Annotated in this window: 111 protein-coding genes (2 of these 111 only partly in view); 44 read left to right on the plus strand and 67 right to left on the minus strand. The window is 70.0% G+C overall.

The genetic code is table 11. The features are described 5' to 3' along the window. Positions 1-628: the start of a glycogen debranching protein GlgX gene (gene glgX, locus AC07PU_RS05935; protein ID WP_495316057.1), read on the minus strand. The gene continues 1,502 nt to the left of window position 1, outside the view; 628 of the gene's 2,130 nt are visible here — the first part of the coding sequence; the start codon lies at positions 626-628; its stop codon lies off the left edge, out of view. Positions 629-851: 223 nt separating this feature from the next. On the opposite strand from glgX, the gene AC07PU_RS05940 reads away from it, so the two are divergent. Beyond that, positions 852-1,121 (plus strand): hypothetical protein, encoded by a 270-nt coding sequence (locus AC07PU_RS05940; protein ID WP_057594242.1) that lies wholly within the window; start codon positions 852-854, stop codon positions 1,119-1,121. A gap of 40 nt (positions 1,122-1,161) precedes the next feature. Here the strand turns inward: AC07PU_RS05940 and AC07PU_RS05945 are convergent, their stop codons facing one another. Beyond that, a complete protein-coding gene (locus AC07PU_RS05945) occupies positions 1,162-1,449 on the minus strand; it encodes a hypothetical protein (protein ID WP_093342516.1) in 288 nt (95 codons plus the stop codon). Positions 1,450-1,653: 204 nt separating this feature from the next. Between AC07PU_RS05945 and AC07PU_RS05950 the strand changes: the two genes are divergently transcribed. The 3 genes from AC07PU_RS05950 to AC07PU_RS05960 are packed head-to-tail and all read left to right on the plus strand — an operon-like array spanning position 1,654 to position 4,798. Next, the gene (locus AC07PU_RS05950; protein ID WP_495316060.1) at positions 1,654-2,232 is read left to right on the plus strand and encodes a biotin transporter BioY; all 579 of its coding nucleotides are present in this window, start codon (positions 1,654-1,656) and stop codon (positions 2,230-2,232) included. After that, the gene (locus AC07PU_RS05955) at positions 2,232-3,638 is read left to right on the plus strand and encodes an AMP-binding protein (protein ID WP_495316062.1); all 1,407 of its coding nucleotides are present in this window, start codon (positions 2,232-2,234) and stop codon (positions 3,636-3,638) included. Before AC07PU_RS05950 ends, AC07PU_RS05955 begins: the two co-directional genes overlap by 1 nt. After that, positions 3,623-4,798, plus strand: coding sequence for a thiolase family protein (locus AC07PU_RS05960; RefSeq protein ID WP_495316064.1), 1,176 nt, complete (start codon positions 3,623-3,625; stop codon positions 4,796-4,798). Before AC07PU_RS05955 ends, AC07PU_RS05960 begins: the two co-directional genes overlap by 16 nt. Here AC07PU_RS05960 and AC07PU_RS05965 read toward each other — a convergent pair. Together AC07PU_RS05965 and AC07PU_RS05970 are read right to left on the minus strand one after the other, a co-directional pair. Next, complete coding sequence (locus AC07PU_RS05965) at positions 4,795-5,514, minus strand: nitroreductase (RefSeq protein ID WP_495316066.1); 720 nt, start codon at positions 5,512-5,514, stop codon at positions 4,795-4,797. The genes AC07PU_RS05960 and AC07PU_RS05965 overlap by 4 nt on opposite strands. Before the next feature lie 79 nt (positions 5,515-5,593). Further along, entirely contained in the window at positions 5,594-6,268 is a 675-nt protein-coding gene (locus tag AC07PU_RS05970) for a DUF4844 domain-containing protein (protein ID WP_495316068.1), read from the minus strand. A gap of 151 nt (positions 6,269-6,419) precedes the next feature. Here AC07PU_RS05970 and AC07PU_RS05975 point away from each other — a divergent pair, with 151 nt between their 5' ends. From AC07PU_RS05975 to AC07PU_RS05990, 4 genes are read left to right on the plus strand one after another with little or no spacing between them, the layout of a single operon-like run. After that, complete coding sequence (locus tag AC07PU_RS05975; protein WP_495316070.1) at positions 6,420-7,535, plus strand: ABC transporter substrate-binding protein; 1,116 nt, start codon at positions 6,420-6,422, stop codon at positions 7,533-7,535. 11 nt (positions 7,536-7,546) lie between these two features. Continuing rightward, a complete protein-coding gene (locus AC07PU_RS05980) occupies positions 7,547-8,371 on the plus strand; it encodes an ABC transporter ATP-binding protein (protein ID WP_495316072.1) in 825 nt (274 codons plus the stop codon). Beyond that, complete coding sequence (locus AC07PU_RS05985) at positions 8,368-9,201, plus strand: ABC transporter permease (protein ID WP_093342527.1); 834 nt, start codon at positions 8,368-8,370, stop codon at positions 9,199-9,201. The genes AC07PU_RS05980 and AC07PU_RS05985 overlap by 4 nt, the downstream gene beginning before the upstream one ends. Beyond that, on the plus strand, positions 9,194-10,216 hold the full coding sequence (locus tag AC07PU_RS05990) for a transporter substrate-binding domain-containing protein (protein WP_495316074.1): 1,023 nt from the start codon (positions 9,194-9,196) through the stop codon (positions 10,214-10,216). Before AC07PU_RS05985 ends, AC07PU_RS05990 begins: the two co-directional genes overlap by 8 nt. Positions 10,217-10,353: 137 nt before the next feature. Here the strand turns inward: AC07PU_RS05990 and AC07PU_RS05995 are convergent, their stop codons facing one another. The 6 genes from AC07PU_RS05995 to AC07PU_RS06020 form a co-directional block, all read right to left on the minus strand. Beyond that, entirely contained in the window at positions 10,354-11,337 is a 984-nt protein-coding gene (locus AC07PU_RS05995; protein WP_495316076.1) for an ABC transporter substrate-binding protein, read from the minus strand. Continuing rightward, complete coding sequence (locus AC07PU_RS06000; RefSeq protein WP_057594253.1) at positions 11,337-11,666, minus strand: 4Fe-4S binding protein; 330 nt, start codon at positions 11,664-11,666, stop codon at positions 11,337-11,339. The genes AC07PU_RS05995 and AC07PU_RS06000 overlap by 1 nt, the downstream gene beginning before the upstream one ends. Then, entirely contained in the window at positions 11,663-13,294 is a 1,632-nt protein-coding gene (locus tag AC07PU_RS06005; protein ID WP_495316078.1) for an FAD-dependent oxidoreductase, read from the minus strand. The genes AC07PU_RS06000 and AC07PU_RS06005 overlap by 4 nt, the downstream gene beginning before the upstream one ends. Before the next feature lie 111 nt (positions 13,295-13,405). Beyond that, complete coding sequence (locus tag AC07PU_RS06010; protein WP_495316080.1) at positions 13,406-14,587, minus strand: YeeE/YedE family protein; 1,182 nt, start codon at positions 14,585-14,587, stop codon at positions 13,406-13,408. A 106-nt stretch (positions 14,588-14,693) separates the two neighbouring features. Then, on the minus strand, positions 14,694-15,644 hold the full coding sequence (locus tag AC07PU_RS06015) for a sulfurtransferase (protein WP_093342532.1): 951 nt from the start codon (positions 15,642-15,644) through the stop codon (positions 14,694-14,696). 120 nt (positions 15,645-15,764) lie between these two features. Next, positions 15,765-16,442, minus strand: coding sequence for a TetR/AcrR family transcriptional regulator (locus AC07PU_RS06020; RefSeq protein WP_064262322.1), 678 nt, complete (start codon positions 16,440-16,442; stop codon positions 15,765-15,767). A 148-nt stretch (positions 16,443-16,590) separates the two neighbouring features. Here AC07PU_RS06020 and AC07PU_RS06025 point away from each other — a divergent pair, with 148 nt between their 5' ends. From AC07PU_RS06025 to AC07PU_RS06065, 9 genes are all read left to right on the plus strand, one after another. Next, positions 16,591-17,232 carry an SRPBCC family protein gene (locus AC07PU_RS06025; RefSeq protein WP_495316082.1) on the plus strand — a complete coding sequence of 214 codons (642 nt, stop codon included), beginning with the start codon at positions 16,591-16,593 and terminating at the stop codon, positions 17,230-17,232. Positions 17,233-17,248: 16 nt separating this feature from the next. Next, positions 17,249-18,118, plus strand: coding sequence for an FAD binding domain-containing protein (locus AC07PU_RS06030; RefSeq protein WP_208509302.1), 870 nt, complete (start codon positions 17,249-17,251; stop codon positions 18,116-18,118). Beyond that, positions 18,118-18,651: a (2Fe-2S)-binding protein gene (locus AC07PU_RS06035; protein WP_495317240.1), complete on the plus strand. Its 534-nt coding sequence runs from the start codon at positions 18,118-18,120 to the stop codon at positions 18,649-18,651. The genes AC07PU_RS06030 and AC07PU_RS06035 overlap by 1 nt, the downstream gene beginning before the upstream one ends. Next, positions 18,648-21,035 carry a xanthine dehydrogenase family protein molybdopterin-binding subunit gene (locus AC07PU_RS06040; RefSeq protein WP_495316084.1) on the plus strand — a complete coding sequence of 796 codons (2,388 nt, stop codon included), beginning with the start codon at positions 18,648-18,650 and terminating at the stop codon, positions 21,033-21,035. Before AC07PU_RS06035 ends, AC07PU_RS06040 begins: the two co-directional genes overlap by 4 nt. Before the next feature lie 75 nt (positions 21,036-21,110). Then, positions 21,111-22,355, plus strand: a complete 1,245-nt coding sequence (locus AC07PU_RS06045; RefSeq protein WP_208509667.1) for an ABC transporter substrate-binding protein — start codon at positions 21,111-21,113, stop codon at positions 22,353-22,355. 10 nt (positions 22,356-22,365) lie between these two features. Continuing rightward, entirely contained in the window at positions 22,366-23,238 is an 873-nt protein-coding gene (locus tag AC07PU_RS06050) for a branched-chain amino acid ABC transporter permease (protein ID WP_057594262.1), read from the plus strand. Positions 23,239-23,272: 34 nt separating this feature from the next. Continuing rightward, entirely contained in the window at positions 23,273-24,289 is a 1,017-nt protein-coding gene (locus AC07PU_RS06055) for a branched-chain amino acid ABC transporter permease (RefSeq protein ID WP_296789115.1), read from the plus strand. Between the two features lie 5 nt (positions 24,290-24,294). Beyond that, positions 24,295-25,053: an ABC transporter ATP-binding protein gene (locus AC07PU_RS06060; RefSeq protein ID WP_208509303.1), complete on the plus strand. Its 759-nt coding sequence runs from the start codon at positions 24,295-24,297 to the stop codon at positions 25,051-25,053. Continuing rightward, complete coding sequence (locus AC07PU_RS06065; protein ID WP_296789113.1) at positions 25,050-25,775, plus strand: ABC transporter ATP-binding protein; 726 nt, start codon at positions 25,050-25,052, stop codon at positions 25,773-25,775. Before AC07PU_RS06060 ends, AC07PU_RS06065 begins: the two co-directional genes overlap by 4 nt. Positions 25,776-25,791: 16 nt before the next feature. Here AC07PU_RS06065 and AC07PU_RS06070 read toward each other — a convergent pair whose 3' ends face one another. Next, positions 25,792-26,646, minus strand: a complete 855-nt coding sequence (locus AC07PU_RS06070) for a fumarylacetoacetate hydrolase family protein (RefSeq protein WP_296794321.1) — start codon at positions 26,644-26,646, stop codon at positions 25,792-25,794. 46 nt (positions 26,647-26,692) lie between these two features. Further along, positions 26,693-27,703 (minus strand): VOC family protein, encoded by a 1,011-nt coding sequence (locus AC07PU_RS06075; protein WP_495316089.1) that lies wholly within the window; start codon positions 27,701-27,703, stop codon positions 26,693-26,695. Between the two features lie 133 nt (positions 27,704-27,836). On the opposite strand from AC07PU_RS06075, the gene AC07PU_RS06080 reads away from it, so the two are divergent. Together AC07PU_RS06080 and AC07PU_RS06085 are read left to right on the plus strand one after the other, a co-directional pair. Next, positions 27,837-28,541 (plus strand): GntR family transcriptional regulator, encoded by a 705-nt coding sequence (locus AC07PU_RS06080; RefSeq protein ID WP_093342544.1) that lies wholly within the window; start codon positions 27,837-27,839, stop codon positions 28,539-28,541. Positions 28,542-28,654: 113 nt separating this feature from the next. Then, the gene (locus AC07PU_RS06085) at positions 28,655-29,221 is read left to right on the plus strand and encodes a DUF4865 family protein (protein WP_495316091.1); all 567 of its coding nucleotides are present in this window, start codon (positions 28,655-28,657) and stop codon (positions 29,219-29,221) included. Positions 29,222-29,323: 102 nt separating this feature from the next. Here AC07PU_RS06085 and AC07PU_RS06090 read toward each other — a convergent pair whose 3' ends face one another. Then, a complete protein-coding gene (locus tag AC07PU_RS06090) occupies positions 29,324-30,187 on the minus strand; it encodes a LysR family transcriptional regulator (RefSeq protein WP_398493889.1) in 864 nt (287 codons plus the stop codon). A 135-nt stretch (positions 30,188-30,322) separates the two neighbouring features. On the opposite strand from AC07PU_RS06090, the gene AC07PU_RS06095 reads away from it, so the two are divergent. Then, positions 30,323-31,474 (plus strand): DSD1 family PLP-dependent enzyme, encoded by a 1,152-nt coding sequence (locus AC07PU_RS06095; protein WP_495316094.1) that lies wholly within the window; start codon positions 30,323-30,325, stop codon positions 31,472-31,474. 22 nt (positions 31,475-31,496) lie between these two features. On the opposite strand, the gene AC07PU_RS06100 is transcribed toward AC07PU_RS06095, so the two are convergent. Then, the gene (locus AC07PU_RS06100) at positions 31,497-31,811 is read right to left on the minus strand and encodes a hypothetical protein (protein ID WP_093342549.1); all 315 of its coding nucleotides are present in this window, start codon (positions 31,809-31,811) and stop codon (positions 31,497-31,499) included. A gap of 420 nt (positions 31,812-32,231) precedes the next feature. Beyond that, positions 32,232-33,059: a crotonase/enoyl-CoA hydratase family protein gene (locus AC07PU_RS06105; RefSeq protein ID WP_495316097.1), complete on the minus strand. Its 828-nt coding sequence runs from the start codon at positions 33,057-33,059 to the stop codon at positions 32,232-32,234. Positions 33,060-33,155: 96 nt separating this feature from the next. Here AC07PU_RS06105 and AC07PU_RS06110 point away from each other — a divergent pair, with 96 nt between their 5' ends. Together AC07PU_RS06110 and AC07PU_RS06115 are read left to right on the plus strand one after the other, a co-directional pair. Continuing rightward, positions 33,156-35,027, plus strand: coding sequence for a PhoX family protein (locus AC07PU_RS06110; RefSeq protein WP_495316099.1), 1,872 nt, complete (start codon positions 33,156-33,158; stop codon positions 35,025-35,027). A 12-nt stretch (positions 35,028-35,039) separates the two neighbouring features. Beyond that, positions 35,040-35,429, plus strand: coding sequence for a DUF488 domain-containing protein (locus tag AC07PU_RS06115; protein ID WP_093342554.1), 390 nt, complete (start codon positions 35,040-35,042; stop codon positions 35,427-35,429). On the opposite strand, the gene AC07PU_RS06120 is transcribed toward AC07PU_RS06115, so the two are convergent. Beyond that, positions 35,430-36,038 (minus strand): glutathione S-transferase, encoded by a 609-nt coding sequence (locus tag AC07PU_RS06120; RefSeq protein WP_495316101.1) that lies wholly within the window; start codon positions 36,036-36,038, stop codon positions 35,430-35,432. A gap of 131 nt (positions 36,039-36,169) precedes the next feature. On the opposite strand from AC07PU_RS06120, the gene AC07PU_RS06125 reads away from it, so the two are divergent. After that, positions 36,170-36,628: an Lrp/AsnC family transcriptional regulator gene (locus tag AC07PU_RS06125; RefSeq protein WP_261210888.1), complete on the plus strand. Its 459-nt coding sequence runs from the start codon at positions 36,170-36,172 to the stop codon at positions 36,626-36,628. A 9-nt stretch (positions 36,629-36,637) separates the two neighbouring features. Here AC07PU_RS06125 and AC07PU_RS06130 read toward each other — a convergent pair whose 3' ends face one another. Further along, positions 36,638-37,540 carry an SDR family oxidoreductase gene (locus AC07PU_RS06130; protein WP_057594274.1) on the minus strand — a complete coding sequence of 301 codons (903 nt, stop codon included), beginning with the start codon at positions 37,538-37,540 and terminating at the stop codon, positions 36,638-36,640. A gap of 112 nt (positions 37,541-37,652) precedes the next feature. Here AC07PU_RS06130 and AC07PU_RS06135 point away from each other — a divergent pair, with 112 nt between their 5' ends. After that, positions 37,653-38,531, plus strand: coding sequence for a CoA transferase (locus AC07PU_RS06135; protein WP_495316104.1), 879 nt, complete (start codon positions 37,653-37,655; stop codon positions 38,529-38,531). A gap of 21 nt (positions 38,532-38,552) precedes the next feature. Here the strand turns inward: AC07PU_RS06135 and AC07PU_RS06140 are convergent, their stop codons facing one another. Next, a complete protein-coding gene (locus AC07PU_RS06140; RefSeq protein WP_495316107.1) occupies positions 38,553-39,545 on the minus strand; it encodes a Bug family tripartite tricarboxylate transporter substrate binding protein in 993 nt (330 codons plus the stop codon). Positions 39,546-39,686: 141 nt separating this feature from the next. Here AC07PU_RS06140 and AC07PU_RS06145 point away from each other — a divergent pair, with 141 nt between their 5' ends. Next, positions 39,687-40,670: a LysR family transcriptional regulator gene (locus tag AC07PU_RS06145; RefSeq protein ID WP_495316108.1), complete on the plus strand. Its 984-nt coding sequence runs from the start codon at positions 39,687-39,689 to the stop codon at positions 40,668-40,670. A 10-nt stretch (positions 40,671-40,680) separates the two neighbouring features. On the opposite strand, the gene AC07PU_RS06150 is transcribed toward AC07PU_RS06145, so the two are convergent. Next, positions 40,681-41,631: a hypothetical protein gene (locus tag AC07PU_RS06150; protein WP_495316110.1), complete on the minus strand. Its 951-nt coding sequence runs from the start codon at positions 41,629-41,631 to the stop codon at positions 40,681-40,683. Between the two features lie 127 nt (positions 41,632-41,758). On the opposite strand from AC07PU_RS06150, the gene AC07PU_RS06155 reads away from it, so the two are divergent. Then, on the plus strand, positions 41,759-42,139 hold the full coding sequence (locus AC07PU_RS06155; RefSeq protein WP_495316113.1) for a tautomerase family protein: 381 nt from the start codon (positions 41,759-41,761) through the stop codon (positions 42,137-42,139). Here AC07PU_RS06155 and AC07PU_RS06160 read toward each other — a convergent pair. From AC07PU_RS06160 to AC07PU_RS06170, 3 genes are all read right to left on the minus strand, one after another. Next, positions 42,093-43,010: a DMT family transporter gene (locus AC07PU_RS06160; protein ID WP_495316115.1), complete on the minus strand. Its 918-nt coding sequence runs from the start codon at positions 43,008-43,010 to the stop codon at positions 42,093-42,095. The two genes, AC07PU_RS06155 and AC07PU_RS06160, sit on opposite strands and share 47 nt — an antisense overlap. A 63-nt stretch (positions 43,011-43,073) precedes the next feature. Further along, positions 43,074-43,853, minus strand: a complete 780-nt coding sequence (locus AC07PU_RS06165; RefSeq protein WP_495316117.1) for a helix-turn-helix domain-containing protein — start codon at positions 43,851-43,853, stop codon at positions 43,074-43,076. Between the two features lie 40 nt (positions 43,854-43,893). Continuing rightward, positions 43,894-46,317 carry a YgiQ family radical SAM protein gene (locus tag AC07PU_RS06170; RefSeq protein ID WP_208508107.1) on the minus strand — a complete coding sequence of 808 codons (2,424 nt, stop codon included), beginning with the start codon at positions 46,315-46,317 and terminating at the stop codon, positions 43,894-43,896. Between the two features lie 229 nt (positions 46,318-46,546). On the opposite strand from AC07PU_RS06170, the gene AC07PU_RS06175 reads away from it, so the two are divergent. After that, positions 46,547-47,491: a bifunctional helix-turn-helix transcriptional regulator/GNAT family N-acetyltransferase gene (locus AC07PU_RS06175; protein ID WP_495316122.1), complete on the plus strand. Its 945-nt coding sequence runs from the start codon at positions 46,547-46,549 to the stop codon at positions 47,489-47,491. A 21-nt stretch (positions 47,492-47,512) separates the two neighbouring features. Here the strand turns inward: AC07PU_RS06175 and AC07PU_RS06180 are convergent, their stop codons facing one another. The 4 genes from AC07PU_RS06180 to AC07PU_RS06195 form a co-directional block, all read right to left on the minus strand. After that, on the minus strand, positions 47,513-48,295 hold the full coding sequence (locus tag AC07PU_RS06180) for a 3-hydroxybutyrate dehydrogenase (RefSeq protein WP_209540707.1): 783 nt from the start codon (positions 48,293-48,295) through the stop codon (positions 47,513-47,515). A 14-nt stretch (positions 48,296-48,309) separates the two neighbouring features. Then, positions 48,310-49,089, minus strand: coding sequence for an acetoacetate decarboxylase (locus AC07PU_RS06185; RefSeq protein ID WP_093342574.1), 780 nt, complete (start codon positions 49,087-49,089; stop codon positions 48,310-48,312). 90 nt (positions 49,090-49,179) lie between these two features. Further along, positions 49,180-50,310: a patatin-like phospholipase family protein gene (locus AC07PU_RS06190; protein ID WP_495316125.1), complete on the minus strand. Its 1,131-nt coding sequence runs from the start codon at positions 50,308-50,310 to the stop codon at positions 49,180-49,182. A 212-nt stretch (positions 50,311-50,522) separates the two neighbouring features. Next, positions 50,523-50,972, minus strand: coding sequence for a CHRD domain-containing protein (locus AC07PU_RS06195; protein WP_093342577.1), 450 nt, complete (start codon positions 50,970-50,972; stop codon positions 50,523-50,525). Positions 50,973-51,113: 141 nt separating this feature from the next. Here AC07PU_RS06195 and AC07PU_RS06200 point away from each other — a divergent pair, with 141 nt between their 5' ends. Beyond that, positions 51,114-51,686 (plus strand): DUF924 family protein, encoded by a 573-nt coding sequence (locus AC07PU_RS06200; RefSeq protein WP_495316128.1) that lies wholly within the window; start codon positions 51,114-51,116, stop codon positions 51,684-51,686. 6 nt (positions 51,687-51,692) lie between these two features. Here AC07PU_RS06200 and AC07PU_RS06205 read toward each other — a convergent pair whose 3' ends face one another. Then, a complete protein-coding gene (locus AC07PU_RS06205) occupies positions 51,693-52,613 on the minus strand; it encodes a YihY/virulence factor BrkB family protein (RefSeq protein WP_256222480.1) in 921 nt (306 codons plus the stop codon). A gap of 86 nt (positions 52,614-52,699) precedes the next feature. On the opposite strand from AC07PU_RS06205, the gene AC07PU_RS06210 reads away from it, so the two are divergent. From AC07PU_RS06210 to AC07PU_RS06225, 4 genes are all read left to right on the plus strand, one after another. Next, entirely contained in the window at positions 52,700-53,296 is a 597-nt protein-coding gene (locus AC07PU_RS06210; protein ID WP_431512480.1) for a chromate transporter, read from the plus strand. Positions 53,297-53,357: 61 nt separating this feature from the next. Continuing rightward, on the plus strand, positions 53,358-53,957 hold the full coding sequence (locus tag AC07PU_RS06215; protein ID WP_495316131.1) for a chromate transporter: 600 nt from the start codon (positions 53,358-53,360) through the stop codon (positions 53,955-53,957). A 49-nt stretch (positions 53,958-54,006) separates the two neighbouring features. After that, positions 54,007-54,978, plus strand: coding sequence for an aldo/keto reductase (locus tag AC07PU_RS06220; RefSeq protein WP_296792938.1), 972 nt, complete (start codon positions 54,007-54,009; stop codon positions 54,976-54,978). Positions 54,979-54,988: 10 nt separating this feature from the next. Next, positions 54,989-55,465 (plus strand): DUF3237 domain-containing protein, encoded by a 477-nt coding sequence (locus AC07PU_RS06225; RefSeq protein ID WP_296789071.1) that lies wholly within the window; start codon positions 54,989-54,991, stop codon positions 55,463-55,465. A gap of 3 nt (positions 55,466-55,468) precedes the next feature. Here AC07PU_RS06225 and AC07PU_RS06230 read toward each other — a convergent pair whose 3' ends face one another. After that, entirely contained in the window at positions 55,469-55,990 is a 522-nt protein-coding gene (locus AC07PU_RS06230; protein WP_093342586.1) for a GNAT family N-acetyltransferase, read from the minus strand. 55 nt (positions 55,991-56,045) lie between these two features. On the opposite strand from AC07PU_RS06230, the gene AC07PU_RS06235 reads away from it, so the two are divergent. Both AC07PU_RS06235 and AC07PU_RS06240 read left to right on the plus strand, forming a co-directional pair. Beyond that, positions 56,046-56,657: a helix-turn-helix domain-containing protein gene (locus tag AC07PU_RS06235; RefSeq protein ID WP_495316135.1), complete on the plus strand. Its 612-nt coding sequence runs from the start codon at positions 56,046-56,048 to the stop codon at positions 56,655-56,657. A 92-nt stretch (positions 56,658-56,749) separates the two neighbouring features. Next, on the plus strand, positions 56,750-56,923 hold the full coding sequence (locus tag AC07PU_RS06240; protein WP_057594737.1) for a hypothetical protein: 174 nt from the start codon (positions 56,750-56,752) through the stop codon (positions 56,921-56,923). Between the two features lie 16 nt (positions 56,924-56,939). Here AC07PU_RS06240 and rlmB read toward each other — a convergent pair whose 3' ends face one another. Genes rlmB through AC07PU_RS06260 form a run of 4 tightly spaced genes read right to left on the minus strand, consistent with a single transcriptional unit; the run spans position 56,940 to position 59,946 of the window. Continuing rightward, positions 56,940-57,686 carry a 23S rRNA (guanosine(2251)-2'-O)-methyltransferase RlmB gene (gene rlmB, locus AC07PU_RS06245; protein ID WP_093342589.1) on the minus strand — a complete coding sequence of 249 codons (747 nt, stop codon included), beginning with the start codon at positions 57,684-57,686 and terminating at the stop codon, positions 56,940-56,942. Positions 57,687-57,732: 46 nt separating this feature from the next. Then, positions 57,733-58,716: a hypothetical protein gene (locus AC07PU_RS06250; protein WP_495316138.1), complete on the minus strand. Its 984-nt coding sequence runs from the start codon at positions 58,714-58,716 to the stop codon at positions 57,733-57,735. A 5-nt stretch (positions 58,717-58,721) separates the two neighbouring features. Then, positions 58,722-59,195 (minus strand): ribosomal protein L7/L12, encoded by a 474-nt coding sequence (locus tag AC07PU_RS06255; RefSeq protein ID WP_495316140.1) that lies wholly within the window; start codon positions 59,193-59,195, stop codon positions 58,722-58,724. A gap of 40 nt (positions 59,196-59,235) precedes the next feature. Beyond that, on the minus strand, positions 59,236-59,946 hold the full coding sequence (locus tag AC07PU_RS06260) for an ABC transporter ATP-binding protein (RefSeq protein WP_495316142.1): 711 nt from the start codon (positions 59,944-59,946) through the stop codon (positions 59,236-59,238). An 81-nt stretch (positions 59,947-60,027) separates the two neighbouring features. Here AC07PU_RS06260 and AC07PU_RS06265 point away from each other — a divergent pair, with 81 nt between their 5' ends. Next, on the plus strand, positions 60,028-60,615 hold the full coding sequence (locus AC07PU_RS06265) for an arylesterase (protein WP_495316144.1): 588 nt from the start codon (positions 60,028-60,030) through the stop codon (positions 60,613-60,615). 114 nt (positions 60,616-60,729) lie between these two features. Here AC07PU_RS06265 and AC07PU_RS06270 read toward each other — a convergent pair whose 3' ends face one another. Together AC07PU_RS06270 and AC07PU_RS06275 are read right to left on the minus strand one after the other, a co-directional pair. After that, a complete protein-coding gene (locus tag AC07PU_RS06270; protein ID WP_057594731.1) occupies positions 60,730-60,933 on the minus strand; it encodes a hypothetical protein in 204 nt (67 codons plus the stop codon). Between the two features lie 85 nt (positions 60,934-61,018). Continuing rightward, positions 61,019-62,215 carry a PLP-dependent transferase gene (locus tag AC07PU_RS06275; RefSeq protein ID WP_495316146.1) on the minus strand — a complete coding sequence of 399 codons (1,197 nt, stop codon included), beginning with the start codon at positions 62,213-62,215 and terminating at the stop codon, positions 61,019-61,021. 80 nt (positions 62,216-62,295) lie between these two features. Between AC07PU_RS06275 and AC07PU_RS06280 the strand changes: the two genes are divergently transcribed. From AC07PU_RS06280 to AC07PU_RS06295, 4 genes are all read left to right on the plus strand, one after another. Then, a complete protein-coding gene (locus tag AC07PU_RS06280) occupies positions 62,296-62,757 on the plus strand; it encodes a MerR family transcriptional regulator (RefSeq protein ID WP_296789059.1) in 462 nt (153 codons plus the stop codon). A gap of 22 nt (positions 62,758-62,779) precedes the next feature. After that, entirely contained in the window at positions 62,780-65,101 is a 2,322-nt protein-coding gene (locus AC07PU_RS06285) for a VIT domain-containing protein (RefSeq protein ID WP_495316149.1), read from the plus strand. A 1-nt stretch (position 65,102) separates the two neighbouring features. Further along, entirely contained in the window at positions 65,103-65,990 is an 888-nt protein-coding gene (locus tag AC07PU_RS06290) for a helix-turn-helix domain-containing protein (protein WP_495316152.1), read from the plus strand. 61 nt (positions 65,991-66,051) lie between these two features. Next, positions 66,052-66,510 (plus strand): VOC family protein, encoded by a 459-nt coding sequence (locus AC07PU_RS06295; RefSeq protein WP_093342601.1) that lies wholly within the window; start codon positions 66,052-66,054, stop codon positions 66,508-66,510. A 67-nt stretch (positions 66,511-66,577) separates the two neighbouring features. Here the strand turns inward: AC07PU_RS06295 and AC07PU_RS06300 are convergent, their stop codons facing one another. The 20 genes from AC07PU_RS06300 to AC07PU_RS06395 form a co-directional block, all read right to left on the minus strand. After that, a complete protein-coding gene (locus AC07PU_RS06300) occupies positions 66,578-67,102 on the minus strand; it encodes a phosphoribosyltransferase (protein WP_057594725.1) in 525 nt (174 codons plus the stop codon). Between the two features lie 89 nt (positions 67,103-67,191). Further along, positions 67,192-68,523 carry an adenylosuccinate synthase gene (locus AC07PU_RS06305; protein ID WP_093342602.1) on the minus strand — a complete coding sequence of 444 codons (1,332 nt, stop codon included), beginning with the start codon at positions 68,521-68,523 and terminating at the stop codon, positions 67,192-67,194. A gap of 21 nt (positions 68,524-68,544) precedes the next feature. Further along, on the minus strand, positions 68,545-69,705 hold the full coding sequence (locus tag AC07PU_RS06310; RefSeq protein WP_495316156.1) for an ATP phosphoribosyltransferase regulatory subunit: 1,161 nt from the start codon (positions 69,703-69,705) through the stop codon (positions 68,545-68,547). Positions 69,706-69,814: 109 nt separating this feature from the next. Further along, complete coding sequence (locus AC07PU_RS06315) at positions 69,815-70,003, minus strand: DUF2065 domain-containing protein (protein WP_093342605.1); 189 nt, start codon at positions 70,001-70,003, stop codon at positions 69,815-69,817. 28 nt (positions 70,004-70,031) lie between these two features. Beyond that, the gene (gene hflC, locus AC07PU_RS06320; RefSeq protein ID WP_093343425.1) at positions 70,032-70,931 is read right to left on the minus strand and encodes a protease modulator HflC; all 900 of its coding nucleotides are present in this window, start codon (positions 70,929-70,931) and stop codon (positions 70,032-70,034) included. Positions 70,932-70,951: 20 nt separating this feature from the next. Then, the gene (hflK, locus tag AC07PU_RS06325) at positions 70,952-72,313 is read right to left on the minus strand and encodes an FtsH protease activity modulator HflK (protein WP_093342607.1); all 1,362 of its coding nucleotides are present in this window, start codon (positions 72,311-72,313) and stop codon (positions 70,952-70,954) included. A 74-nt stretch (positions 72,314-72,387) separates the two neighbouring features. Beyond that, entirely contained in the window at positions 72,388-73,557 is a 1,170-nt protein-coding gene (gene hflX / locus AC07PU_RS06330; protein ID WP_093342608.1) for a GTPase HflX, read from the minus strand. Positions 73,558-73,615: 58 nt separating this feature from the next. Further along, a complete protein-coding gene (gene hfq, locus AC07PU_RS06335) occupies positions 73,616-73,861 on the minus strand; it encodes an RNA chaperone Hfq (protein ID WP_056582504.1) in 246 nt (81 codons plus the stop codon). A 161-nt stretch (positions 73,862-74,022) separates the two neighbouring features. After that, positions 74,023-75,369 (minus strand): ribosome biogenesis GTPase Der, encoded by a 1,347-nt coding sequence (der, locus tag AC07PU_RS06340; protein WP_208509375.1) that lies wholly within the window; start codon positions 75,367-75,369, stop codon positions 74,023-74,025. Positions 75,370-75,419: 50 nt separating this feature from the next. Beyond that, entirely contained in the window at positions 75,420-76,562 is a 1,143-nt protein-coding gene (gene bamB, locus AC07PU_RS06345) for an outer membrane protein assembly factor BamB (RefSeq protein ID WP_093342611.1), read from the minus strand. Between the two features lie 12 nt (positions 76,563-76,574). Next, on the minus strand, positions 76,575-77,267 hold the full coding sequence (locus tag AC07PU_RS06350; RefSeq protein ID WP_495316161.1) for a YfgM family protein: 693 nt from the start codon (positions 77,265-77,267) through the stop codon (positions 76,575-76,577). An 89-nt stretch (positions 77,268-77,356) separates the two neighbouring features. Further along, positions 77,357-78,694: a histidine--tRNA ligase gene (gene hisS, locus AC07PU_RS06355; protein ID WP_495316163.1), complete on the minus strand. Its 1,338-nt coding sequence runs from the start codon at positions 78,692-78,694 to the stop codon at positions 77,357-77,359. Positions 78,695-78,707: 13 nt separating this feature from the next. Beyond that, positions 78,708-79,970 carry a flavodoxin-dependent (E)-4-hydroxy-3-methylbut-2-enyl-diphosphate synthase gene (gene ispG / locus AC07PU_RS06360; protein ID WP_281077512.1) on the minus strand — a complete coding sequence of 421 codons (1,263 nt, stop codon included), beginning with the start codon at positions 79,968-79,970 and terminating at the stop codon, positions 78,708-78,710. Positions 79,971-79,978: 8 nt separating this feature from the next. Continuing rightward, positions 79,979-80,935, minus strand: coding sequence for a RodZ domain-containing protein (locus AC07PU_RS06365; RefSeq protein ID WP_495316165.1), 957 nt, complete (start codon positions 80,933-80,935; stop codon positions 79,979-79,981). Further along, positions 80,928-81,779, minus strand: coding sequence for a type IV pilus biogenesis/stability protein PilW (gene pilW / locus AC07PU_RS06370; RefSeq protein ID WP_495316166.1), 852 nt, complete (start codon positions 81,777-81,779; stop codon positions 80,928-80,930). Before pilW ends, AC07PU_RS06365 begins: the two co-directional genes overlap by 8 nt. A 4-nt stretch (positions 81,780-81,783) precedes the next feature. Then, complete coding sequence (gene rlmN, locus AC07PU_RS06375; RefSeq protein ID WP_495316168.1) at positions 81,784-82,959, minus strand: dual-specificity RNA methyltransferase RlmN; 1,176 nt, start codon at positions 82,957-82,959, stop codon at positions 81,784-81,786. A 21-nt stretch (positions 82,960-82,980) separates the two neighbouring features. Then, on the minus strand, positions 82,981-83,406 hold the full coding sequence (gene ndk / locus AC07PU_RS06380) for a nucleoside-diphosphate kinase (protein ID WP_019653122.1): 426 nt from the start codon (positions 83,404-83,406) through the stop codon (positions 82,981-82,983). Positions 83,407-83,564: 158 nt separating this feature from the next. Further along, positions 83,565-85,442: a pseudouridine synthase gene (locus AC07PU_RS06385; RefSeq protein WP_495316171.1), complete on the minus strand. Its 1,878-nt coding sequence runs from the start codon at positions 85,440-85,442 to the stop codon at positions 83,565-83,567. Next, positions 85,439-86,404, minus strand: a complete 966-nt coding sequence (gene scpB, locus AC07PU_RS06390) for an SMC-Scp complex subunit ScpB (protein WP_495316173.1) — start codon at positions 86,402-86,404, stop codon at positions 85,439-85,441. Before scpB ends, AC07PU_RS06385 begins: the two co-directional genes overlap by 4 nt. A gap of 136 nt (positions 86,405-86,540) precedes the next feature. After that, positions 86,541-87,566, minus strand: coding sequence for an RluA family pseudouridine synthase (locus tag AC07PU_RS06395; RefSeq protein WP_398499328.1), 1,026 nt, complete (start codon positions 87,564-87,566; stop codon positions 86,541-86,543). A gap of 14 nt (positions 87,567-87,580) precedes the next feature. Between AC07PU_RS06395 and AC07PU_RS06400 the strand changes: the two genes are divergently transcribed. Continuing rightward, complete coding sequence (locus tag AC07PU_RS06400) at positions 87,581-88,384, plus strand: outer membrane protein assembly factor BamD (protein ID WP_093342623.1); 804 nt, start codon at positions 87,581-87,583, stop codon at positions 88,382-88,384. Between the two features lie 86 nt (positions 88,385-88,470). On the opposite strand, the gene AC07PU_RS06405 is transcribed toward AC07PU_RS06400, so the two are convergent. Together AC07PU_RS06405 and AC07PU_RS06410 are read right to left on the minus strand one after the other, a co-directional pair. Beyond that, positions 88,471-90,651 (minus strand): ATP-dependent DNA helicase, encoded by a 2,181-nt coding sequence (locus tag AC07PU_RS06405; protein ID WP_495316176.1) that lies wholly within the window; start codon positions 90,649-90,651, stop codon positions 88,471-88,473. Next, a complete protein-coding gene (locus AC07PU_RS06410) occupies positions 90,648-90,851 on the minus strand; it encodes a YdcH family protein (protein WP_093342624.1) in 204 nt (67 codons plus the stop codon). The genes AC07PU_RS06405 and AC07PU_RS06410 overlap by 4 nt, the downstream gene beginning before the upstream one ends. A 114-nt stretch (positions 90,852-90,965) precedes the next feature. Between AC07PU_RS06410 and AC07PU_RS06415 the strand changes: the two genes are divergently transcribed. Further along, a complete protein-coding gene (locus AC07PU_RS06415) occupies positions 90,966-91,733 on the plus strand; it encodes a PP2C family protein-serine/threonine phosphatase (protein WP_093342626.1) in 768 nt (255 codons plus the stop codon). A gap of 35 nt (positions 91,734-91,768) precedes the next feature. On the opposite strand, the gene AC07PU_RS06420 is transcribed toward AC07PU_RS06415, so the two are convergent. The 8 genes from AC07PU_RS06420 to AC07PU_RS06455 all read right to left on the minus strand — a co-directional run bounded on the left by AC07PU_RS06420 (position 91,769) and on the right by AC07PU_RS06455 (position 102,930). Next, the gene (locus AC07PU_RS06420) at positions 91,769-92,431 is read right to left on the minus strand and encodes a hypothetical protein (protein WP_093342628.1); all 663 of its coding nucleotides are present in this window, start codon (positions 92,429-92,431) and stop codon (positions 91,769-91,771) included. Then, a complete protein-coding gene (zapE, locus tag AC07PU_RS06425; RefSeq protein WP_093342630.1) occupies positions 92,428-93,525 on the minus strand; it encodes a cell division protein ZapE in 1,098 nt (365 codons plus the stop codon). Before zapE ends, AC07PU_RS06420 begins: the two co-directional genes overlap by 4 nt. Before the next feature lie 73 nt (positions 93,526-93,598). Beyond that, positions 93,599-95,029: a dihydrolipoyl dehydrogenase gene (gene lpdA, locus AC07PU_RS06430; protein WP_431512467.1), complete on the minus strand. Its 1,431-nt coding sequence runs from the start codon at positions 95,027-95,029 to the stop codon at positions 93,599-93,601. A gap of 14 nt (positions 95,030-95,043) precedes the next feature. After that, a complete protein-coding gene (gene odhB, locus AC07PU_RS06435) occupies positions 95,044-96,318 on the minus strand; it encodes a 2-oxoglutarate dehydrogenase complex dihydrolipoyllysine-residue succinyltransferase (RefSeq protein ID WP_093342632.1) in 1,275 nt (424 codons plus the stop codon). Between the two features lie 138 nt (positions 96,319-96,456). Then, complete coding sequence (locus AC07PU_RS06440; protein WP_093342634.1) at positions 96,457-99,333, minus strand: 2-oxoglutarate dehydrogenase E1 component; 2,877 nt, start codon at positions 99,331-99,333, stop codon at positions 96,457-96,459. 180 nt (positions 99,334-99,513) lie between these two features. Beyond that, a complete protein-coding gene (locus AC07PU_RS06445; protein ID WP_495316182.1) occupies positions 99,514-101,502 on the minus strand; it encodes a propionate--CoA ligase in 1,989 nt (662 codons plus the stop codon). 109 nt (positions 101,503-101,611) lie between these two features. Continuing rightward, the gene (locus AC07PU_RS06450) at positions 101,612-102,214 is read right to left on the minus strand and encodes an isochorismatase family protein (protein WP_093342637.1); all 603 of its coding nucleotides are present in this window, start codon (positions 102,212-102,214) and stop codon (positions 101,612-101,614) included. Between the two features lie 92 nt (positions 102,215-102,306). Beyond that, on the minus strand, positions 102,307-102,930 hold the full coding sequence (locus tag AC07PU_RS06455) for a TetR/AcrR family transcriptional regulator (RefSeq protein WP_209540735.1): 624 nt from the start codon (positions 102,928-102,930) through the stop codon (positions 102,307-102,309). A 131-nt stretch (positions 102,931-103,061) separates the two neighbouring features. Between AC07PU_RS06455 and AC07PU_RS06460 the strand changes: the two genes are divergently transcribed. Beyond that, positions 103,062-104,696 carry a 4-hydroxyphenylacetate 3-hydroxylase family protein gene (locus AC07PU_RS06460; RefSeq protein WP_495316185.1) on the plus strand — a complete coding sequence of 545 codons (1,635 nt, stop codon included), beginning with the start codon at positions 103,062-103,064 and terminating at the stop codon, positions 104,694-104,696. A 10-nt stretch (positions 104,697-104,706) separates the two neighbouring features. After that, the gene (locus AC07PU_RS06465) at positions 104,707-105,498 is read left to right on the plus strand and encodes an alpha/beta fold hydrolase (protein WP_495316187.1); all 792 of its coding nucleotides are present in this window, start codon (positions 104,707-104,709) and stop codon (positions 105,496-105,498) included. Between the two features lie 3 nt (positions 105,499-105,501). Here AC07PU_RS06465 and AC07PU_RS06470 read toward each other — a convergent pair whose 3' ends face one another. Further along, entirely contained in the window at positions 105,502-106,581 is a 1,080-nt protein-coding gene (locus AC07PU_RS06470; protein WP_495316189.1) for a PQQ-dependent sugar dehydrogenase, read from the minus strand. A gap of 282 nt (positions 106,582-106,863) precedes the next feature. On the opposite strand from AC07PU_RS06470, the gene AC07PU_RS06475 reads away from it, so the two are divergent. Then, positions 106,864-107,445, plus strand: a complete 582-nt coding sequence (locus AC07PU_RS06475) for a C40 family peptidase (RefSeq protein WP_093342645.1) — start codon at positions 106,864-106,866, stop codon at positions 107,443-107,445. 106 nt (positions 107,446-107,551) lie between these two features. Here the strand turns inward: AC07PU_RS06475 and lpdA (AC07PU_RS06480) are convergent, their stop codons facing one another. Together lpdA (AC07PU_RS06480) and AC07PU_RS06485 are read right to left on the minus strand one after the other, a co-directional pair. Next, complete coding sequence (gene lpdA / locus AC07PU_RS06480) at positions 107,552-109,372, minus strand: dihydrolipoyl dehydrogenase (protein WP_495316191.1); 1,821 nt, start codon at positions 109,370-109,372, stop codon at positions 107,552-107,554. Continuing rightward, on the minus strand, positions 109,369-109,451 hold the final stretch of the coding sequence (locus AC07PU_RS06485; protein ID WP_057593671.1) for an Ntn hydrolase family protein. 511 nt of this gene lie beyond the right edge of the window; 83 of the gene's 594 nt are visible here — the last part of the coding sequence; its start codon lies beyond the right edge, outside the window; it ends in the stop codon at positions 109,369-109,371. Before AC07PU_RS06485 ends, lpdA (AC07PU_RS06480) begins: the two co-directional genes overlap by 4 nt.

Here is a 109,451-nt window from a genome sequence, read left to right on the forward strand (position 1 = left end):
CGAGCGCGCGGATCGGCGCCAGCACCTCGTCGCGCGCCATGCCCGCGAAGGTGCCGCGGAACTGCTCGGGCACCTGCGGATGCTGCATGGTGAAGCCGCGCACGTGGGTCTCGTAGAACACGGTCTCGGGCCAGGGCACGCGCAGTGCATCGGTCTGCGTCCACTCGAAGCGCGAATCGACCACCACGCACTTGGGCACCAGCGGCGCGCTGTCGCGCTCGTCGAAGCTCAGGTCGCCGTCGGCATGGCCCACGGTGTAGCCGAACAGCTCGGGGCCCCACTTCAGCGTACCCATGTAGGCCTTGGCATAGGGGTCGAGCAGCAGCTTGTGGTGGTTGAAGCGATGGCCCTTCTCGGGCTCGTAGGGACCGTGCACGCGCAGGCCGTAGCGCGCGCCGGGCTGAAGGCCGGGCACGAAGCCATGCCAGATCTCGTCGGTGTACTCGGGCAGGGTGACGCAGCCCACCTGCGTGGTGCCGGCCTCGTCGAAGATGCAGACGTCGACCCGCGTGGCATGCGCCGAGAACACGGCGAAGTTGACGCCGTCGCCGTTGAAGCTGGCGCCCAGCGGGTGCGCGGTGCCTTCGAGCACCGTCAGGGGGGTCGGAACGTGAGGGGTGTCGGCCATGGCGTGTGGGTGATCGGGCTGAGGGGTTGCGGGAAGGGACGGCAAAGTCTCCGTGCCCCCCGTACCCGCGTGCGGCAGCACTTGGCGCAGCCGCGCGTAGGCGGCGCGCCCGTCATCCGGCCACGCCGGCCGGCGGCTCATAATGCGGCCCGTCGCCGGACCCGGAACCCCGGGGTCCCTGCCCGAGTCCACCACGGCTCCTTTGCAACCGCACTCCTCTCCCATGACCGACAAAGAACGCCTCGACTACCTCCAGGGACAAGTGGCCGCGCTCAAGAGCTTCTGCCTGGCCCTGATGTCCTCGCACCCCAATCCCAGGCTGCTGTTCGACCGGATGGAACGATTCGGCAACCAGCAGGCGGGCATCCTGCTGGGCCAGCCCACGTCGGATGCGCTGCTGCAGGGCGCCGATGCCATGCGCGACCAGCTCCTGGCCTATGCCAGGGAGCTGCAGGCGGCGATCGACAAGAAGTCGGAAGCCGACAAGGCCTGAGGCCTTCGTTCGGCCGCCGGGCCCTGGCTCGGGCCTGCGCCTACTGCGAATTCGCGGGGGTCGAGGTCTCGAACTCGATGCCGCCGACGAACTTCTGCAGGAAGTTGTAGATCAGGCAACCGATGGCCACCGCGCAGTAGGCGAAGACCAGGTACATGAGCGGCGCGAGCAGCAGGAGCAGCAGCGACGGTCCGCTCTTGCCGGCCGGCTGCACCAGCGCGAACAGCAGCGCGAAGGGCACGAGGAACACCAGCGAGGTGACCGCCATCATGACGCCGAACACCTTGCCGTTCTGATGCGGTGAGAGTCGCGAGATCTGTTGTTTCATGGGGCGGCGCCTCCTCGCGCCTGGGGTCGAAATCGAACGGATAGCGTACCAGCGCGGGCCTGGCGGCGACGGTGTTACGCTCTCGGGCGCCCTCCTGCCCGCCCCCGCGCAGGCAGTGGAGGCCCAGCCACCCGCGGCCCGTCCGCCACGCAAGGAAGCCAAGGCCACGGCCTGCAGCGCAACCTTCCCCGACATTCCATTTCCATGTCCACCTCCACCCCGATCACCTCCTCCCGCACGCTGTCCTACGTCGCGCTCTTCGCCGCACTGATCGCCGCCCTGGGCGCCGTTCCGCGCATCGACCTGGCCCTGGGCGTGCCGATCACGCTGCAGACCCTCGGCGTGATGCTCGCGGGCTGCCTGCTCGGCCCGCGCCGCGGCTTTCTCGCGGTGGCGCTGCTGCTCGTGGGCGTGGCGCTCGGCCTGCCGCTGCTGTCCGGTGGCCGCGGCGGACCCGGCGCGTTCGTGACGCCCTCCGCCGGCTTCCTCGTGGGCTGGCTGTTCGGCGCCTTCGCCTGCGGCTGGATCATGCGGCGCTTCGCCGCCGCGCGCGGACGCACGCTGTTCGTCGCGGCACTGGCCGCCTCGTTCATCGGCGGCATCGTCGTGGTCTACCTGTTCGGCATCGCGGGGCTGTCGCTGGTGGCCCACCTGCCGCTGCAGAAGGCGGCACTTGCCAGCCTGGTCTTCGTGCCGGGCGACCTCGTCAAGTGCGTGGTCTGCGCGCTGGTGGTGCAGACGGTGGCGCGCGGCCTTCCGAGCTGGCGTCTCGATCGCGACTGATGACCGGCCCGGCGCCCGATTTCCGGACCGTTCACGCGCCGCTCGCCTGGTGGGCGCGGCACACGCCCGATGCGCTCGCGCTCGACGATGGCCAAACGCAACTGAGTTTCGCCGCGCTCGCGGCCCGCGTCGCGACGGAGGCCGCCGCGCTCGACGCCGCGGCCACGCCGACGGTCGCCTGGGCCAGCGCGAGCGCCTCGCCGGCCGACCAGCTCGCGAGCTTCCTCGCGATCCTCGCGAGCAACCGCACCGCGGCCGTCGGCGATCCCGACTGGCCCGAGGCCGTCCGCGACAAGGTAAGGACGCGCATGGCGCAGCACCTGGGCGCGGCCGCCGACATCGAGGAAGCCGACGCGAACACGCCCTTCTACATCGGCTTCACCTCGGGCAGCACCGGCGTGCCCAAGGGCTTCCGGCGCACGCACGGATCGTGGACCCACAGCTTCGAGATCTGCGTCCAGAGCTTCGGCCCCGCCACCGGCACCACCGTGCTGGTGCCGGGCCGGCTCTCGCATTCGCTGTTCCTGTTCGGCGCGCTGCTGGGCCTGTGGACCGGCGCGGGCATGCGCCTGCAGCGCCAGTTCTCGGCCGCCGCCGCGCTCGAGACGCTGCAGCGCGGCCTCGCGGGCAGCCTGGTCGCCGTGCCCAGCCAGTTGCTGCTGATGCTCGAGCATGCGCAGCGCCATGGCCTGGCGCCCGTGACGGGCACGCGCCTCGTGATGATCAGCGGCGCCCCGTGGCCGCGCGCGCGCACCGCGGCGCTGCGCGCGCTGTTTCCCGAGGCACGCATCATCGAGTTCTACGGCGCCTCGGAAACCTCGTTCATCGCCTGGGCCGACAGCGACGAGACCCTGCCCGACGACGTGGTCGGCCGGCCCTTCGCCAATGTCGAGCTCAGGATCGAGCCGCCCTTGCCCGGACTGATCTACGTGCGCAGCCCCATGGTGTTCAGCGACTACGTGACGCTGACGGCCGAGGAAGACGGCACCGCCGTGCTGCGCGACGGCGACTGGCTCTCGGTGCGCGACATGGGCCATGTGGACGAGGACGGCTTCCTGCACCTGGTCGGCCGGCAGCAGCGCATGCTGCTCGTGCAGGGCAAGAACCTGTTTCCCGAGGAAGTCGAGAACGTGCTGGCCGGGCATCCGGCCATCGCGGCCGCTTCGATCCAGGGGCTGCCGCATCCGCTGCGCGGCATGGAGGCCGTGGCCTTGCTCGCGCTGTCGGCACCGCTCTCCCGCGAGGAACTGCAGGCCTGGTGCCGTGACCGGCTCGAGCCTTTCAAGCTGCCGCGGCGCTTCTACCTCGTCGACGCCTGGCCTCGCACGCCGAGCGGCAAGACGGATCACGCGGCCCTCGCGCGGCGGTTGGCCGACATGCCGACGACGCAATGGGAGCGGCTGTGAGCCCACCCGTGATCCTCGGCTGGGCCCGCAGCGCGGTGGTGCCGGTCGGCGGTGCACTCGGCGCGCTGGCCGCGCACGAGATCGGCGCGCCAGTGCTGCAGGCCTTGCTGGCGCGCTCCGACGTTCCCGCGCAAGCGGTCGATGCGGTCGTCGCCGGCAACGCGCTGGGCGCGGGCGGCAATCCCGCGCGCATGGTGGCGCTGGCCGCCGGCCTGCCGGACCGCATCGCCGCGCTGTCGGTCGACACCCAGTGCTGCGCGGGCCTCGATGCCCTGACCCTGGCCGCCGGCCTGCTGGCCAGCGGCAATGCCGCCATCGCGATCGCGGGCGGCGTCGAGGCCTGGAGCCGCGCTCCCATCCGCCAGCATCGCCCGCGCGATGCCGGCGAGGCGCCCGTGCCCTACGACCGCCCTGCCTTCGCGCCCGATCCGGCGCGCGATCCCGACTTGCTGCTCGCCGCCGCGCGCCATGCCGCGCTGCATTCGATCGGCCGCGCGCAGCAGGATGCTTTCGCCGCAGAAAGCCATGCGAAGGCGCTCGCATGGCGCGAACGCATGTCGCAGGAGATCGTGCCCATCGGCGATGCCACGCACGACAGCTATGCGCGCGAACTCACGGCCTCGCGCATGGCCCGCATGCCGATCGAGGCGATCGCCGACACATTGTCCGACCCGGTCGTTGCGCAAGAGATGGCCGTCAGCCGCCTCGCAATCGCCCCGCGCGCCGACGGCGCCGCCTTCGTGCTGCTCGCCACGCCGCAGGCCGCGGCTGCGTTGAAGATCGCGCCGCGCTTCCATTGGCTGGGCGGCACCTCGATCGGCGTGGCGCCGGAGATGCCGATGCTCGGCGCCTCCACCGCCGCCGAAGCGCTGCTGCGCCGTGCCGGCCTCGATGCGGGCGCGCTCTGGGGCGCGGAGCTGCACGAGGCCTTTGCCGTGCAGGCGCTGTCTTTCATCCAGGCACTGGGCTTGCAGCCCTCGCGCCTGAACCGCGGCGGCGGCGGCCTGGGCCGCGGGCATCCGATCGGCGCCTCGGGCGCGGTCAGCCTGGTGCGCCTGCTCGCCGACATGGCGCACGATGCCCCGTCGGGCGCGCACGGCCTCGCGGCGATTGCCGGCGCGGGTGGCCTGGGCGCGGCGGGGCTGGTGCAGCGGCTCTAGCGCATCACGCGAAAGAAGTCGTCGAGCGGCCGCCGCGCGGTCCGCACGGCGTTCTCGGGCGCCTGCGGATCGGCATAGCCCAGCGCCAGGCCGCAGACGACGTGGTGCTCATCGCCCAGCCCCAGCGTCGAACGCACCAGGCCCGGATAGGACGCGATCGCGCCGATCGCGCAGCTGCCGATGCCCTGGGCGTTCGCGGCCATCATCAGCGCGAACAGGCACATCCCCAGGTCCATGTAGCAGCCACTGCCCATGCGTGCATCGATCACCACCAGCAGCGCCACGGGCGCATCGAAGAAGCGGAAGTTGCGCTCGAACTGCGCATCGCGCGCCGCCCGGTCCTCGCGTGCCGCCCCCAGCGCGCCATAGAGCGCCTGCGCCGCCGCGACCTGGCGCCGACGCAGGCTGTGGGGCATCGGGCGCGGAAAGTAGCTGTAGTCCTCGGCTTCCTGCTCGCCGTTGCGGAATGCGCCCACCAGCGCCGCGCTCAGCCGCGCGCGGGCATCGCCTTCGAGCGAGATGAACTCGCCGGGCTGCAGGTTCGCGCCGCTCGGGGCGCGGCGTGCCTGGATCAGGAGCTGTTCGAGGCAACCCTCGGGCAGGGCCTGGTCGGTAAAGCCGCGGGTCGAGCCGCGTTGCTCGAGCAGCGTCTGGAGTGCGAGGGGGTCGGGGGCGGAAGAAGCGGCTGCCGGGTCGGAAGCAAGGAGGCTGTGCATGCCGCATTTTCGCAAGCAATGCGAAGCGACCGCCGGCGCGGAAGGAAGCAGCCGCGCCGAGCACCCCAGCGCTCGGATTTCACAAGGCCTTCGTATAGAGAAAGCGATCCTTCACCATCCAGACGATCGCCCCCTTCGGCTGCCTCGTCAACGACAGCATGAACCCCGGATCGTTCGGCTTCATCCACAGCTGCATGCCACCCGCCACGGTCGTCGGCGGGCCGAGGGCGGCCACTAAAAAAGCCTCGGCGTTCTCGACGCGCAGCGCCTCGAGCTTCGCCGCGAAGCCGCGCTCCTCGGCCGTCATCGCCGCCAGGGCCTGCGCATTCCTCGCCGCCGGCGATTGCCCCGGATCGAATCCGTAGAGCAGGCGATTCAGCACGCCGTTCGAACTCTTCACGCCCAGAATGCCCATCAGCTCCTCGAAGTAGCCCACCGCGCGCTCGCGTTCCTCGGTGTCCTCGTTCTCCCAGGCGGGATAGGCGGCCTTGAACGCGGCCATGAGCTTCTCCTTGGGATCCGGCCGGTCCGCGAGCGGCTGCAACTGCACGGCCAGCGCATTGATCGTGGCCTCGAAGCGCAGGCGCTCCGGCTCGTTCATCGCGCCCGGGTACAGGGCTTCCGGCAAGAACTTCTTCTTGGCGATGAATGCGGACAGCGCCCGGGCCTGGGGGCCCGGCGGCGTGGAAGGCGAAGGTGGAGCGGCCATGGCGAGTTGACTGAAGAGGACGAGGGCGAGCAGGAAGACGCGCATGCCGCGCACCATACCTCCAGTCGATGCCGCCCGGCGTCCCCGCTTTCCCCACTCCCCGCATATCCATGCATGGATTTCTTCGTTGGTCCGGCACCGGCCGCTTCCTAGCATCGGCCATCCCTGTTCAGAGGCAGTTCCGCTGCCGGTCGCCATGTCCATCGAGAAGCTCTCCCCCTCCCGCGAATCCACCGCCGACGCACTGCGCGCGCCCTCACGCCGCGGCCTGCTGCAAACCCTCGTCTCGCTGGGCACGGTGGGCAGCCTCGGCGGGCTCGGCGCGGCCGCGCTCGTCGGCTGCTCGCGCGACGAGGCGAAATCCGCTTCGGCCGACGCGCCGGCCATCGTCAGGAAGACCGGCGACAAGGTCGCGTTCAAGTACCCCGACAACCCCTCGTTCGACCTGATCTACCTGGCCGACCAGCTCGGCTACTTCGAGGGCACGAACACGCGGCCGCAGTACGTGGGCAAGATCGCGGCGCCACAGATCATTCCGCTCGTGGGCACCGGCGAGATCGACTTCGGCAGCCGCATGGTGCCGCTGGTGATCTCGGCCATCGCCTCGGGCGCCGACCTCAAGGTGGTGGCCGCCGGCGGCAAGACGCTGCAGGAGGCGCCGCACATGAAGTACTTCGTGCGCAAGGACTCGGGCATCCTCCAACCCAAGGACCTCGAGGGCAAGACCATCGGCTTCAACAGCTTCGGCGCCTGCGCCGAGTTCGTGACCAAGAAGTACCTGCGCCAGCATGGCGTGGACGTGAACAAGATCAACTTCGTGGTGGTGCCCGACGAGCAGGCCGAACAGACGCTGGTCACGCGCAACACCGACCTCGCGATCATCCACGCGCCCTTCTCGGGCCGCGCCGACCATGCCGACGCGCTGGTGCGGCTGTGGAGCGACTTCGACCTCGACGGCGGCCTCGGCGGCATGGCGCCCTACAGCGCGCACGGCCGCTTCATCCGCGAGCATCCCGAGGCGGTGCGCGACGTGGTGACGGCGCTGGCCAAGGCCGGCAACTGGGTCAACGCGAATCCCGAGGAAGCGCGCAAGCTGGTCGCCAAGCGCATCAACATGGACCTGCAGAACGTGGACCGCTACGCCTACGTCGAGGACCTGGTGGTGACCGAGCCGCCGATCGAGTACTACGTCGACATCCTGCAGTCCGAGGGCAAGATCCCGGCCGGCAAGGTGGCGGTGAAGGACGTCTACACCAACGAGTTCAACCCCTTCGCGCAGGCGCCCTCGCAGCCCGCCGCGGCGAAGACCTGAGCGGCGCGCGCATGAGCGGCATCAAGATCTCGGCGCGCGACGTGCGCATGGACTACGCGGCGCGCGGCGCGAGCGAGCGCGTGCGCGTGCTCGAGGGCTTCGACCTCGACGTGCGCGAGGGCGAGTTCCTCTCGGTGCTCGGCCCCTCGGGATGCGGCAAGTCGACCTTCCTCGGCATCCTGGCCGGGCTCACCGAGCGCACCGGCGGTCGCATCGCCATCGACGGCCAGCCGGTCGCGGGCGTGCACCGCAACCAGGGCGTGGTGTTCCAGGGCTATGCGCTGTTCCCGTGGCTCACGGTGCTCGACAACATCGCGGTGGGCCTCGAGATCCGCGGCATCGGCAAGGCCGCGCGCCGCCGCACCGCGCAGGAATACCTCGAGCTCGTGGGCCTGCACGGCTTCGGCGAACGCTATCCGCACGAGATCTCGGGCGGCATGAAGCAGCGCGTGGCGATCGCGCGCTCGCTGGCCTACCGGCCCGACGTGCTGCTGATGGACGAGCCCTTCGCCGCGCTCGACGCGCAGACGCGCGAGATCCTGCAGGGCGAACTGCTGCGCATCTGGGAGCAGTACCGCAAGACCATCGTCTTCATCACGCACAGCCTCGAGGAGGCGGTCTACCTGTCCGACCGCGTGGCCGTGATGACGCAGCGGCCCGGCCGCATCAAGGCGATCATCGACATCCCGCTGGCGCGGCCGCGCTCGGCCGAGCTGCGCCATTCGAGCGAGTTCGCGGCCCTGCGCCAGCGCGCCTGGGAGGTGCTGAAGGACGAGGTGCAGATCGGGCTGAGGCCGCGTTCGCTCGAAGGCGTGAACCTGGGGTCGGTCTCGTGAGCGCGGTGCTCGAAGGCGCGCCCGCCGCGCCCGCGCCGCGCCGCACGCTGGCGCGCTTCGCCCGGTTCGCGGGCCGCTTCGCCGAACGCGCCGCCGGCATCGTGCTGTTCCTCGCGCTGTGGGAAGCACTGCCGCGCCTGGGCATCGTGAGCGACGCCTACCTGAGCCCGCCCTCGGCCGTGCTCGCGAGCATCGGCCAGCTGCTCGACAACGGCCAGCTCTGGAAGCACGTGGCCGCGAGCCTGCAGCGCTCGCTCTGGGGTCTGGTGCTCGCGAGCAGCGCGGGCGTGCTGCTGGGCCTGCTGATCGGCGGCTTCCGCCGGCTCGCGGCCATCGTCGACCCGGTGCTGCAGCTGTTCCGCCAGACCTCGGCCTTCGCGCTGTTCCCGGTCTTCATCCTGTTCCTCGGCATCGGCGAGCTGTCGAAGGTGGCGATCATCTTCTGGGCCTCATTCTGGCCCGTGCTGCTGAGCACGGTGAGCGGCGTGAAGCAGGTCGACCGGCTGCTCGTGAACTCCGCGCTGTCGATGGGCGCCTCGCGCCGCTTCGTCTTCTTCAAGGTCGTGCTGCCGGCCTCGCTGCCCTCGATCTTCACGGGCGTGCGGCTCGCGGGCGCCTACAGCATCACGGCGCTGGTGGCGGCCGAGATGATCGGCGCGCACTCGGGGCTGGGCTTCCTCACGCTCAACTCGCAGGAGACCTTCCAGATCCCGACCATGTACGCCGGCATCCTGTTGCTGGCGGTGCTCGGGCTGCTGCTGAACTACCTGCTGGCGCTGCTCGAGCGCCGGCTGCTGCGCTGGCGGCGCGGGTTGAGCCTCGATGAGTGAGAGCCCGCGCCCCTCTTCCTCCTCGGCCGTGGCCGGCCTGCTCGACGGCATCGGCCGCTGGCCCAGCCTGGTCGCGGCCGGGCCGGTGCTCGCGGTGGTCGCCGCGCTGGCCGCCGCCGGCGGTGCCTGGCCGAATGCCGACAACGCGCCGCGCGAGCGTGGCCTGTCGGGCCCCGCGACCTGGCTCGCATGGCTGCCGCCGCTGGCCGTGCCCGCGCTGGCCACGCCGCTGAATCAACTGCCCAAGGGCCCGGTGCTCGCACGCGCGATCGCGCGCGGCGAACTGGTCGTCGGCGTGCGGCGCTATCCGCGCCCCGCCCCGCCCGGCTCGCCCACGCCGCCCGAACCCGATGCCTTCGACGCCACGCTGGCACGCGAGCTCGCGGCCTCGCTGGGCGTGAAGGCCGTGCTGGTCGGCCTCGCGCCCGACGAGCGCGACGAGGCGCTGCGCGACGGCCGCGTCGACCTGCTGGTGGCCGGCGTGCCCACGCAGGGCCAGGGCGCGCGCACCGACGAAGGCGGCGCCGGCATCGATGCCGCGCCCGGCAGCTACGACACCGGCCGCGGCCAGGTGGTCGCGCTGCGCCGCGGCCGCGTGCAGGACGAAGAGGCGCTGCGCGGCGCCTCGGTCTGCGTCGGCGAAGGCTCGGGCTACGCGGGCGCGGTGGCGCTGCGCTATGGCGCGCAGCCGCGCAACTATCCCTCGGCGGTGCACGCAGCCTCGGCCTTCATGGCCGGCGAATGCGCGGCACTGGCCGAAGACGCGCAGGTGCTCGAGCGGCTGATGGGCAACGAGGAATGGCGCTTCTACAAACCGGTCGCGCAGGACCTGCGCGCACCGGCCGACGCGGCCGTGCGGCTCGCGGCGGGCGACACGGCGTCGCGCGACTACATCGCCGCCGCGCTGCGGCGCTGGCGCGCCAATGGCACGCTGGCGCAGGCGCGTGGGGCGCGTGCGGGGAATCTGCAGTTCGAGATCACCTTGCTCAAGGATGGGTTGGTCTGCCACTCGTGAGCGGAACGGAAAGCGGACAGCCGAACGCAGAAGGAAGACCAAAGAAGCGCAGAAGTCGCAGAAGGAAATCCACAAATGGCTTTTCTTCTGCGACTTCTGCGAAATCTTCGCGACTTCTTCGTTCGGCTGCCCGCCTTCTAACCCTCACCCGCCCACTGCCACTGCGCCAACGCGAAGTCCTGCGTCACCAGCTTCTCCGCCAGCAGGAACTTCTTCACCTCCTCGATCAGCCCCAGCCCCTCGGCGGGGTAAGCCGCCTCGGGATACTGGCTCAGCGGATGCGAGGCCTTGACCGCCTCGAGCGGGAAGCCGCTGACCTCGGCATGGAAGGCGTAGTAGGCCGCGCTGTCGGCGCGCATCTCGGCAATGGCGGCGCGGCGCGCGCGGGTCCAGGCGGCCGGCAGGCCGGGCGCGGTGGCGAGCAGCTTCGACGAGGCGACGATCACCGAGGTGCCGCGCAGGGTGGGATGACGGTCGGCCTCGTCGATCACGGGGTAGCCGCGCGATGCGAGCAGCGGGCCGACGTCGATCTGGGCCGCGAAGGCGGCGATCGAGCGCTGGTCGAGCGCGGCCTCGCCGTCGCGCGGGAACATGTGGATCACCTTCACCGACTTCTGCAGGCCATGTTCCTTGAGCAGGCCCAGCACGTAGCGGTGCATGTAGGAACCGCGCGCCACGCCGATGGCCTGGCCCTCGAGCTCGCGCACGCTGCGCACGCCGTCGCGCGGCGTGAGCAGCCAGACGTTCATGCCCACGGTGTCGAAGCCGATCAGCCGCGCATCGAGCCCGCGCGAGCGCGCGACCACGGCGGGCGTGTCGCCGTAGATGCCGACGTCGAGCACGCCCGAGATGAAGGCTTCGTTGAGATCGGGTCCGTTCGGGAAGTTGCGCATGACCACCTCCTTGAAGCCCAGCGGCGCGAGCTCGCGCTGCAACAGGCCCTGGCGCAGCGCCCAGCCGGTGGCGGCCGCGGGCTTCTTGCCCGGACCGATGTAGCCCAGGCGCAGCACGCCTGCGCCCGGTGCGCCCTGGGCGATCGAGAACAGCGGCAGCGTGGCCGCGGAAGCGGCGACGGCGCCGCGCAACAGCCGCCGGCGGCCGGTATCGACGGGCGCCGCCATCAGTGCGCGCGCCGCAGCAGTTCGAAGCTGGCGTCGGCCGAGGCCGTCGACTGGCGGCCACGCCCCCAGCCGATGTCGCGGCGGTAGCTGCCCATCAGCGCCTGGGCGGCCACGTCGCGCTCCTCGGCGGTGGCGCCGCGGTCGGCGATCGGCGCGACGTAGAGCGCGTCCTCCGGGCAGTAGAGCTCGCACATGAAGCAGGTCTGGCAGTCGTCCTGGCGCGCGATGCGCGGCAGGCCGCCGGGCACGGCCTCGAACACGTTGGTCGGGCAGGCGCTCACGCAGATGTTGCAGGCGGTGCAGCGTTCGGCGCTGATGAGCTCGATCATGCGGCCACCTCTTCCTCGGCGCGCCGTTGCACGGCGTGGCGTTGCACCCAGACCTCGTCGAGCCCGCCGCTCAGCAGGCGATGGCGCTGGGTCGGGTCGATGGCCGAATGCTCGCGCCGGCGGTGCATGCCGCGCGTCTCGGTGCGCTGCAGCGCGCTGCGGTACATCCAGCGCGAGGTGGCCAGCATGGCGGCCGCTTCGCGCGCGCGCACCGCGTCGGCCGCGCTGGCCGCCGGCGCGCCCTGGCGCAGGCGCTCCCACAGGGCGTCGAGCCGCGCGAGCGAATCGCGCAGCGCGTCGCCTTCGCGGAACCAGTTGCGTTCGTAGGGGAAGACCTCGGCCTGCACCGCGCGCACCACGGCCTGGCTGTCCCAGGCCTGCGCGCCGCGCGTGGCCAGCGCGACGCCGCCGGCACGCAGGGCCGCGCGTTGCGAACGCGCGCGCGCATCGCGCCCGAAGTCGGCCGCGCCGGCGCCGGCCCAGAAACCCGAGGACAGCGCCCAGGCCGCGTTGTGGCTGCCGCCGCCGGTGAAGCCGCCGCAGATCAGCTCGCGCGTGGCCGCGTCGCCCGCGGCATAGAGGCCGGCCACGGTGGTGGCGCAGCTGTCGTCCACCAGGTGCAGGCCGCCGGTGCCGCGCACCGTGCCCTCGAGCCGCAGCGTGACCGGGAAGTGCTGCGTGAAGGGGTCGATGCCCTGGCGGTCGAAGGAGACGAAGAAGTTCGGCTGCGCGGTGCGCATCCAGGCGCGGATCTGCGCGTCGGCACGGTCGAGGCAGGCGTAGACGGGCTGCGCCTGCAGCGTCTGCGCGATCACGCCGCGGCCCTTGGACGAGCCCGCGCCCTCGATCGCCACGCCGTCGGCCGTGTAGAAGGTGGCCCAGTTGTAGAACAGCGACTTGGTGACCGACGAGAAGGCCGGCCCGAGCCCGTAGGCATTGGAGAACTCCATGCCCGACAGGGCCGCGCCGACCTCGGCCGCCATCAGCTGGCCGTCGCCGGTCAGCACGTTGCAGCCCAATGCGCGGCTCAGGAAGGCGCAGCCGCCGGTGGCGATGACCACGGCGCCGGTGCGCGCCACCCAGCTTTCGCCGGTCTGCCGGTTCACGCCGGTGGCGCCGCAGACGGTGCCGTGCTCGTCGACCAGCAGCTCGAGCACCGGGCTGTGGTCGAGGATGCGCGCGCCCGCGGCCTTCACGCGCTTGCGCATCAGCCGCATGTACTCGGGGCCCTGCAGCGAGGTGCAGCGCAGCGCGCCCTGGTCGTCGACCGGAAACGGATAGCCCCATTCCTTGAGCGTCTCGACGTTGCTCCAGGTCTGCTCGAGCACGCGGTCCATCCAGGCGTGCTCGGCCAGCTGGCCGCCCATCGCGAAGCGGCTGGCCTTGGCCTCCTCGCGCGCCGTGCCTTCGGCCGGCACGTGCCACAGGCCGGTGCCCGAGGGCGCGGTGGCGCCCGAGGTGCCGCAGAAGCCCTTGTCGGCCAGCAGCACGCGCGCGCCGCGCGCGGCCGCGCTCACCGCGGCCCAGGCGCCGGCCGGGCCGCCGCCGATCACCAGCACGTCGGCCTCGTGGCGCGTGCCGCCATCGGCGCCCGAAAGAAGCTGCCGCTCGAAATCCCTGGCGCCCATGTCGCGTGTCCTCTGCTGCAAAGAAAGAAAAGAGGACCGACCGTATCAACGGCGCGGGCGCGGCACAAAGAAGGAATGCGCGCTTCGATATGCGCGGCCCTGGAATGCCGCTCAGTTGCCCCAGCGCAGCTTGAGGCCGGCCCAGACCGCGAGCAGCACGGCCGCGCCGAAGACCCAGCCCGAGAGCGCGCCGGCCATGGTGCCCGACAGCAGGTTGCCGACGGTGCAGCCCAGGCCGGTCATCGCGCCCCAGCCGAGCAGCAGGCCGCCGCCGAGCCCGCGCGCGACCTGCGCCGGCCGCGGCCACGCGGGCCGGAACTGCCCGCTCGCGAGCGCGGCCGCGAAGGCCCCGGCGACGAGGCCGCCGACCAGCAGCGCATTCGGCGTCTGCCACAGGCTCTGCGCCACGGCCGTGACGCAGCCCGCGAAGCCGTCGAGGCCCTCGAGCCGCTGCGGCAGCAGGCCCTGCCCTTCGCCGGCCGCGCGCGCCGCGCTGCCGAGCGCGGCCGTCACGCCCAGCGGCCGCAGCCGCAGCACCACGATCACGGCGATGGCGCCCACCGCGAGGCCGCCCCAGACGTAGGGCCAGCGTCCTCGCAGCAGCGCGCGCAGCGCGGCGCCGAAGCTCGCGGGCACCGCGGCGTTCTGCGCGGGCGGCAGGCGTCGCCACAGCAGCGCGCTCGCGAGCGCGAGCACCGCGAGCTGCAGTACGGCCGAGCCCGCATAGCCGAGGTGATGCGGCAGCCAGGGCACGGGCGCGGTGGCGATGGTCGCGCTGTAGAGCGGGTTCCAGGTGTTGAAGCCGAGCACGAAGCCCAGCGCCGCGCCCGCGAGCGCGAAGGGCGCGGTGGGCGAGCCCTCGCCGAGCCGGTACCAGTGCGCGCTGATGCACGAGCCCGACACCACCATGCCCGCGCCGAAGGCCAGGCCCGCGAGCACCAGTGCCCAGCTCACCGGGCCGATGTGGGCATCGGGCGGCAGCCGGCCCGGCTGCGGCACCGGCAGCCAACCGCTCATCACCACGTGCATGCCGAGCGTGCCCACCGCGAGCGCCGCGACGATCGCGAGCAGGCCGCGCGCGTCGCCGCGCTCGAAGTAGTCGCGCGCATGGCAATAGAAGCAGAAGCGCGAGCGCTGCAGCACGATGCCGAGCACCGCGCCGATGCCGAGCGCGAAGGCCAGCGCGCGGCCGCCGCTGCGCTCGCCGAGCAGGTGCACGCCGGCCGCGAGCAGCACCAGCACGACCGATGCCGTGGCCAGCGCGGGCCAGCGCGCCGCGCCCGTGCCATCCAAAAAAAACGAGCCCGAAGGCTCGCCCAATGCCGTCCGCGCTTCCGGCGGACGGCCACCCAACTCGTGATGACTCACGCACCCTCCCCGTTCTTCTTCTCTCCTCGAATCACTTCGACGCCCAGACGGTGCCGCTCGGGTTGTTCACCGGCACGCCGACCGCGTTGCCGTACTCGGTCCACGAGCCGTCGTAGTTGCGCACGTTCTTGTAGCCGAGGATGCGGTGCAGCGCGAACCAGGTGTGGCTCGAGCGCTCGCCGATGCGGCAGTAGGTGATGACGGGCTTGCTGCCGTCGATACCGGCGGCGGCGTAGAGCGCCTTCAGCTCGGCCGGCGACTTGAAGGTGCCGTCCTCGTTGACCGCGCGGCCCCAGGGCACGTTGGCCGCGCCGGGGATGTGGCCCGCGCGCACCGCGAGTTCGGCCGCGCCCGGCGGCGCGAAGATCTTGCCGCTGTATTCGTCGGCCGAGCGGATGTCGACCAGGCGGGTGTCCGACTTGCCGTCGGCCACCGCCACCACGTCGGTCAGGCGCGCGCGCAGCGCCGGGTCGGGCCGGCTCGCCTTGAAGGCGGTGGCGGCGTACTCGGGCGTGCGGTTCTCGAGCGTGCGGTTCTCGGCCTCCCACTTCTTGCGGCCGCCGTCGAGCAGCTTGACGTTGTTCAATCCGTACTGCTCGAACACCCAGGCGCCCCAGGCCGCGAACCAGTTGTTGTTGTCGCCGTACAGCACGATGGTGGTGTCCTTGTCGACGCCCGCGGCCGACAGCAGCTTCTCGAACTGGGCCTGGCTCACGATGTCGCGGCGCACGCGGTCGTTGAGGTCGTTGTGCCACGAGAAGTTGACCGCGCCGGGGATGTGGCCGCGCTCGTAGAGGCCGGGGTTCACGCTGACCTCGATCACGCGCACCTTGGCGTTCCTGAGGTTCTTCTCGAGCCACTCGGTCGACACCAGCGCCTCGCCGGCTTCGGCCGTGGATTGGGCGACGGCCACGGGGGCGCTCGCGATGAAGGTCAGCGTGGCAAGGGAGGCGGCTCGCCACCAGCGGCTCAGGATCGACATGCGTAACTCCTTGTGAAAAGTGCAGGCCGCACTTTAGGGAGTCGCCGCGCGCTCACCAACGAAGCGTTTGCGATATGGCTATGACCAATGCATCTGAAAGCGGCAGCCGCTTCGGCGCGATCAGGCCGAGGGCTTCGCGCCCTTGCGGCCGAACACCTCGGGCGCCACCAGCATGAAGGCGCGCACACGGTCGGCCAGCACCGCATCGAGGTCCTCGGGCATGGCCTCGGCGTAGATCCAGCGCCGCACGCCGATGTAGAAGATCCCGCCGTGCATGCCCCACATCAGCTCGCGCTCGCGCTCGGTGGGCTTGGCGCGCCCCGTGAGGCCGAGCTCGTGGCGCATCTCGCGCCAGATGTGCGGGAACAGCCGCTCCTTGAGCAGTTCCATGTACTGCCCCGGCACGTAGCCGTCGGACAGCCCCGAGAACACCAGGATGCGCACCCACTCCTTGGTGAGGATCGCGCGCGCATAGGCGCCGTAGAAGCGCACCAACCGCGCCTCGAGCGGCGTGGAACGGTCGGACAGCCACTCCTCCCACTCCTGCTGCCAGCGCTCGAGGTAGACCTCCTCGTACACGCGCTCGATCAGCGCGCGCTTGTTCGGGAAGTAGTGATAGAGCAGCGGATGCGTGATGCCGATCTGCTGCGCCAGCTCGCGCGTCTGGCCGTCGAGGCCGCGCTCCGAGAAGAAGGCGATCGCGCCGTCGAGGATCTGGCGCTCGCGGTCCTCGGTCGAGAGCCGCTGGCGCGCGGGCTTGACGGCCACGTTCTTCGGGTCTTCGGATGCGTCTTTCATGAAACGGCTGTTGTCTTCGGTGTTGTCGTTGGAGGGTCGCAATTTACCTCATGGTAAGTACCAATGATCTTATTGACCAATCGTTAAATACTCCGGCCCATGCGAACGGCACCGGCTCCCGGTGCGCCACCGAAGAAAGAGACGACGGATGGAACTGCAAGGCGAACAGTGGATTCCCGCGGGCCGCGAGACGGTCTGGCGCGCCCTCGACGATCCCGAGCTGCTGGCGCGCTGCGTGCCCGGTTGCGAGGAGATCCGCCGGCTCGGCGAGAACGAGATGGAGGCGCGGCTGCTCGCCAAGATCGGCCCGGTGCGCGCGCATTTCAGCGGTCGCATCCGCCGGCTCGACGTGGTCGAGCCGCAGAGCTGCCGCATCGCCTTCGAGGGCAGCGGCGGCGCGGCCGGCATGGCCAAGGGCGAATCGCGCGTCACGCTCGCCACCGAGGGCAACGGCACGCGGCTGAGCTACACGGTCGAGGCGGCCGTCGGCGGCAAGCTCGGGCAGATCGGCGGCCGTCTCGTGAATGCCTCGGCACGCAAGATGGCCGACGAGTTCTTTCTCGCGCTCAACGAGCAGCTCGCGCCCAAGCCCACGGCGCAGGTGCTCGAAGCCGCGGCGGGCAGGCCCGAGGCACGGCGCGAAACCGTCTCCGCGTCGGCGGCACTGGCGGCACCCGTGCGCGCCGCCACCGCATCGGCCGGCTTCGGCCCCTGGTCCGGCGAACTGCAGCGCCTGCTGTGGCTCGCGATCGGCAGCGGCATCGGCTGGCTCGCGAGCCGCGCGTTCTGAGCCAGGAAAGCCCGCGATGAAAGCCCCCGCCTTCTCCTACCTGCGCGCGCAGAGCCTGGCCCAGACCTCGGCCCTGCTGCGCGAGCACGGCGACGCGGCCCGCGTGCTGGCTGGCGGCCAGACCCTGCTGGCCACGCTCAACATGCGGCTGTCGAAGCCGCAACTGCTGATCGACATCGCCGCCCTGCCCGAGCTGCGCGGCATCGAGCTGCGCGGCGACTTCCTGCGCATCGGCGCGCTGGTGCGGCACGTCGACATCGAATGCTCGGAGCTGATCGCGCAGCGGCTGCCGCTGCTGTCGCAGGCCGCGCCGCACGTGGCGCATGCGGCGATCCGCAACCGCGGCACGCTCGGCGGCTCGATCGCCTTCGCCGATCCCGCGGCCGAGTGGCCGGCCTGCGCGCTCGCGGCCGATGCCGAGCTGATCGTGAGCGACGGCCAGCGCGAGCGCCGCGTGATGGCCGGCGACTTCTTCATCGACCTCTACCAGACCGACCTGCGCGCGCACGAGGTGCTGGTGGCGCTCGAGTTCCCGCTGCCGGGCCCGGCGCGCCGCTTCGCCTTCGCCGAACTCGCGCGGCGCCATGGCGACTACGCCATCGTGGGCATCGCGCTGGCCGCCGACGTGCACGAGGGCCGGCTGTCCGACCTGCGCATTGCCTTCTTCGGCATGGGCAACACGCCGATGCGCGCGCTCGGCGCCGAGACCCGGCTGGCCGGCACCCAGGCCGACGAAAGCACGCTCGAGGCGGCCGTGCTGAGCCTCGACGAGGACATGCAGCCCGATGCCGACCTGCACAGCAGCGCCGCGGCCAAGCGCCACTTGGCCGGCGTGCTGCTGCGGCGCGCGGTCGAGCGCGTGCTGCAACCGGAGACCGCCCAGTGATGGACACCACCGACACCCACGACCTCCAGCTCGCGGTGCGCATCGAGGTCAACGGCGAGGTGCACGCCTGCCGCGTGGAGCCGCGCCAGCACCTGGTCGACTGGCTGCGCGACGAGCTCGGCCTGAAGGGCACGCGCGTGGGCTGCGAGCACGGCGTGTGCGGCGCCTGCACGGTGCTGATCGACGGCGAGATCGCGCGCGGCTGCCTGGTGCTCGCGGTGCAGGCCGACGGCCGGCGCATCGAGACCATCGAGGGCCTGTCCGACGCCGGCACGCTCGCCGACCTGCAGCGCAGCTTCTCGGCGCGCAATGCCGCGCAGTGCGGCGCCTGCACCTCGGGCATGTTGCTGACCGCGCATGCGCTGCTCGAACGCACGCCCTGCCCGGGCCGCGAAACGATCCGCGAACAGATCTCGGGCAACTACTGCCGCTGCACGGGCTACCACGCGATCGTCGACGCGATCGCGCTGGCCGGGCAGGAACGGCAGGCACGATGCGGCGGCTGTACCGGCCCCGCGGGGAGCGCGGCATGAACGACCTCACCCTCCCCGCGCCGGTGCGCGAGATCGAGGCGCAGCGCTACATCGGCCAGTCGGTCGAGCGGCCCAACATGCAGCGGCTCACGCAGGGCCGCGCGAACTACGTCGACGACCTCGAGCTGCCGCGCATGCTGCACGTGGTCTACCTGCGCAGCCCGCATGCGCATGCGCGCATCGTGCGCATCGATGCCGAGGCGGCGCGCCGCATGCCGGGCATCGCGGCCATCGTCGACGGCCGCCAGCTCGCGGCGGTCTGCGCGCCCTGGGTCGGCACGCTCAAGCACCTGGCAGGCATGCGCTCGCCGCCGCAGCATGCGCTGGCGATCGAGCGCGCCACCTGGCAGGGCGAGGCGGTGCTCGCCATCCTCGGCCGCACCCGCGCGCTGGCCGAGGACGCGCTCGACGCGGTCCAGGTCGAATGGGAGCCGCTGCCCGCCGCGGTGCACATGGACACGGCGCTCGATGCCGCCACGCCGGTGATCCATCCCGAGCTCGGCAGCAACCTGTGCTTCCACCGCGAGATCGACACCGGCGGCGTGGAAGCGGTGTTCGAGGGCGCCGACGTGGTGGTCGAGGACGAGTTCCGCTTCGGCCGCCACACCGGCGTGACGCTGGAACCGCGCGCCGTGCTGGCCGACTTCACGCCCACCGGCCGGCGCCTGGTGGTGCACCACTCGCACCAGGCGCCGCACATGATGGCCGACCTCTATGCGCGCCAGCTCGGCCTGCAGGAGGCCGACGTGCGCGTGGTCTGCCGCGACGTCGGCGGTTCCTTCGGCATCAAGGTGCATGCCTATGCCGACGACTTCGCGACGGTGGCGCTGTCGGTGCTGCTGGGGCGGCCCGTCAAGTTCGTCGCCGACCGGCTCGAGTCCTTCGTCACCGACGTGCATGCGCGCGAGCACCGCGTGAAGGCGCGGCTCGCACTGGCGCGCGACGGCCGCATGCTGGCGTTCCAGATCGACGACCTCACGGGCATCGGCCCGTTCTCGATGTTCCCGCGCACCAGCGCGATCGAGGGCAACCAGGTCATCAACATCACGGGTGGCCCCTACAAGCACGCGCACTACAAGGCCACGCTCGATGTCGCCTTCCTCAACAAGGTGCAGACCAGCCAGTACCGCGGCGTCGGCCATCCGATCGCCTGCACCGTGACCGAGGGGCTGGTCGATCTCGCCGCGGCGAAGCTGGGCATCGACCCGCTCGAACTGCGGCGCCGCAACGTGATGGAGGACGGCAGCTATCCGCGCCAGGGTGCCTCGGGCATCCTGCTCGAGGGGCTGTCGCACCAGGCCTGCCTGGACCGCATCGAGACGCTGATGGACTACGGCGCGCTGCGCCGCGAGCAGGCCGCGCTGCGCGAGCGCGGCGTGCACCGCGGCATCGGCCTGGCGGCGCTGATCGAGCTGACCAATCCCGGCCCGGCCTTCTACGGCGTGGGCGGCGCGCGCATCGCGGCGCAGGATGGCGCGACCGTGCGGCTCGATCCCACCGGCGTGGTGCACTGCGCCACCGGCGTGGGCGAACAGGGCCAGGGCACCGAGACCATCTTCGCGCAGATCGTGGCCGACACGCTGGGCCTGCCGATGGCCTCGGTGCGCGTGCTGACCGGCGACACCGCGGCCACGCCCTACGGCGGCGGCACCTGGGCGTCGCGCGGCGCGGGCATCGGCGGCGAGGCCGTGCTGCTCGCGAGCCGCGACCTGCGCCGCCACATCCTGGCGCTGGCGGCCGCGCACCTCAAGCGGCCGGCCGAGGGCCTGACGATCGCGCACGGCGAGGTGCGCTGCCTGGCCACCGGCGACACGCTGTCCGACCTGGCCGAGCTCGGCCGGCTCGCGCACTTCCGCCCCGACCTGCTGCCCGCGGGCTTCCAGCCCGAGCTGGTGGTCACGCGCCACTATGCGCAGCGCGACTATCCCTTCGTCTTCACCAACGGCGTGCAGGCCTCGTATGTCGAGGTCGACGTCGACACCGGCTTCGTGCGGCTGCTGCGCCACTGGGTGGTGGAGGACTGCGGGCGCGTGCTCAACCCGATGCTGGTCGACGAGCAGATCCGCGGCGCCGTGGTGCAGGGCATCGGCGGCGTGCTCTACGAGGAATGCCTCTACGACGACCACGGCCTGATGCGCAACGGCAGCATGGCCGACTACCTGGTGCCGATGGCCTTCGAGATGCCCGACATCGAGGTGGCCCATATCGAGACGCCCACGCGCACTTCGCAGCTCGGCGCCAAGGGCGCGGGCGAGGCGGGCACGGCGGGTGCGCCGGCCGCCGTGCTCAACGCGATCAACGACGCGCTGCGGCCCTTCGGCGCCCGCGTGTCGGAACAGCCCGTGACCCCCGAGAAAGTGCTGCGCGCCCTCGGGCGCATCTGATTTCCGGCCGCGCGGGCGCCCTCCCGGCCCGCGCCTTCATCGCTTGCATTGACCCGAACGACAAGGAGACACGCCATGACCTCGCCCCTCGACCTTCCCTCCCCCTCGCTGCGCCGGCGCACCGTGCTGCAGGCCGCCGGCGGCGCCCTGCTGGCCTCGGGCGCCGCGCTGCCGCTGCGCGCGCTGGCACAGAACGAACCGTTCCGCGTCGGCCTGCCGATCCCGCTGACCGGGCCCTTCGCGGCCGAGGCGCGCGCGGTGCAGCAAGGCGCCGAACTCGCGGTCAAGGAATTCAACGCGGCCGGCGGCCGGCGCGCCGAGCTGCTGGTGCGCGACGACAAGCTCAACCCGCAGGAGGCCGTCACGCGCACGGTCGAGCTGATCGAGAAGGACCGCGCGCACTTCATCGTGGGCTCGGTGTCGGCGGCGGTGCAGCTGTCGGTCAACAACGCGACCAGGCAGCGCAAGATCATCTACAACTCGGTGAGCCAGTCCGACTCGATCAACGAGGCCAAGGACTTCAGCAAGTACACCTTCCACGAGTGCCTGAACCCGCACATGACCGCGGGCGCGGTGGCGCGCTACGCCTTCCCGAAGATGGGCAAGCGCGTGGTGTTCCTCACGGCCGACTACGCCTACGGCCACGAGATGTCGCGCGGCTTCCTCGCGGCCGGCAAGGCCTTCGGCATCGAGGTGCTGGCCGACATCCGCCATCCGCTGGGCCAGACCGACTTCTCGAGCTACTTCCCGCGCATCCTCGCGCTCAAGCCTGATGTGCTGGTGGTCTGCAACTTCGGCCGCGACCAGTCGATCGCCTTCCGCCAGGCCGGCGACTTCGGCGTCAAGCAGAAGTCGAAGATCATCGCGCCGCTCTTGATGCACTCGGGCCGGATGGTCGACGGCCACGAGGTGTATGCCGACATCATCGGCGGCACCGGCTACTACTGGGGCATGGAAGAGAGCACGCCCTCGGCGCGCGCCTTCAACACGGCGTTTCGCGCGGCCAACGGCGGCACCGCGCCGACCGACTACGCGGGCCTGGGCTATGCGGGCGTGCGCAACCTGCTGGCCGCGGCCAGGCAGGCCAACAGCACCGACAGCGACCGCGTGGCCGAGGCGCTGCAGGCCCTCAGGAGCGACGCCTACAAGGGGCCGACCTACTACCGCGCCTGCGACCACCAGTCGGTGCAGTCGGTGCTGATCGTGGAGTCGAAGCCCGCCGCGCAGGCCAAGGGCAAGGACGACATCTTCCGCATCGTCGCCACCGAGGCACCCGACGAGGCGCGCATGCGCAGCTGCGCCGAGCTGGGCCACGCCTGAGAGCCTCGCCGTGGAACTCTCCGTCTCCCTGCTGCTCCAGCAGCTCTTCGTGGGCCTGGCGCTCGGTGCCATCTACGTGCTGGTGGCCGTCGGCCTGTCGCTGATCTTCGGGCTGCTGGGCGTGGTCAACTTCGCGCACGGCGCCTTCTACATGCTGGGCGCCTACGTGGCGGTCTACGCCTACGGCCTCACCGGCAGCTTCTGGTGGTGCCTGCTGCTGGTGCCGCTCGCGGTCGGCCTGCTGGGGCTGGTGGCCGAGCGCTGGCTGATCCGGCCGCTGTACGGCCGCGGCGTCGACTACCCGCTGCTGCTGACCTTCGGCCTGGCCTACGTGCTGGTCGACGGCGTGCGCATGGTCTGGGGCGTGCAGGGCGAGGCCTTCGCCACGCCCGAGGCGCTGCGCGGCGCGGTCGACCTGGGCTTCGGCGTGTTCCCGCTCTACCGGCTGTTCCTGCTCGGCCTGTGCGCGGCACTGCTGCTGGCGCTGTGGCTGTTCATCGAGAAGACGCGCCTGGGCCTGGTGATTCGCGCCGGCGCGCGCGATCCGCTGGTGCTCAAGGTGCTGGGCATCGATGTGGGCCGCGTGTGGCTCTTGATCTTCGGCCTCGGCACCGCGCTCGCGGGCCTGGCCGGGCTGCTGGCGGCGCCGCTGCGCGGGGTGAATCCCGAGATGGGCGGCTCGGTGCTGATCGAGGCCTTCGTGGTCACCGTGATCGGCGGCATGGGTTCGCTGGTCGGCGCCATCGTGGCCGGCCTGCTGGTGGGCGTGGTGGTGGCGATGACCACGCTGTTCCAGCCCGAGCTCGCCGAACTCGCCATCTTCGCGCTGATGGCCGCGGTGCTGATCCTGCGGCCCAACGGGCTGTTCGGCGCGCGCGACTGAAGGCGCGCCCTTCGCTTCCAACGCTTTCCAGACCATGTCCACCACCACTTCCTCCTCCCCGCCCCCGCTGCGCGCGCCGCGCGCCGAAGCCGCCGCGGCCCCGGGCGCGCGACGGCTGCGCGAGGCGGCCACGCGCCACCGCGTGCCGCTGAGCATCGCGGTGCTCGCGCTGTTCCCGCTGGTCGTTCCCTTCCACGCGATGGCGATCAACATCCTGCTGTTCGGCCTGTTCGCCGCGGGCTACAACCTGACCTTCGGCTACACCGGCAAGCTGTCGTTCGGCCACGCGGCCTTCTACGGCAGCGGCGCCTACGCCTGCGGCATCCTGATCGCCAGCTACGGCCTGCCCTGGCCGCTGGCCGTGGCGGCGGGCATCGCGCTCGGCGGGCTGGTGGCGCTGGCCATCGGCGCGCTCGCGATCCGCACGCGCGGCATCTACTTCGCGATGGTCACGCTGTCGCTCGCGCAGTGCGTGTACTTCGCGGCCTTCCACGCGACCTCGCTGACCGGCGGGGACAACGGCCTGCGCGGCGTGAACGTGCCCACGCTGCGCCTCGGCGGCTGGCAGGTCGACCTGCTGCAGCCGCTGAACCGCTACTACTTCATGCTCTGCTTCGTGGCGCTGGCCGTGTGGCTGCTGTCGCGCATCCTGCAGTCGCCGTTCGGCGCGGTGCTCGAGGCGGTGCGCGAGAACGAGCAGCGCGCCCGCGCCTCCGGCTTCGACGTGGAGCGCGCCAAGCTGCTGTCGTTCGTGATCTCGGGCCTGTTCTGCGGGCTGGCCGGCGCGCTGACGGCGATCAACCTCGCGACCGTGGGCATCGACACCCTGTCGTACCACACCTCGGGCCAGGTGATGATGGTCACGCTGCTCGGCGGCATGGGCACCTTCTTCGGGCCCTTCGTGGGCGCCGGCGTGTTCCTCGCGATGGAGCATGCGCTGACGGCCGTGACCGAGCGCTGGCAGCTGATCGTCGGGGTGATCTTCATCGCGCTGGTGCTGTTCTTCCCGAAGGGCATCTGGGGCACGCTGCTCGCGAGGATGGAACGATGACGACCATGCATCGGGACGCCATCCTCGAGACGCGCGGCCTCACCAAGCGCTTCGGCCAGTTCACCGCCAACGAGGACATCGGCGTGAGCTTCCCGCGCGGGCAGCTCACCGCGATCATCGGTCCCAACGGCGCGGGCAAGTCGACCTTCTTCAACATGGTCTCGGGCGCCTTCGCGCCGAGCGCGGGCGAGATCCGCTTCGACGGCCGCGACATCACCGGGCTGGCCCAGCACCGCTTCGCGCACCTGGGCATCGCCAAGTCCTTCCAGGTGACCAACCTGTTCCCCGACCTCACGGTGCTGGAGAACGTGCGCGTGGCGGTGCAGGCGCTCGACAGCGGCTTCGACTGCTGGCGCCCGCGCGCCGCGCGCCGCGACTGGATCGAGAAGGCCGAGCGGCTGCTCGAGCGGGTGCAGCTGCAGGACAAGCGCGGCTTTCGCGCCGAGCGGCTCTCGCACGGCGAGCAGCGCGCGCTCGAGATCGCGGTGGCGCTCGCGAGCGACCCGAAGCTGCTGCTGCTCGACGAGCCCACGGCCGGCATGAGCCCCGAGGAGACGCGCTCGGTGATGGACCTGATCCTCGCGCTGGTGGCCGAACGCACGGTGGCGCTGGTGGAGCACAAGATGAAACTGATCATGGGCGTGAGCGACCGCATCGTGGTGCTGCACCAGGGCCGCCTGCTGGCCCAGGGCAGTCCCGCGGAGATCCGCGCCAACGAGGACGTGCAGCGCGTCTACCTCGGCCACGGAGGGCAACACCGATGACCCCATCGCAACCACCGCTGCTCGCGGTGCAGAAGCTCGAGGCCTGGTATGGCCGCAGCCACATCCTGCAGGGCATCGACCTCGAGGTGCACGCGGGCGAGATCGTCTGCCTGATCGGGCGCAACGGCGCGGGCAAGACCACGATCATGCGCAGCATCATGGGCCTGATGGGCCGCACGCGCGGCAGCGTGCTGTTCGACGGCGTGTCGCTGCTGGGCCTGCCGCCGCACCGGCGCTTCCACCAGGGACTGGCCTACGTGTTCGAGGAACGCCGCATCGTGCCCGGGCTCACGGTGCTCGAGAACCTGCGCCTGGGCATCCTGGCCTCGGGCCGGCGCGCGCGCGAGCAGGAGCTGATCGACGAGGTGGCGCAAACCTTTCCGCGCCTCAAGGAGCGGCTCGCGCAGGTGGCGGTCACGATGTCGGGCGGCGAGCAGCAGATGCTCGCGATCGCGCGCGCGATGGTGGCGCACCCCAAGCTGGTGATGCTCGACGAGCCCAGCGAGGGGATCATGCCGGTGCTGGTGGACGAGATGTTCGCGCTGTTCGCGGCCTGGAAGCGCGCCGGCAAGACGCTGCTGCTGGTGGAGCAGAACGTCGAGCTGGCGCTGTCGATCGCGGACCGCGCCTACATCGTCGACCAGGGCTGCATCGCGCACCACGCGGGCGCGGCCGAGCTGCTGGCCGACCGCGAGATCCAGGAGCGCTACTGCTCGGTGTAGCGCGCCCGGGCCTGGCTCAGGCGCCGTCGACCACCGGGTTCGACAGCAGGCCCACGCCCTCGATCTCGACCTCGCAGACGTCGCCGGCCTTCATGAAGACCTGCGGCTTGCGCGCCAGGCCCACGCCCGAGGGCGTGCCCGCGATGATGATGTCGCCGGGCTGCAGCGCGAAGGGCTCGGAGCACACCGACACCAGCGTCGCCACGTCGAAGATCATGTCGCGCGTGTTGGCGTCCTGCAGCACCTGGCCGTTGAGCCGGGTCTGCAGCTTCAGGCCGGCGGCGCCCGCGGGCAGCTCGTCGGCGGTCACGAACTCGGGGCCGAACGAGCCCGAGCGGTCGAAGTTCTTGCCCATCATCCATTGCGCCGACTTGAACTGGTAGTCGCGGATCGAGCCGTCGTTGAACACCGAGTAGCCGGCCACGTGGTCGAGCGCCTGGTCCTTGCCGATGTAGCGGCCGGCCTTGCCGATCACGATGACCAGCTCGCCCTCGTAGTCGAACTGGGTCGAGACGTGCGGGCGCTCGAGCGCCTTGCCGTGGCCCACCCACGAGGAGGCGAAGCGGTGGAACAGCACCGGGTAGGTCGGCGGGTCGAACTTGCTCTCGGCCGCATGGTCGATGTAGTTGAGGCCGACCGCGATCGCCTTGGCGGGCGACTGCACGGGCGGCAGCCAGTCGAGGCCCGCCAGCGGCAGCCGGCTGCGCGCGCTCTCGCCGGCGCGGCGCGCGGCGGCCAGGCCCTCGGGGCCGGCGCGCAGCAGTTCGTCGAGCGTGGCGGGCAGGCCTTCGGCGCTGAGGTTCACGACTTCGTCGCCAAGACGAAGACCGAGGGCGGGCTTGCCGCTGCTTTGAAAGGCCAGGAGGCGCATGGGAGTTCCTTGTGGTGGGTGAAAGAGGAAGAGAAACGCGAAAGGATCAGGCGGCGGGATCGGCGGCCGGCGGCGCGGGCTCGATCTCGAAGTTGGTGACGAAGTCCTCGGGCACGCGCGGGCCCCAGGCATAGAAGGAGTCTTCGGGCGGATGGTCGGCGGCGGGCCAGTCGAAGTCGCCGGGCACGAAGTCGATGTCGTACGAATACTCGGAGTAGCTGCCCCAGGGATCGCGCACGTAGTGGAAGTAGTTCGAGCCCAGCACGTGGCGCCCCACGCCCCAGCCGCGCACATGGCCGGCGGCCAGCATCTGCTCCATGCCGCGGCCGACCTCGTCGATGTCGGCCACGTCCCAGCTCAGGTGATGCAGGCCGGGGCCGCCCGACTTGGCCATCGCGACGAGGTGGTGGTCGCTGCCGTGCACGCCGTGCATGAACACGATCAGGTCGCCCGAACGGTCGGAGACGCGCAGGCCCAGCGCCTCCTCGAAGAAGCGCACCGCCTCGGGCACCTTGGCGCTGAACAGCAGCACGTGCGAGAGCCGGCGCGGGTGCACCTTCGGGATGCGCGCGCGGTTGAGCGACGCGCCCACGCCCGGCGGCGGACGCGGCGCGAGCACCCGCTCGCCCGCGGCCTCAGGCGAGCTCTTGGCGGCCACCACGACCTGCACCGGGAAGCCATCGGGATGCAGCAGCCAGAGGCCGGACTCGCCGCCCTGCCCCGCGCTCAGCGGATGGGCCTCGCAGCGCGGCAGGCCCAGCTGCTGCGCGCGCGCGGCGATGGCGTCGAAGTCTTCGGCGAAGCAGCCGAAGCGCAGGTACTGCAGCTTCTTGGGCTGGCCCGGCGCTTCGTGGAGCGAACCCCAGGCCTGCGGATGGCCGACGGTGTGGAGGTCGAGCCGGTCGCCATTGCGCCGCGGCGCCAGGCCGAAGGCGGCATAGAAGCGCTCGGCCTCGGCGAGGTCGGGCACGGTGAACACGAAGCGGTCGAGCGAATGCACGGCCTGCAGCGCGGCGCGCGGCGGGTTCTTGACGGTGCGAAGCGAGGAAGCGGTCATGGCGGCTTGTCTCCGGTGGACGGGTGGATCCGTGGTTTCTTGTTCGAAGAATATATTATTTATTGAATCATAGATTTAAAAGCCTGCCAAGTATGATCTGGGCCGAAGCAACGCCACGGCGCGAAAGGACGCGATGAACGAGAAGACCAAGGGCATGAGCCAGACCCGGCTGGTGTTCACCCACCTGCGCGCCGCGATCGTCGGCGGCCGCCTGCTGCCCGACGCCAAGCTCAACATCGCCGCGCTGGCCGAGGAGCTCGACGTGAGCGCGGGCGCGGTGCGCGAGGGGCTGGCGATGCTCGAGGCCGAATCGCTGGTGGTGTCGGAGCCCGCGCGCGGTTTCCGGGTCAGCCCGATCTCCGAGCCCGAGCTCGAGGACCTGGTGCAGGCGCGCATCGAGATCGAGAAGCTCTGCCTGGCCGAGGCGATCCGCCATGGCGGCCTCGAATGGGAAGGCCGCGTGGTGTCGGCCCACCACCGGCTGTCGCGGCTGGCCGAGCTGCAGCACGAGCTGCCGCAGACCCTGCTGAGCGAGGACTGGACCGCCGCCCATGCCGAGTTCCACCATGCGCTGGTGAGCGGCTGCCCCAACGGCTGGCTGCTGCGCATGCACCTGATGCTCTACCAGCAGAGCGAGCGCTACCGGCAGCTGTCGGCGCCGCTGGGCGGCGACCGGCGCGACGTGCGCGGCGAGCACCAGGCGCTGGTCGACGCGGTGCTCAGCAAGGACGTGCAGGCCGCGCAGGCGCTGATCACCGAGCATCTGCAGACCACGGGGCGCCTGCTGGTCGAGGGCCTGCGCGCGCAGGCGCCGAAGGCCGCGAAGCGCCGCGCCTAGCCCCGCGGCGATTGCGCCGCCACATCACAGCTATATCGCGCGGCCCCTTCAACCGGCCCGCCCGGCATCGCAAGCTCGCTGCATCTTCAACAAAGCATGCAAGGAGCGACACGATGTTCGCGATGCAGTACTCGCACCGGCTGCCGGCCGGGCACGACATGGAAGCCATCCGCCGCCGCGCGGCGCAGCGCGGCCCGCTGTGGGACGACACCGAGGGCCTGGTCTTCAAGGCCTTCGTCGCGCAGGAGCGCGGCCGGCACCGTGCCGTCGGCCACCTCTACGCCTCGGTCTACCTGTGGCGCGAGCCCGCGGCCGCGGCTTCGTTCCTGATGGGCGAGCGCTTCCAGAACGTGATCGACAGCTTCGGCCGGCCGCGCGTGGAGAGCTGGCTGCCGCTCGATGCGCGCGCCGGCGCGGCGCGCACCGAACGCGCGGCCTGGCTGCGGCGCAGCGAGCGCGCGCTCGATGCCGATGCCGATCGCGCGGCGGTGTTCGCCGCGCAGGCCCGCGAGCCAGAGGCAGGCGTGGTCGCGACCTGGAGCGCGCTCGACCTGGCCGCCTGGCGGATCGTGCGCTTCACGCTGCTGACGGATGCGCCCGATGCGCCCGATGCAGGCGATGGCGACGCGATCTACGAAGTGCTGCACCTCGCGCAGCCGGGCCTGGAGACGCTGCCATGAGCACCGCGTTCGACCTGCTCGCGGGCCATCTGCTGGCCGTGCTCTCGAGCGCCGCCGTGCTGGCGATGGCCACCGCCGTGGCGGCCATCGCCCTGCGCGCGCTCAGCGCGTGAGGCCGCCGGCCGTCGCACGCATCGCGTCCGACAGCGACTTCAGGGCGCGCCGCGCCGGCGCATCGGACACGCCCGCATGCAGCACCACGTCGCGCGCGGGCAGCGGCGGCAGGCCCAGCACCGGGCCGACCTCGATCGTGCCGGCCGGCGCCACGCGGCGGCCGAGCGCGGCCACGGCGAGTCCGGCCGAGACGGCCGCGCCCACCGTGAGGATGCCGCCGCCCACGAACACCTCGGACCACGGCACGCCGCCCTGCGCCAGCGCCGTGACGGCCATCTGCCGCACGCTGCAGGGCTCGGCCTGCGTCGCCAGCGGCAGCGGCTCGCCCGAGCGGTGGATGAAGTCGGGCGCGGCCATCCAGCCGAAGGGCTCCTCGAACAGCACCTCGCCGTCGAGCCGGCGGCTGTCGTGGCGCAGCACCAGCACGGCATCGAGCGTGCCGCGGTCGAAGGCCTCGAGCAGTTCGCGCGAGGTGGAGATGCGCACCTCCATCACCACGCCGGGCTCGGCCTGCTTCACGCGGCGCAGCAGCAGCGGCAGCTCGGCGCCGACGATGTGGTGGCTCAGGCCCACCACCAGCCTGCGGCGCGGCGCCGCGAAGGCATCGAGCGCGCCGCTGTGCGCGGCCAGCAGGTTGCGCGCGAAGGGCAGGAAGGCATCGCCCTCGGCCGACAGCCGCACGCGGCGCGGCGTGCGTTCGAGCAGCCGGCGGCCCAGGCCGTCCTCGAGCCGCTTGATGCGCAGGCTCACGGCCGACTGGGTGCCGTCGAGCGCCTCGGCCGCGCGCGTGAAGCTGCGCAGGTCGGCCACCAGCACGAAGGCCTGCACGGCCTCGATGTCGAGCGCCTTCATGGCGCGCGCCCGTCGAAGGCTGGGGGATCGGTGGGGACGATGGAAGGCGCGCTCATTTCGATGCGATCATTTCACAAGGCATTCGCCCGCGTGTTCCGGCGCGGCACATCGACCCTCCACAGAAAGAGACATCCCGTGTCCCTCGAAACCCATTCCCCCGTCAATGCGCCGCTGATCGGCGTGCCCGGCGGCCGCCAGCAGCTCGACACCCCGGCGCTGCTGATCGACCTGAGCGCGATGACGCGCAACATCGAGCGCATGGCCACCTTCGCGCGCTCGCGCGGCGTGGGCCTGCGGCCGCACGTGAAGACGCACAAGTCGGTGGCGATCGCGCGCATGCAGGTCGCGGCCGGCGCCATCGGCGTGAGCTGCGTGACGGTGGGCGAGGCCGAGGTGATGGTCGCGGGCGGCATCCCGGGCGTGCTACTGACCTCGCCCGCGGTCACGCCGAGCAAGATCGCGCGCGTGCTCAAGCTCGCGCGCCAGGCCGGCCCCGGCGGACTGATGGTGGTGATCGACGATCCGCGCAATGCCGCCGAGCTCGCGCGCGCGGCCGCCGCCCTGCCCCATCCGCTCGACGTGCTGGTCGACTACGGCGCGGGCTACAACCGCACCGGCGCCGCCACCGAGGCCCAGGTGCTGGCGCTGGCCGCGGCGATCGCGGCCGAACCGCGGCTGCGGCTGCGCGGACTGCAGGCCTATGCGGGGAACCTGCAGCACATCGTGGAGCGCGAACACCGCAGCGCTTCGGCCGCGGGCCTGCGCAGAACGGTGGCGCAGATCGTGGCCGCGGCAGAACGCCAGGGCATCCGCTTCGAGATCGTGACCGGCGCCGGCACCGGCACCCACGACCTCGATGCGCAGGGCGACGGTTTCACCGAGCTGCAGGCCGGCTCGTACGTGTTCATGGATGCCGAGTACGCGCAGGTGCTCGCCGGCAATGCGCCCGGCCAGGAGTTCGAGGTCTCGCTGTTCGTGCAGACCGCCGTGGTCAGCACGCAGGCCGCCGACTGGGTGACGGTGGACGGCGGCAGCAAGTGCTTCGCCACCGACAGCGGCGTGCCGCTGGTGGCGCGCGGCGCCGGCACGGGCAGCCGCTATGCCTTCTTCGGCGACGAGCACGGCAAGCTGCTGGTGCCGGCCGACGAGCGCCCGGCGCTGGGCGCGCGTGTCGAGTTCGTGACGCCGCACTGCGACCCGACGGTGAACCTGCACGACGTCTACCACGTGGTCGAGGACGACACGCTGGTCGCCATCTGGCCGGTGGATGCGCGCGGGAAGCGCTGAGGAAGAAGAGGAAGAAAGCCGCTCAGACGCGCGGCAGCGCGGCCAGGTAGGTCGACACCACGATCGCGGCCGCGCGGTCGAGCTGCAGGATGTCGGCCACGTCGAAGGCATGCGGCGCGGTGCGGCCGGTGGCGCCCAGCGGCTTGCGGATCTCGACCAGCACCTCGGCCGCGAGCTCGCGATCGCTGCGCGGACGGCCGTCGGCATGCATCACCCAGGCATCGACGTCGTCCATCGCGATGGTGCGGAACACACCCACGATCGGGACGTACTTGTAGCGATCCTCGCCCACCAGGATGGGGACGTTGAGGTTGCAGAAAAACGTGGTCGTCGACATGCAGGATCGCTGCCGTGGCAAGGCTTCTTAATAATTGATAAGTGTGATGCGAAGGATTTCCCATGACGGCAGAGTTCACGGCATCCAGCCGTGACCTTCTGCACACAAACCGTCCCAAACAGCCCCGTCGCATGCAAAACGAATACTTACATTTTACATGTTCGTAAATCTTTGTGTCGCAAAGGCGTCCATTTGTTACTTAATTCATTCGTAAAGATGTGACGCATGCACGTTTCATGACCTTGTCATCACGCGCCGAGAAGCGCCGGCGCAACCGTGCCGCCACGGGGCGGCCTCGTCACGTACCTGCAATGGCGATGCTGCCGTGCGCGCGGAAGGGCTCGACGGCGGCCGCGGGCGTGCGGAGCCGCGCGCCGCGCGAGGCGGACGTGCGCTGTCGGCGCCCGAGCCCGGCGCCGCTCAGTCGGGCGCGGTGAAGCGCGGCGCGCGCCGCTCGATGTTGGCGCGCACGGCCTCGACCTGGTTCGGGCTGCCGATCAGCGCCTGCTGCTCCACCGACTCGGCGATCAAGAGCTCGGCCGCGCTGTGCGCCAGCGAGGCATTGAGCAGCCGCTTGCCGGCGCGGATCGCATCGGGACTCTTGCCGGCGATCTCGTGCGCCATCGCGAGCGCCTCGGCCAGCGGATCGGCCGAAAGGCGCGTGGCGAAGCCGAGCTGCAGCGCCTCCTCGCCCGAGAACACGCGGCCGGTGTAGGTGAGCTCGCGCACCACGTCGCTGCGCGCGAGTTCGCGCATCAGCACCATGCCGCCCATGTCGGGCACCAGGCCCCACTTGATCTCCATCACCGACAGCCTGGTGTCGGGCGCGACGATGCGGATGTCCGCGCCCAGCGCCACCTGCAGCCCGCCGCCGAAGGCCACGCCGTGCACCGCGGCGATCACCGGCACCGGCACCTCGCGCCACACCATCGCGACCTGTTGCGCGGCATTGGCCAGGCCGTGCGTGCGCGCCACCAGCCCGGCGCCGCCGGCCGACTGGCCCAGCACCTCGCCGGCCGCGCCCTGCTCCATGCGCTGGAACGAGGCCATGTCGAGCCCCGCGCAGAAGGCCTTGCCGCGCCCGGCGATCACCACCGCGCGCACCGTGGCGTCGGCACGCAGCGATTCGCCGGCGGCGATCAGCGCATCGAACATCGCGGGGTCGAGCGCGTTCATCTTGTCGGCGCGGTCCAGCTGCAGTTCCACCACGCCGTCGGGGTGGCGGATCGTTTCGATGCGTTCGGTCATGCGGTGTGTCTCCTGGGGTCGTTGGCAAAGTATCGCGCGCCGCGGCGCTCGGCGATGATGGCGGCTGTCGCCGACCCAACACCCGCACCGCCGTCCATGTCCCTCGACCGCCGCCGCTTCCTGCAATCGGGCACCGCCGCCGTGGTGGCGCTGCTGGCCCAGCACCCTGCCGGGGCCACCAAGCCCACGCTGTCCGGCGAAGCTGGCGAAGCACTGGGCTTCACGGCCGTGCCGGCCTCGCTGCGCGACGCGGTCGTGGTGCCGCCCGAGTACGAATGGCAGCTGCTTTACCCCTGGGGCACGCCCACCGGCATCGCGGGCCAGCCGATGCCCGCCTTCGCGCCCGACGGCGGCAACAGCGCGGCCGACCAGGCGCTGCAGGCCGGCATGCACCACGACGGCATGCACTTCTTTCCGCTCGCCACGCCCGGGCGCGCGCTGCTCGTGATGAACCACGAGTACACCGACGAGCAGTTGCTGCATGCCGACGGCGCGAAGGAATGGAATGCGCAGAAGGTGCGCAAGTCGCTGCATGCGATGGGCGTGTCGGTGATCGAGATCGCGCGCACGCCCGAAGGCGGCTGGCGCCAGGTGCTGCCCTCGCCCTATGCCCGCCGCGTGCACGGCAACACGCCGATGCGCATCGCCGGCCCGGCCGCGGGTTCGCCGCGCCTGCGCACCGCGCTCGATCCGGCCGGCACCGAGGTGCTCGGCACCTTCGCCAACTGCGCGATGGGCGTCACGCCCTGGGGCACCTACCTGACCTGCGAGGAGAACTTCCACGGCTACTTCGGCGGCCCGAAGGAGGCGGCCAAGGACGCCACGCCCGCGCAGCGCCGCTACGGCACGGTGGCGGGCTCGCAGTGGGTCGAGTACTGGCGCTTCGACGAGCGCTTCGACCTGAGCCGCCATCCCAACGAGCCGCACCGCTTCGGCTGGGTGGTCGAGATCGATCCCTTCGACCCCGCCGCGAAGCCCGTCAAGCGCACCGCGCTCGGCCGCAAGCGCCAGGAGAGCGCGACCTGCACCGTGACCAGGGACGGCCGCGTGGCGGTCTACATGGGCGACGACGCGCGCTTCGAATACATCTACAAGTACCTGAGTACCGACCGCATCGCGCCCGCCGGCGAGGGCTCGCGTGCGGCGGCCAATGCGCGGCTGCTCGACGAGGGCACGCTGTACGTCGCGCGCTTCGACGCCGACGGCCGCGGCCGCTGGATCGAGCTGGTGCACGGCCGCCACGGGCTCGACGCCGCGGCCGGCTTCGCCGACCAGGCCGAGGTGCTGGTCCATGCGCGGCTCGCGGCCGACGCGGTGGGCGGGACGAAGATGGACCGCCCCGAGTGGATCGCGATCAGCCCCGGCGGCGAGGTCTACGTCACGCTCACCAACAACAGCCAGCGCGGCGACCTCGGCAAGCCCGGCCCCGATGCCGCGAACCCGCGCGCAGACAACCTGTTCGGCGGCATCCTGCGCTGGCGCGAGGACGACGGCGACGCGGCGAGCGCGGGCTTCGCCTGGGAGCATTTCGTGCTCGCGGGCGACACCGCGCAGCCCGGCAGCGGCGCGCGCTATCCGAGCGCCGACGCCGACCTGTTCGGCAGCCCCGACGGCCTGCACTTCGACAGCGGCGGCCTGCTGTGGATCCAGACCGACATGAGCGGCCAACTGATCGGCAAGCCGCCCTACACCGCCCTGGGCAACAACCAGATGCTGGTGGCCGACCCGGCCACGGGCCGCATCAAGCGCTTCCTGACCGGGCCCAGCGGCTGCGAGATCACGGGCTGCGTGGTCGCGCCCGACCGCCGCGCGCTGTTCGTCAACGTCCAGCATCCGGGCGAGTCGCGCGACGACGGCAGCGCCACCCACAACAGCGCCTGGCCCGACGGCATCGCACCGGGCAGCGCGCGGCCGCGCTCGGCCACGCTGGTGATCCGGCGGCGCGACGGCGGCATCGTCGGTACCTAGAGGAGACCACCCATGAGCATCCGCATCGTTCGACTCGGCACGCCGCGCAGCCCCGGCGAAGGCCTGCGCGTGGGCACCGTGCGGCGCCCGCCGCGCGGCGTGCCCAAGAGCGAATTCGCGTCGCAGGACTGGTACGACGTCTGGTACCCGAACCTCGCGCCCTCGACCGAGACCATGAAGCTGGGCCAGGCCGCGCAGACGCCGGCCGAGTGGAATGTGTTCATGCGCAAGTACAAGGCCGAGATGGCCGAGGCCGACGCGAGCCGCAGCCTCGACCTGCTCGCGGCGCTCTCGCACCAGACCGCGCTGGCCGTGGGCTGCTACTGCGAGGACGAGTCGCGCTGCCACCGCTCGCTGCTGCGCGGCCTGCTGGCCGAGCGCGGCGCCGACATCGCGGCCTGATCAGAGCTGCGGCAGCGCCGCGAACACCGGCAGGTCCTCGGCGCGCGCGGCATGGGCCGCCAGTGCCGGACAACGCGCGGGCGCCACCAGCTCGGGCAGCATCAGCTGCGTGAACGACCAGGCCACGGCCGCCGAGACGGCGTCCTGCGTCAGCGCCGCTTCTTCGACGGTCCATGGCGCCGCCGCCACCTCGCGCTCGAGTTCGTCATAGGCCGCCAGCAATTGCCCCAGCACCCGGTCCACCCAGGGCTGGTGCAGCTTCTCGGCCGGGCGCAGCTTGCGCTCGTAGACGATCTGCACCGTCTTCTCGCAGGCCGCGAGCGCGAGCCCCGTGAGACGCAGCGCGCGCAGCCGCGCCGCCGCCTCGGCCGGCCACAGGCTGCGGCCGGCGAGGAACTCGGCGTGCTCGACGATCAAGGTCGAATCCATCAGCACCGCGCCGTCGTCGAGCACCAGCGTCGGCGCCTTGACCACCGGATTGATCGCGCGGAACTGCTCGAAGGTGCTGAACACCGAGAGCGAGCGGTGTTCGAAGGGAATGCCCAGCAGCCGCAGCGAGACGGCGGTGCGGCGCACATAGGGCGAGTCGAGCATGCCGACGAGTTGCATCGAGGGGTCCTCCTTGGGTCTTGAACGAAGCCACGACCTTAGCGGTGCCTGCGCGCGCGGGCCACGGGCATTCATCGAAAATCGGCGCTCCCGGCCGATGGACCATCGGCGAACCCCTCTTCTCATCACGCATGGACATCGACAAGAAAGACCGCCTGATCCTCGAAGCCCTGCAGGCCGACGCGCGCCAGAGCCTCGCGGCGCTGGGCAAGCGCATCGGCCTGTCGCAGCCGGCCATGAGCGAGCGCGTGCGCAAGCTCGAGGACGCGGGCGTGATCGAGGGCTACGGCGCGCGCGTCAACCTGCGCGCGCTCGGCGTGGGGCTGCAGGCCATCATCCGCATCGACACCACGCATGCGGGCATCGCGCGCTACCTGAAGCTGTTCGAGCAGATGCCCGAGGTGCTGAGCGCCGACCGCGTGACCGGCGAGGACTGCTTCATCGTGCGCTGCGCGATCGCCGAGCCGGCCGAGCTCGAGCGCGTGGTGGACGCGCTCGCGGTCGACGGCGCGGTCACCACCTCGCTGGTGCTGTCGAGCCCCGTGAACAAGCACGTCACCGTGCACGCGGCGAAGCCGCCGAGGAAGTAGCGCGCAGGCTCAGCGCTGCGTCTTGTCCTTCTGGTTCTGCGCCTCGATGCGCTCGCGCGCGGCCAGCCAGTCGCCGTCGCTCCACTGGCGCAGTTCGTAGAAGTTGCCGCCGTTGGCCAGCGCGTTGGCGCCGTCCATCATGATGCTCTGGCCCGTGAGCCAGTCGCACTGGCCCGGCGACATCAGGAAGGCCGCGAGGTTCTGCAGCTCGCTCATGCGGCCGGTGCGCGCCATGGGGCTCATCGCGATGGTGCGCGCGCCGGGCTCCTCGCCGGGGTTCAGTCGCTTGCTCATGCCCTCGGTCGGGATCTCGCCCGGGCCCACGGCATTGAGCCGCACGCCGTAGCGCGCCCACTCCACCGCGAGCGACTTGGTCATCACCTCGATGCCGGCCTTGCTCATCGCCGAGGGCACCACGTAGGGGCTGCCGTTGTCGACCCAGGTCACGATGATGCTCATCACGCTGCGGAAGGCATCGCCGGCCTTCCACTGGCCCGACTTGGCCTCGGCCACCCAGCGCTTGCCCACGGCCTGCGTGACGTAGAAGCTGCCGTGGAAGACGATGTTCGCGATCGCGTCGAAGGCACGCGGCGAGAGGCTCTCGGTCGGCGAGACGAAGTTGCCGGCCGCGTTGTTCACCAGGCCGGTGAGGCCGCCGCTCTGCCAGAGGCTCTCGACCATCTCGTCCACGCTCTGGGCGACGCGGATGTCGACGCCGAAGGTGTCGATGCGCCGTTCGGGAAACTGCTGGCGCCACTCGGCCGCGGTCTCCTCGCAGACCGACTGGCGCCGGCCGCAGATCGCGATGTCGGCGCCCAGGCCGAGGAAGCGCTCGGCCATCGCGCGGCCGAGCCCGGTGCCGCCGCCGGTCACGAGGATGCGCTGGCCGCTCATGAGGGAAGGTTGGAACATGCGTCGTCTCCTGGAGGTTTGCCTGACGGCGGCCATGCTACGCGCGGCGGGCGCCGCGCGCATCGGGGGCCGGGTCGCGGGCGCGACGCGGGGCTGGGGCGAGAATGGCGCCATGCCCGACTCCATCGACGCCTCCTCGCAGCCGCTCGCCGGCGTGCGCATCCTGAGCCTCGCGCTCAACCTGCCCGGCCCGGCCGCGCTGCTGCGCTGCCGCCGCATGGGCGCCGATTGCCTGAAGCTCGAGCCGCCCGCGGGCGACCCGATGGCGCTCTACAACCAGGCGGCCTATGCCGCGCTGCACGAGGGCATCGCGATCGAGACGGCCGACCTCAAGAGCGAGGCCGGCCAGCGCACGCTGCATGAGGCGCTCGCGCGCACCGACGTACTGCTGACCTCGTTCCGTCCCTCGGCGCTGGCCAAGCTCGGGCTGGACTGGAACGCGCTGCATGCGCGCCATCCGGCGCTGTCGCAGGTGGCGATCGTCGGCGCCCACGGCGAGCGCGCCGAGGAGCCGGGCCACGACCTGACCTACCTCGCCGAGAGTGGCCTGGTCACCGGCACCGCGCTGCCGGCCACGCTGTTCGCCGACATGGGCGGCGCGTTGCTCGCGAGCGAGGCGGTGCTCAAGGCCCTGTTGCTGCGCGCGCGCGACGCCACGGCGCAGGGCGTGTACCTCGAGGTCGCGCTCAATGTCTCGGCCGACTGGCTCGCGCTGCCGCGCACCTGGGGCCTGACGCAGCCGCAGGGCGCGGTCGGCGGCGCGCATGCGGGCTACCGCGTCTATCCCTGCGCCGACGGCCGCGTGGCGGTGGCCGCGCTCGAGCCGCATTTCGCCAACCGGCTGTGCGAGGCCGCGGGCCTGGCCTCGCGCGACATGATGGCGCCGGCCACGCACGAGGGCGTGGCGGCCTGGATCGCACAGCGCAGCCGCGCCGAACTCGAGGCGATGGCGCGCGAGCGCGACGTGCCGCTGCTCACGCTGGCGGACTGAATCCCGCCGGGCCGGCGGACCTCAGAGCTTGATGCCCGCCGCCTTCACCGTCGGCCCGAGCACCGCCACCTGCTCCTTCACGATGCCCTCGAAGCGGGCCGTCGTCTCGGGCTTGGCGACGATGCCCAGCTCGATCAGCTTCTTCTGCACCTCGGCCATGGCCAGCACCTCGTTGCAGGCGGCGTGGAGGCGCGCCACCACCTCGGGCGGCAGCTTCGCGGGGCCGCTCAAGCCGAAGAAGTTCTCGAGCACCAGCTTGGGCTGCCCCACCTCGGCGATGGCCGGCACCTCGGGCATCCGCGGCGAGCGCGCGCTGCCCGTGACCGCCAGCGGCACCAGCTGGCCGCTCTTGAAGTACGGCACGTAGGCGGTGATCACGTCGATCCCCACGGGAATGGTGTTGGCGATCAGGTCGGTGGTCATCGGCGCGCCGCCGCGATAGGGCACATGCTCCAGGTGCAGCCCGGTCACGCGGCGGATCAGCTCGCCGTGGATATGGCCGATCGAGCCCGGGCCGCCCGAGCCGAAATCGAGCCGGCCGTCCTTGCGCGCGCGGGCTTCCAGGTCGGCGAAGCTCGCGATGCCCGAGCCCTTGCTGGCCATCACCACCAGCGGCGCCGAGCCCAGCGCGGCGATGTGGCTGAAGGCCGCGACCGGGTCGTAGGGCTGCTTGTCGAGCGTGAACGGGCCGAGCGCGATCGGCGTGGTGTTGGCGAGCATCAGCGTGTAGCCGTCGGGCGCCGCGGCCGCGACCTGGGCGCCGCCGATGGTGCCGCCCGCGCCGGGCTTGTTGTCGATCACCACCGCCTGGCCGAGCCGGCGCGCGAGCTGCTCGCCCATCACGCGCGCCAGGATGTCGCTGGAGCCGCCGGGCGGGAAGGTCACGACGATCCTGATCGGCCGGTCGGGCCACTGCGCGAAGGCCGGCAGCGCGAGCACGGCGGCGCCGGCCGCCAGCAACTGCAGCGCGCCACGGCGCGTGGGATGGACGAGGGAGGGGGCGGTGGAAGTCATGGCGCGGTCCAGCAAGAGCAATGCCCGCACTCTAGGAACGCACCCATGGCACGCCAATCGCTAGCGCCTTATGCGCGGCATAGCAAAGCGCCGGGCCTGCACGATGGCTTGGCACCAAAGCTGTGCAGCGCCCTTCCCTCCATGTCCCGCGCCAACGATCCTTTCGACACCTACCTGCTGCGCGTCTTCGCCGTGCTGCTGGCCGAGCGCAGCGTCTCGCGCGCCGCCACACGGCTCAACCAGTCGCAGCCGGCCGTGAGCACCGCGCTCAAGCGGCTGCGCGAGATCTTCGGCGACCCGCTGCTGGTGAAGGACAAGCAGCGCATGGTGCCGACCGAGCGCGCGCTGCGGCTCGAAGCCTCGGTGCGCGTGGTGCTCGGCGAGATCGACGCCCTGCTCGCGCCGGCCGACAGCTTCGATCCCGCGACCACGCGGCTGACCTTCCACCTCGGCACGCCCGACTACCTGGCGCCGCCGCTAATGGCCGCGGTGGTGCAGTACCTGCGCGGCACCGCGCCGGGCGCGCGCCTGTTCATGCATCCGCTCGGGCCCGAGTTCGATGTCGAGGCCGCGCTGGCCGACGGCTCGCTCGACGTGGTGGTGGGCAACTGGCCGCAGCCGCCCGAGCACCTGCACACCACCTTGCTGATGGAGGACGAGATCGTCTGCCTGGTCGACCGCGACCACCCGGGCGCGCAGGGCCTCGCGTTGAGCGACTACCTGCACGGCGCCCACGTGGTGCCGCAGCTCTACAGCACCCTGCAGCGCGGCGTGGTCGAGAGCCACCTGGCCACGCTGCGCCTGGCGCGCACGCCGACCGTGACGGTGCCCTACTTCTCGATGGCGCCGCAGCTCCTGCCCGGCACCGACCTGATCTTCACCACCAGCCGGCACTTCGCGCAGCATTACGCCGCGCTGCTGCCGCTGGCGATCGTGCCGGCGCCGCTCGACTTTCCGCCGATGCGCTTCTACCAGCTCTGGCATGCGCGCCACCAGCGCGCGCCGGGCCACGTGTGGTTCCGCTCGCTGCTGTCGGCGGTGATGCGCACGGCCGGCGCCACGCGGCATCTGCGGCTGCCGCCGGCGAAGGCCGCCGCGGCGCCGCTGACCCTGGACCGGACCTGAGTAGGCCGCGTCAGCGGCCCAGCCCCTCGCGCTGCCGATCCTCGCGCTTGAGCGCGAGGTAGGTGTCGAGGTCGATCTCGTGCAACTGGCGCGGGAACTGCTCGGCGGCCGCGAACCAGTGGCGCTGCCGCTGCTCGGACTGGCCCTTGGCATCGGCTGCGAGGTAGGCATCGAGCGTGAGGAAGTAGCGCATCGCATTGCGCTCCACCAGCCCGCGCATGCCGCGGATGTACTCGGGCTTGCCGTCGGGCGCCTGCCCCACCACCGTGAAGCCGACCTTGTCGCGCCCGAAGGTCGCGAGGTAGGCCTGGGTGGCGAGCTTCACCATCATGCTGTGGTCGTAGCTGTAGCTGAAGTGCAGGAAGCTCTTGCGCTCGTCGAGCGCCACCGCCTCCAAGGTGACGTGGTAGTTGCTGGTGCCGAAGGGGCCGCTGGCGGCCGACAGGTCGATCATCAGGTGCTCGGGCGTCGCGCTCGCCACGCGGTAGGCGAAGGGCAGCTCGAAGGCCTGGTCGACCGGCTTGTCGTAGCGCCGCACCACGTAGAGCGTGAGCGTCTCGTGGCCCGGCGCGCCGCTCACGCGGCAGCGCCGGTTGTTGACGTGCAGCAGCATCAGCTCGCACCAGTTGGCCGAGCCCTTGAGCGCGCTGCCGACCTCCGACAGCGGATGCTCGACCACCGCGTAGACGTCGCCCTGCAGCCCGTCGGGCGTTTCGATCGAATCGAGCTGTATGGGACGGCCGAAGCTGCTGCGCTCGAGCTTGTCCTTGATCTGCTTGTGCCGGGCGCGCAGGGCCTGCGCGGGGGCTTCGCCGGCCGCCGGCTCGGTGGCCGTGGGCGCGGCGCCGGCCTGGAGACTGCCCGCCAGCAGCCAGCCGCACAGGGCGGCGCCGCAGGCACGCCACAGGTGCCGCGCTGGCGAGAACATGCCGGGACCAGGCCGGCAGAACGAAATGCTCATCGGACCACACCATACAACGGCGCGGCCTTTCGCGTGCTCGGGCGCTTCCCGCGCCCTTGCCCATGCAGGCCGGCTCGGACGCGCCCACAATCGCGCCGAGCGCCTCCCGCTCGCCAAGGAAGACACCATGCCCCTCGTCCGCATCGACCTCCCCGACACCGCCCCCGAGACGCTCGGCCCGGCCATCGGCGATCTCATCTACCAGGTCATGACCGAGACCATCAACGTCCCGCAGGACGACAAGTTCCAGGTCATCGCGCGCCATCCGCCGGGGCAGCTCGTGCATCCGCGCAGCTACCTGGGCATCGAGTATTCGGCGGGCTTCGTGCTGATCCAGATCACGCTGAACCAGGGCCGCAGCATCGAGATGAAGAAGGCCTTCTACCGGGCCGTGGCCGACGGGCTGCACGAGAAGCTCGGCATCCGGCGCGAGGACGTGTTCATCAGCCTGGTCGAGGTGGTCAAGGAGAACTGGTCGTTCGGAAACGGAGAGATGCAGTACGCGTAGCCCAGGCGCTGCCGGCCAATGCCACGCCCGGCAGCACCAGCGCGAGCGCGATCCAGGTCGAGACCGTGAGCGGCTCGCGCAGCAGCCAGGCCGCGCCCACGGCGGTCATCAGCGGCACCAGCGCGCCCGAGAGGGAGGCGCGCGCCGCGCCCAGTCGCGCCACGGCCACGCCATAGAGCGCCAGCCCCAGCAGGCCCGCGAACAGCCCCTGCCCCACGGCCTGCAGCGCCACCTCGCGCAGCGGCGCGCTCAGCAGCTTGGGCGCTCCCGCGAACAACAGCAGCGGCAGCAGCAACAGCGTCGAGCCGAGGTTGATCGCGGCCGCGCCCTGCCAGGCCGTGAGCCCGCTGCGGCGCAACGCCAGGGTGTAGCCCGACCACAGCAGCGCGGCGAGCAGGAACAGCAGGTCGCCGCGCCATGCCGAGGCGGCCGCGGCCAAGCCGCCGAGGCCGGACACCGCGAGCCCCGCGGCCATCAGCGCCAGCCCGAGGCAGCGCGAGCGCGTCGGCCGCTCGCCATCGAGCCACCAGCTGCCGAGCGCGGTGAACAGCGGCACGCTGCCGGCCACGAACACGCCCATGTGGGCGGCCGGCGCCCACTGCGCGCCGGCCATCACCACCAGCCCGAACGGCAGGCCGCCGCCGAGCACCAGCAGCGCGCCCTGCCGCGCCGGCAGCGCGCGCAGCACCGCGCGCGAGGCCCACGCCACCGGCAGCAGCACCAGCGCGGGAATCGCATAGCGCAGCACGGCGAGTTCCAGCGGGCCGAGCGAGGTGGTGACGCCATGGCGCGAGGCGATCTGCCAGCCGCTGCCAATCAGCGCGGTGGCGAACGCGGCGAGGACGCCTGTCCAGGGAAGGGATCGGTTCATGCGGCCAGTCTGGCCGTGCGCGCCTGGCGGCGCTATCAAGATCCTGCGCAGCTGCGTGCGGACTTACGCGGCGTGCAGCGCGCGGCGCGCCTCGCCGGGCGTCACGCCGACCTCGCGCAGGAACAGCGCGCCGAGGTGGCTCTGGCTGCAGAAGCCGAGCGCGTGCGCCAGGCCCGCGAGGTCGCGTTCGCCGGCATCGAGCTGCGCGAGCGCCGCGGCCAGCCGCAGATGCAACCGGTACTGGTGCGGACTCAGGCCGGTGCGGCGGCGAAAGCTGCGCGCCAGATGGAACGGCGAACTGCTGGCCGCCTCGGCCAGTTCGTGCAGCGACAACGCACGGCCGTCGACAGCCTCCGCCGCCAGGCAGCGCCGCGCGCGGCCCACGACGCCCTCGCTGTGCGCGAGCCCCCCGGTCGCGAGAGCGTCGGCGATCAATCGTGGCGTGGCATCGACGGCATCGAGCCCCGCTTCGAGGCGGCGCCAGTGCAGGCGCAGCCGGTACAGGGCGCGTGGCGACAGCAGGCGCTGGGCGCCGTCGCCGGTCCAGGGCGCATCGGCCACGCCGTCGGTGGCGCTCACCACCACGCTGCAGCGCGGCTCGCGCGCCTGGGGGCGCAACTGGTAGCGCTGCGCGGGCGCCACGCGCAGGGCCGTCAGCGCATCGATCCAGGCACCGTGGCCGTCGTCGCCGCGGAACTCCATCGCGGCGGCATCGAAGGGCAGCACCAGCCGGCCCGAGGGCGCGGTGTAGACGGGACTCCATTGCGGCGCGGTCGCGTGCGAACGCACGCGCTCGACGCGCCAGCGCGGGTCGGCGACCAGGAGGATGCGTTGCTGTGCCATGGCGGCCGGGGCGATCGCCGGAGCTGGATCGCCCGCCGCTTCAGCGCACCTTGCGCGCCGAAGGCTTGGCGCCGGCGGGCTTGGCCGAGGGGCGGCCCGAACCGGTATCGCGCGGCGGCAGCCCGGTGTGCTGCGTGAGGATGCGGCCCTTCGAGGGCTTGACCATCGGCAGCTTCACCGACGGCGCGGCCTTGGCGGTCTTCGTCGCGGGTGCGCTGGTCGAGTTCTTGCGGCGCGCGCTGGTGTAGCCGCCGTCGGTCAGCGGCTGCCAGGTCGGGATCAGGTGGTGCTTGCCGTTGCCGATCAGGTCGGCGCGGCCCATGGCCTTGAGCGCCTCGCGCAGCAGCGGCCAGTTGTTGGCGTCGTGGTAGCGCAGGAAGGCCTTGTGCAGCCGGCGCCGCTTCTCGCCGCGCACGATGTCCACCGTCTCGCTCTCGCGCGTGATCTTGCGCAGCGGGTTGCGGTTGCTGTGGTACATGGTCGTGGCCGTGGCCATCGGGCTCGGGTAGAAGGTCTGCACCTGGTCGGCGCGGAAACCGTTCTTCTTGAGCCAGATCGCGAGGTTCATCATGTCCTCGTCGCTGGTGCCCGGATGCGCGGCGATGAAGTACGGGATCAGGTACTGCTTCTTGCCCGCCTCGGCCGAGTACTTCTCGAACATCTGCTTGAACTTGTCGTAGCTGCCGATGCCGGGCTTCATCATCTTGCTGAGCGGGCCCTGCTCGGTGTGCTCGGGCGCGATCTTCAGGTAGCCGCCCACGTGGTGCTGCACCAGTTCCTTCACGTACTCGGGCGACTGCACGGCCAGGTCGTAGCGCAGGCCCGAGCCGATCAGGATCTTCTTGATGCCGCGCAGCGCGCGCGCGCGGCGGTAGATCTTGATCAGCGGATCGTGGTTGGTGTTGAGGTTCTGGCAGATGCCCGGGTACACGCAGCTCGGCTTGCGGCAGGCGGCCTCGATCTCGGGCGACTTGCAGCCGATGCGGTACATGTTGGCCGTGGGGCCGCCGAGGTCGGAGATGGTGCCGGTGAAGCCCTTCACGCTGTCGCGGATGGCCTCGACCTCCTTGATGATCGAGTCTTCCGAGCGGCTCTGGATGATCCGGCCCTCGTGCTCGGTGATCGAGCAGAAGGTGCAGCCGCCGAAGCAGCCGCGCATGATGTTCACGCTGAAGCGGATCATCTCCCAGGCCGGGATCTTGGTCGCGCCGTCGTGGCTGCCGTTCTCGTCGGCATAGCGCGGATGCGGGCTGCGCGCATACGGCAGGTCGAACACATGGTCCATCTCGGCCGTGGTCAGCGGGATCGGCGGCGGGTTGATCCAGACGTCGCGCGCGGTCGTGCCCTCGCCATGCGCCTGCACCAGCGCGCGCGCATTGCCGGGGTTGGTCTCGAGATGCAGCACGCGGTTGGCGTGCGCATAGAGCACCGGGTCGGCGCGCACCTGCTCGTACGAGGGCAGGCGGATCACCGAGCGGTCGCGCGGCGGCACCTTGGTCTTGCCACGGCCCTGCAGCGCGGGGTTGGGCACGAACTGCAGCGGCTTGATGGCGGGGTTCACCACCGCGGCCGCGGCTGCCGCTGCGGCCGGCGAACCGGCGACCTCGGCCGCCTTCGCGACGGCCTCGGCCTCGTCCTCGCGCGCGCAGCTCGCGCCGTTGGCCTTGGCCTGGTCCGAGACCATCAGGTAGGGATTGACGTGCGCCTCGACGCGGCCCGGCTCGTCCACGCTGGTGGAATCGATCTCGAACCAGCCCTCGGGCGTCTCGCGGCGCACGTAGGCGGTGCCGCGCACGTCGTCGATCTGGTGCACCGGCTCGCGCGCCGCGAGGCGGTGCGCGATCTCGACGATGGCGCGCTCGGCGTTGCCGTAGAGCAGCAGGTCGCACTTGGAATCGACCACGATCGAGCGGCGGACCTTGTCCTGCCAGTAGTCGTAGTGGGCGATGCGGCGTAGGCTGCCTTCGATGCCGCCGAGCACGATCGGCACGTCGTTCCAGGCTTCCTTACAGCGCTGCGAATACACGATGGCCGCGCGGTCGGGCCGCGAACCGCCGACGTCGCCGGGCGTGTAGGCGTCGTCGCTGCGGATCTTGCGGTCCGCGGTGTAGCGGTTGATCATCGAATCCATGTTGCCGGCGGTCACGCCGAAGAACAGGTTCGGCTTGCCGAGCGCCTTGAAGGGCTCGGCGCTCTGCCAGTCGGGCTGGGCGATGATGCCCACGCGGAAGCCCTGCGCCTCGAGCATGCGGCCGATCACCGCCATGCCGAAGCTCGGATGGTCGACGTAGGCATCGCCCGTGACGATCACGATGTCGCAGCTGTCCCAGCCGAGCGCCTCCATCTCCTGGCGCGAGGTCGGCAGGAACTTCGCCGTGCCGAAGCGGGCTGCCCAGTACTTGCGGTAGCTGGTCAGCGGCTTGGCGGCGCGCGCGAAAAAGGAGACGTCGACGGGGGCGTTCATCAAATGGGGGTGGTGCGGCAGGCGGCCTCGAACGGAAACGAGAGATGCGGCTGCGATGGGTAACCCGCGATTTTAGGGTTTTCCACCCTTTCTGTCCCGTGAAAGCGGTGGCGCGGCTTCGGGATTAGGGGCATCGGCCCAGGGAAGGCACCGCCTTGCCCTGCCGGCATTGAAAGCCTTAGTCATTCAATTGCTTGCTTTTGTCAATCGATTGATGGATAGTCGCTCCATGCCGACCACCGAATCCCCCGCCGTTCACGTCGATGCCGTCAAGGCCGTGCGCCGTTTCAACCGCTTCTTCACGCGCCAGGCCGGCGTGCTCGAGCCCTACCTCGGCGGCGCGCTGCCGCTGACCGAAGTGCGCGTGCTCTACGAACTCGCGCACCGCGACGCGCTGGTCGCGACCGATCTAGCGCGCGAACTGGGCCTGGACGGCGGCTACCTGAGCCGCATCCTCAAGCGCTTCGAGACCGAGGGCTGGATCGTGCGTTCGCCGAGCCCGCGCGACGCGCGCCAGAGCCTGCTGACCCTGACCGAGGCCGGCCATGCCGCCTTCGCGCCGCTGCAGCAGAAGTCGCGCGAGGAAGCCGCCGCCCTGCTCGCGCCGTTGCCGCCGTGCGAACGCGAACAGGTGGTCGAGGCCATGGGACGGATCGAGCGCCTGCTCGACCCCGCGGCACCGCGCGCACCCACGCGCACGGTGGTGCTGCGCGATCCCAAGCCCGGCGACATGGGCTGGGTGGTGCAGCAGCACGGCGAGCTCTATGCGCGCGAGTACGGCTGGAACAGCGAGTTCGAGGCATTGGTCGCGGAGATCGTGGCGCAGTACCTCCGCAAGTTCCAGCCCGAATGGGAAAAGGGCTGGATCGCCGAGCTCGACGGCGAGCGCGTGGGCGCGATCTTCGTGGTGCGCAAGTCGGCCACCACCGCGCAGCTTCGGCTGCTGCTGCTCACGCCCGCCGCGCGCGGCCTGGGCCTGGGCAGCCGGCTCACCGACGAGTGCATCGCCTTCGCGCGCGCCAAGGGCTACCGCAAGATGGTGTTGTGGACCAACAGCTGCCTCACGGCCGCGCGTGCGATCTATGCCAAGCGCGGCTTCGAACTCGAGAAGACCGAAGCCTACGAGGGCTTCGGCCAGCAACTGGTCGGCGAGACCTGGTCGCTGAAGCTCTAGGGCCGCTGCAGGCGGCTGCGATTACTGCATGTACCAGCCGTGGCTCACCACCAGCGACTGGCCAGTGAGCGCGTTGGTCGGGAAGGCCGCGAACAGCAGCGCCACGCGCGCCACGTCGTCGGTGGTGGTGAATTCGCCATCCACCGTTTCCTTGAGCATCACGTTCTTGATGACTTCCTGCTCGCTGATGCCCAGCGTCTTGGCCTGCTCGGGGATCTGCTTCTCGACCAGCGGCGTGCGCACGAAGCCCGGGCAGATCACGTTGGCGCGCACGCCGTGCTTGGCGCCTTCCTTGGCCACCGTCTTCGCGAGGCCGATCAGGCCGTGCTTGGCCGTCACGTAGGGGGCCTTGAGCAGCGAGGCTTCCTTCGAGTGCACCGAGCCCATGTAGATCACGCTGCCGCCGCGGCCCTGCGCATACATGTGCTTGAGGCAGGCCTTGGTCGTGAGGAAGGCGCCGTCGAGGTGGATCGCGAGCATCTTCTTCCAGTCGGCGAAGCTGAACTCCTCGACCGGATGCACGATCTGGATGCCGGCATTGCTCACCAGGATGTCGATGCCGCCGAAGGCCTTGGCGGCCTCTTCGACCGAGGCGTCGACCTGCGCCTCGTTGGTCACGTCGACCGCCACGCCGATGGCCTGCGCGCCCGTGGCCTTAAGTTCGGCCGCGGTGGCGTCCGCCGCTTCCTTGTTGAGGTCGGCGATGACGATCTTCGCGCCTTCCTGCGCGAAGAGGATCGCGATCTCCTTGCCGATGCCGCTGGCCGAGCCGGTGATGTAGGCGACCTTGTCCTTGAGTTGCATGTTGGTTCCTTGGGTTAGGGTTGCGAAGAAGACGAAGAAGAGGAAGCAGCGAGGTAGTCGAGCTCGACCGTGCCGAGCGCGAGCGTCATGTCGGCGATGTAGTGCACGGCCGATTCGACCTTGCGCACCGGCAGCTCGGCCACCGGCGCGAGCGCATGCGGATGCAGCTCGAGCGAGGCCGGGCCGGTCCAGGCGCCGTGCAGCGTGACGTCGACCATGTGGTAGCGCACCAGCTCGCAGATGCGCGGCGTGCCATCCACGTGCGGAATGATCTTGAGCAGGAAGTTGGGCTGCGCGATGCCTGCAAGGATCGGGCCGGGCTCGAGCGCGCGGTGCTTGAAGCCCATGGTGGCCTTGGCCACGCGCAGCTTGCCGTAGTCGAGGGTGCCGACGATGGTGTCGGTCTCGTAGTCGAACTGCGGCGAGGCCAGCTTCTTCGGAAAGCCCCAGAGCTCGCGCCCGCCCGCGATCGGCGGATGGTCGTTCAGGTACATCGCATGCACGTAGGCGCCCTGCTCCAGGCCGCGCGCGGTGCGCAGCTGCACCGGAATGACCTGGCCCGACTCGGTGTAGTCGCCGAAGCCGGTGGAGTCGGGCATGCGGATGAACTCGTACTTGACGAGCGGCTCGACCACCTCGAGCGGCTCCGGCACCACGGCGCGCAATGCGTCGAGGTCGGTGCGGTAGGTGATCACCATGAACTCGCGCCGCATGAAGCGGTACGGTCCGGGCGGAAAAGCGGGGCTGGTCAGCGGCATGGCGAAAGCCTGGCGCCGCACGTCTTCAATGTTCACGACATTCCTCCTTTGAAGCATCTTGAATCCGGCAACCAGTCTCGTGCCGGTTTCTTAGCCGGGGCTGAATCGTGAGGGCGATTCTTCTCGTCAGCGTGACAGACCGGGCCGCTTCACGCGACCGCTGCCGCCCTCGCCGAGGTCGAAGGTGGTGACGCCGTTGACCGCGGCGTCGCTGCGCAGCGTCTCGGGATGCGCGAGCACGCGGCGCATGTCGCGCGCGCCCGACTCCCAGTGCTCCTCGACCGCCGCGCGCGAGAACTCGTAGTCCTTCGACTCGAGCTCGTAGGGCTTGTCGCGGTAGATCAGGTGGAAGATGTCGATCGGGTGGTGCGTGAGCTCGGCCTGCACCGCCTCGACCGCGGGATCGCGGCGCAGGTGCGGCGGCAGCTTCTCGATCAGGTCGGCGATCGCCTGCTGCAGGTTCATGTTGGCCGCCAGCGCATCGGTGTTCATGCGGGTGCGGCTCGAATAGGTGATGTCCTTCTGCCGCTCCATCACGCCCGACAGCGTGTGCGGCATCTCGCCGCGCGCATTGAACAGGTCGACCTGCAGCACCACCAGCGGCTCGCTGCGCGGATGCAGGTCGAGCACGTACTGCAGCGGCGTGTTCGAGACGATGCCGCCATCCCAGTAGTCGTCGCCGTCGATGTGCACCGGCGCGAAGCCCGGCGGCAGCGCGCCGCTGGCCATGATGTGCTCGGGGCCGATGCGCTGGCGCGTGTTGTCGAAGTAAACCGAGTTGCCGGTGCGCACGTTGACCGCGCCCACGCTGAAGCGCGCCTCGCAGTGGTTGATGCGGTCGAAGTCGACCAGGCGCTCGAGCGTGGCCTTCAGCGGCGAGGTGTCGTAGTAGCTCAGCAGCGGCGCCGCGCCGCCGAGCAGCAGGGCCAGCGAATAGCGCGGCTCGAAGAAGCCGGGAATGCCCACCAGCGAGGCCATGGTCGCGCTCCACTGGTTCTGCGTGCTGCGGTCGCCGAACCACGACGGCAGCCGCTGCGAGGGCCCCGAGGACACGAGATGCCAGAACTCGCGCAGCCGGTCGACGCGATGCTCGGGCGCATTGCCCGCGATCAGCGCGGCATTGATCGCGCCGATCGACACGCCCGCGATCCAGTGCGGCTGCAGCTCGGTCTCGCTGAGCGCCGCGTAGACCCCGGCCTGGTAGGCACCGAGCGCGCCGCCGCCCTGCAGCACCAGCGCCTTGCGCGCGGAGCGCATGTCCTCGCGCCGCGCCGCGAAGGCTTCGAGCTTGCGCGCCGCGGAAGCGGCCTGGCTCTTGCGGCGGGCGGGGGGAGACGGGGAACGGGAGGGAGTCGGGACAGAGGAGGAACGGGGCTTCTTCGGGGACGTCGTCATGCGGCCATTTGACATCAGCCCCGTGACCCCCGACTGACCAGGGGGCACTCGAAGCCGCGTTCAACGGACCTGTTTCACATCTTCGGCAGCAATTGCCCGCGGATCTCGCCGCCCGGATTCGCGGCCGTGTGGACGTTGGCGTACCACTTGCCCGCGCTGAGGTCGGCCGCCTGCGCCGGCGTGAGCGTGGCCTCGCCCTCGATCGGGCTGGCCGCGTTAGAGAACGGCAGCACCACGCCGGCATTGGCGCCGGCCGGTGCCGGGCCATGGAAGTGGGCCGCGGTGGCCGGGCCGCTGAGACCGGTGTAGGTGATCTTGTACTTGAGGACGTTGGTGTCGCGGTTGAGCCAGGCCTCGGCCATGCCGCTGCCGCGCGTCATGTTCGGTGGCACCTCGCTGGCCGCGTTCATGGTGCCGCTGAAGCTCGCGACATTGGCCTTGGACATCATGCCGCAGCCGGCCAGTGCCGCACTGGCCGCGCCGGCGACGAGGGCGGCGCGCAAGAGGGTGCCGTATCGGTTCATGGGAAGTCTCCTGATCGTGAATGAATGCGGACCAGCATAGGCAGGGCATTCGCAATCCCTTGTCGGCCACCACCCCGAATTCGCCGTGCACGCGGCGCCAGCCCCGGCATTGAAAGCCGATTGAAAGAAGACAATGCCGCGATGATTTCCGCCCCCGAATCCTCAACCTCCCTCACCCTGCCCTCGGCGCACGATGTGGTGCAGTTCTGGCGCGAGGCCGGCCCCAAGCGCTGGTTCGCCAAGGACGAGGCCTTCGATGCCGAGTTCGCCGGCCGCTTCGTCGAGGCCCACCATGCCGCCGCGCGCGGCGAGCTCGACGCCTGGATGAACGATGCCGAAGGCACGCTCGCGCTGCTGGTGCTGCTCGACCAGTTGCCGCGCAACACCTGGCGCGACAACGCCCACATGCTGGCCACCGACGGCAAGGCGCTGGCCGTCGCGCACCATGCGGTCGAAGCCGGCTTCGACCGCCAGGTCGAGGAGGTGCTGCGGCCTTTCTTCTACATGCCCTTCATGCATTCCGAAGTGCTGGCCGAGCAGGAACGCTCGGTCGTGCACTGCAGCGCGCTCGATGCCAACACCCAGCGCTTCGCGGTGCTGCACCGGGACATCGTGGCGCGCTTCGGCCGCTTTCCGCACCGCAACCGGATGCTGGGCCGCGCGAGCACGCCCGAGGAAGAGAAGTTTCTCGCCGAGGGCGGCTTCAAGGGCTGAGCGCGTTCAGAGATCGCCGCCCGAGCGCGTGCGCGCCGGCACGTGGTCGTCCTTGCCGGCGCCGATGCCGACGTCGGAGTGCTTGAGCGAGCCGTAGCTGCGCGCATAGACCCAGGTGAACTCGGCGCCCAGCAGGAAGATCTGCGCCGAGTAGTAGACCCACACCAGCACCACCACCAGCGAGCCCGCGGCGCCGTAGCCCGAGGCCACGCTGCTCTTGCCGATGTACAGGCCGATCAGGTGCTTGCCGATGGTGAACAGCAGCGCCGTCACCGCCGCGCCCACCCACACGTCGCGCCACTGAACCTTCGCGCGCGGCATGATCTTGTAGATCATCGCGAAGATCACGGTGACCATGCCGAAGCTGAACCCGAAGTTGACCCACTGGGCCAGCGTCTCCCAGGCGCCGAACATCGGCGACCACCACTTGCCGAGCGCGGCCAGCGCGGCGCTCGCCACCAGCGACACCATCAGCAGGAAGCCGATGCCCATCACCATGCTGAAGGACAGCAGGCGCACGCGCAGCAGGTTGAAGATGCCGCTGCTCTTGGCACGCGCGGGGGCGCGCCAGATGCGGTCGAGCGCGTCCTGCAGCTCGCCGAACACGGTGGTGGCGCCGACCACCAGCAGCGCGATGCCGATCAGCGTGGCGACGATGCCCTCGCGCGGCTTGTTGACCGCCTGCAGCATGCTCTGCACCGCGGCCGCGCCCTGCTCGCCCATCAGGCCCGAGAGCTGCGCGAGGATCTCGCCGCGCGCGGCCTCCTGCCCGAACACCAGCCCGGCGACGGCGATCACGATCAGAAGCAGCGGCGCGATCGAGAACACGGTGTAGTAGGCGAGCGCGGCACCCATGCTCGGGGCGTAGTCGTTCGACCAGGAGGCGACGGCGCGGCGGCAGAGATCGAAGAGGGGTCGCAAATACATGGCGGAAAGTCTCCTGTCGGTGGCGGCACCGTCCTGTCGGAGCGGCACCCGGCATCTTGCCGTCTGCCTACGATAATCGCTCAAACATGCAACCGTCTCCCCCAGCCTCCGGCGCGGCGGCGCCGTCCGCGCCCTCGCACCCGCAGTCGCCGCGCGACCTCTTCGTGTCCTTCACCTTCCTGGCGCTGCAGGGCTTCGGTGGCGTGCTGGCGATCGTGCAGCGCGAGATGGTCGAGAAGAAGAAGTGGCTCACGCCCGAGCAGTTCCTCGAGGACTGGGCCGTGGCCCAGGTGATGCCGGGGCCCAACGTGATCAACCTCGCGCTGATGATCGGCGACCGCTACTTCGGCCTGCGCGGCGCGCTCGCCGCGGTGGCCGGCATGCTCACGGTGCCGCTGTTCGTGATCCTCGCGCTCGCGGTGCTCTACGCGCACTACGCGGGCAACCCGCAGGTCGCGGGCGCGCTGCGCGGCATGGGCGCGGTGTCGGGCGGGCTGATCGCGGCCACCGGCATCAAGCTGATCCCACAGCTGCGCAAGCATCCGCTGGGCTTCGCCACCTGCCTGGCGTTCGTGGCGCTGGTGTTCGGCGCCATCGCCTGGGCGCGCATCCCGCTGGGCTGGGTGCTGCTGGTGTTGGGCGGCGTGGCCTGCGGCTGGACCTGGAAGAAGATCGCGCCATGAGCGCCGCGCCGGGCCACCCCAAGCAAGCTCGCACCGCAGTGCGAAGCACGGAGGTACTTCAATGACCATCGTCATGCACTGGCACGACTGGCTCGCCCTGTTCGGCCAATACATGCTGCTGTCGATGCTCTCGATCAGCGGCGCCATCACCACCGTGCCCGACATGCACCGCTACCTGGTGGCGCAGCATGGCTGGCTCACCGATGCGCAGTTCACCTCCTCGGTCGCCATCGCGCAGGCCGCGCCCGGGCCCAACGTGCTGTTCGTCGGCCTGATGGGCTGGAACGTCGGCCTCAACGCGGGCGGCGGCATCGGCGCCGGGCCTTCGGCCTGGCTGCTCGGCCTGTTCGGGCTGGCCGTGACCATGGTCGGCATCATGCTGCCGAGCACCACCCTCACCTACTTCGCCACCCGCTGGGGCCACCGCAACCGCACCCGCCGCGGCGTGCGCGCCTTCAAGCAGGGCATGGCGCCGGTGGTGGTGGGCCTGCTGATCGCCACCGGCTGGGTGCTGGCCGCCGGCAACCACGTGGGCAACGCACCGGCCTGGCACCTGTGGCTCCTGACCGGCGTGGCCGCGCTCATCGTCTGGCGCACGCGCATCCATCTGCTGTGGCTGCTGGGCGCCGGCGCGGCGCTCGGCGCCATCGGTTTCGTCTGACCTTCGCCCCCTTCCTCCTCCCTCTTCTTCCTTCCTCAGGAGCTTTCCCATGTCGCAACTTCGCCCCCTCGGCCGCTCCGGCCTCCAGGTGTCCCCGCTCGCCTTCGGCGGCAACGTGTTCGGCTGGACGGTCGACGAGGCCGCCTCGTTCAAGCTGCTCGATGCCTGGCTCGACGCCGGCTTCAACTTCGTCGACACCGCCGACGTCTACTCGTACTGGGTGCCGGGCCACAGCGGCGGCGAGTCCGAGACCATCATCGGCAAGTGGCTCAAGCAGAGCGGCAAGCGCAGCCGCGTGGTGCTGGCCACCAAGCTCGGCAAGTCGATGGGCGAAGGCAAGGTCGGGCTCTCGCCGGCCTACATCCGCGAGGCGGTCGAGGCTTCGCTCAAGCGCCTGCAGACCGACTACATCGACCTCTACCAGTCGCACGACGACGACGCCAACACGCCGCTCGAGGACACGCTGGGCGCCTTCGACGACCTCGTGAAGGCCGGCAAGGTGCGCGCCATCGGCGCCTCGAACTTCACCGCGCCACGGCTGGCCGAGGCGCTCGACGTCTCCGAGCGCCTGGGCATCGCGCGCTACGAGAGCCTGCAGCCGCTGTACAACCTCTACGACCGCGCCGTGTTCGAGGACGACCTCGAGCCGCTGTGCCTGAAGCGCGAGGTCGGCGTGATCAACTTCTACGCGCTGGCCGCCGGCTTCCTCACCGGCAAGTACCGCACCGAGGCCGACGCGGCCAAGAGCGCGCGCGGTGCGAGCACCACCAAGAAGTACCTCAACCCGCGCGGACTGCGCATCCTCGAGGCACTCGACAAGGTGGCCCAGCAGTACAACGCGAAGCCGGGCCAGGTCGCGATCGCGTGGCAGATCGCGCGCCCCTCGGTGACCGCGCCGATCGCGAGCGCGACCTCGATCGCCCAGCTCGACGAACTGGTGACCGCCACCCAGCTCAAGCTCGACGCGGGCACGATCGCGATGCTCGATCGCGCGAGCGAGGAAGAAGGCAAGGCGGCCTGAGGACCGGGTCGTGAGCGACTTCGACGACATCGCGGCGCCCTCGCTCGAGCACTTCGCCGACCTGCGCGTGGAGGTCGGCGAACCCCAGGTGCTGGGCCAGGGGCCGGGCGGCCTGCGCCGCGTGGTGCCGATCACCGGCGGCCAGGCGCAGGGCCATGGCTGGACCGCGCGCGTGCTGCCGGGCGGCAGCGATTTCCAGCTGATCGTGGGCGAGACGCTCTCGGTGCTCGATGCGCGCTATGGCCTCGAGACCGATGCCGGCGACCTCGTCTACGTGCAGAACCATGCGATCCGCAGCGCCTCGCGCGAGACCATGGCGCGGCTGCTGCGCGGCGAGCCGGTCGATCCGGCGCAGGTGTATTTCCGCTGCACGCCGCATTTCGAGACCGCCTCGCCCGCGCTGGCCTGGATCGCCGAACGGCTGTTCCTCGGCGCCGGGGTGCGCCGGCCGGCCCAGGTGGTGATGCGCTTCTGGGCCGTGAACTGAGGATCAGCCGTCGACCGGCTCGGCGGGCGTGGCCAGGATGCGCTGGTAGAAGGCCACGTCGAGCCAGCGGCCGAACTTGAAGCCTGCCTGCCGCACCGTGCCCGCGTGCTCGAAGCCCAGGCGCTCGTGCAGCGCGATGCTGCCGGCGTTCTGGGCGTCGATGGCGCCGACCAGCACGTGCACCTCGCGCGCCTGCGCCTCGGCCACGATCGCCTCGAGCAGCGTGCGGCCCAGGCCCTTGCCGCGGTCGGCGGCATCGACGTACACCGAGTGCTCGACCGTGTACTTGTAGGCCGGGAAGGCGCGGAACGTGCCATAGCTCGCGAAGCCCATGAGCCGGCCGTCATCGTCCACCGCGCCGATCACCGGGAAGCCGTTGGCGCGCTTGGTGGCGAACCAGCCGGCCATCTGCTCGGGCGTGCGCGGCTTGTAGTCGTAGAGCGCGGTCGAGGTGACGATGGCGTCGTTGAGGATCGCGAGGATGGTGCCGGCGTGGGCTTCCTCGGTGCAGGGGATCAGGCGCATGGGGCTCCTTTGCAGCATTGCGCGGTTGTTCACTATAGGAGAATAATAATCTCTTATGAGAAACGACGCATTCCCCCCGGCGCTGGAGACCGGCGAGCCCATCGACGCGCTGATCGCCCGGCGGCTCTCGGCGCTGCGGCAGGCGCAGGGCCTGAGCCTCGCGGAACTGGCCGAGCGCTCGGGCGTGAGCAAGGCCATGATCTCCAAGGTCGAGCGCGCGCAGAGCAGCCCCACGGCCGTGCTGCTGGGCCGGCTGGCCGCGGGGCTGGGTGTGCCGCTGGCGCAGTTGCTGACGCAGGACGACGAAGGCCGGGACACGCAGCGCCTGTGCCCCCGCGCCGCGCAGGCGGTGTGGCGCGATCCTGGCGCGGGCTATCTGCGGCGGCAGGTGCTCGAGCGCGGCACGGCTGGCGGCATCGAGCTGGTCGAGGTCGAACTGCCGCGCGCGGCGCAGGTCGCCTATCCGCGCTGGAGCGGCAAGCCGTACCGGCAGTGCCTGTGGCTGCTCGAGGGCGAGTTGCAGGTTGACTATGGCGAGGAGCGCTTCCGGCTCGCGAGCGGCGACTGCCTAGATTTCGGGGTCGACCGGGCACTGGTGTTCCAGGCGCTGGGCGATGGCGGCTGCCGCTACCTGCTGGTGGCCGACCAGGACCTGCGTCCGCGGTAGGCCCGCTCCCACAGCCGCAGGCGGCACCGGCCGGTGCGGGCGACAAGCATGCTCCAGATACTGCGAGACATCACAGCTTCGGAGGAACACGCATGTCGTTCGCGCTCTACATGATCGGTTTTCTGATCTTCATGGCCGGCCTGATCTGGGGCGCCTCGGTGGCCGGCGTACCGACGCTCTACATCGGCATCGGCTCGCTGATCCTGCTGGGCATCGGCATCTTCAGCGCGGTGGGCCGCACGCGCGGCAAGGATCCGTCGCAATGAGGCCGCGGCGCGGCGCTCAGGCGCCGCGCTGGCGCATCGCCTCGTAGAGGCACACGCCGCTGGCGACCGAGACGTTGAGGCTCTCGACCGCGCCCGCCATCGGGATGCTGACCAGCTCGTCGCAGGTCTTGCGCGTGAGCTGGCGCATGCCCTCGCCTTCGGCACCGAGCACCAGCGCCAGCGGGCGCTTGAAGTCGCTCTGGTAGATGGTGCCGGGCGCGTCGTCGCTGGTGCCCACGCACCAGATGCTGCGCTCCTTGAGCTCGTTGAGCGTGCGCGCGAGGTTGGTCACCATGAAATAGGGCACCGTCTCGGCTGCACCGCTGGCCACCTTGGCCACGGTGGCGTTGATGCCCGCCGCATGGTCCTTGGGCGCGATCACCGCATGGGCGCCGGCGCCGTCGGCCACGCGCAGGCAGGCGCCGAGGTTGTGCGGATCGGTCACGCCGTCGAGCACCAGCAGCAGCGGCACGGTGCCGGCCTCCTCCAGGCCCTCGAGCAGTTCGTCGAGCGAATGGATCTGAGCGGCAGGCTCCACGCGCGCCACCACGCCCTGGTGGCCGTGGCTGCCGCTGAGCTTGGCGAGCCGCGCGCCGTCGGCCTCGACCAGCCGCACGCCGGCATCCTGGGCCCGCGCCATGAACTGTTTCATGCGCGCATCACGCCGGCTGGCGTCGAACAGCACCTCGAGCACGGACTTGGGCGCGGTCTTGATGCGCACGCCCACGGCATGGAAGCCGAAGATCACTTTGGGAGAAGACATGCGGCGATTATCGAGGGAGCCCGCCCTTGCCCGCCCTCACCCGCTCTCAGCCCAGCGGGAGGCCGCCGCGCGCCTGCGCCAGTTCGTCGTGCAGCGTCTGCACCGCGAGCGCGCGCGGATGCACCCGCTGCAGGTTGCCCACGCTCTCGAGGTACTCGCAGGCCGCGAAGCGGTCGGCCATCTGCTCGTAGCGCGCCACCCAGGCCTCGCGCTGCGCGAGCCGCTCGGGCGCCACCGGCCAGACGCCAGGGCGCGGCCGCAGCGGATCGCCGATGCCGATGCGCCAGGGCTTGGCGCTCACGCGCGCGCGAAAGCAGTTCTGGTTGCGGCACATGCGCGCATAGACCTTGTCGGCGCCCAGCGCCTGGAACACGTCGGCGACCGCGGCATCGGAAGGCGCGAACACGTCGTGCATGGCGAGCGCGCGCAGGCCCGCGGGGGTGCGGTACAGCCGCAGGTGCCAGTCGGGATGCTGGTGGATGAAGCGCTCGATGCGCGCGCGCACGGCCGCCAGCGGATCGCCCTGGGGTTCGGCCAGGCGCAGCCCCTCGGCGCGCACGCGCCAGAAGCCGAAGCCCGCCACCAGCACGGCCGCCACCACGGCCAGCACCCACGACTTGCTGGCATAGCCCGCGACCACCGCGCCGATGAGGGCGGCACCGATGACGCTGAGCCCGCGCGCATTGCCGCGTTGCGCGTCCTCGAAGTCCACGTCGACGAACAGCACGTCGGGCGTGTTGAGGCAGCGCGCGCCATAGCCGTTGCGCGTGACGATGTCCTCGCCGTGGCGCTCGACGATCTCCTCGCGGATCGGCATGCCGTCGGCGCCGTTGTAGGCCACCTTGCGTTCGCGGCGCTCGAGCTTCTCGCCGCCGGCGATGCGCTCGAAGGCCTCGCGCGTGCGCTGGTCGGCGTGGGCTTGCGCGGCCAAAGGGCTGTCGTCGGACCAGCCGAAGCGGCGCACCGTGATCTGGCGGCCATCGATGCGTTGCTGGAGGCGGCCTTCGGCCCAGAACTGGGGAACGATCATCGGGCTCAGGCGCTGACGAAGAAGAACACCGCGGCCGCCACGGCGACCACCAGCACGATCGCCAGCCACTTGGCGCCGCCCCCCGAAGGCACGCGGCCGGGCTCGGCCATCGGATCGAAGGCGCCGTGCGGCGCCGACTGGCCGCGCTCGCCATGCATGTGCTCATCAACCAGCTTCAGCGATTCGGCCAGGCCGAGGCCGGTGGCCTCGCGCACGATCTTCACCGCCTCGACCTTGCGGCCCTGCGCCAGGGCGGCGATCGCCTCGGCCGGCAGGCCCTGCGCGCCGCCGCTCAGCAGCCGGTTCCATTCGTCGGTCTGGGGCGCGGGTTCGCCCTCGACCGCGTTGGCGTGCCGCTCGACCAGTTCCTTGGACTCCTTGAGGCCGAGGCCGGTGCGGTCGCGCACGATCTTGATGGCCTCGATCAGGTTGCCGCGCTGCAGCGCGAGTCGGGCATCGGGGGGTAGCTCGTCCTGCATCTTGAATCTCCTCCTGCAGGACCGGTTGTACCCGAAGCCCTCAGGCCGTCGCGTCGGCGTTCTTCTCGTTGAGGATCACGCGCCCGGCCTCGATCATGATGCGGCGCTCGCACTGGGCCGCGATGCCGCGGTCGTGCGTCACCAGCACGAGCGTGGTGCCGAGCTCGCGGTTGAGGTCGAACATCAGCCGCATCACCTGCTCGCCGGTGGCGAAGTCGAGGCTGCCCGTGGGTTCGTCGGCCAGCAGCAAGGCGGGCTGCACCACGAAGGCCCGCGCCAGCGCCACGCGCTGCTGCTCACCGCCCGACAGCACCTTGGGATAGTGGTTGAGCCGCTGGCCCAGGCCGACGCGGCCCAGCATTTCGGTCGCGGCCTTGCGGGCATCCTTGCGGTTGGCCAGTTCCAGCGGCAGCATCACGTTCTCGAGGGCGCTGAGGTTGCCCAGCAGCTGGAAGCTCTGGAACACGAAGCCCACGCGCTGCGCGCGCAAGGCGGCCCGGTCGTCCTCGTCGATGGCGAAGATGTCGTCGCCGGCCAGCTTCACCGTGCCGCGCGTGGGCGTGTCGAGCCCGGCGACGATCGACAGCAAGGTGCTCTTGCCCGACCCCGAGGCACCCACGATGGCCGCGGTTTCCCGTGCCCCGAGGGTGAAATCGATGTCCTGCAGAATGTCCAGGGTACCGGTCGAGTCGGTGACGGACTTGAACACATGCTCGACGGCGACAATCGCTGGGGACGGGGGTTGGGACATGGAAAGGCTTTGGTTTTGAATCGACGTGACTTTATCTTGACCACTGCCGCGCTCGGCAGTTCCGGGGCATGGCGTGGGGCGATGGCGCAGAGCGCCGCCGCGCGCAAGCCGGTGATCCTGGTGCTCGGCGATTCGCTGAGCGCCGAGTACGGCCTCAAACGCGGCGAAGGCTGGGTGCCGCTGCTCGAGAAGCGCCTCGCGCAGCAGAAGGTCGACGCCACCGTGGTCAACGCCAGCATCAGCGGCGACACCAGCTCGGGCGGACGCGCGCGTTTCGCGGCGCTGCTGGCGCAGCACAAGCCCAGCCACGTGGTGCTCGAGCTCGGCGCCAACGACGCGCTGCGCGGCCTGCCGCTCACGGACACCGAGGCCAACCTGCTCCAGATCACGCAGTCCGCGCAGGCCGCGGGCGCCAAGGTGCTGATCGTGGGCATCCAGGTGCCGCCCAACTACGGCGGCGACTACACGCGGCGCTTCGAGGCGGTGTTCGCCAAGGTGGCGTCCACCACCAAGTCCGCGCTGGTGCCCTTCCTGCTCAAGGGCGTGGCCGACGCGCCGAATGCGATGTCGCTGTTCCAGGCCGACCGCATCCATCCGACGGCGGCGGCGCAGCCGCAACTGCTCGACAACGTCTGGCCCGAACTGCGCAAGCTGCTCGCCGCCAAGTAGGGCCGCAGAGCCGGGCCCTGCGCCGATCGCGCGCCAACAAAAAGCCGCTGCGGGACCGACAGGCCCCCAGCGGCTTCGTCATTCAGAACGGAAAGAATCCGGACGGTGCAGCGTTCAACCGTTCTTGGTCGGCAGTTCGGGAACGGTCGGCGGATCGCGTTCGAGCGAGGCCACGTCGTCTTCCGGATCGCCCGGCGCGAGGCCGTCGCTGCTCGGGGAAAGCTTGCGGTTCGCCTTTTCGCGGAGCTTTTCTTCCTTCTTCTTCTTGCGAGCCAGCTCTTTCTGCCGCTTCTCGTAACCGTAATTCGGTGTTGCCACTGATCTCTCCTTCAGGCGAAGCAGTCGAACGACTGCGCGTCGGGGTACTGTAAGCGATAACCGGAGCGCCTCCTGCGAAGGCCGGTCAGGCCATCCGCGCGAGCGCCTGCTGCAGGTCGGCGCGCAGGTCGTCCACGTCCTCCAGGCCGATCGAGAAGCGCACCAGCGTGCCCTTGTAGGGCCAGGGCGCCACACTGGCGTCGCGCATCAGGCCGATGTCGTAGGGCACCACCAGGCTGATCGGCCCGCCCCACGAGTAGCCGAGGCGGAACAGCTGCAGGCTGTCGCAGAAGCGGTCGACCTGCTCGGTGCCGTAGCGCTCGTCGAAGACGATCGAGAACAGGCCCGCCGCGAGGTCGGTCTCGCCGCACAGCGCGCGCCAGTGGCGATGGCCGGGCGAGCTCTCGATCGCCGGATGCAGCACCTGCGCGACCTCGTCGCGGTCGGTGAGCCAGCGCGCGAGCTCGCGCGCCGCGCGGTCGTGCGCCGCATAGCGCAGCCCGATGCTCGGCAGCGAGCGCAGCAGCGTCTCGACATCGCCCACGCCGACGCCGAAGCCGATGCGCATGTGGGTGAGCTTGAGCGCGCGGTGCAGCCGCTCGTCGCGCGTGACCACGCTGCCCATGAGCACGTCGCCGCCACCGCTCGGGTACTTGGTGAGCGCATGCACCGAGATGTCGACACCCTGCCCGCTGCCGTTGAAGTCGAAGGGCGCGAAGGCCAGGCCCGCGCCCCAGGTGTTGTCGAGCGCGCTGAGCACGCCGCGCGCACGGCAGGCGGCCGCGAGCGCGGGCAGGTCCGGGAACTCCATCGTCACCGAGCCCGCGGCCTCGAGCCACACCAGCTTCGTGCGCGGCGAGATCTTCGCCGCGAGGTCCTCGGGGTTCATGGCGTCGTACAGGCGGTACGCGATGCCGAAGTTCGCGAGCTCGCCGGTGGCCAGCGCTTTGTTGGGACCGTAGGCGTTGTCGGGGATCAGCACCTCGTCGCCGGTCTTGAGGAAGGCCAAGGCCACGAGCGAGATCGCCGCCAGGCCGCTGGGCACCAGCAGGCATTCGGTGCCGCCCTCGAGGGTGGCCAGGCGCTCCTCGAGCGTGAAGGTGGTGGGCGTGCCGTGCAGGCCATAGGTGTAGCCGGCCTTGGTCTTCCAGTCGCGCGCGCGCATCGCGGCCACGTCGGCGAAGAACACCGTCGAGGCCTTGTAGACGCCAGGCTGGGGCGCGTCGAAGGTGGCGGGCGGCACGTAGGGGTGATGGATCAGGGTCGTGGAAGGCTTGCTCATGCGGTCGATGCTAGCGCGCCCTCGCGGGCCGGGTTTTTGTGCGCTTTTATAAAAACAGTTCTCGTGTTTAAATCAAGTGTATGAAATCGAACCCACCCTCCCCGGCGGCCTCCTATGCGCTCGCGGACCTGTGCGTGCTGGCCGACCTGCCGCCGCGCACGGTGCGCTACTACGTGCAGATCGGCATCGTCGACCGGCCCGAGGGCGAGACCCGCGCGGCGCGCTATGGCGCGCGCCACCTCGAGCAGCTGCTGCTCATCAAGAAGTGGACGGCGGCCGGCGTCTCGCTCGAGCGCATCCGCGAGCTGCTGCAGGGCCAGGAGGCGCCGGTGCCGGCGCGCCCGCGCATGGCCGGCTCGGTGGAGGTGCGCAGCCACCTGACGGTGGCCGACGGCGTCGAGGTGGTGATCGAACCCGGCCGGGCCGGGCTGTCGCCGGAGCAGGTGCGCGGTTTCATCCAGGGCGTGATGGCGGCCTTCGCCGCGGCTTGCGCCCCCTCCCCCGTCGACGGTCCCGCCGCCGACGTTCCGAAGAAGAACTGACGACACAGGAAAGGGCAATCCCATGAGCTATCAGGAATACGCACGCATGACGACCGCGAACGGCGACAGCATGCTGCTCGAAGGCGTGAAGGCCAGCGGCGACCTGCGCGGCGTGCTGCTCGAGATGACGGTCGAGCAGCGCTTCCGCAATCTGGGCACCTCGAACGTCGAGGTGGTCTACGGCTTTCCGCTGCCGTGGGGCGCGGTGCTGCTGGGCGTCGACGTGCAGCTCGGCGAGCGGCAGCTGTGCGGCACGGTGGTCGAGAAGGCCGAGGCCGAGGCGGCCTACGAAGGCGCTTTGGCCGAGGGCCACGCGGCCATCATGCTGGAGAAGAACCACGACCGCAGCTACACGCTGAACCTCGGCAACCTCGCGGCGCAGGAGGCCTGCATCGTCACCCTGCGTTATGCGCAGACGCTGGCCTTCGAGCAGCAGGGCCTGCGCCTGCTGATCCCGACGGTGATCGCGCCGCGCTACGGCGACCCGGTCGCCGACGGCGGGCTGCAGCCACACCAGGCGCCCGTGCACAGCCCGGTGGCGGCCTACCCCTTCGACATCGAGCTGCGCCTGCATGGCGAACTGGCACGAGCGCGCGTGGCCTCGCCCAGCCATCCGGTGGGCGTGGCCACGCGGCCCGAGCGCGGGCTGCTGCAGGTGTCGCTGGCGCGCCGCGGCGCGCTCGACCGCGACTTCGTGCTGGTGGTCGACCAATTGGCGCAGGCCTCGATGGCCATGGCGGCGCCCGACGGCGTCGCGCCCGGCGGCATCGTCGCGCTCGCGAGCTTCTGCCCGCGGGTGCCGGCGCGCGGCCCGGCCACCACCGACGTGCAGCTGCTCGTCGACTGCTCGGGCTCGATGGCCGGCGACAGCATCGATGCCGCCCGGCGCGCGCTGCAATCGATCGTTTCGCAGATGGGCGCGGGCGACCGCTTCTCGCTCTCGCGCTTCGGCACCACGGTCGAGCACCGTTCGCGCGGCCTGTGGAAGCTCACCGAGGTCACGCGCCTGGCCGCGCAGCGCTGGATCGGCGCGCTGCAGGCCAACCTGGGCGGCACCGAGATGGAAAGCGCGCTGGCCTCCACCTTCGCGCTGGGCACCGGCGCTTCGAGCGACGTGCTGGTGGTCACGGATGGCGAGATCAGCGCCATCGACGCGACCGTCGAATCGGCCCGCGCCTCGGGGCATCGCGTGTTCGTGGTCGGTATCGGCAGCAGCCCGGCCGAGAGCCACCTGCGGCGCCTGGCCGAGGCCACGGGCGGGGCCTGCGACTTCGTCGCGCCCGGCGAGGCGGTCGAGCCGGCCGTGCTGCGCATGTTCGCGCGGCTGCGCTCGCCGCGGCTCGACGCGCTGCGCGTCGAATGGCCGGGCGACGCACAGCCGCGGTGGACGTCGGCGCTGCCGGTCTCGGTGTTCGGCGCCGACACGGTGAACGTGTTCGCGCTGTTCGACGCGGTGCCCGAGGGCGAAGTGCGGCTGCTCGGTGTGCGCGCGGAGGGCGACGCGGCCGAGGAAGCGATCGGCAGCGCGCGCCTAGATGCCGTGGCCGAACCGATCGACGCGCTCGGCCGGATCGCCGCGCACGCACGGGTGGCCGAACGCGGCACGGAGGACGTGGCGGAAGCCCGCCGCCTGGCCGTGGCCTACCAACTGGTGACCGACCTGACCAACTACCTGCTCGTGGTCGAACGCGCCGAGGGCGAGCGCGCGACCGACATGCCCGAGCTGCGCAAGGTCGCGCAGATGGTGCCCGCCGGCTGGGGCGGCGCCGGCTCCGTGCAGTTCGACGCCATGCTCGCCGCACCGGCGTCGGCGCCAATGCTGATGCGCACGCGCGGCATGCCGATGGCGGCCGCTGCCGCCGGCGCGCCCCGGCGCCTGATGAAGATGCAGGCGAACTCGGCGGCCGAGTCCGCGGCGATGGTGCCGGCGGGCACGCCGCGCGCCCTCGGCGCCTGGCTGCGCAAGGCACCGGCCAGCGCCTGGCCGACCACCTATGACGCGCTGGCGGCCCAAGGCATTCCGCAGGAAGTGGTCGACTGGCTCGAGCTGGTGATGGCGGCGCTGGACGGCACGCAGCGCACGGAGGCGACCGTGGTGGCCTCGTTCCTCCACCTGCTGGCCAACGTGCTGGTCTTCGAGCAGTCCGGCCAGCCCGAGGGCGTGCTGCGCGGCACCGCCAATGCCGTGCGCCGCCTGCGCGAGGCCTTCGGCCGCGGGCCGGCCGGCATGGCGCCCGATGTCGACATGCGCTTCGTCGAACAGTTGGCGGCGCAACTGGCCGGCATGGCGCCCGAGCGCTGGCCCGACCCGGTCTACGCGCTGCACGCGGATGCCCAGGCCTGAGATGCGGCAACTGACGCGCGCGCCCGTGCCGCACCTGCGGCCCTTCGTGCGGCAGGTCTGGGCCTGGGCGCCCGGCGCCGAGGGCGCCGGGGCCGAACGCCCCGGCGCGCGCGAGCATGTGCTGCCCACGGGCGGCATGCACCTGGTGTTCCGGCTCTCGGGGCCGCCGCTCAAGCTGTTCGGCCATGCGGCCGACACCGAGGGCCAGACCTACGGCCATGCCATCGTCGGCGGCGCGCGCAGCAGCTTCTACCTGCGCGACGTCTCGGTGGCCACGCGCTCGGTCGGCGCCCAGCTGCAGCCCGGCGCGGCGCGCGCGCTGCTGGGTGCGCCGGAAGACGCGTTGTCGGGCCAGCACACGCCGCTCGACGCGCTCTGGGGCGCGCGCGAGGCGGCGGATGCGCTCGAGCGATTGCATGCCGAGGCCGACCTGGCGCGGCAGCTCGCCTTGTTCGAAGCGATGCTGTCGGCGCGGCTGGCGCTCGCGCTGCGCGCCGGCCTGCGCGGGCTGCATCCGGCGATCGCGGCGGCGCTCGGGCCGCTCGCGGGCGAGAACCCGGCCATCGGCGCGCTGGTGGCCGACAGCGGCTACAGCCACCGGCGCTTCATCGCGCTGTTCCGCGGCGCCATCGGGCTCACGCCGAAGGAGTACGCGCGCGTGATGCGCTTCGACCGCGCGCTGGCGCTGGCGGCCGATCCGGCGCGGCCCTGGGCCGAGATCGCCTTCGAGGCCGGCTATGCCGACCAGGCGCACCTGAGCCGAGAGTTCTCGGCGCTCGCGGGCATGGCGCCGCAGGCCTGGCGGCGCACGGGCGCCACGTCGCCGCGCCACGTGGCGGTGCCCGCGAACGCCGCCCCCGGTCAAATTCGTTCAAGACGGCCGCGCTGAAGCCTTCCAGAATCGGCGCCGACACGCGATTTCTTCCACGAACCATGACGAGAGGCACCCCATGGCGATCCACGAGCTCTTCCCCTACATCTGCGTCCACGATGCCAAGGCCGCGGTCGACTTCTACTGCGAGGTGTTCCAGGTCAAGGAGATCTTCCGGCTGGTCGAGCCCAGCGGCCGCATCGGCCACGTCGAGCTCGACTTCCACAACGGCGCGATCCTGATGATCTCGGACGAGTACCCCGAGTACGGCATCCCGAGCGCGAAGACGCTGGGCGGCAGCGCGGTCACCCTGCACCTGCACGTGGACGATGCCGACGCGGTGGTCGCGCGCGCGGTGGCGGCCGGCGCCACGCTCGAGATGCCGACCGAGGACCGCTTCTACGGCGAGCGCTCGGGCGTGTTCCGCGATCCCTTCGGCCACCGCTGGAACGTGGGCCACAGCATCGAGAAGCTGTCGCCCGAGGAGATGCAGCGGCGCTACACGGCGATGTTCGAGAACGGCAGCGGCGCCTGCTGACGCACCATGAAAAACGCCCCGGCAAGCCGGGGCGTCGAGGTCGAGCGGACGCGTCTGGAGACGGGCCTCAGACCGACCACTTCTCGATCAGCTTCTCGGGCCGCAGCGAGTCGTAGCCCTCGAAGGGCTGGTGGATCCACGGATTGGTCTGCAGGAACTCCACCGAGTAGTCGGGCGTGAAGGTCGACAGCGCCTTGGTCCAGAGCACCGCGCTGCGCAGCTCGGTGATCGGCGCGTAGTTGTTGCGCAGCATGTTGATCACCGCATGCAGCGTGTGGCCCGAGTCGGCCAGGTCGTCGACCAGCAGCACCTTGCCGGCGATCTCGCCCTTGGGGGTGGTGATGTAGCGCGCGATGTCGAGGTGGCCCTGGATGGTGCCGGCATCGGCCCGGTAGGAGCTGGTCGACATGATCGCCAGCGGCTTGTCGAAGATGCGCGACAGCACGTCGCCCGGGCGCATGCCGCCACGGGCGAGGCACAGGATGGTGTCGAACTCCCAACCCGACTGGTGCACCTTGATCGCGAGCTTCTCGATCAGGTTGTGGTACTCGTCGTAGCTCACGTAGAGGTGCTTGCCGTCTTCGGTCAACATGGGGGATGGGCTCCTGGATGAATAGCGGATGTCGCCCGGGTCAGCGGGCGCAGGGGGCTTCTTTTTGGGGTTGTTGTCGAGCCGGGAAATCAATCGGCCAGATAGGGGTGGCGCATCATGATCGTGTGATCGCGGTCGGGGCTGGTCGACACCATGTGGATCGGCACGCCGGTGACCTGCTCGATGCGCTGCAGGTACAGGCGCGCGTTGACCGGCAGCTTGTCGTACTGCGTCACGCCGACCGTGCTTTCGCTCCAGCCCTCGAGGGTTTCGTAGATCGGGGTGCAGCGCTCGATCTCGTCGGCGCCCATCGGCAGGATGTCGGTGGTCTCGCCATCGAGCTCGTAGCCGGTGCACAGCTCGAGCTTCTCGAGGCCGTCGAGCACGTCGAGCTTGGTGATGCACAGGCCCGACAGGCCGTTGACCTGCGCCGAGCGCTTGAGCAGCGCGGCGTCGAACCAGCCGCAGCGACGGCTGCGCCCCGTGGTCACGCCCTTCTCTGCGCCCACGGTGCTCATGTGATAGCCGGGGGTGCCGGGCGTGGCCCAGTCGAGTTCGGTCGGGAACGGACCGCCGCCCACGCGCGTGCAGTAGGCCTTGGTGATGCCGAGGATGTAGTGCAGCATGCCCGGGCCCACGCCCGAGCCGGCGGCGGCGTTGCCGGCCACGCAGTTGCTCGAGGTGACGTAGGGGTAGGTGCCGTGGTCGACGTCGAGCAGCGTGCCCTGCGCGCCTTCGAACAGCAGGTTGGCGCCGTCGCGATGGGCGTCGTTCAGTTCGCGCGAGACGTCGGCCATCATTGGCTTGAGCAATGCGGCGTGGCGCATGGCTTCGTCGAACACGGTATCGAAGTCGATCGCGGTCGAGCCCAGCACCTCGGTCAGCACGTGGTTGTGCAGGTCGAGCAGCACGCGCAGCTTGGCCGCGAAGCGCTCGGGGTGCTTGAGGTCCTGCACGCGCAGCGCGCGGCGCGCGATCTTGTCCTCATAGGCCGGGCCGATGCCGCGGCCGGTGGTGCCGATCTTCTCGACGCCGCCCTTTTCGCGGTAGGCCTCGCGCGCGATGTCCAGCGCCGAGTGGAACGGCAGGATCAGCGGGCAGGCCTCGCTGATGCGCAGGCGCGAACGCACTTCCACGCCGGCCTTCTCGAGCCCTTCGATCTCCTCGAACAGCTTGGCCGCCGACAGCACCACGCCGTTGCCGATGTAGCACTTCACGCCGGGACGCATGATGCCGCTGGGGATCAGGTGCAGCGCGGTCTTCACGCCGTTGATCACGAGCGTGTGGCCCGCGTTGTGGCCGCCCTGGAAGCGGACCACGCCCTGGGCGCTCTCGGTCAGCCAGTCGACCAGCTTGCCTTTGCCCTCGTCGCCCCATTGGGTACCGACGACGACCACGTTTCTTCCGGTGGTTACGCTCATGCTCGTTCCATTGCTAAAAATTCAGATCGTTCGGACTTGCCACTGGCCGGCCTGCTCGACGAGCTCGCGGTCGCAGTGGAACTCATCGATTTCGCTGCCATGGCCCGGCAGCACGCACACCACGGTTTCGCCGGCCTTGCGCAGCCCGGCGATGGCCTGACGCAGGCCGGTTTCGTCGCTCCAGGGCGCGCGGATCGCCGCGCGCAACGGACGCTTCGGCAGCACGCCGACCAGCTCGCGCACGTCGAGGCTGAAGCCGACCGCCGGACGGTTGCGGCCGAACACGGCGCCCACCTCGTCGTAGCGGCCGCCGCGCACCAGCGAATCGGCCGCGCCCGGCACGTAGATGCCGAAGCGCATGCCGCTGTAGTAGGCATAGCCGCGCAGGTCGGCTAGGTCGAAGCTGATCTTGCGCCCCGCCACGCCGTCGAGGCCGGCGGCCAGCAGCTTCAGGTCGGACAGCGCCGCGCGCACCGCGGGCGTGCTCTGCAGCGCCTGGGCGGCCTCGTCGAGCACGGCGGCGTCGCCGTAGAGCTGGATCAGGGCCAGCAGGCCTTCGCGCGAAGCCGCGGGGAAATCGCGCGTCAGCGCGCGCAGCTCGCTCGCATCCTTGGCGGCCAGCGCCGCATGCACGCGCGCCAGCACGGCCGCATCGACCGGCACGCCGGCGAACAGCGCGCGCACGATGCGGGCATCGGCGAGGTCGACGATCACGCCCTCGTGCAGGCCGGCCGCATCGAGGCAGTCGAGCGCGAGCAGCAGGACTTCGGTGTCGGCCTCGAGGCCGGCGTGGCCATAGATCTCGGCGCCGAACTGCAGCGGCTCGCGCGTGGCGTGCGGCCGGTCGGGACGGGTGTGGAGCACCGGGCCGCAGTAGCACAGCCGTGCCACGCCGTCGCGGTTGAGCAGGTGGGCATCGATGCGCGCGACCTGAGGCGTGGTGTCGGCCCGCAGGCCCATCGAGCGGCCCGAGAGCTGGTCGACCAGCTTGAAGGTCTGCAGGTCGAGCGCCTCGCCGGTGCCCGAGAGCAGCGACTCCAGATGCTCGAGCAGCGGCGGCATCACCAGCTCGTAGCCGTAGCTGCGGGCGGTGTCGAGCAACTGGCGGCGAAGTTCTTCGATGTGGCGCGCCTCGGAGGGCAGCACATCGGCAATGTGATCCGGGAGGACCCAGGCGGACATGGGGATCGGGGGCGTGGTTAAACCGGAATTCTACCGGCAGCCGAAAAGCGCCCCGGCGGTGCCCGCTCGAAGCGGGCGGCGAGGCGGTCGAAAAGCGGCGCTGCCGGCCTCAGGCCAGCAGCCAGAGCAGGCACAGCCCGAGCACGATGCAGCACAGGCCGAAGAAGCGCAGCTGCCCGTCGCGCAGCTGCATCAGCTGGCCGAAGCCACGGCGCCAGCCACCGGGCGACACGAAGGGCAGGATGCCCTCGATCACCAGCACCAGCGCCAGCGCGCTCCAGAAGGTGTCGGAACTCACGTTCCCGAAACTGCTGCGAACGGAGGCGTCAACGGCGCGGCGCGCCGGCCGACGAACCCGCGCCCTGCATCGCGCGGAAGAAGTCCGACGAGGGATCGACCACCATCACGTCGCTCTTCTTGTTGAAGCTCTGCTTGTAGGCCTCGAGGCTGCGATAGAACTGCGCGAACTGCGGATCGCGGCCGAAGGACTCGCTGTAGACCGAAGCGGCCTGGGCATCGCCCTCGCCCTTGATCTTCTGCGCGTCGCGGTAGGCGTTGGCAACGATCACTTCGCGCTGGCGGTCGGCGTCGGCGCGGATCTTCTCGCCTTCGGCCGTGCCGGTGGAACGCAGCTCGTTGGCCACACGCTTGCGCTCGGCTTCCATGCGGCGGTAGACCGATTCGGTGATGGCTTCCACGTAGTCGACGCGCGTGATGCGCACGTCCACCACGTCCACGCCCCAGGGCTTGGCGCCCTTCACCACGGTCAGCACTTCGCGCTGCACGTCGGCCATCAGGGCCTCGCGGCGCACCGAGATCAGGTCGCGCACGGTGCGCTTGTTGATGTTTTCCTGGAACGCGTTGCGCACCACGCGGTTGAGCTGCATGGCACCGGCGTTCTCGTCGAGGCCGACGTTGCGGATGTAGGCCTGCGGGTCGGTGATGCGCCAGCGCACGTACCAGTCGATCACCACGCGCTGCTTCTCGGCCGTGAGCATGGGCTCGGTGTCGAGGCTCGACAGCGTGAGCAGCCGCTTGTCGATGTACGACACGTTCTGGAACGGCGGCGGCAACTTGAAGTTGAGGCCGGGCTCGGTGATGACCTGCTTGATCTGGCCCAGGGCGTAGACCACGCCGAACTGGCGCTGGTCGACCACGAAGAGGGTCGAGCTCAGCAGCACCAGCAGCACGAGGATCGACGAGGCGATGAATCCGATTCTGTTCATGTTCTTGTTGCCTTCCAGGTTCAACGCACGTCGCGGTCACGCGAGCGGCCGTCGCGGGCACGCATGTCGTTGGTCGGCGCGACCGGGATCACCGAGGACTGCACCGGCGCGGTGCCGGCGACGCTCGGGCTGGCGGCATCGACCGGGGTGGACTGGTTGCTGCCGGTCTGCTGGATCAGCTTGTCGAGCGGCAGGTACAGCAGGTTGGAACCCTGCTTGCTGTCGACCAGCACCTTGGTCGTGCTGGCGTAGATCTGCTGCATGGCGTCGATGTACATGCGGTCGCGCGTGACCTGCGGCGCCTTCTGGTACTCGGTCAGCACCGAGGCGAAGCGGCCGGCGTCACCCTGGGCCTGGGCCACGATGCGCGCCTTGTAGGCTTCGGACTCTTCCTTCAGGCGCGAAGCGGTACCGGTGGCCAGCGGCACCACGTTGTTGGCATAGGCCTGCGCCTCGTTCTTGGCGCGCTCGCGTTCCTGGCCGGCCTTGAGCACGTCGTCGAAGGCGGCCTGCACCTGCTCGGGCGGACGCACGCCGCCCTGCTGCAGGTTGATGCCGACCACTTCGACACCGACCTGGTAGCGGTCGAGGATGTTCTGCATCAGCTGGCGCACGCGCGGCGCGATCTGGTCGCGCTCCTCGGCCAGGGCCGCGTCCATCTTCATCTTGCCGACGACTTCGCGCACGGCGGTCTCGGCCACCTGCACCACCGTGTCGGCGGGCGTCTTGCTCTCGTAGAGCCAGGCGCGCGCATCGCTCAGGCGGTACTGCACGGCGAACTTGATCTCGACGATGTTCTCGTCCTCGGTCAGCATGGCCGATTCGCGCAGGCCGGTGGAACGCACGATGGCGTCGCGGCCCACGTCGGTCGAGCGGATCTGCGTGACGACCACGGTCTCGTGGCGCTGGATCGGGTACGGCAGGCGCCAGTTGAAGCCCGCGCCCACGGTGGTCTTGTAGCGGCCGAACTGGGTGATGACGGCCTGCTGGCCTTCGTTCACGATGAAGAAGCCGGTACCGAGCCAGATCAGCACGGCGACGATGGCCACCAGGCCGATGCCGAAGCCGGCGTTCTTCATGTCGGGTTTGTAGCCATTGCCGCCACCGTTGCCGCCGCTGGGACGGTTGTTGTTGCCTCGGCCACCGCCGAAGAAGCCGCCGAGCTTGCGGTTCAGATCGCGCCAGAGTTCATCGAGGTCCGGCGGACCCTGGTTCGGGCCCTGGCCGCGCGGGCGGTTGTTGTTGCCGTTGTTGCCCGAAGGCGGGGGCGTGGGGGCACCCGGAGGATCGGCGTCGGGAGGCCTGTTGCCCGAAGGGCGATCGCCATTGGAGGAGGACGAATCGTCGCCACGCCCCCATCGGCCATCGTTCAGGTTGAACATGCCCAAGAACCCTTTCCACACTGGCTTTGCATTCATTCGCGTCGTTCTCTTGTCAGTGGCGGGATTGTGCCCAATCAATGGGTGGCACCGTGCAATTCAGCGTCACCCTCAGGGGTCATGGTATCGGCGATCGAGCCCGAGAGTCGGGCCAGCTCCGCGCGCAGCAGGGGCAAGCCCTCGCCGCTGCGGGCGCTCAGGAAGATGCGCGGAACCTGCACGCCGTCGATGTCCATGTCGTCCTGCAGATGCAGCGGACGTTGCGTGCTTTCAAGGGCATCGAGCTTGTTGAAGACCAGCAATTGCGGCACGGTGTCGGCGCCGATCTCGCGCAGCACCGTCTGCACCTCGGCCATCTGCTCGGGATGGTGCGGGTTCGAGGCATCGACCACGTGCAGCAGCAGGTCGGCATCGACCGCTTCCTGCAGGGTCGCCTTGAAGGCGTCGACCAGGCCGTGCGGCAGGTCGCGGATGAAGCCCACGGTGTCGGAGATCGACACCTGCCGACGCGCATCGCCCAGGTAGAGGTTGCGGGTGGTGGTGTCGAGCGTGGCGAACAGCTGGTCGGCCGCGTAGGCACGGGCCTTCACGAGCGCATTGAACAGCGAGGACTTGCCCGCGTTGGTGTAGCCCACCAGCGAGATGTTGAAGGTCTCGCGGCGCTCGCGCTGGCGGCGCTGCGTGCCGCGCTGCTTCTGCACCTTGGCCAGGCGCTCGCGCGTGCGCTTGATCGACTCGGCGATCATCCGGCGGTCGAGCTCGATCTGCTTCTCGCCCGGGCCGCCGCGCACGCCGGCACCGCCGGTCTGGCGCTCCAGGTGGGACCAGCGGCGCACGAGGCGCGTGCTCAGGTACTGCAGGCGGGCGAGCTCGACCTGCAGCTTGCCTTCGTGCGAGCGTGCGCGCTGCGCGAAGATCTCGAGGATGAGGAAGGTCCGGTCGTACACCGCGACGTCGAGCTGGCGCTCGAGGTTGCGCTGCTGGGCCGGGCTCAGCGACTGGTCGAAGATGACCTCGCTCGCGCGATGCATCGCGGCGAGCTCCTTGATCTCGTCGGCCTTGCCGCTGCCCACGAAAAGCGCCGCGTCGGGCACCTTGCGCTTGCACACGAGGCGAGCCACGGGCGAGAGGCCCGCGGTTTGCGCGAGCAGGCCGAGTTCTTCGAGTTCGCTGTCGAAATGGGGCAGCCCGAAGTCGACGCCGACGAGAACGACGGCGCCTTCCTGGCGGGAATTCAGTTCAGACAAGCGGTATCAGAAAAGGGGAAAAGCGCGGCGGGTTTGACACCGCCGCGCTCCGCGCCGATCAGGCTGCGGCGTCGTCGTTCTCGTTGGCCGAGAAGTTGACGGCACGACCCGGCACGATGGTGGAAATGGCGTGCTTGTAGACCATCTGTGTCACCGTGTTGCGAAGCAACACGACGTACTGGTCGAAAGACTCGATCTGACCCTGCAGCTTGATACCGTTCACCAAATAAATGGAAACCGGCACATGCTCGCGACGCAGTGTGTTCAGAAACGGGTCTTGTAGAAGTTGCCCTTTATTGCTCACGATATTCTCCGTGTTCAAGAGTAGTTGTTGGAAAAGGGACCTTAACACAGGCCTCCCGCGCTGCAGCATTCCGCGCCAAAAGCCTTTGAAAAATAACGGTTCTCAAAAGACGGAACTTCCGTTCCGGCGGCCGCTCATCGGCCGCCAACGGTGCCCAAGACTCACTCGTCCTTGTCGGCGTAGGGATTGTGGGAGCTCTTGAATTCGATTCGCAATGGTGTACCCACCAGGTCGAATTCCTTGCGGAACCGCCCCTCGAGAAAGCGCTTGTAGGCGTCGGTCACATGCTCGAGCGAATTGCCGTGGATCACGATCAGCGGCGGATTCATGCCGCCCTGGTGCGCATAGCGCAGCTTGGGCCGGAACATGCCGGTGCGTTTGGGGGTCTGGAATTGCACCGCCTCGAGCAAGAGCCGGGTCAGTACCGGCGTCGACATCTTGCGGGTGGCCGACTTGTGGGCCTGCGCGATCGCCTGCCACAGCGGCCCCAGGCCCTGGCGCTTGATGGCCGAGATGAAATGCAGCGCGGCGAACTTGAGGAACACCAGCCGGGTCTCGATCTGGCGCTGGATCTGCTCGCGCTGGTAGCTGTCGACCGCATCCCACTTGTTGATGGCAATCACCACCGCGCGGCCACTCTCGAGGATGTAGCCCGCGATGTGGGCGTCCTGGTCGGTCACGCCCTGGGTGGCATCGAGCAGCAGCAGCACGACATTGGCGGATTCGATGGCCTGCAGCGTCTTGACCACCGAGAACTTCTCGATCGCCTCGAACACCCTGCCCTTGCGGCGCAATCCGGCGGTGTCGATCAGCTCGAAGCGCTGGCCGTTGCGCTCGAAGGGCACCGAGATCGCATCGCGCGTGGTGCCGGGCATGTCGAAGGCCACGAGACGCTCTTCGCCGAGCCAGGTGTTGATCAGCGTGGACTTGCCGACGTTCGGCCGCCCTGCCACCGCGAGCTTGATCGGCTTGTTGACGTCGTCCTCGCCGTCCTCGTCCTCTTCGGGCTCGGGCAGGTTCAGCGACTCGAGCGCGAGTTCGACCAGGCCGCGGATGCCCTGCCCGTGCGCGGCCGACACGCCATGCACCTCGCCGAGGCCCAGCTCGTAGAAGTCGACCAGCTTGGAGCCGTCGTGCATGCCTTCGGACTTGTTGGCCACCAGCACGCAGGGCTTGCCCAGGCGGCGCAGCTCGTTGGCGATGTCGTGGTCCTGCGCCGACAGCCCTTCGCGGGCGTCGACCACGAACACCACCACGTCGGCCTCGGCCACGGCCTGGCGCGTCTGCTTGGCCATCTCCTTGAAGATGCCGCTGCCCGCGTCGGGCTCGAAGCCGCCGGTGTCGATGACGATGAACTCGTGCTTGCCCAGGCGGCCGTTGCCGTAGTGGCGGTCGCGCGTCAGCCCGGCGAAGTCCGCCACGATGGCGTCGCGCGTCTGGGTCAGGCGGTTGAACAGGGTCGACTTGCCGACGTTGGGACGGCCCACCAGGGCCATGACGGGTTTCATGGCCGCTCCTTCGCGGATTCGCAATTCATGGCCATGCCCTGGAAAAAAGATCAGTCGGGACGGTAGCCGAAGACGCCGCCGTTGGCCGTGACGACCACCACCGTGTTGCCCACGACCACCGGAGCGGTTTCGATGGCCGAGCCATCGGGCGTGACGCGGTTCAGCAGGCCGCCGTTCTCGCGCGAGACGAACAGCAGCAGACCGGTGCTGTCGCCGATGACCAGCGAGCGGCCCACGGCCAGCGGCGCGGTCAGCGTGCGGTTCTTGAAGGTGGTGGTCTGCCAGGCGCGTTCGCCGTCGGCGCGGCGCCAGGCGGTGACGCTGCCATCGGCTTCGGTGCCGTAGACGAAACCGTCGTCGCCACCGAGGCCCTCGGCGCCCGAGGCCGCCTTGCTCCAGACCAGCGTGCCGCGCAGCGTGTCGACGCAGCCGACGCTGGCGTAGTAGGCGCGCGCGCAGACGGTGTCGCCCACGCGGCTCACGCTGCCGGTCAGGTCGACCAGGCGCTCGACGTCGTTGGTGCCGCGCGGCGCCGCGATCGGCGATTCCCAGCGCGAGGTGCCGTTCGACGGGTTGATGCCCGCGAGGCGGCCGCCGATGCCGGCCACCAGGGTGTCGCCCACGGCGAGCAGCACGCCCGGCTTCTTGAGCACGAGGTTCTCGCCGGTGCGCTGCTGCGACCAGAGGCGGCGGCCGCTCTCGCCGTCCCAGGCGCTGATGTTGCGGTCGGCGGTCTGCACGAAGACGCGGCGGCCGGCCACCAGCGGCGCGGTGAAGGCCTGCGCCGTGAGGCGCTGCTTCCAGATCACCTTGCCGCCCTGCAGCGCGACCAGTTCATTGTTGGTGGTGACCACCGCGGTGATGCTGCCGTCGCTGCCCACGCCCGCCGTGAGCGGTGCGCCGACGCTGGCACGCCAGGTTTCGCGGCCTGCGCGGGCATCGATGCCGACCACGGTGCCGTCGGCGGCGGCCACGGTCACGATGTCGCCGCTGATGTCGGTGGTGAGCGGGAATTTGACCGCCGGGATCTTCACGCTCCAGGCCTGGCGCACGCCGATCAGCGAGGCATTGGTCGGCAGTTCGGCCGGCTTCGGCTTGGAGGTGCCCGAGCAGGCGGCCAGGACCGCTACCAAAACAAGAGCAGACCCCGCACGCACGGCGGTCGATTCAGGCATGAAACGCATGAAATTCATGATGGCTGGCGATCAGGATTTGGCAGGAACTGCGGAGGTGACGGTGATGGCGGGCGCCAGGCTCTTGGGGTCGACGCCGACCGCATTGAGCTTGAATTCGACCAGCCGGCGGTATTCGGAAGCGGCACCCAGGCCGGTCCAGGCCTTGCGGTACTCGGCCTGCGCCTCGTCGCGCTTGCCCTGGGCCAGGTAGATGTCGCCCTTGCGGTCGGCCACCAGCGGCTCGAATTCCTTCGGCACGTTACCCGAGAGCTGCTTGATCGCGTCGTCGTAGGACTTGGCGTCGAGCAGTTCGGCCGCGAGGCGCAGCCGGGCGATGGCCTGGTAGCCGGGGTCGGTGGCCTTGTCGGCCACCCAGCCGAGCGCGGCGCGCGAGGCTTCGGCATTGCCCTTGTCGTAGAGGGTCTTGGCGGCCAGCAGGCCGGCCTGCTGCGCATAGGCGGTGCCCGCGAAGCGTTCCTTCATGTCGTTGAACACGCGCTCGATGCGGGCGGCGTCACCCGACTGGGCACTGCGCTCGACCTCGTCGTACAGCGCCGCCGCCTGGGCTGCCTTGGTGCGCTGGAAATACTGCCAGCCGTTCCAGGCCACGAAGGCGCCGGCGACGAGCAGCACGACCCAGGTGATCAGGGTGCCGTAGGTGTTCCAGAAATGCTTGAGCTGGTCGAGCTGTTCCTGTTCTTCGAGATCGAGATGGGTTGCCATGCGCTGTCAGTGGTTGGAAGGACTCGAGGCCGCGGTGCGCCGGGTGCGCCCGTGTGTTTTCATTCTGTGCCTCCGTGAGGCTGAAAGACTCAGGAACGGTCCGATGATTCCCCGGGAGCCGGCGATTGTAGGGTGGCGGCCCAGCCGGCCACGTCCGCGAGCGGGCGGGCCACCTGCGAACCGCTGCCATCGCGCAAGGATTTCACGGTGACCTCGCCGCGCGCGAGTTCGTCCTCGCCAAAGATCAGCGCAAAGCGCGCCCCGCTCGCATCGGCCTTCTTGAACTGCGCCTTCATGCCGCCGCCGCCCGCATGCTGCACCACGGCCACGCCGGCCGCGCGCAACTGCTCGAGCACCACCATCGCCTGCGGCAGCGCTGTGGCCGAGGGCACGATGGCGTAGGCCGCGGGTTCGCTGCCGGGCACCGGCAGGCCGAGTTCCTGGATCAGCAGCAGCAGCCGCTCGATGCCCAGGCCGAAGCCCACGGCCGGCGCCGGCTTGCCGCCCATCTGGCCGATCAGGCCGTCGTAGCGGCCGCCGCCGCACACGGTGCCCTGCGAGCCGAGCTGGTCGGTGACCCACTCGAACACGGTCAGGTTGTAGTAGTCCATGCCGCGCACCAGGCGCGGGTTGACGCGGTAGCCCAGGCCCGCGGCGTCGAGCACCGCGCGCACCGCGGCGAAGTGCGCGCGCGACTCCTCGCCGAGGAAGTCCATCAGCTGCGGCGCGGCCTCGACCATCGCCTGCATGGCGGGATTCTTGGTGTCGAGGATGCGCAGCGGATTGCTGTGCAGCCGGCGCTGCGCATCGGCGTCGAGCAGCTCGGCATGCGCCTCGAAGTGGCGGATCAGCGCCTCGCGATGCGCCTGGCGCTCGGCCGGCTGGCCCAGGCTGTTGAGCTCGAGCCGCACGTGCTGGCCCTCGAGCAGCCCGAGCTCGCGCCACAGCGCGCGCACCATGAGGATCAGCTCGGCATCCACGTCCGGGCCGGCGAAGCCCAGCGCCTCGACGTCGAGCTGGTGGAACTGGCGGTAGCGGCCCTTTTGCGGCCGCTCGTGGCGGAACATCGCGCCCAGGGTCCACAGCCGCAGCGGTCCGTTGTAGAGCGCGTTGTGCTCGACCATCGCGCGCACGATGCCGGCGGTGGCCTCGGGGCGCAGCGTGAGCTTGTCGCCGTTCATCGAGTCGGTGAAGGAGTACATCTCCTTCTCGACGATGTCGGTCACCTCGCCGAGACCGCGCACGAACAGCGCCGTGGGTTCGACCACCGGCGTCACGATGTACTGGTAGCCGTAGCGCGCGAGCAGCGAGCGCACCGTCTGCTCGAACCACGACCACAGGGCCGAGTCGGGCAGGCGGTCGGTGCGCGGCACGCTCGCCGGCAATATGTCGTTCATGCCTTTGACGGCATTGATCTTGTCAGCCATGGGAGAGGAGTGGTCAGGCGACGTCGGCAGCCTGGGGCTGGCCGAAGCGCTTTTCGATGTAGGTTTCGACGAGCTGGTGGAACTCGTTGGCGATATTGTCGCCGCGCAGCGTGAGGGCCTTTTCGCCGTCGATGAAGACCGGCGCGGCGGGGGCCTCGCCGGTGCCGGGCAGGCTGATGCCGATGTCCGCGTGCTTGCTCTCGCCGGGGCCGTTGACGATGCAGCCCATCACGGCCACCTTCATCGTCTCGACGCCCGGGTATTTCTTGCGCCAGACCGGCATCTGCAGGCGCAGGTAGTCGTCGATCTGCTTGGCCAGTTCCTGGAAGGTGGTGCTGGTGGTGCGGCCGCACCCCGGGCAGGCGGTGACGCTCGGCACGAAGATGCGCAGGCCCAGCGACTGCAGGATCTCGGAGGCGATCACCACCTCCTGCGTGCGCGACTCTCCGGGCTGCGGCGTGAGCGACACGCGGATGGTGTCGCCGATGCCCTCCTGCAGCAGGATCGACAGCGCGGTGGCCGAGGCCACGGTGCCCTTGGTGCCCATGCCGGCCTCGGTCAGGCCCAGGTGCAGCGGATAGTCGCAGCGCCGCGCGAGCTCGCGGTAGACCGAGATCAGGTCCTGCACGCCGCTGACCTTGCACGACAGGATGATCTGCTCGCCGGCCATGCCCATGGATTCGGCCAGCTTCGCGGATTCGATGGCCGAGGTGATCAGCGCCTCGTACATGACCTGCTTGGCATCCCAGGGCTGCGCGCGCAGGCTGTTGGTGTCCATCAGGCTGGCCAGCAGTTCCTGGTCGAGGCTGCCCCAGTTCACGCCGATGCGCACCGGCTTGTTCCAGCGCATCGCCGCGTCGATCATCTGGCCGAACTGACGGTCCTTCTTGTCGCCCTTGCCCACGTTGCCGGGGTTGATGCGGTACTTGCTCAGCGCCTCGGCGCAGGCCGGATAGTCGGTCAGCAGCCGGTGGCCGTTGTAGTGGAAGTCGCCGACCAGCGGCACGTCGATGCCCATGCGGTCGAGCTGCTCGCGGATGTAGGGCACCTGCGCCGCGGCTTCGGGCGTGTTGACCGTGATGCGGACCATCTCGGAGCCGGCCTGGGCCAGTTCCTTGACCTGGATCGCGGTGCCGATCGCGTCGACGGTGTCGGTGTTGGTCATCGACTGCACGCGCACCGGCGCATCGCCGCCGACCGTGACCACGCGCGGGCCCCAGACCACGCGGGCCTGGCGCGAGCGGCGCGCCTTGGGCGCCGCGGATTCGATCGGCAGGGGTTCGCTCACGATTTCACCTCGAAGCGCGCAACGCCGCCGTTGCGCGTGAAGGGTTTGAGATCGAAGGGCTTGCCGAGCACCTGCACATCGACGCTCGATGCGCGCCCGACCACCACCGAGAGCGGCAGCGCCCCCGACAGCGCGACCGTTTCGCCGGCCAGCAGGCTGCGCCGCAGCAACTGCTTGCCCGCCGAATCGGTGACGGTGATCCAGCATTCCTCGCGCGCCACGAAGACCAGCGCCTGGCCGCTCGCGTCGGCGGCGGCCGGCGGCGTGGCCGTCGCGGGGGCGGCGGGCGTTGCCGCGGCCGGTGTCGCCGGTGCAGCCGCAACGGCCGGTGCCGGCGTGGCGGTGCCGACGGCCGCGGCCGGGACCGGCACGTTCTCGGTCGCGACGCCCGGCGTGGTGCCGGCGGCCGCGGGCGTCTCGCCGGCGTTCGGTCCGATCTCGGCCGCGCCGCGCGCCGTGATGCGCGACACCGTGCTGCCGATGCGGTCGAACACCGACTGCGGCAGCCAGAAGATCGCGGCCGCGCCGACCAGCAGCAGCGCGACCACGGTCAGCAGCGCGCGCGACGGCAGCCCGCCCGAACGGCCGCTGCCCCAGCGCGAGGTGCCCGAGACGATGTGGGTCTTGAGATTGCGGTCGGCCACCGCCACCGCGGCCTTGGGCGCGCCCGGCAGCTTGGCGAGCACCGGCGCCGGATCGACGCGCAGCGCACGGCAGACGCTGCTGGCCAGCGCGCGCGCGAACACCGGATCGGGCAAGGCGGCGATGTCGTCGGCCTCGAGCGCCAGCAGCTTCTGCGCCGGCACCTTGAGCGCGGCCGCGACCATCTCGATGTGCAGGCCGTGCGCTTCGCGCGCCTCGCGCAGCATGGTGCCGGCGGACTTGTTCGTGTTGTCGGCTTCCTCGAGCGGAATCACCGCGGAAGTGCCGAATTCGGAAACCCGTTCAGTCATTGAAATTCCCGCGCTCGAACGCCGAAGCTTCGCGCGACTGCGGGAAGCGGCGCTGCAGCTGCCCGCCCAGCTGCGCGACCGCCTCGCGGTTGTTGAGACTGCGCTCGATCTTGATCCCCAGCCACAGGGTTTCGGCGTTGGCCGAGGGACCGTTGTTGACGCGGCGCACGTAGAACTGCGCGCGCGACCATTCCCCGCGCTTCGCGAGCAGCGAGGCGAGGTTGAAGCCGACCACCGGATTGCCGGCATCGATCTCGTAGGCCGCTTGCAGCGAGCGCTCGGCCTCGACAGGCTGGCCCGCGCGCATCTCGCACAGGCCCTGCGTCATCAGCGTCTTGGCGCGTTCGGCGTAGGCCGGAGTGGCCAGCGCCTCGGTGAACTGCTGGGCGGCGTCGCGGTAGCGGTTCTGCTGGCACAGCAGCCAGCCGTAGTTGTGGCGCGTGTTGCCGTCGCGCGGGTTGAGCGCCAGCGCGCGGCGGAAACTGTCCTCGGCCAGGCCGGCGTCTTCCATGCGCATGTAGACCAGCCCGCGCAGCGCGAAGGCGTCGGCATAGCTGGGATCGGCGTTGAGCGCCTGCTTGATCTCGTCGAGCGCGACGGTGTTCTGGCCATGCTCGAAATAGCCGGCCGCGAGTTCCATGCGCAGGCGGGCGCGGCGACGGGCGTTCGACTCGTCCGACTCGGTGACGAGCTGCGGGCCCGAGGACGAGCTGGCCGAATCGAGGCTGGTGGTCGTGGTGCGGGTGTTCACGCACCCCGAGAGCAGCAGCGCCGCGAGGCCCGCGAAGCTGGCCACCAGCACGCGTTGCAGCCCGGCGCTCGCCGTCGGAAAAGCCATGCTCATCGGTTCAATGCTCCTGGGAGGCGGTGGAAGCGGCCTTGCGGACCGGATGCAACACGACCGTTCGCTCCGTTCCCGAGGCAGAAGACGCCAGGCGGCGCTGCGCCATGCGCTCGGCCGCGCGGGTGCGGTCCTTGACGTCGCCGGCCAGTTGGCCGCAGGCGGCGTCGATGTCGTCGCCGCGCGTCTTGCGCACCGTGGTCACCAGGCCGGCGTCGCTCAGCATCTTCGCGAAGGCCAGCACGCGCGGCTGCGGCGAACGCAGCAGGCCCGATGCCGGGAAGGGGTTGAACGGGATCAGGTTGAACTTGCACGACACGCCGTGCGTGCGCACCAGCTCGATCAGCTGGCGCGCATGCTCGGGCTGGTCGTTGACGCCGTCGAGCATGCAGTACTCGAAGGTGATGAAGTCGCGCGGCGCGTGCGCGAGGTAGCGCTTGCAGGCCTCGAGCAGCTCGGCGATCGGGTACTTGCGGTTCAGCGGCACCAGGTCGTCGCGCAGCGGATCGTTGGGCGCGTGCAGCGAGACGGCCAGCGCCACCGCGCAGTCGGTGCCCAGGCGGTCGATCATCGGCACCACGCCCGAGGTCGAGACCGTGACGCGGCGGCGCGAGAGGCCGTAGCCGTTGTCGTCGAGCATGGTGCGCAGCGCGGGCACCAGTGCCGAATAGTTCTGCAGCGGCTCGCCCATGCCCATCATCACCACGTTGGAGATGACGCGCTCGTCGCGCTTCAGGTGCTTGCGCAGGAAGTGCTCGGCGAACCAGAGCTGGGCGACGATCTCGCCCGTGCTCAGGTTGCGGCTGAAGCCCTGGTGGCCGGTCGAGCAGAAGCGGCAGCCGACCGCGCAGCCGGCCTGGGACGACACGCACAGCGTGCCGCGGTCGTCCTCGGGAATGAAGACGGCTTCGACGGCATTGCCGTCACCGACGTCGAACAGCCACTTGATCGTGCCGTCCTTGGATTCGTGCTGGGTGATGACCGGCAGCGCCTCGACGCGCGCGGTCGTCGCGAGTTTCTCGCGCAGCGACTTGGCCAGGTCGGTCATCTGGGAGAAGTCGCTGGCGCCACGCTGGTGGATCCAGCGGAACAGCTGCGTGGCGCGGAATTTCTTCTCGCCGAGTTTTTCGCAGAACGCAGCCAACCCCTCGAGATCGAAATCGAGCAGGTTGGCCGTGGTCATGGATTCGGTCGAGATGCGGCTTCAGCGTGCGTAGACGTTGAGGCCGGCGAAGAAGAACGCCACTTCGTTGGCGGCGGTTTCGGGAGCGTCCGAACCGTGCACGGCGTTGGCGTCGATGCTGTCGGCGAAGTCGGCGCGGATGGTGCCGGCGGCGGCCTTCTTCGGGTCGGTGGCGCCCATCAGGTCACGGTTCTTGGCGATCGCGTTCTCGCCTTCGAGCACTTGCACGAACACCGGGCCCGAGATCATGAACTCGACCAGGTCCTTGAAGAAGGGACGTTCCTTGTGCACGGCGTAGAACTGCTCGGCTTCGTTGCGCGAGAGGTGCACCAGCTTGGCGGCCACGATCTTCAGGCCGGCGGCCTCGAAGCGGGAAACGATCTTGCCGATGACATTCTTGGCGACGGCGTCGGGCTTGATGATGGAGAGGGTACGTTCGATAGCCATGGAAGTGCTTTCTGAGCTTGCTTGATTCTGAAGTTTTTTGTCACAACTGCAACGATATTGTTGCGCTGTATCCCGACAAAGCCCGCGATTTTAACCGGCGGGATTCACCACCTTGGTGAAAACCCCGCGAAAGGCCGCGCGGGCGCGGCTGTTTTTGTTCAGCGGCCGCGGCGCCGGCCACCGCCGCCGCCCTGCCCGCCAAAGCCGCCGCCTCCACCACCGCCCCCGCCGCCCCCACCGCCACGGCGGCCGGAACCGCCCTGGCGCTGCTCCTTGCGCTGGCGCGTGAAGCTGTCGGCGCCGATGTAGCCCAGCGAGGTCTTCATCGGATCGGGCTGGTTGGCACCGCTCGGCGGACGGTCGTCGCCGCCCTGCCGGTTGCGGTTGCCGGCGTTGTTGTTGCCGTTGTTGCGTCGGCCCTGCTGCTGTTGCGGCGGACCGCCGTTGCCGCCGCCGGGGCCGCGGTTGTTGCGCGGGCCGCGCGGCGGACGGCCGTCGCCCAGCGGGCTGGGGATCGGCGGCTCGCGGTTGTCGTCGCGCGCCTGGGCACCACCGCCGTTGCGGCCACCGCGGCGCTTCTTGTTGCGGCCGTTCCGGCCGCCACCGCCGCCATCGGGACCCTGGCCGCGCTGCTGCGGCGGACCCGGACGCGCCTGCGCGCCGCCCGAGGCCTGGAACAGCGCGCGGATGTCGCGCTCGTCGAGCTCCATCCAGGCGCCGCGCTTGAGGCCGCGCGGCAGCACCATCGCGCCGTAGCGGATGCGGATCAGCCGGCTGACCGCATGGCCCACCGACTCGAACAGCCGGCGCACCTCGCGGTTGCGGCCTTCGGAAATCGTGACGCGGTACCAGCAGTTGGAGCCCTCGCCGCCACCGTCCTCGATGGTGCCGAACTGCGCCATGCCGTCGTCGAGGCGCACGCCGTCGAGCAGCTTCTGCCGTTCTTCGCTGCTGATCGCGCCGAGCACGCGCACCGCGTACTCGCGCTCCAGGCCGAAGCGCGGATGCATCAGCTGGTTGGCCAGGTCGCCCGAGCTGCTGAACAGCAGCAGGCCTTCGGTGTTCAGGTCGAGCCGGCCGACCGACTGCCATTTGCCCTGGTGCAGGCGCGGCAGCTTGCGGAACACGGTCGGGCGGTTCTGCGGATCGTCGTGCGTGACGACCTCGCCCACGGGCTTGTGATAGGCGATCACGCGCGGCGGCGGCGGCGCGATCCGGTAGCGGATCGGCTTGCCGTTGATCTTGACCTGGTCGCCGTACTGGATGCGCTGGCCGATGTGGGCCGGCTCGTTGTTGACCGAGATGCGCCCCTGCAGGATCAGCTGCTCCATCTCGAGGCGCGAGCCGAGCCCGGCCTGCGCCAGCACCTTGTGCAGCTTGGGCGAATCGGCCTCGGGCAGCAGCACGCGCTTGAGCGGCGGCACCTCGGGGCTGTCCTCGTCGGCGTCGAACTGGCCCGAGATGACGTCGGCGAAGCGGATCGGCTCGGGCGGCGGCGCATTGCGCTGCTCGCGCTCGGCGGCGCGGCGCGCGCGGTCGAGGTCGTCCTCCTCGTCGTCGGGGTCTTCCTCGTCTTCTTCGTCCTCGGAACGGTCGTCCGAATCTTCCTCGTCCCGGGGCTGCAGGCGCGCCGGTTCGGCACGCGCGGGCTCGGGCTCCGGCTGGGGCACCGGTGCCGCGACGGGCTCGGGTGTCGCTTCGAGCGCGGGCGGCTCGGATTCGGCTGCGGACTCTTCGGGCGCCGCTTCGACCACGGCCTTCGGCTTGCGCGGACGTTTCGGCTTGGCGGGCTTGGCCGGCTCCTCGGCGCTCTCGGCGGCCACGGCCGCTTCGGGTTCGGCCGCGGCCGGCGCCTCGGTGGCCTCCACGGCCTCCTTCTTGCGCCGCGGACGCCGCTTCGGTGCCGCGCCCTCCTCCGCCGTCGCTACGGCTTTCGCAGCCTCGCCCGCGGACTGGCCGGTCGTTTCCGGCGTGTTTTCATTGGACAAGGGGTCGATCGGCAGGATCGCCGCTTGGTCGGGGTCGGATGAGCTCATGAGGTCTTTCCGGGGAGGACTGCGTCAGGATCGGTCGCGTCCGGCGGCGGAGCGTCGGGATCGATGCGGGGTTCTTCGGAGGGTTCGGTATCGGCGGAAGCCTGGGCTTCCGCGGGGGCTGGCTGTTCGGCGGCGTCGCCTCGCTCGTCGAGGGCGGCGGCATCGCCCGGCTCGGCAGTCATGTCCGGCTCGGCCGGCGCGCTGTCGGTCGCCACGATCTCGTCGGCGATCGCTTCGTCGGCCAGCGATGCATCGTCCGCGATCGCCTGCTGGACTTCGGGTTGTTCCGAGGGGGGTACCCCAGTCTGCGCCTCTTCCGCCGCGACGGCAACCGCCGTCTCCTCGGCGGCCGGCGCCGGCTCGGCCTCCGCCGGCGGCTCGTCGATCGGCAGCGCCGGCTGGTCGCCGCCGCCCGCGCGCTCGAGCGAGTCGACCAGTGCCGCCTGCTGGGCCGGTGTCTCGATCACCGGCAGCTGGTCGAGCGAGGCCAGGCCGAGGTCGTCGAGGAACTGGCGCGTGGTCGCGTACAGCGCCGGGCGCCCGACCGTCTCGCGGTGGCCGATCACCTCGACCCAGTTGCGGTCCTCGAGCTGCTTGAGGATCAGCGAGTTGATGGTGACGCCGCGGATGTCTTCCATGTCGCCGCGCGTGACCGGCTGGCGATAGGCAATGATGGCCAGGGTCTCGAGCGCCGCGCGGGTGTAGCGCGGCGGCTTCTCGGGGTGCAGCCGGTCGAGGTGGTCGCGCATCTCGGGCCGGCTCTGAAAGCGCCAGCCACTGCCCACGCTGACCAGTTCGAGGCCGCGTTGCGTCCAGTCTTCCTGCAGCTCGAGAAGCAGCGACTTGATCGTGTCCACGCCCAGTGCGTCGTCGAACAGCACGCGCAATTCGCGCACCGGCAGCGGCTGGCTCGAACAGATCAAGGCGGTTTCGAGAATGCGCTTGGCATCCGCCGTATTCATGGTTCGCGTTGTCCGGGAAAAGGCGCCTTGGGGGACGCTTTTTTTGTTCAGAAGGATGGAAGGAGGCGTTGCCGGCACGCGGCGAGTGCAACGCGGGGCCGGCACCAAGCGGCCGGCGAGGCGGCCCTGGAGGCCGTCAGGCGCGATTGTAGTCCAGCCCCCAGGCCCGCAAGGCCTCGGCGAGATCGGCCGGCACGGGCGAATGCAGCGCGATCGGCGCCTTGGTGACGGGATGCACGAAGGCCAGCCGGAACGCATGCAGCGCCTGCCGCGCGAGGCCCGCGGCGGCCGTGCCGCCATAGAGCGTGTCGCCCACCAGCGGATGGCCGATCGACGCCATGTGCACGCGGATCTGGTGCGTGCGGCCGGTTTCGAGGGTGCAGCGCACCACGCAGCCGCGCTCCTCGCTGTCCAGGCGCTCGATCAGGGTGCGGGCGGTCTTGCCGGCGTGCTGCTGCAGGTCGACCACCGCCATGCGCAGCCGGTTGCGCGGATCGCGGCCGATGGCCGCGTCGACCTGGCGCGCAGCCGCGCCGGTCCAGGGCTTGTGGCCCAGCGCCAGGTACTGACGCTTGACCTCGCGCGCGGCGATCAGCGCCACCAGCGCGTCCATGGTGGCGCGGGTGCGCGCGACCATCATCAGCCCGCTGGTGTCGCGGTCGAGCCGGTGCACGATGCCCGCGCGCGGCAGCAGCAGCGCCTTGGGATCGAGCGCGAGCAGGCCGTTGAGCAGCGTGCCGCTCCAGTGGCCCGGGGCGGGATGCACCACCAGGCCGGCCGGCTTGTCGATCACGCGCAGGTGCTCGTCCTCGTAGACGGTGACGATCTCCATCGGCTCGGGCCGGAACGCCTGGCTCTGCGGCGTGGGGCGCAGTTCGACCCGCCCCGCCTGCCCGGCCCGCACGGCCGCCGAGGCCTTGGTGGCGGCGCGGCCCTGAAGCTCGACGGCGCCGGCCTCGATCAGCTGCTGCAGGTAGCTGCGCGAGAACTCGGGAACCAATGCGGCCAGCGCGCGATCCAGCCGCAGTCCGTGCTGCGCGGGGTCGACGACGAAATCCCGCCACTCGCTGGCTTCGGACGGATCGGCGCCCTCGTCGAGCTCGGCCGCCTCCGGGGAGTTGTCGCGGGGGTCGGTCGATATAATTGAGGGCAACTGTTTCACGAAAGCCGCATGTGATGATTCGCGCCAAATTATCGGTCCCAGCCTGGATGGCGCTCAGCGCCCTCGCGCTGCTCGCCGGCTGTTCGAGCACCAAGGACGACAAGACCGCGACCTGGAGCCCCAACCGGATCTACGCGGAAGCCAAGGACGAAGCCGGCTCCGGCGCCTACGACAAGGCCGTGCCGCTGTACGAGAAGCTCGAGGGCCGTGCCGCCGGTACCCCCCTGGCCCAGCAGGCCCAGCTCGAGAAGGCCTACGCCCAGTACAAGGGCGGCGACAAGGCGGCCGCGGTCTCCACCATCGATCGCTTCCTGAAGCTGCACCCCGCCAGCCCCGCGCTCGACTATGCGCTGTACCTCAAGGGCGTGGTCAACTTCAACGACGACCTCGGCATGTTCGCGTTCCTCACGCGCCAGGACCTGTCGGAGCGCGACCAGAAGGCGGCCAAGGAGTCGTTCGAGTCGTTCAAGGAACTGATCACGCGCTTCCCCGACTCGCGCTACACGCCCGATGCGCGCCAGCGCATGAACTACATCGTGAACTCGCTCGCCCAGTACGAGGTTCACGTGGCGCGCTACTACTACTCGCGCGGCGCCTACCTGGCGGCCATCAACCGCGCTCAGAGCGCGATCGCCGACTACCGCGAAGTGCCCGCCGTCGAGGAAGCGCTCTACATCATCGTGCGCTCGTACGACGCGCTCGGCATGAACGACCTGCGCGACGACGCGCAGCGCGTGCTGACCTCCAACTACCCGCAGAGCACCTACCTCTCGCAAGGCTTCAAGACCAAGGACGATCCCTGGTGGAAGATGTGGTGATGGCGGCCGGCCGGCTCGGCTGACCCCGCACGAAAGCCCGACGGCGCGAGCCTTCGGGCTTTTTTATCGCCCGCGCGGCGCGCGCTTCAGTCCTGCACCGGCACGGCCAGGTCCGCGATCGCCGCGTCGAGATCGGCCTCGGTCTCGAGCCGCCGCATCGGCGGCAGCGCCCCGAGCAGGCGCCGGCCATAGCCCATCGCGACCAGCCGCGTGTCGCAGATCACCAGCACGCCGCTGTCGGTCTCGCGCCGGATCAGCCGCCCCGCCCCCTGTTTGAGCGCCACCGCGGCCTCGGGCAGCGAATAGTCGCCGAAGGAACTGCGGCCCTGCGCCTCGAGCCGCTGCGAGCGCGCCTCGACCAGCGGATCGTTGGGCGGCGGGAACGGCAGCTTGTCGATCACCACCAGCTGCAGGGCATCGCCGGGCGCATCGAAACCTTCCCAGAACGAGGCCGAGGCGACCAGCACGCAGCCGGGGCGGCCCATCGTGTCGCCCTCGCGGAAGCGGCCCATCAGCACCCGCTTGGGCAGCTCGCCCTGCACCAGCACCTCGGGCCGCCGCTCGATGCCCAGGCGCTCGATCTGCTGGCGGATCTCGTCGCCCACCGTGCGCAGCGCGCGCAGCGTGGTGGTCAGCACCAGCGTGCGACCGCCGAGCGCGCCGGCACCGCGCGCGGCCAGTTGCGCCACGCGCAGGCTGTGCGAGGGCTCGTTGGGCTTGGGGAAGGCGCGCGGCACGTACAGCGCGGCCTGCGCGGCGTAGTCGAAGGGGCTGCGCACGCGCAGCACCTCCGCATCCTCGAGGCCGCAGGGTTCGGTGAACCAGCGCAGCGTGGGATCGTCACCCAGGGTGGCGGAGGTGAAGACCCAGGCGCGGCGGCGCCGCTCGGTGGCTGCGGGTTCGGGCTCGTGCGCGCGCGGTGGCTCGTCGTCGTCATCGCCACCGCCCTGCGCATCGAGCCAGGCGTCGTATTCGTCGACGGCCTCGCGGGCGCCGCGCCCCAGCGTCTCGTCGCCGTGCGCGTCCGGCTGCGCATCGGGCGCCTTGGCGATCTTGAGCACGCGCGTGCGCATCGCCTCGGCGATGTCGAGCGGCGACTCCACCAGCCGCAGCTGCGTGCCCACGTCGACCCAGCGCACCGATTCCGGCGCGCAGGCGCGCGCGAACTTGGCAGCGCGCTTCGCGAGTTCGCGCGCGCGTTCGAGCAGCCGCACGAAATCGGGCGACAGCTCGCTGACCGTGTCGAGGCCTTCGGCTGCCTCCTCGAAGGCGATCTGCAGCGTGTCGAGCGCGCCCTGCCATTCGTGCTCGCCGATGCCCTCGGGCGAGGGCCCGGCCCAGCGCAGCTTCGCGCCCGGCCATTGCTTGCCCACCGCCAGCCGCAGCTCGCGCGCCGCGCGCTCGAGCCCGGCCACGATGCCTTGCCAGTCGACCAGGCCGCGCGCATGCGTGAGGCCGGCCGCGAGCACGTCGCGCGCGAAATCGAGTGCCTGCCCGGTGCCGAGGTTGGTGCCGAGGAACTGCACGCCGGTCTCGTTGAGCTGGTGCGCCTCGTCGAACACCACCACGCTGACGCTCGGCAGCAGCTCGGCCATGCCGGTCTCGCGCACCGCGAGGTCGGCGAAGAACAGGTGATGGTTGATGACCACCACATCGGCCGCGAGCGCCTCGCGCCGCGCCAGGTTGACGTGGCAGGGCTTGAACTGCGGGCACTGCGCGCCCAGGCAGTTCTCGCGCGTCGAGCTCACCAGCGGGATCAGCGGCGAGCGCTCGTCGAGCCCCGGCAGCTCGGCCAGGTCGCCGGTGCGCGTGGCCTTGGACCATTGCTCGATCTTCGCCAGCGTGCGCAGGCTGCCGCGCTCGGGCAGCGAGGCGTCGTGGCGCGCGATGTCGAGCCGGTGCAGGCAGAGGTAGCTGCCGCGGCCCTTGAGCAGCGCGGTGCGCACCGGCAGGCCCAGCGCTTCCACGAGTCGCGGCAGGTCGCGGCCGAAGAGCTGGTCCTGCAGCGCCTTGGTGGCGGTCGAGAGCAGCACGCGCTCGCCGCTCAGCAGCGCGGGCACCAGGTAAGAGAAGGTCTTGCCGACGCCGGTGCCGGCCTCGACCACCAGCATGCCGCCCTGCTCGATGGTGCGCGCCACGGCCATCGCCATCTCGGTCTGGCCCGAGCGCTCGCGGAACTGCTCGGCCGCGCGCGACAGCACGCCGCCCTCGGAGAAAGCTTCCAGCACCTTCGATGCGAGCGTGTCTTCCAGGCCCACCGCGCTCATGCCGGCTCCTTCGGATCGATCGCGTTCTCGAGCCGCACGATCTGGTCGCGCAGCGCAAGGCGGCGCTTCTTGAGGCGGCGCAGCAGCAGCTCGTCCTGCGGCGCGACCTCGCTCAGGCTGTCGATGGACGCGTCGAGGTCCGCATGCTCGATGCGCAACTCGATCAACTGGCGGGAAAGGGAGTGGAGATTGGAGTCCAACGTGGGAGAAGCGGACGCATCTTCTGCGCGGCTCGGGCTCGGGTTCATTCGATAATACGTCGTGATCCGAACTCCAGAGAAGACAGGCGGCGCTGCATCGGCGCATTCGCGCTCATGACCCAAGGCTTTCGACTCGTTGCCGCCACCGGCCTGCACAAGGGCGACCGCCCCTACCAGCAGGACCAGGTGCTGCTGATCGCGCATCCGCGCACGCCGGGCTGCGTGCTCGCCGTGGTGGCCGACGGCATGGGCGGGCGCAGCGGCGGACGCAAGGCCTCCGACCAGGTGCTGATGACCGCGCGCCAGCTCTTCGCGCGCTACAACCCGGCGCGCGACGAAGCCGAGGCGCTGCTGCGCCAGCTGCTCGAGGACGCGCACACGGTGATCAAGCTCACCGCCGTGTCGAGCGAGCAGGAACCGCACAGCACGCTGGCCGCCTTCCTCATGAACCCGACCGGCGACTGCGCCTGGATCCACGCGGGCGATTCGCGCATCTACCACTTCCACGACGGCCGGCTGATCAAGCGCACGCGCGACCATTCGTACGTGCAGACGCTGATCGACCGCGGCGAGATCACCGAGGCCGAGGCCAACGTGCATCCGCAGGGCAACATCCTGCTCGGCTGCCTGGGCATGCGCTCGACGCCGCCGCCGATCGCACCCGACCAGGTGCCGAGGATGCAGCCCGGCGACCTGCTGATGGCCTGCAGCGACGGCCTGTGGCACTACTTCACCCCCGAGGAACTCGCGAGCGTGCTTCATGCGCAGCCGCCGCGCGATGCGGTCGAGATCCTGGTGGGCGAAGCACGCCGCCGGGCGCATGGCACCGGCGACAACATCTCGATCGCGGTGCTCAAGCTCGAGCCCCTGCCGGCAGCCTGAAATCTCCGCGGCCCGCGCGGGCCGTTGCGCGGCGGTCAGGGCTTCGCAGCCGGCTCCGCGGGCGGCAGGGGCGCGCCACGCGGCTTGGTGCGGTTGGTGTTCTGCCGCTCGCGGCTGGCGCGGTGCTCCTCGGCCTTGCGCTGCTTTTCCTCGTAGCGCTGGGCCTGCGCGGGCGCCTCGGCGCGGCGCTGCGCGGCCTTGGCCTGCTCGGCGGCCTGGTTGCTCTGCTTCTGGTCGAACTGGCGCTGGCGCTCGGGCGCTTCCGCGGCCGTCGCGGCACGGCCTTCGGCATGGTCGGCGGCACGCTGTTCGCGTTCGCGCTGGTTCTGCTGGGACTGCTCGCGCTGCTGCGCGGAATCCTGCGGGCGTTCGGTGGTCTTCTTCTCGTCGAGCTTGCGCAGCTCGGCGGCGCCGCGGCGCTGGCGCTCGATGTCGTTGATCGACGATTCCTGGCGCTTGATGTGGTCGTTCTCGGTGCGGCGGCGCGCGCGGCTGTCGCGCAGGCAGTCCTCGACCGCGAATTTGGCGTAGCAGGCCTTGCGCTCGTTCTCGTAGCGCGCCTCGATGGCGGCGCGCTCGCTGGCCAGGCGGTTGCGCTCGGCCTCGAGATCGGCGACGCCGGCAGCGGCGCTGGACTGGGCCCAGGCCGGCAGGCCGGCCAACGACATCCACAGGGCAAGGACGAGGGTTTTCTTCATGTGAGGCGAGTGTCGACGATGCGGCGTTCCAGCGCGAGGAATTCGGCCGACTGCATCTCGTTGAGCCGCGAGACCGTGCGCGGAAACTCGTGCGCCAGCGGCCCCTCGGTGTACAACGCCTCCGCCGGTACCTCGGCCGACATGATGAGCTTGACGCGGCGGTCGTACAGCACGTCGACCAGCCAGGTGAAGCGGCGCGCCTCCGAGGCCATGCGCACCGGCATGTGCGGCACATCGGACAGCAGCACGGTGTGGAACTGGCTCGCGATCTCGAGGTAGTCGTTCTGCGAGCGCGGACCGCCGCACAGCGTCTTGAAGTCGAACCAGACGACGCCGCCGGCCTTGCGGCGCGCGCGGATCTCGCGCGACTCGATGTGCAGCACCGGGTTCTCGTCGGCCGTCTCGGCCAGCTTCTCGAAGGCCTTGCGCATCTCCTTCTCGGCGCCGGCATCGTTCGGCGTCAGGTACATGCGCAGTTGCTCCATGGTGCGGCGTCGGTAGTCGGTGCCGTTGTCCACGCTGAGCACCTCGAGCTTCTGGTTCAGCAGCTCGATGGCGGGCAGGATGCGGTCGCGGTGCAGCCCGCCGGGATAGAGGTCGTCGGGCTTGAAATTGGAGGTGGTGACGAAGCCCACGCCGTTCTCGAACAGCGCCATCAGCAGCCGATGCAGGATCATCGCGTCGGTGATGTCGGCGACGTGGAACTCGTCGAAACAGATCAGCTTGTAGCGCTTCGAGATGCGCAGGCCCAGCTCGTCGAGCGGGTTGACGGTGCCCTGCAGCTCGCGCAGTTCGCGGTGCACCTCGCGCATGAACTCGTGGAAGTGCAGGCGCGTCTTGCGCCGCAGCGGCACGGCGTTGAAGAAGAGGTCCATCAGGAAGCTCTTCCCGCGCCCCACCCCGCCGTACATGTAGACGCCGCGCGGCAGCTCGGGCCGGTTGATGAGCTTCTTCAGCGCATTGGAACGCTGCGACTTGTACGCGGCCCATTCCGTGGCGCAGCGATCGAGCGCCTCGACGGCCCTCAGCTGCGCGGGATCGCTCTTGAACCCGCGTGTGGCGAGTTCCGCTTCGTAGGCCTGTTTGACGCTCAAGGGATCGGAATGCTAGGTGTTGGGGGCTACGGGCGGCCAGCGAATGGCCGCCCGCAGCGGGGTCGCCGCTGGATCAGAAGTTCAGCGTGCGCTTGTCCACCGCCAGGGCGGCTTCCTTGGTGGCTTCCGACAGCGAGGGGTGCGCGTGGCAGATGCGCGCGATGTCCTCGGCGCTGGCCTTGAACTCCATCGCCACCACGGCTTCGGAGATCAGCTCGCTGGCCTGCGGGCCGACGATGTGCACGCCCAGGATCTCGTCCGTGGTCGCGTCGGCCAGGAACTTGACCAGGCCGGTCGTGTCGCCGAGCGCACGCGCGCGGCCGTTGGCCAGGAACGGGAAGGTGCCGGCCTTGTAGGCGCGGCCCGAGGCCTTGAGCTGCTGTTCGGTCTGGCCGACCCACGCGATCTCGGGGCTGGTATAGATCACCCACGGCACGGTGTTGAAGTTGACGTGCCCGTGCTGGCCGGCAATGCGCTCGGCCACGGCAACACCCTCTTCTTCCGCCTTGTGCGCGAGCATCGGGCCGCGCACCACGTCGCCGATCGCCCACACGTTCGGCAGGCTGGTCTTGCAGTCGTCGTCCACGGCGATGGCGCCGCGCTCGTCGAGCTTCAGGCCCACGGCTTCGGCGTTCAGGCCGATGGTGTTGGGCACGCGGCCGATCGAGACGATCAGCTTGTCGACCTCGAGCGTCTGGGCTTCGCCCTTGGCGTTGGTCCAGGCCACGCTCACGCCGTTCTTGCCCGACTTGATCTCGCCGACCTTCACGCCGAGCTCGATCTTCAGGCCCTGCTTGTCGAAGGCCTTCTTGGCTTCCTTGGCGATCTGCTCGTCGACCGCGCCGAGGAAGGTCGGCAGCGCTTCGAGCACCGTGACTTCGGCGCCGAGGCGGCGCCACACCGAGCCCATCTCGAGGCCGATGACGCCCGAGCCGATCAGGCCCAGCTTCTTCGGCACCGCGCCGATGCGCAGGGCGCCGTCGTTCGAGAGGATGTTCTCCTCGTCGAAGGCCGCGCCGGGCAGCGCACGGGCGTTGGAGCCGGTGGCGACGATGATGTGCTTGCCGGTGATGGTTTCCTCGGCGGCGCCGGTCACCTTGATGTCGTAGCCGGCGTCGCCGGCCTTCTCGAACGCGCCACGGCCGTGGAAGAAGCTGATCTTGTTCTTCTTGAACAGGTACAGGATGCCGTCGTTGTTCTGCTTCACGACCTGGTCCTTGCGGGCCAGCATCTTGGCGAGGTCGATGCCGAGGCCCTCGACCTTGATGCCGTGGTCGGCGAAGTGGTGGTTCGCCTGCTCGTAGTGCTCCGACGACTGCAGCAACGCCTTCGAGGGGATGCAGCCGACGTTGGTGCAGGTGCCGCCCGGTGCCGGGCCGCCCTTGCCGTTCTTCCACTCGTCGATGCAGGCGACGTTGAAGCCGAGCTGCGCCGCGCGGATGGCGGCGATGTAGCCGCCGGGGCCGCCACCGATGACGATGACGTCGAATTGTTTGTTGGCCATCTGATTCTTCCTCCTCAGATGTCGAACAGCAGGCGCGACGGATCCTCGAGCGCTTCCTTCATGGCGACCAGGCCCAGCACGGCTTCGCGGCCGTCGATGATGCGGTGGTCGTAGCTCATCGCCAGGTAGTTCATCGGACGGATGACGATCTGGCCGTTCTCGACCACGGCACGGTCCTTGGTGGCGTGCACGCCGAGGATCGCGGACTGGGGCGGGTTGATGATCGGGGTCGAGAGCATCGAGCCGAAGGTGCCGCCGTTCGAGATCGAGAAGGTGCCGCCGGTCATCTCTTCGATGCCCAGCTTGCCGTCCTGTGCCTTCTTGCCGTACTCGGCGATCTTCTTCTCGATGTCGGCGAAGCTCATCTGGTCGGCATTGCGCAGGATCGGCACCACCAGGCCGCGCGGCGAACCGACGGCGATGCCGATGTCGAAGTAGCCGTGGTACAGGATGTCGTTGCCGTCGACCGAGGCGTTGATCACCGGGTACTTCTTGAGCGCGTGCACCGCGGCCTTCACGAAGAAGCTCATGAAGCCGAGCTTGACGCCGTGTTCCTTGGTGAAGCTGTCCTGGAAGCGCTTGCGCAGTTCCATGACGGGCGCCATGTTGACTTCGTTGAAGGTCGTGAGGATGGCGTTGGTCGACTGCGATTGCAGCAGGCGCTCGGCGATGCGGGCGCGCAGGCGGCTCATCGGCACGCGCTGTTCGGGGCGCTCGCCCAGGTCCGGCGCGCTGGTGGGCGCGGCTACCTGCGGCAGCGCGGGCTTGGCGGCCGGCGCGGGGATCGCGGCGGGCGCGGCCTTGGCGGTGGCACCCGAGGCGACGGCGCCGAGCACGTCGCCCTTGGTCACGCGGCCGTCCTTGCCGGTGCCGGCGACGTCGCTGGTCTTGAGGTTGTTGTCGGCCAGCAGCTTGGCGGCGGCGGGCATCGCGACGTCGGACTTGGCACCGCCGGTGGCGGCAGCAGCGGCTGCCGCGGGCGCAGCGGCGGCGGGTGCCGGGGCGGCAGCGGCGGGCGCGGCGGCCGGAGCGGCGGCGCCGGCCTTGCCTTCGGTGTCGATCTTCGCGATCAGCTGCTCGGCCACGACGGTGGCGCCGTCGCCTTGCACGATCTCGGCCAGCACGCCGGCGGCGGGCGCCGGCACTTCGAGCACGACCTTGTCGGTCTCGATCTCGATCAGGATTTCATCGATGGCGACGGCTTCGCCGGCCTTCTTCTTCCAGGTGAGCATGGTGGCTTCGGCCACCGATTCGGACAGCTGAGGGACTTTGACTTCTACGATAGACATTTGGAGTTTGCTCCGCTTTGATTTGTGTGTGCCCCTGGGGCCGGGGTTCGCCCGGCCCGCCCCTCGTGGGGGATCGGGCGATGTGGCCGTGCCACATGCGCCCGAGCGGGTTGTTCGTGTTGAAAGGAGATCGTTCTATTACTTGGTCAGCACGAAGCCCTTGAGCTTGGCGAAGGCGGCATCGACCAGTGCCTTCTGCTGTTCCTGGTGCAGGTGCGAGTAGCCGACGGCCGGCGAGGCCGAGGCCGCGCGGCCGGCGTAGCCGAGCTTCTGGCCTTCCTGCATGTTCTCGTGGATGTAGTGCTGCACGAAGAACCAGGCGCCCTGGTTCTGCGGTTCGTCCTGGCACCACACCACGTCGACGAGGTTCGGGTACTTCTTGATCTCGGCCGCGAAGGCCTTGTGCGGGAACGGATAGAGCTGCTCGACGCGGATGATGGCCACGTCGTCGTCGCCGCGTTCCTCGCGCTTCTTGGCCAGGTCGTAGTAGACCTTGCCCGAACAGGCGACCAGGCGCTTGACCTTCTCGGCCTTGAGCGCCTTGCTTTCCGGAATGATGGTCTGGAAGCTGCCCTTGGTGAACTCGGCCAGCGGCGAGGTCGCGTCCTTGTTGCGCAGCAGCGACTTGGGCGTGAGGATGATCAGCGGCTTGCGCAGGTTGCGCACCATCTGGCGGCGCAGCACGTGGAAGATCTGGCTGGCCGTGGTCGGCTGCACCACCTGCATGTTGGTGTCGGCGCTCAGCTGCATGAAGCGCTCGAGGCGCGCCGAGCTGTGCTCGGGGCCCTGGCCTTCGTAGCCGTGCGGCAGCATCATCGTCAGGCCGTTGACGCGGCCCCACTTGACTTCGCCCGAGGCGATGAACTGGTCGATCACCACCTGCGCGCCGTTCACGAAGTCGCCGAACTGGGCTTCCCAGATCACCAGCGTGTTCGGGTCGTTCGAGGCGTAGCCGTATTCGAACGCGAGCACCGCTTCTTCCGACAGGATCGAGTCGATCACGACGAACGGGGCCTGGTTGTCGGCAACGTTCTGCAGCGGCGTGTAGGTGCCTTCGTCGAACTTCTCGCGGTTCTGGTCGTGCAGCACGGCGTGGCGGTGCGTGAACGTGCCGCGGCCCGAGTCCTCGCCCGACAGGCGCACCGGGTAGCCGCTGGCCACCAGCGAGGCGAAGGCCATGTGCTCGCCCATGCCCCAGTCGACGTTGACGTCGCCGCGGCCCATGGCGGCGCGGTCGTCGAGCACCTTCTTGACCAGCGGATGCACCGTGAAGCCTTGCGGCACGGTGGTGATCTTCTCAGCCAGGCGCTTCCACTCGCTCGAGGGAATCGCGGTGTCGCCGGCGTCGGTCCACTTCTTGTTGAGGTACGGGCTCCAGTCGACGGCGTACTTGCTCTTGAAGTTGGTCAGCACCGGGTCGACGGTGTTCTTGCCTTCGTCGAAGGCGGCGCGCTGCGCCTTGACCATGTCGTCGCCGAGCGTGTCGCCCAGGCCCTGCGCGGCCAGCTTGTCGGCGTACAGCTTGCGCGTGCCGGGGTGCTGGGCGATCTTCTTGTACATCAGCGGCTGGGTCAGCGAGGGGGTGTCCTGCTCGTTGTGGCCCAGCTTGCGGAAGCAGATGATGTCCACGACCACGTCCTTCTGGAATTCCATGCGGAAGTCCAGCGCGATCTGGGTGGCGAGCACCACGGCTTCGGGATCGTCGCCGTTCACGTGCAGCACCGGCGCCTCGATCATCTTGACGATGTCGGTGCAATACAGCGTCGAGCGGCTGTCGCGCGGGTCGCTGGTGGTGAAGCCGATCTGGTTGTTGATGACGATGTGCACCGTGCCGCCCGTGGAGTAGCCACGGGTTTCGGCCAGCGCCAGCGTTTCCATCACGACACCCTGGCCCGCGAAGGCGGCGTCGCCGTGCACGATCACGGGCAGCACCTGCTTGCCCAGCGGGTCGGCGCGGCGGTCCATGCGCGCGCGCACCGAGCCTTCGACCACGGGATTCACGATCTCGAGGTGCGAAGGGTTGAACGCGAGGCTCAGGTGGACCGGGCCGCCGGGGGTGGTCACGTCCGAGCTGAAGCCCTGGTGGTACTTGACGTCGCCGCTGGGCAGGTCTTCAGGCGCGGTGTGGTCGAACTCGGCGAACAGGTCGGCCGGCATCTTGCCGAGCGAGTTGACCAGCACGTTGAGGCGGCCGCGGTGGGCCATGCCGATCACGATTTCCTGCACGCCCTTGGCGCCGGCCTGGTTGATCAGCTCGTCCATCGAGACGATGAAGCTTTCGCCGCCTTCGAGCGAGAAGCGCTTCTGGCCGACGTACTTGGTGTGCAGGAAGCGCTCGAGGCCCTCGGCCGCGGTCAGGCGGTTGAGCACGTGCTTCTTCTGCTCGGCGCTGAGCTTGGGGTTGGTGCGGGCGCTTTCGAGCCGCTGCTGCCACCAGCGCTTGTGGTTCTGGTCGGTGGTGTACATGTACTCGGCACCCATGGTGCCGCAGTACGTTTCGCGCAGTGCGTTGAGCAGGTCGCGCAAGGACATGGTGTCCTTGCCGAAGAAGGTGTTGCTGGTGTTGAACACCGTCTCGAGGTCGGCGTCGGTGAAGCCGTAGAACGAGGGCTCGAGTTCGGGAATGGCGGGACGCTCGGCGCGCTTGAGCGGGTCGAGGTCGGCCCAGCGGGCGCCGACATTGCGGTAGGCGGCGATCAGTTGCTGGACGGCAGTGCGCTTGCGGCCGAGTTCGGAATCGGCGCCGCTGGCCTGCACGACCTTGGTCGTGCCCTGCTTCGCCAGTTCGGCAAAAGCGTTGATGACCGGCTGGTGCGGAACGTCGCGGGTGTTGGTGCCGTCGGCGGCGGGGACGTGCTGCAGCGCGTCGAAGTAGGTGCGCCAGTTGTCGGGCACGCTGCCGGGGTTGGCGAGGTAGTTTTCGTACATCTCCTCGACATAGGGCGCGTTGCCGCCGAAGAGATAGGTGTTGCCTTGGTAGGCGGCATACACCGATGGAGTCGATGAATCGCTCATATTGCGCTGACCTTCGCTTCCCTGTGGGAAGCACGAGCTGGTTTAAGAAACCTTCCGCGACACGGCTGAACCGATTGGCGGATGCGACTGTGGCTGGGGAAGGGCCTGAGTACCGGGCGATTGTGCCACGCCAACCATATGACGGTTGAAAGCGGATGCACAACCCCCCAGGCGTGGCGCTCAGGCCGGCTTGAGTAACAGTTTGATCTGCTGCAGCGTGGCGGGGTCGTCGATGGTCGTCAGGTCGCCCGGATCGCGGCCCTCGCAGACCGCCTGGATGGCGCGGCGCAGCAATTTGCCGCTGCGGGTCTTGGGCAGCCCGCCCACGAAGCGCACCCGCGCCGGCCGGGCCAGCGCGCCCAGCTGGTCGGCCACGGTCTTCATGATCTCGCCCTCGAGCTTCAGCGCCACGGCGTCGTCGCTCACGGCCTGCCCGTCCTTGGGCACCACGAAGGCCATCGCGACCTGGCCCTTGAGCGCATCGGCCACGCCCACCACGGCCACCTCGGCCACGCCCGCGTGGCCCGAGATGCTTTCCTCGATCTCGCGCGTGCCGAGCCGGTGGCCGGCCACGTTGATCACGTCGTCGGTGCGCCCGAGGATGTAGAAATAGCCGTCCTCGTCGCGGATGCCCCAGTCGAAGGTCGAATAGACCATCTTGCCGGGCACGCTCTTCCAGTAGGTGTTGACGAAGCGCGCGTCGTCCTTCCAGATGGTCTGCATGAAGCCCGGCGGCGTCGGGCCCTCGACCACGACCACGCCCTTCTCGTTCGGGGCGGTCAGTTCCTCGCCGGTCGACTCGTGCAGGATCTTCACCTTGTAGCCGTACATCGGCACGCCGGGGCTGCCGAACTTGCTGGGCTTCTTCTCGATGCCGTTGGCGATGGTGATGATCGGCCAGCCCGATTCGGTCTGCCAGTAGTTGTCGATGATCGGCACGCCCAGGCCCTCGGCGATCCAGCGGCCCGTGGGCTCGTCGAGCGGCTCGCCGGCCAGGAACAGCGCGCGCAAGGTGGAGAGGTCGTATGTCTTGAGTAGCGCCGGGTCCTGCTTCTTGAGCACGCGCACCGCGGTCGGCGCGCTGAACATCACCGTCACCTTGTACTTCTCGACCAGCCGCCACCAGATGCCGCCGTCGGGCTGGCCATCGAGTCCCTGCGTGGGCAGGCCCTCATACATCACCGTCGCCATGCCGGCGATCAGCGGGCCGTAGACGATGTAGCTGTGGCCCACGACCCAGCCGATGTCGCTGGTGGAGAAATAGGTCTCGCCGGGCCGCCCGTCGAAGATGTGCTTCATGCTCGCGGCCAGCGCCACCGCGTAGCCGCCCACGTCGCGCTGCACGCCCTTGGGCTTGCCGGTGGTGCCGCTGGTGTAGATGGTGTAGCTGATCTCGGTCGACTCGAGCCAGGTGCAGGGCACCTGCGCGTCGAGGTGCTTTTGCCGCAGCTCGCTCGCCAGGTGGTCGCGCCCCGCCACCAGCGCCATGGGGGCCAGGCCGCGGTCGGTCAGCAGCACCGCGTCGGGCTTGTGCTTCGACAGGCGGATCGCCTCGTCGAGCAGCGGCTTGTACGCGATCACCTTGCCGCCGCGCGAACCGGCGTCGGCGCTCACCACCACCTTGGGCTCGGCGTCCTCGATGCGCGTGGCCAGCGAGCCGCTCGCGAAACCGCCGAACACCACGCAGTGGATGGCGCCGATGCGCGCGCAGGCCAGCATCGCGAATGCGGCCTCGGGAATCATCGGCATGTAGATCAGCACGCGGTCGCCGCGGCCCACGCCCAGGTCGGCCAGGCTGGCGGCGGTGCGCTGCACCTCGGCATGCAGCTCGCGGAAGCTGTAGCTCTTCTCGGTGCCGGTCTCGGTCGAGACGAAGATCAGCGCCGGCTGGTCGCCGCGCTCGGCCAGGTGGCGGTCGACGGCGTTGTGGCACAGGTTGGTGGTGCCGCCGACGAACCAGCGCGCGAACGGCGGCTGGCCGGCGTCGAGGATCTTCTGCGGCGGGCTCTGCCAGTCGATGAGCCGGGCCTGCTCGGCCCAGAAGGCCTCGGGCGCGTCGATGGACTGGCGGTGGAATTCTTCGTAGCGGCTCATCGGTGTTGTCTCCTGATCTTGGGAAATCGGCCCGGCGCCGAACCTGCGAAAGGTTGGCGCCGAAACTGAATTCATAATTATGGAGCCCGATCTTGCAGCAGGCTGACGCGCGCCACAAGCGGATGAAACCGGGGCCGGCCGGCTGCCGCCCCTCTTCTATTAGATGGAAGGTAGCCCGACCCTCTCAGCGCACCAGCGCGAGCAGCTCCGGAAAGGCCGGATGCTCGGCCGTACGCAGCCATTCGAAGCCGACCATCTCCGTCGTCACCAGCTCGGCGCCCGCGCCGGCCAGGCGGTCGAAAGCGGCGTCGCGGTTGCGCTCGGTGCGCGAACCGCAGGCATCGGTGACGACCCAGACCTCGAACTCGTCCTCCAGCAGGTCGAGCGCCGTCTGCAGCAGGCAGACATGGGCTTCGCAGCCGGCGATGACGATGGTGTTGCGCTCCTCGGCAGCCGCGGCCGGCTTCTGCAGGTGCTTGGGCAGGCTGCGCGCATTGCCCTGCGGCGCCTTGGCCGGCACGCGCAGCCATTCGCCCAGTCCCTCTTCAACGCCACTGAAGTGCATCTTCGGCAGCGTGCGGCGGCACAGCGCGCGGATGTCGGGCAGGTTCTCGCCGAGCTTGGACGGGTTGTGCTCGGTGCCGAAGACCGGCACGTCGAACAGCCGGGCCATCTTGCCGAGGCGGACCGCGTTCTGCGCCACCGCCTCCGACTCGAAGATCGCCGGCATCAGTCGAGCCTGATAGTCGACCAGCACGAGTTGGGATTGGGATGCGTCGAGCAGCATGGGCGGGGTTCTTTCTTCTGACGAGGGTTGCGGGGCGGCCGTGCGCCCGAAACCCTGGAAACTAACACCAAAGCACCGGCGTGCGGACCGGCTCAGGCGGCCGGCGCCCCGACGCGGGCCACGAGCTGCCCGATGTAGGCCTCGAACAGCGCATCGGCCGACTGCCCGAACATGCGGATGCGCCCGGTGTGCCGCATCAGCAGCAGGCCCACGCCGTGCGCGAACAGCGCGGTGTTCTCGCGCAGCGCGTCGGCGGCATCGAGCCCCATCGCGCGCAGCGCTTCCTCGCAGGGGTTGAGCGCCTCCTTCAACTGGTCGTTGAGCGCATGGTCGAGCTCGCTGGTCAGGCCGCGCGGCCGCATGCCGTGCACCAGGTAGAAGCCGAGGTCGAGCTCGCGCGGATGGGCCGCGTAGAAGCCGAACCAGGCCCGCGCCTTGGACGCCAGCGTCAGCGCGGGCCGGTCCGCGAAGGCCTCGGCCTCGGCCACCGCGGTGCACAGGCGCAGCAGCGATTCGTCGAGCAGCGCGGCATAGATCGCCTCCTTGCTCTCGAAGTACGAATAGATGGCGCCGGGCGTGTAGCCGGCGCGGCGCGCGATCTCGCGAATGCTCGCGCCCTCGATGCCGGCCTCGGAGAACACGGCCCGCGCCGCGTCGAGCACCAGCGCGCGGCGCGCGTCGCTCAGGGTCTGTCGTCGTTGGAGCTTGGCCTGCATGGGCTGGACTGTAGCCCTTCTTTTAAGCGTTGCTCATTTTTCTTAACGGTTGATCAATTTTTTGAACAGTGTTTAAATTTCGCGAAGCCGGCCCGTTCCGGCCTGCACGACAACCACCGGAGACACCCACGATGAACGCCCCGCTTCCCTCGGCCGCGCTGATGTCCGGCGCCGACTACCGCGAATCGCTGCGCCGCTACAAGCCCGTCGTCTACGTCGACGGCCGGCGGGTCGAGAGCGTGGCCGACGAGCCGGCGTTCCGCCCCGGCATCAACGCCATCGCCCTGACCTACGACCATGCGCTGAAGACGCAGTACGAACCGCTGATGACCGCGGTGCAGCACACCAGCGGCAAGCGCGTGAACCGGCTCTCGCACATCAACACCAGCGCCGGCGACCTGCTCAACAAGCTCGAGGCGGTGCGGCTGGTGTGCCAGGAAACCGGCTGCGCGCAGCGCTACCTCACGCACGACGCGCTCAACGCGATCGCCCAGGTGTCGGCGCGCATCGACGACGCGCGCGGCAGCGGCGAGCACACGGCGCGCTTCCTCGAGTACCTGCACCGCGTCCAGGACCAGGACCTGACCCTGGGCGTGGCCATGACCGACGCCAAGGGCGACCGCAGCCGCCGGCCGCACGAGCAGGCCAACGTCGACAGCTACGTGCACGTGGTGGAGCGCAACGCGCGCGGCATCGTGATCTCGGGCACCAAGGCCATCGTGACCGGCGCGCCCTACGTGCACGAGCTGCTGGTCATGCCCTGCCGCAACATGGGCCGCGAGGACGCCGACTTCGCCGTCTGCTGCGCGGTGCCGCTCGACGCGCCGGGCCTGACCATCGTGGCACGCCCGGCCGGGCGGCCCGGCGAGAAGCTGGAGCATGGCGACGCCCTGTTCAGCCGCAAGTACGGCCAGAGCACCGGCGTGTGCATCTTCGACCGCGTGCTGGTGCCCTGGGAGCGCGTGTTCTACGACGGCTCCAACGGCAGCTGGGAGCATTCGGGCCACCTCACCTACAGCTACGCCACCCACCACCGCCACAGCTGCATCGGCGCGCGCGCGGGCTTCGGCGACCTGCTGATCGGCGCCGGCGCGCTGATGTGCGAGGCCAACGGCTTCGACCCGGGCAAGGAGAGCCATCTGCGCGAGCAGATGGTCGAGCTCATCAGCATCACCGAGGGCTTCTTCGCCTGCGGCGTGGCGGCCAGCGTCTACGGCAAGGCCGACGAGCACTGCCCGGTCTTCATGCCCGACCCGGTGTTCAGCAACATCGGCAAGCTGCTGCTGGCGACCAAGATCTACGACATGCACCGCATCGCCCACACCGTGAGCGGCGGCCTGATCGTCACCCTGCCCGGCCCCGACGAGGACCACAACCCCGAGACCGCGGCGCGGCTGTCGGACGTGCTGCGCGCCAATCCGGCCGTGCCCTACGAGCAGCGCATCGAGGCGGCCCGCTTCATCGAGGACCTGACGGCCGGCTACCAGGGCGGCTGGTACAGCGTGATCAGCCTGCATGGCGGCGGTTCGCCGGCGGCGATGAAGCAGGAGATCTGGCGCCACTACCCGGTGGGCTCGAAGGTGGAGCTGGTCGAGCGGCTGCTCGAGCGCGGCATCGCCGCCGACGGCTCGCCCGCGGCCGCGCCGCACGATCCGCAGCGCGCGATCACGCGCAACCGCCAGCCCGGCAAGTGCTGCGACACGGGGTGCACGACGCCCGGGCAGCCGGTGATGGTCGAACTGCCCAAGCCTCATCGCGCCGCCTAGACTGGGCGGGATGAAAGTCCTGACGAAGCGGCTCTGCCTCGCGGCCCTCGGCGTGGGCGCCGCGCTGCTGCTGGCCGGCTGCGGCGGCGTGCGCAAGAGCACCGTGCCGCTGGCGACCATGCTCGAGACCCAGCGCTGCACGCGCCAGGCCGACACCCTGCTCGTGATGCTGCCGGGCGCCTATTCGACGCCCGACGAGTTCGAGCGCGAGGGTTTCGTCGAGGCGGTGCGCGAGAACCGGCTCGCGGTCGACGTGATGCTGGTCGACGCGCACCTGGGCTACTACAACGACAGGACCGTGCTCGAGCGGCTGAACGCCGACGTGATCGCACCCGCGCGGCGCCAGGGCTACCGCCAGATCTGGATCGTCGGCATCTCGCTCGGCGGCTTCGGCGGCCTGCTCTATGCGCAGACGCATCCGGGCGAGCTGGCCGGCGTGGTGGCGATCGCGCCCTACCTGGGAGAACGTACGCTGAGCACCGACATCGCCAACGCGGGCGGCCTCGCGAAATGGAACGGGCCGCTCGACGCGGCCACCGCGCCCCCGCGCACGCCGAACGAAACCCAGCTCTGGCAATGGCTGCGCGGCTACGCGGGCCATACGCAGACGGCGGGCCCGCGCCCACCGCTATACCTGGGCTACGGGCTCGACGACCGCTTCGCCTTCAGCCACCGGCTGCTGGCCGGCGTACTGCCGGCGCCGCGCGTCTTCACCACCGAGGGCGGCCACGACTGGCCCGAATGGCGACGCCTGTGGCAGCGGATGCTGCCGACACTGTCGCTGCCCGGCTGCCCCGGCTGATGCTCAGTTCGGCCGCAGCCGCAGCAGCTTGCCGTTCGACTCGTCGGTCAGCACGTAGAGCAGGCCGTCGGGCCCCTGCTTCACGTCGCGGATGCGCGCGCGTCCGTCCTCGAGCAGCTTGTGCTCGGCCACCACCTTGCCGTTCTTGAGCTCGATGCGGTCGAGGTAGCCGAACTTCAGCGAGCCGACGAAGAGATTGCCCTTCCACGCGGCGCCATAGCGGTCGCTGGTCAGGAAGGCCATGCCCGAGGTCGCGATCGACGGCACCCAGTAGTGCAGCGGTTGCTCCATGCCTTCCTTGGCCGTGATGCCGTCGCCGATCTTGCCGCCGCCATAGTTCTCGCCGTAGGTGATGACGGGCCAGCCGTAGTTGCGGCCGGCCTGCACGACATTGATCTCGTCGCCGCCCTGCGGGCCGTGCTCGGTCATCCACAGGCGGCCGTCGGGCCCGAGCGTGGCGCCCTGCCCGTTGCGATGGCCGTAGCTCCAAATCTCGGGCAGCGGACCGGGCCGGCCGGCGAAGGGGTTGTCGTCGGGCACGCTGCCGTCCTTGCGGATGCGCACGATCTTGCCGAGGTGGTTGTCGAGCCGCTGCGCGTCCTCCTTGCGGCTGAAGCGGTCGCCGAGCGTGAGGTAGAGCGTGCCGTCGCCGCCGTCGACGATGCGGCAGCCGAAGTGGGCGCGGCTCGCGACCTTGGGCTTCTGGCTGAAGATGATCTGCAGGTTCTCGAGCCGCGTGTCGTCGGGCGACAGCCGCGCCCGCGCGAGCGCGGTGCTGTTGGCGCTGCCGCCGGCATCGGGCTCCGAGAAGCAGAAGTACAGCGTGCGGTTGCTGCGGAAGTCCGTGTCGACGAGCACGTCGAGCAAGCCGCCCTGCCCGCCGGCCGCAATGGGCGGCAGGCCCGCCAGCGGCGCGCCCGGCTTGCCGTCCTTCGCCACGATGCGGATGCGCCCCGGCTTCTCGGTCACCACGAAACGATCGCCCGGCAGGAAGCCCACGCCCCAGGGGCTCTCGAGCCCCGTGGCCACCGTCTCAGATCGCCCCTGCGCCATGGCGGCCGCGCCAAAGATCAAACCCAACATGACGAAAACACGGCCGACGACGCGCCGGGAGGTCTCTGACAGCGATTTCATGTGTTTTCCCCGCAAAACGAATGATCTTGGCGGTTTTTCAAACCCACATGAAGACAGTTGTCGACTTCGAAGGGTCTTGGAGGCCGAACTGTTTATCCGGCATCACCGGTCGACCGTTACATTTTAGTTGTCCGATGATTCAAATTTTTCAAGTAAATCAACGGGTTGGCGGCACAATCTCTAATTCAGATCAAATTGACAGTGCCCGCCGTCATCAATATCCTACGCGCCATGCGTTTTTTCGTCCTACCCGCGTCCCTCCTGATTGCCGTCGCTGCCCACGCAGCTCCCCAACCACCGGACCGGTCCGACGAAGTCGGCCAACTGCTGGCCGAAAAGGGCCTGGTGGGGCAATTGAGGCAAGTCCGCCAGACCGTCACGGAGCGCACCTCCGACCTCGTGATGACTGCCATCGGTTTCCTCGGTGTTCCGTACCGCCGCGGCGGTAACTCTGAAGACACCGGCTTCGATTGCAGCGGCTTCGTGCGCGCCATGTACAACCAGACGGTCGGCCACATGCTGCCGCGCCGCGCGGAAGAACAGGCCGCCGCCACCGAGAAGATCGACCGCAGCGAGCTCAAGCCCGGCGACCTCGTGTTCTTCAACACCATGCGCCGCGCCTTCAGCCATGTCGGCATCTACGTCGGTGAAGGCAAGTTCATCCACTCGCCGCGCTCGGGCGCACAGGTGCGCGTGGAAGACATGAACGGCAGCTACTGGAGCCGCCGCTTCGACGGCGCCCGCCGCGTGCTCGGCGGCGGATCGAACGACGAGATCCGCGCCGCCGCGGCTTCGGCTCGCACCGGCGACTGAATTCCCCTCCTTCGGCCCACTTCGCACTGGGGCCGGGACGAAAAAAATCCCGCTGCCGCGGGATTTTTTCTTTGGGCAAAGGCCGCGAGGCGGCCCCCCCGATCCCTCAGCGCTTTTGCGGCGGCAAATCGGTGCAGGTCCCGTGCGCCACTTCCGCCGCCATGCCGATGCTCTCGCCCAGCGTGGGATGCGGATGGATGGTCTTGCCGATGTCGATCTCGTCGGCGCCCATCTCGATGGCCAGCGCGATCTCGCCGATCATGTCGCCGGCATGGGTGCCGACGATGCCGCCGCCGAGGATGCGGTGCGTCTCGGCGTCGAACAGCAGCTTGGTGAAGCCCTCGTCGCGGCCGTTGGCGATGGCGCGGCCCGAGGCGGTCCAGGGGAACAGGCCCTTCTTGACCTTCACGCCCTCGGCCTTGGCCTGGTCCTCGGTGAGGCCCACCCACGCCACCTCGGGGTCGGTGTAGGCCACGCTCGGGATCACGCGGGCATTGAAGGCCGCGCTCGCGAGTTCCTTGTCGCCCTTGAGCTCGCCCGCGATCACCTCGGCCGCCACGTGCGCCTCGTGCACCGCCTTGTGGGCCAGCATCGGCTGGCCGACGATGTCGCCGATGGCGAAGATGTGCGGCACGTTGGTGCGCATCTGGATGTCGACCGGGATGAAGCCACGCTCGCCCACGGCCACGCCGGCCTTCTCGGCGCCGATCTTCTTGCCGTTGGGGCTGCGGCCCACGGCCTGCAGCACCAGGTCGTAGACCTGCGGTTCCTTGGGCGCGTTCTCGCCCTCGAAGGTGACCTTGATGCCCTCCTTCGTGGCCTCGGCGCCGACCGTCTTGGTCTTGAGCATGAGGTTGTCGAAGCGCGGCGCGTTCATCTTCTGCCAGACCTTCACCAGGTCGCGGTCGGCGCCCTGCATCAGGCCGTCGAGCATCTCGACCACGTCGAGGCGCGCGCCGAGCGAGGAATACACGGTGCCCATCTCGAGGCCGATGATGCCGCCGCCCAGGATCAGCATGCGCTTGGGATCGGTGCCGAGCTCGAGCGCGCCGGTGGAGTCGACCACGCGCGGGTCCTTCGGCATGAAGGGCAGGCTCACGGCCTGCGAACCGGCGGCGATGATGGCGCTGCGGAACTTCACGGTCTGCTTGCTGCCGGTGGTGTTCCAGCTCGTGCCCGAGGTCTCCTCGACCTCGATGTGATGCGGGTCGACGAAGTTGCCGACGCCGCGCAACACCGTGACCTTGCGCATCTTGGCCATGGCCGTGAGGCCGCCCGTGAGCTTGCTCACCACCTTGTTCTTGTGGCCCAGCAGCTTGGCGCGGTCGACCGTGGGCGCGGCGAAGCTCACGCCGAGGTCGGCGAAGTGCTTGACCTCGTCCATCACCGAGGCCACGTGCAGCAGCGCCTTCGAGGGGATGCAGCCGACGTTGAGGCAGACGCCGCCGAGGGTGGCGTAGCGCTCGATCAGCACGACCTTCAGGCCGAGGTCGGCCGCGCGGAAGGCGGCCGAGTAGCCGCCGGGGCCGGCGCCGAGCACGATGACGTCGCATTCGACGTCGACCTTGCCGCCGTAGTTCGAGGCCGCGGGTGCCGCAACCGGGGCCGGTGCGGGCGCCGCAGCCTTGGGCGCGGGCGCCGCGGCGGCGGGCGCCGGGGCCGCTGCAGCCGGCGCCGGCGCGGCGGCGGCATCCGCCTCCAGCGTCAGCACCACCGAGCCTTCCTTGACCTTGTCGCCCACCTTCACCGCCAGCGACTTCACCACGCCGGCCGCGGACGACGGGATCTCCATCGAGGCCTTGTCCGATTCGACCGTGATCAGCGATTGCTCGGCCTTCACCGTGTCGCCCACCTTCACCAGCACCTCGATCACCGCCACTTCGTCGAAGTCGCCGATGTCGGGCACCTTGATTTGTTGTTCGCTCATTTGGACACTTTCAGTTTGAGTGTGAGAGAGTCGACCGGTCCGGCCGAATTGCGATCGAATTCGCAGGCGGCGGCGATCC

It is taken from the genome of Variovorax sp. GW821-FHT10D07 (genome assembly GCF_059415325.1).

Bases quoted from the DNA above. Each gene is read 5' to 3' on its own strand.
- AC07PU_RS05940 (WP_057594242.1), top strand. From the start codon at position 852: ATGACCGACAAAGAACGCCTCGACTACCTCCAGGGACAAGTGGCCGCG.
- AC07PU_RS05945 (WP_093342516.1), bottom strand. From the start codon at position 1,449: ATGAAACAACAGATCTCGCGACTCTCACCGCATCAGAACGGCAAGGTG.
- AC07PU_RS05950 (WP_495316060.1), top strand. From the start codon at position 1,654: ATGTCCACCTCCACCCCGATCACCTCCTCCCGCACGCTGTCCTACGTC.
- AC07PU_RS05955 (WP_495316062.1), top strand. From the start codon at position 2,232: ATGACCGGCCCGGCGCCCGATTTCCGGACCGTTCACGCGCCGCTCGCC.
- AC07PU_RS05960 (WP_495316064.1), top strand. From the start codon at position 3,623: ATGGGAGCGGCTGTGAGCCCACCCGTGATCCTCGGCTGGGCCCGCAGC.
- AC07PU_RS05965 (WP_495316066.1), bottom strand. From the start codon at position 5,514: ATGCACAGCCTCCTTGCTTCCGACCCGGCAGCCGCTTCTTCCGCCCCC.
- AC07PU_RS05970 (WP_495316068.1), bottom strand. From the start codon at position 6,268: ATGCGCGTCTTCCTGCTCGCCCTCGTCCTCTTCAGTCAACTCGCCATG.
- AC07PU_RS05975 (WP_495316070.1), top strand. From the start codon at position 6,420: ATGTCCATCGAGAAGCTCTCCCCCTCCCGCGAATCCACCGCCGACGCA.
- AC07PU_RS05980 (WP_495316072.1), top strand. From the start codon at position 7,547: ATGAGCGGCATCAAGATCTCGGCGCGCGACGTGCGCATGGACTACGCG.
- AC07PU_RS05990 (WP_495316074.1), top strand. From the start codon at position 9,194: ATGAGTGAGAGCCCGCGCCCCTCTTCCTCCTCGGCCGTGGCCGGCCTG.
- AC07PU_RS05995 (WP_495316076.1), bottom strand. From the start codon at position 11,337: ATGGCGGCGCCCGTCGATACCGGCCGCCGGCGGCTGTTGCGCGGCGCC.
- AC07PU_RS06000 (WP_057594253.1), bottom strand. From the start codon at position 11,666: ATGATCGAGCTCATCAGCGCCGAACGCTGCACCGCCTGCAACATCTGC.
- AC07PU_RS06005 (WP_495316078.1), bottom strand. From the start codon at position 13,294: ATGGGCGCCAGGGATTTCGAGCGGCAGCTTCTTTCGGGCGCCGATGGC.
- AC07PU_RS06015 (WP_093342532.1), bottom strand. From the start codon at position 15,644: ATGTCGATCCTGAGCCGCTGGTGGCGAGCCGCCTCCCTTGCCACGCTG.
- AC07PU_RS06020 (WP_064262322.1), bottom strand. From the start codon at position 16,442: ATGAAAGACGCATCCGAAGACCCGAAGAACGTGGCCGTCAAGCCCGCG.
- AC07PU_RS06025 (WP_495316082.1), top strand. From the start codon at position 16,591: ATGGAACTGCAAGGCGAACAGTGGATTCCCGCGGGCCGCGAGACGGTC.
- AC07PU_RS06030 (WP_208509302.1), top strand. From the start codon at position 17,249: ATGAAAGCCCCCGCCTTCTCCTACCTGCGCGCGCAGAGCCTGGCCCAG.
- AC07PU_RS06035 (WP_495317240.1), top strand. From the start codon at position 18,118: ATGGACACCACCGACACCCACGACCTCCAGCTCGCGGTGCGCATCGAG.
- AC07PU_RS06040 (WP_495316084.1), top strand. From the start codon at position 18,648: ATGAACGACCTCACCCTCCCCGCGCCGGTGCGCGAGATCGAGGCGCAG.
- AC07PU_RS06045 (WP_208509667.1), top strand. From the start codon at position 21,111: ATGACCTCGCCCCTCGACCTTCCCTCCCCCTCGCTGCGCCGGCGCACC.
- AC07PU_RS06055 (WP_296789115.1), top strand. From the start codon at position 23,273: ATGTCCACCACCACTTCCTCCTCCCCGCCCCCGCTGCGCGCGCCGCGC.
- AC07PU_RS06060 (WP_208509303.1), top strand. From the start codon at position 24,295: ATGCATCGGGACGCCATCCTCGAGACGCGCGGCCTCACCAAGCGCTTC.
- AC07PU_RS06065 (WP_296789113.1), top strand. From the start codon at position 25,050: ATGACCCCATCGCAACCACCGCTGCTCGCGGTGCAGAAGCTCGAGGCC.
- AC07PU_RS06070 (WP_296794321.1), bottom strand. From the start codon at position 26,646: ATGCGCCTCCTGGCCTTTCAAAGCAGCGGCAAGCCCGCCCTCGGTCTT.
- AC07PU_RS06075 (WP_495316089.1), bottom strand. From the start codon at position 27,703: ATGACCGCTTCCTCGCTTCGCACCGTCAAGAACCCGCCGCGCGCCGCG.
- AC07PU_RS06080 (WP_093342544.1), top strand. From the start codon at position 27,837: ATGAACGAGAAGACCAAGGGCATGAGCCAGACCCGGCTGGTGTTCACC.
- AC07PU_RS06085 (WP_495316091.1), top strand. From the start codon at position 28,655: ATGTTCGCGATGCAGTACTCGCACCGGCTGCCGGCCGGGCACGACATG.
- AC07PU_RS06090 (WP_398493889.1), bottom strand. From the start codon at position 30,187: ATGAAGGCGCTCGACATCGAGGCCGTGCAGGCCTTCGTGCTGGTGGCC.
- AC07PU_RS06100 (WP_093342549.1), bottom strand. From the start codon at position 31,811: ATGTCGACGACCACGTTTTTCTGCAACCTCAACGTCCCCATCCTGGTG.
- AC07PU_RS06105 (WP_495316097.1), bottom strand. From the start codon at position 33,059: ATGACCGAACGCATCGAAACGATCCGCCACCCCGACGGCGTGGTGGAA.
- AC07PU_RS06110 (WP_495316099.1), top strand. From the start codon at position 33,156: ATGTCCCTCGACCGCCGCCGCTTCCTGCAATCGGGCACCGCCGCCGTG.
- AC07PU_RS06115 (WP_093342554.1), top strand. From the start codon at position 35,040: ATGAGCATCCGCATCGTTCGACTCGGCACGCCGCGCAGCCCCGGCGAA.
- AC07PU_RS06120 (WP_495316101.1), bottom strand. From the start codon at position 36,038: ATGCAACTCGTCGGCATGCTCGACTCGCCCTATGTGCGCCGCACCGCC.
- AC07PU_RS06125 (WP_261210888.1), top strand. From the start codon at position 36,170: ATGGACATCGACAAGAAAGACCGCCTGATCCTCGAAGCCCTGCAGGCC.
- AC07PU_RS06130 (WP_057594274.1), bottom strand. From the start codon at position 37,540: ATGTTCCAACCTTCCCTCATGAGCGGCCAGCGCATCCTCGTGACCGGC.
- AC07PU_RS06135 (WP_495316104.1), top strand. From the start codon at position 37,653: ATGCCCGACTCCATCGACGCCTCCTCGCAGCCGCTCGCCGGCGTGCGC.
- AC07PU_RS06140 (WP_495316107.1), bottom strand. From the start codon at position 39,545: ATGACTTCCACCGCCCCCTCCCTCGTCCATCCCACGCGCCGTGGCGCG.
- AC07PU_RS06145 (WP_495316108.1), top strand. From the start codon at position 39,687: ATGTCCCGCGCCAACGATCCTTTCGACACCTACCTGCTGCGCGTCTTC.
- AC07PU_RS06150 (WP_495316110.1), bottom strand. From the start codon at position 41,631: ATGAGCATTTCGTTCTGCCGGCCTGGTCCCGGCATGTTCTCGCCAGCG.
- AC07PU_RS06155 (WP_495316113.1), top strand. From the start codon at position 41,759: ATGCCCCTCGTCCGCATCGACCTCCCCGACACCGCCCCCGAGACGCTC.
- AC07PU_RS06160 (WP_495316115.1), bottom strand. From the start codon at position 43,010: ATGAACCGATCCCTTCCCTGGACAGGCGTCCTCGCCGCGTTCGCCACC.
- AC07PU_RS06165 (WP_495316117.1), bottom strand. From the start codon at position 43,853: ATGGCACAGCAACGCATCCTCCTGGTCGCCGACCCGCGCTGGCGCGTC.
- AC07PU_RS06170 (WP_208508107.1), bottom strand. From the start codon at position 46,317: ATGAACGCCCCCGTCGACGTCTCCTTTTTCGCGCGCGCCGCCAAGCCG.
- AC07PU_RS06175 (WP_495316122.1), top strand. From the start codon at position 46,547: ATGCCGACCACCGAATCCCCCGCCGTTCACGTCGATGCCGTCAAGGCC.
- AC07PU_RS06180 (WP_209540707.1), bottom strand. From the start codon at position 48,295: ATGCAACTCAAGGACAAGGTCGCCTACATCACCGGCTCGGCCAGCGGC.
- AC07PU_RS06190 (WP_495316125.1), bottom strand. From the start codon at position 50,310: ATGCGCTCCGCGCGCAAGGCGCTGGTGCTGCAGGGCGGCGGCGCGCTC.
- AC07PU_RS06195 (WP_093342577.1), bottom strand. From the start codon at position 50,972: ATGAACCGATACGGCACCCTCTTGCGCGCCGCCCTCGTCGCCGGCGCG.
- AC07PU_RS06200 (WP_495316128.1), top strand. From the start codon at position 51,114: ATGATTTCCGCCCCCGAATCCTCAACCTCCCTCACCCTGCCCTCGGCG.
- AC07PU_RS06205 (WP_256222480.1), bottom strand. From the start codon at position 52,613: ATGTATTTGCGACCCCTCTTCGATCTCTGCCGCCGCGCCGTCGCCTCC.
- AC07PU_RS06210 (WP_431512480.1), top strand. From the start codon at position 52,700: ATGCAACCGTCTCCCCCAGCCTCCGGCGCGGCGGCGCCGTCCGCGCCC.
- AC07PU_RS06215 (WP_495316131.1), top strand. From the start codon at position 53,358: ATGACCATCGTCATGCACTGGCACGACTGGCTCGCCCTGTTCGGCCAA.
- AC07PU_RS06220 (WP_296792938.1), top strand. From the start codon at position 54,007: ATGTCGCAACTTCGCCCCCTCGGCCGCTCCGGCCTCCAGGTGTCCCCG.
- AC07PU_RS06230 (WP_093342586.1), bottom strand. From the start codon at position 55,990: ATGCGCCTGATCCCCTGCACCGAGGAAGCCCACGCCGGCACCATCCTC.
- AC07PU_RS06235 (WP_495316135.1), top strand. From the start codon at position 56,046: ATGAGAAACGACGCATTCCCCCCGGCGCTGGAGACCGGCGAGCCCATC.
- AC07PU_RS06240 (WP_057594737.1), top strand. From the start codon at position 56,750: ATGTCGTTCGCGCTCTACATGATCGGTTTTCTGATCTTCATGGCCGGC.
- rlmB (WP_093342589.1), bottom strand. From the start codon at position 57,686: ATGTCTTCTCCCAAAGTGATCTTCGGCTTCCATGCCGTGGGCGTGCGC.
- AC07PU_RS06250 (WP_495316138.1), bottom strand. From the start codon at position 58,716: ATGATCGTTCCCCAGTTCTGGGCCGAAGGCCGCCTCCAGCAACGCATC.
- AC07PU_RS06255 (WP_495316140.1), bottom strand. From the start codon at position 59,195: ATGCAGGACGAGCTACCCCCCGATGCCCGACTCGCGCTGCAGCGCGGC.
- AC07PU_RS06260 (WP_495316142.1), bottom strand. From the start codon at position 59,946: ATGTCCCAACCCCCGTCCCCAGCGATTGTCGCCGTCGAGCATGTGTTC.
- AC07PU_RS06265 (WP_495316144.1), top strand. From the start codon at position 60,028: ATGGCGCAGAGCGCCGCCGCGCGCAAGCCGGTGATCCTGGTGCTCGGC.
- AC07PU_RS06275 (WP_495316146.1), bottom strand. From the start codon at position 62,215: ATGAGCAAGCCTTCCACGACCCTGATCCATCACCCCTACGTGCCGCCC.
- AC07PU_RS06280 (WP_296789059.1), top strand. From the start codon at position 62,296: ATGAAATCGAACCCACCCTCCCCGGCGGCCTCCTATGCGCTCGCGGAC.
- AC07PU_RS06285 (WP_495316149.1), top strand. From the start codon at position 62,780: ATGAGCTATCAGGAATACGCACGCATGACGACCGCGAACGGCGACAGC.
- AC07PU_RS06290 (WP_495316152.1), top strand. From the start codon at position 65,103: ATGCGGCAACTGACGCGCGCGCCCGTGCCGCACCTGCGGCCCTTCGTG.
- AC07PU_RS06295 (WP_093342601.1), top strand. From the start codon at position 66,052: ATGGCGATCCACGAGCTCTTCCCCTACATCTGCGTCCACGATGCCAAG.
- AC07PU_RS06300 (WP_057594725.1), bottom strand. From the start codon at position 67,102: ATGTTGACCGAAGACGGCAAGCACCTCTACGTGAGCTACGACGAGTAC.
- AC07PU_RS06305 (WP_093342602.1), bottom strand. From the start codon at position 68,523: ATGAGCGTAACCACCGGAAGAAACGTGGTCGTCGTCGGTACCCAATGG.
- AC07PU_RS06310 (WP_495316156.1), bottom strand. From the start codon at position 69,705: ATGTCCGCCTGGGTCCTCCCGGATCACATTGCCGATGTGCTGCCCTCC.
- hflC (WP_093343425.1), bottom strand. From the start codon at position 70,931: ATGAACAGAATCGGATTCATCGCCTCGTCGATCCTCGTGCTGCTGGTG.
- hflK (WP_093342607.1), bottom strand. From the start codon at position 72,313: ATGTTCAACCTGAACGATGGCCGATGGGGGCGTGGCGACGATTCGTCC.
- der (WP_208509375.1), bottom strand. From the start codon at position 75,369: ATGAAACCCGTCATGGCCCTGGTGGGCCGTCCCAACGTCGGCAAGTCG.
- bamB (WP_093342611.1), bottom strand. From the start codon at position 76,562: ATGAATTTCATGCGTTTCATGCCTGAATCGACCGCCGTGCGTGCGGGG.
- AC07PU_RS06350 (WP_495316161.1), bottom strand. From the start codon at position 77,267: ATGGCAACCCATCTCGATCTCGAAGAACAGGAACAGCTCGACCAGCTC.
- hisS (WP_495316163.1), bottom strand. From the start codon at position 78,694: ATGGCTGACAAGATCAATGCCGTCAAAGGCATGAACGACATATTGCCG.
- AC07PU_RS06365 (WP_495316165.1), bottom strand. From the start codon at position 80,935: ATGACTGAACGGGTTTCCGAATTCGGCACTTCCGCGGTGATTCCGCTC.
- pilW (WP_495316166.1), bottom strand. From the start codon at position 81,779: ATGAGCATGGCTTTTCCGACGGCGAGCGCCGGGCTGCAACGCGTGCTG.
- rlmN (WP_495316168.1), bottom strand. From the start codon at position 82,959: ATGACCACGGCCAACCTGCTCGATTTCGATCTCGAGGGGTTGGCTGCG.
- ndk (WP_019653122.1), bottom strand. From the start codon at position 83,406: ATGGCTATCGAACGTACCCTCTCCATCATCAAGCCCGACGCCGTCGCC.
- AC07PU_RS06385 (WP_495316171.1), bottom strand. From the start codon at position 85,442: ATGAGCTCATCCGACCCCGACCAAGCGGCGATCCTGCCGATCGACCCC.
- scpB (WP_495316173.1), bottom strand. From the start codon at position 86,404: ATGAATACGGCGGATGCCAAGCGCATTCTCGAAACCGCCTTGATCTGT.
- AC07PU_RS06400 (WP_093342623.1), top strand. From the start codon at position 87,581: ATGATTCGCGCCAAATTATCGGTCCCAGCCTGGATGGCGCTCAGCGCC.
- AC07PU_RS06405 (WP_495316176.1), bottom strand. From the start codon at position 90,651: ATGAGCGCGGTGGGCCTGGAAGACACGCTCGCATCGAAGGTGCTGGAA.
- AC07PU_RS06415 (WP_093342626.1), top strand. From the start codon at position 90,966: ATGACCCAAGGCTTTCGACTCGTTGCCGCCACCGGCCTGCACAAGGGC.
- AC07PU_RS06420 (WP_093342628.1), bottom strand. From the start codon at position 92,431: ATGAAGAAAACCCTCGTCCTTGCCCTGTGGATGTCGTTGGCCGGCCTG.
- lpdA (WP_431512467.1), bottom strand. From the start codon at position 95,029: ATGGCCAACAAACAATTCGACGTCATCGTCATCGGTGGCGGCCCCGGC.
- odhB (WP_093342632.1), bottom strand. From the start codon at position 96,318: ATGTCTATCGTAGAAGTCAAAGTCCCTCAGCTGTCCGAATCGGTGGCC.
- AC07PU_RS06440 (WP_093342634.1), bottom strand. From the start codon at position 99,333: ATGAGCGATTCATCGACTCCATCGGTGTATGCCGCCTACCAAGGCAAC.
- AC07PU_RS06445 (WP_495316182.1), bottom strand. From the start codon at position 101,502: ATGAATTCAGTTTCGGCGCCAACCTTTCGCAGGTTCGGCGCCGGGCCG.
- AC07PU_RS06450 (WP_093342637.1), bottom strand. From the start codon at position 102,214: ATGCTGCTCGACGCATCCCAATCCCAACTCGTGCTGGTCGACTATCAG.
- AC07PU_RS06455 (WP_209540735.1), bottom strand. From the start codon at position 102,930: ATGCAGGCCAAGCTCCAACGACGACAGACCCTGAGCGACGCGCGCCGC.
- AC07PU_RS06460 (WP_495316185.1), top strand. From the start codon at position 103,062: ATGAACGCCCCGCTTCCCTCGGCCGCGCTGATGTCCGGCGCCGACTAC.
- AC07PU_RS06465 (WP_495316187.1), top strand. From the start codon at position 104,707: ATGAAAGTCCTGACGAAGCGGCTCTGCCTCGCGGCCCTCGGCGTGGGC.
- AC07PU_RS06470 (WP_495316189.1), bottom strand. From the start codon at position 106,581: ATGTTGGGTTTGATCTTTGGCGCGGCCGCCATGGCGCAGGGGCGATCT.
- AC07PU_RS06475 (WP_093342645.1), top strand. From the start codon at position 106,864: ATGCGTTTTTTCGTCCTACCCGCGTCCCTCCTGATTGCCGTCGCTGCC.
- lpdA (WP_495316191.1), bottom strand. From the start codon at position 109,372: ATGAGCGAACAACAAATCAAGGTGCCCGACATCGGCGACTTCGACGAA.